General features: G+C 43.0%; 107 protein-coding genes, 1 tRNA gene, 1 pseudogene and 3 riboswitches (2 of these 112 cut by a window edge). Of the genes and pseudogenes, 73 read left to right on the top strand and 36 right to left on the bottom strand.

Going from position 1 to position 115,343, the window contains the following annotated elements:
- The 5 genes from hemL to ACZ42W_RS09325 all read left to right on the top strand — a co-directional run.
- On the top strand, positions 1-467 hold the 3' end of the coding sequence (gene hemL, locus ACZ42W_RS09305) for a glutamate-1-semialdehyde 2,1-aminomutase (protein WP_464170201.1). The gene continues 835 nt to the left of window position 1, outside the view; only the last 467 of its 1,302 coding nucleotides appear in the window; its start codon lies off the left edge, out of view; its stop codon occupies positions 465-467.
- Positions 468-481: 14 nt separating this feature from the next.
- Entirely contained in the window at positions 482-766 is a 285-nt protein-coding gene (locus ACZ42W_RS09310; RefSeq protein ID WP_464170202.1) for a hypothetical protein, read from the top strand.
- 475 nt (positions 767-1,241) lie between these two features.
- Positions 1,242-2,021: an SDH family Clp fold serine proteinase gene (locus ACZ42W_RS09315; RefSeq protein WP_464170203.1), complete on the top strand. Its 780-nt coding sequence runs from the start codon at positions 1,242-1,244 to the stop codon at positions 2,019-2,021.
- A 263-nt stretch (positions 2,022-2,284) separates the two neighbouring features.
- The gene (gene tatA, locus ACZ42W_RS09320; RefSeq protein WP_464170204.1) at positions 2,285-2,485 is read left to right on the top strand and encodes a twin-arginine translocase TatA/TatE family subunit; all 201 of its coding nucleotides are present in this window, start codon (positions 2,285-2,287) and stop codon (positions 2,483-2,485) included.
- A gap of 175 nt (positions 2,486-2,660) precedes the next feature.
- Positions 2,661-3,728 carry a tetraprenyl-beta-curcumene synthase family protein gene (locus ACZ42W_RS09325; RefSeq protein WP_464170205.1) on the top strand — a complete coding sequence of 356 codons (1,068 nt, stop codon included), beginning with the start codon at positions 2,661-2,663 and terminating at the stop codon, positions 3,726-3,728.
- A gap of 63 nt (positions 3,729-3,791) precedes the next feature.
- Here ACZ42W_RS09325 and ACZ42W_RS09330 read toward each other — a convergent pair whose 3' ends face one another.
- The gene (locus ACZ42W_RS09330; protein WP_464170207.1) at positions 3,792-4,817 is read right to left on the bottom strand and encodes a polyprenyl synthetase family protein; all 1,026 of its coding nucleotides are present in this window, start codon (positions 4,815-4,817) and stop codon (positions 3,792-3,794) included.
- A 98-nt stretch (positions 4,818-4,915) separates the two neighbouring features.
- Positions 4,916-6,088 carry a VanW family protein gene (locus ACZ42W_RS09335; protein ID WP_464170208.1) on the bottom strand — a complete coding sequence of 391 codons (1,173 nt, stop codon included), beginning with the start codon at positions 6,086-6,088 and terminating at the stop codon, positions 4,916-4,918.
- Between the two features lie 210 nt (positions 6,089-6,298).
- Here ACZ42W_RS09335 and ACZ42W_RS09340 point away from each other — a divergent pair, with 210 nt between their 5' ends.
- Positions 6,299-7,036: an SDR family NAD(P)-dependent oxidoreductase gene (locus ACZ42W_RS09340; protein WP_464170210.1), complete on the top strand. Its 738-nt coding sequence runs from the start codon at positions 6,299-6,301 to the stop codon at positions 7,034-7,036.
- 122 nt (positions 7,037-7,158) lie between these two features.
- Here the strand turns inward: ACZ42W_RS09340 and ACZ42W_RS09345 are convergent, their stop codons facing one another.
- The gene (locus ACZ42W_RS09345; RefSeq protein WP_464170212.1) at positions 7,159-7,578 is read right to left on the bottom strand and encodes a CBS domain-containing protein; all 420 of its coding nucleotides are present in this window, start codon (positions 7,576-7,578) and stop codon (positions 7,159-7,161) included.
- Positions 7,579-7,762: 184 nt separating this feature from the next.
- On the opposite strand from ACZ42W_RS09345, the gene larB reads away from it, so the two are divergent.
- The 3 genes from larB (at position 7,763) to ACZ42W_RS09360 (ending at position 10,007) form a co-directional block, all read left to right on the top strand.
- The gene (gene larB / locus ACZ42W_RS09350; RefSeq protein WP_464170214.1) at positions 7,763-8,524 is read left to right on the top strand and encodes a nickel pincer cofactor biosynthesis protein LarB; all 762 of its coding nucleotides are present in this window, start codon (positions 7,763-7,765) and stop codon (positions 8,522-8,524) included.
- Entirely contained in the window at positions 8,521-9,735 is a 1,215-nt protein-coding gene (gene larC / locus ACZ42W_RS09355) for a nickel pincer cofactor biosynthesis protein LarC (RefSeq protein ID WP_464170216.1), read from the top strand. Before larB ends, larC begins: the two co-directional genes overlap by 4 nt.
- A gap of 71 nt (positions 9,736-9,806) precedes the next feature.
- On the top strand, positions 9,807-10,007 hold the full coding sequence (locus ACZ42W_RS09360; RefSeq protein ID WP_464170218.1) for a hypothetical protein: 201 nt from the start codon (positions 9,807-9,809) through the stop codon (positions 10,005-10,007).
- Between the two features lie 57 nt (positions 10,008-10,064).
- Here ACZ42W_RS09360 and ACZ42W_RS09365 read toward each other — a convergent pair whose 3' ends face one another.
- Positions 10,065-11,060: a hypothetical protein gene (locus ACZ42W_RS09365; RefSeq protein ID WP_464170219.1), complete on the bottom strand. Its 996-nt coding sequence runs from the start codon at positions 11,058-11,060 to the stop codon at positions 10,065-10,067.
- Between the two features lie 251 nt (positions 11,061-11,311).
- Here ACZ42W_RS09365 and ACZ42W_RS09370 point away from each other — a divergent pair, with 251 nt between their 5' ends.
- The 7 genes and pseudogenes from ACZ42W_RS09370 to ACZ42W_RS09400 all read left to right on the top strand — a co-directional run bounded on the left by ACZ42W_RS09370 (position 11,312) and on the right by ACZ42W_RS09400 (position 19,702).
- Complete coding sequence (locus ACZ42W_RS09370) at positions 11,312-11,992, top strand: LuxR C-terminal-related transcriptional regulator (protein ID WP_464170221.1); 681 nt, start codon at positions 11,312-11,314, stop codon at positions 11,990-11,992.
- Positions 11,993-12,270: 278 nt separating this feature from the next.
- Positions 12,271-13,482: a NapC/NirT family cytochrome c gene (locus ACZ42W_RS09375; protein ID WP_464170223.1), complete on the top strand. Its 1,212-nt coding sequence runs from the start codon at positions 12,271-12,273 to the stop codon at positions 13,480-13,482.
- A gap of 34 nt (positions 13,483-13,516) precedes the next feature.
- On the top strand, positions 13,517-14,683 hold the full coding sequence (locus tag ACZ42W_RS09380) for a NapC/NirT family cytochrome c (protein WP_464170225.1): 1,167 nt from the start codon (positions 13,517-13,519) through the stop codon (positions 14,681-14,683).
- A gap of 28 nt (positions 14,684-14,711) precedes the next feature.
- Entirely contained in the window at positions 14,712-15,407 is a 696-nt protein-coding gene (locus tag ACZ42W_RS09385) for a tetratricopeptide repeat protein (RefSeq protein ID WP_464170227.1), read from the top strand.
- A gap of 12 nt (positions 15,408-15,419) precedes the next feature.
- Positions 15,420-16,403: a 6-bladed beta-propeller gene (locus ACZ42W_RS09390; protein WP_464170229.1), complete on the top strand. Its 984-nt coding sequence runs from the start codon at positions 15,420-15,422 to the stop codon at positions 16,401-16,403.
- A 104-nt stretch (positions 16,404-16,507) separates the two neighbouring features.
- The gene (locus ACZ42W_RS09395) at positions 16,508-18,406 is read left to right on the top strand and encodes a cytochrome c3 family protein (RefSeq protein ID WP_464170231.1); all 1,899 of its coding nucleotides are present in this window, start codon (positions 16,508-16,510) and stop codon (positions 18,404-18,406) included.
- Positions 18,407-18,926: 520 nt separating this feature from the next.
- Positions 18,927-19,702: pseudogene (locus ACZ42W_RS09400) on the top strand (prohibitin family protein).
- Positions 19,703-20,123: 421 nt separating this feature from the next.
- On the opposite strand, the gene ACZ42W_RS09405 reads toward ACZ42W_RS09400, so the two are convergent.
- Complete coding sequence (locus ACZ42W_RS09405) at positions 20,124-23,405, bottom strand: 5'-nucleotidase C-terminal domain-containing protein (protein WP_464170233.1); 3,282 nt, start codon at positions 23,403-23,405, stop codon at positions 20,124-20,126.
- Positions 23,406-23,627: 222 nt separating this feature from the next.
- On the opposite strand from ACZ42W_RS09405, the gene yyaC reads away from it, so the two are divergent.
- Positions 23,628-24,176 (top strand): spore protease YyaC, encoded by a 549-nt coding sequence (yyaC, locus tag ACZ42W_RS09410; RefSeq protein ID WP_464170234.1) that lies wholly within the window; start codon positions 23,628-23,630, stop codon positions 24,174-24,176.
- 243 nt (positions 24,177-24,419) lie between these two features.
- On the opposite strand, the gene ACZ42W_RS09415 is transcribed toward yyaC, so the two are convergent.
- The gene (locus ACZ42W_RS09415; protein ID WP_464170235.1) at positions 24,420-25,919 is read right to left on the bottom strand and encodes a transposase; all 1,500 of its coding nucleotides are present in this window, start codon (positions 25,917-25,919) and stop codon (positions 24,420-24,422) included.
- A 378-nt stretch (positions 25,920-26,297) separates the two neighbouring features.
- Between ACZ42W_RS09415 and ACZ42W_RS09420 the strand changes: the two genes are divergently transcribed.
- The 4 genes from ACZ42W_RS09420 to ACZ42W_RS09435 all read left to right on the top strand — a co-directional run bounded on the left by ACZ42W_RS09420 (position 26,298) and on the right by ACZ42W_RS09435 (position 31,514).
- Entirely contained in the window at positions 26,298-27,194 is an 897-nt protein-coding gene (locus ACZ42W_RS09420) for a lytic transglycosylase domain-containing protein (RefSeq protein ID WP_464170236.1), read from the top strand.
- A gap of 215 nt (positions 27,195-27,409) precedes the next feature.
- A complete protein-coding gene (locus ACZ42W_RS09425) occupies positions 27,410-28,453 on the top strand; it encodes an NHL repeat-containing protein (RefSeq protein WP_464170238.1) in 1,044 nt (347 codons plus the stop codon).
- Between the two features lie 28 nt (positions 28,454-28,481).
- Positions 28,482-29,762, top strand: a complete 1,281-nt coding sequence (locus tag ACZ42W_RS09430; protein WP_464170240.1) for a cytochrome c3 family protein — start codon at positions 28,482-28,484, stop codon at positions 29,760-29,762.
- 36 nt (positions 29,763-29,798) lie between these two features.
- Positions 29,799-31,514 carry an Ig-like domain-containing protein gene (locus ACZ42W_RS09435; protein WP_464170241.1) on the top strand — a complete coding sequence of 572 codons (1,716 nt, stop codon included), beginning with the start codon at positions 29,799-29,801 and terminating at the stop codon, positions 31,512-31,514.
- On the opposite strand, the gene ACZ42W_RS09440 is transcribed toward ACZ42W_RS09435, so the two are convergent.
- The 4 genes from ACZ42W_RS09440 to ACZ42W_RS09455 form a co-directional block, all read right to left on the bottom strand.
- Positions 31,500-32,489 carry a SpoIVB peptidase S55 domain-containing protein gene (locus tag ACZ42W_RS09440; RefSeq protein ID WP_464170243.1) on the bottom strand — a complete coding sequence of 330 codons (990 nt, stop codon included), beginning with the start codon at positions 32,487-32,489 and terminating at the stop codon, positions 31,500-31,502. The genes ACZ42W_RS09435 and ACZ42W_RS09440 overlap by 15 nt on opposite strands.
- Before the next feature lie 33 nt (positions 32,490-32,522).
- On the bottom strand, positions 32,523-33,344 hold the full coding sequence (locus ACZ42W_RS09445) for a formate dehydrogenase subunit gamma (protein WP_464170245.1): 822 nt from the start codon (positions 33,342-33,344) through the stop codon (positions 32,523-32,525).
- A gap of 26 nt (positions 33,345-33,370) precedes the next feature.
- Positions 33,371-34,222, bottom strand: coding sequence for a hypothetical protein (locus ACZ42W_RS09450; RefSeq protein ID WP_464170247.1), 852 nt, complete (start codon positions 34,220-34,222; stop codon positions 33,371-33,373).
- 615 nt (positions 34,223-34,837) lie between these two features.
- Positions 34,838-35,827, bottom strand: a complete 990-nt coding sequence (locus ACZ42W_RS09455; protein ID WP_464170249.1) for a hypothetical protein — start codon at positions 35,825-35,827, stop codon at positions 34,838-34,840.
- A gap of 394 nt (positions 35,828-36,221) precedes the next feature.
- Between ACZ42W_RS09455 and ACZ42W_RS09460 the strand changes: the two genes are divergently transcribed.
- From ACZ42W_RS09460 to ACZ42W_RS09480, 5 genes are all read left to right on the top strand, one after another.
- Positions 36,222-36,887 carry a 4Fe-4S dicluster domain-containing protein gene (locus ACZ42W_RS09460; RefSeq protein WP_464170251.1) on the top strand — a complete coding sequence of 222 codons (666 nt, stop codon included), beginning with the start codon at positions 36,222-36,224 and terminating at the stop codon, positions 36,885-36,887.
- A 19-nt stretch (positions 36,888-36,906) separates the two neighbouring features.
- The gene (gene nrfD, locus ACZ42W_RS09465; protein WP_464170253.1) at positions 36,907-37,881 is read left to right on the top strand and encodes an NrfD/PsrC family molybdoenzyme membrane anchor subunit; all 975 of its coding nucleotides are present in this window, start codon (positions 36,907-36,909) and stop codon (positions 37,879-37,881) included.
- Positions 37,882-37,938: 57 nt separating this feature from the next.
- Positions 37,939-38,024: transfer RNA gene (locus tag ACZ42W_RS09470), tRNA-Leu, on the top strand.
- Between the two features lie 935 nt (positions 38,025-38,959).
- Positions 38,960-39,415 carry a hypothetical protein gene (locus ACZ42W_RS09475; protein WP_464170255.1) on the top strand — a complete coding sequence of 152 codons (456 nt, stop codon included), beginning with the start codon at positions 38,960-38,962 and terminating at the stop codon, positions 39,413-39,415.
- A 280-nt stretch (positions 39,416-39,695) separates the two neighbouring features.
- Entirely contained in the window at positions 39,696-40,766 is a 1,071-nt protein-coding gene (locus ACZ42W_RS09480) for an HD-GYP domain-containing protein (protein ID WP_464170257.1), read from the top strand.
- Between the two features lie 223 nt (positions 40,767-40,989).
- On the opposite strand, the gene ACZ42W_RS09485 is transcribed toward ACZ42W_RS09480, so the two are convergent.
- Positions 40,990-43,077: a thioredoxin domain-containing protein gene (locus ACZ42W_RS09485; RefSeq protein WP_464170259.1), complete on the bottom strand. Its 2,088-nt coding sequence runs from the start codon at positions 43,075-43,077 to the stop codon at positions 40,990-40,992.
- A 213-nt stretch (positions 43,078-43,290) separates the two neighbouring features.
- Complete coding sequence (thiC, locus tag ACZ42W_RS09490) at positions 43,291-44,562, bottom strand: phosphomethylpyrimidine synthase ThiC (protein WP_464170262.1); 1,272 nt, start codon at positions 44,560-44,562, stop codon at positions 43,291-43,293.
- A gap of 327 nt (positions 44,563-44,889) precedes the next feature.
- Positions 44,890-44,993: riboswitch (TPP riboswitch) on the bottom strand.
- A gap of 56 nt (positions 44,994-45,049) precedes the next feature.
- Here thiC and ACZ42W_RS09495 point away from each other — a divergent pair.
- The 21 genes from ACZ42W_RS09495 to hgcB all read left to right on the top strand — a co-directional run bounded on the left by ACZ42W_RS09495 (position 45,050) and on the right by hgcB (position 65,168).
- Complete coding sequence (locus ACZ42W_RS09495) at positions 45,050-45,130, top strand: hypothetical protein (RefSeq protein ID WP_464170934.1); 81 nt, start codon at positions 45,050-45,052, stop codon at positions 45,128-45,130.
- Between the two features lie 208 nt (positions 45,131-45,338).
- Positions 45,339-47,255 (top strand): sigma-54 interaction domain-containing protein, encoded by a 1,917-nt coding sequence (locus ACZ42W_RS09500; protein WP_464170264.1) that lies wholly within the window; start codon positions 45,339-45,341, stop codon positions 47,253-47,255.
- Positions 47,256-47,651: 396 nt separating this feature from the next.
- The gene (locus tag ACZ42W_RS09505; protein WP_464170266.1) at positions 47,652-48,419 is read left to right on the top strand and encodes an electron transfer flavoprotein subunit beta/FixA family protein; all 768 of its coding nucleotides are present in this window, start codon (positions 47,652-47,654) and stop codon (positions 48,417-48,419) included.
- Positions 48,419-49,321 (top strand): electron transfer flavoprotein subunit alpha/FixB family protein, encoded by a 903-nt coding sequence (locus tag ACZ42W_RS09510; protein ID WP_464170268.1) that lies wholly within the window; start codon positions 48,419-48,421, stop codon positions 49,319-49,321. The genes ACZ42W_RS09505 and ACZ42W_RS09510 overlap by 1 nt, the downstream gene beginning before the upstream one ends.
- Before the next feature lie 28 nt (positions 49,322-49,349).
- Positions 49,350-50,639 carry an FAD-dependent oxidoreductase gene (locus ACZ42W_RS09515; protein ID WP_464170270.1) on the top strand — a complete coding sequence of 430 codons (1,290 nt, stop codon included), beginning with the start codon at positions 49,350-49,352 and terminating at the stop codon, positions 50,637-50,639.
- Positions 50,636-50,929 (top strand): ferredoxin family protein, encoded by a 294-nt coding sequence (locus tag ACZ42W_RS09520; RefSeq protein ID WP_464170272.1) that lies wholly within the window; start codon positions 50,636-50,638, stop codon positions 50,927-50,929. The genes ACZ42W_RS09515 and ACZ42W_RS09520 overlap by 4 nt, the downstream gene beginning before the upstream one ends.
- A 134-nt stretch (positions 50,930-51,063) precedes the next feature.
- Complete coding sequence (locus ACZ42W_RS09525; RefSeq protein WP_464170274.1) at positions 51,064-52,221, top strand: acyl-CoA dehydrogenase family protein; 1,158 nt, start codon at positions 51,064-51,066, stop codon at positions 52,219-52,221.
- Between the two features lie 52 nt (positions 52,222-52,273).
- Positions 52,274-53,341, top strand: coding sequence for an alcohol dehydrogenase catalytic domain-containing protein (locus tag ACZ42W_RS09530; protein ID WP_464170276.1), 1,068 nt, complete (start codon positions 52,274-52,276; stop codon positions 53,339-53,341).
- A gap of 42 nt (positions 53,342-53,383) precedes the next feature.
- Positions 53,384-54,190 carry an enoyl-CoA hydratase/isomerase family protein gene (locus ACZ42W_RS09535; protein WP_464170278.1) on the top strand — a complete coding sequence of 269 codons (807 nt, stop codon included), beginning with the start codon at positions 53,384-53,386 and terminating at the stop codon, positions 54,188-54,190.
- A 72-nt stretch (positions 54,191-54,262) separates the two neighbouring features.
- On the top strand, positions 54,263-55,024 hold the full coding sequence (locus tag ACZ42W_RS09540) for an ATP-binding protein (protein ID WP_464170280.1): 762 nt from the start codon (positions 54,263-54,265) through the stop codon (positions 55,022-55,024).
- An 82-nt stretch (positions 55,025-55,106) separates the two neighbouring features.
- A complete protein-coding gene (locus tag ACZ42W_RS09545; RefSeq protein ID WP_464170282.1) occupies positions 55,107-56,273 on the top strand; it encodes a 2-hydroxyacyl-CoA dehydratase subunit D in 1,167 nt (388 codons plus the stop codon).
- 12 nt (positions 56,274-56,285) lie between these two features.
- Positions 56,286-57,992 (top strand): 2-hydroxyacyl-CoA dehydratase family protein, encoded by a 1,707-nt coding sequence (locus tag ACZ42W_RS09550; protein ID WP_464170284.1) that lies wholly within the window; start codon positions 56,286-56,288, stop codon positions 57,990-57,992.
- Between the two features lie 49 nt (positions 57,993-58,041).
- The gene (locus ACZ42W_RS09555; RefSeq protein ID WP_464170287.1) at positions 58,042-58,848 is read left to right on the top strand and encodes an acyl-CoA dehydratase activase; all 807 of its coding nucleotides are present in this window, start codon (positions 58,042-58,044) and stop codon (positions 58,846-58,848) included.
- An 87-nt stretch (positions 58,849-58,935) separates the two neighbouring features.
- On the top strand, positions 58,936-59,088 hold the full coding sequence (locus tag ACZ42W_RS09560) for a hypothetical protein (RefSeq protein WP_464170289.1): 153 nt from the start codon (positions 58,936-58,938) through the stop codon (positions 59,086-59,088).
- 27 nt (positions 59,089-59,115) lie between these two features.
- Positions 59,116-59,307: a hypothetical protein gene (locus ACZ42W_RS09565; protein WP_464170291.1), complete on the top strand. Its 192-nt coding sequence runs from the start codon at positions 59,116-59,118 to the stop codon at positions 59,305-59,307.
- 16 nt (positions 59,308-59,323) lie between these two features.
- The gene (locus tag ACZ42W_RS09570; RefSeq protein ID WP_464170293.1) at positions 59,324-60,040 is read left to right on the top strand and encodes a hypothetical protein; all 717 of its coding nucleotides are present in this window, start codon (positions 59,324-59,326) and stop codon (positions 60,038-60,040) included.
- A 17-nt stretch (positions 60,041-60,057) separates the two neighbouring features.
- On the top strand, positions 60,058-61,122 hold the full coding sequence (locus ACZ42W_RS09575; RefSeq protein ID WP_464170295.1) for an alcohol dehydrogenase catalytic domain-containing protein: 1,065 nt from the start codon (positions 60,058-60,060) through the stop codon (positions 61,120-61,122).
- 495 nt (positions 61,123-61,617) lie between these two features.
- Positions 61,618-63,354, top strand: a complete 1,737-nt coding sequence (locus ACZ42W_RS09580; RefSeq protein ID WP_464170297.1) for a cell wall-binding repeat-containing protein — start codon at positions 61,618-61,620, stop codon at positions 63,352-63,354.
- 139 nt (positions 63,355-63,493) lie between these two features.
- Positions 63,494-63,784 (top strand): ArsR/SmtB family transcription factor, encoded by a 291-nt coding sequence (locus ACZ42W_RS09585; protein WP_464170299.1) that lies wholly within the window; start codon positions 63,494-63,496, stop codon positions 63,782-63,784.
- A gap of 57 nt (positions 63,785-63,841) precedes the next feature.
- Complete coding sequence (gene hgcA, locus ACZ42W_RS09590; RefSeq protein WP_464170301.1) at positions 63,842-64,840, top strand: mercury methylation corrinoid protein HgcA; 999 nt, start codon at positions 63,842-63,844, stop codon at positions 64,838-64,840.
- 31 nt (positions 64,841-64,871) lie between these two features.
- A complete protein-coding gene (gene hgcB, locus ACZ42W_RS09595; protein ID WP_464170303.1) occupies positions 64,872-65,168 on the top strand; it encodes a mercury methylation ferredoxin HgcB in 297 nt (98 codons plus the stop codon).
- A gap of 73 nt (positions 65,169-65,241) precedes the next feature.
- On the opposite strand, the gene ACZ42W_RS09600 is transcribed toward hgcB, so the two are convergent.
- Together ACZ42W_RS09600 and ACZ42W_RS09605 are read right to left on the bottom strand one after the other, a co-directional pair.
- Entirely contained in the window at positions 65,242-65,952 is a 711-nt protein-coding gene (locus ACZ42W_RS09600; protein WP_464170305.1) for a TerC family protein, read from the bottom strand.
- Between the two features lie 290 nt (positions 65,953-66,242).
- Positions 66,243-67,202: a cation diffusion facilitator family transporter gene (locus ACZ42W_RS09605; RefSeq protein WP_464170307.1), complete on the bottom strand. Its 960-nt coding sequence runs from the start codon at positions 67,200-67,202 to the stop codon at positions 66,243-66,245.
- 188 nt (positions 67,203-67,390) lie between these two features.
- On the opposite strand from ACZ42W_RS09605, the gene ACZ42W_RS09610 reads away from it, so the two are divergent.
- The 5 genes from ACZ42W_RS09610 to ACZ42W_RS09630 all read left to right on the top strand — a co-directional run bounded on the left by ACZ42W_RS09610 (position 67,391) and on the right by ACZ42W_RS09630 (position 73,027).
- Positions 67,391-68,533, top strand: a complete 1,143-nt coding sequence (locus ACZ42W_RS09610) for a glycerate kinase family protein (protein WP_464170936.1) — start codon at positions 67,391-67,393, stop codon at positions 68,531-68,533.
- Between the two features lie 318 nt (positions 68,534-68,851).
- Complete coding sequence (locus ACZ42W_RS09615) at positions 68,852-69,253, top strand: c-type cytochrome (RefSeq protein WP_464170309.1); 402 nt, start codon at positions 68,852-68,854, stop codon at positions 69,251-69,253.
- The gene (locus tag ACZ42W_RS09620; RefSeq protein ID WP_464170311.1) at positions 69,250-70,584 is read left to right on the top strand and encodes a cbb3-type cytochrome c oxidase subunit I; all 1,335 of its coding nucleotides are present in this window, start codon (positions 69,250-69,252) and stop codon (positions 70,582-70,584) included. Before ACZ42W_RS09615 ends, ACZ42W_RS09620 begins: the two co-directional genes overlap by 4 nt.
- 719 nt (positions 70,585-71,303) lie before the next feature.
- Positions 71,304-71,984, top strand: a complete 681-nt coding sequence (locus ACZ42W_RS09625) for a PspA/IM30 family protein (protein WP_464170313.1) — start codon at positions 71,304-71,306, stop codon at positions 71,982-71,984.
- Between the two features lie 44 nt (positions 71,985-72,028).
- Positions 72,029-73,027 carry a Tim44 domain-containing protein gene (locus ACZ42W_RS09630; RefSeq protein ID WP_464170315.1) on the top strand — a complete coding sequence of 333 codons (999 nt, stop codon included), beginning with the start codon at positions 72,029-72,031 and terminating at the stop codon, positions 73,025-73,027.
- An 83-nt stretch (positions 73,028-73,110) separates the two neighbouring features.
- Here ACZ42W_RS09630 and ACZ42W_RS09635 read toward each other — a convergent pair whose 3' ends face one another.
- Positions 73,111-73,761 (bottom strand): TVP38/TMEM64 family protein, encoded by a 651-nt coding sequence (locus ACZ42W_RS09635; protein ID WP_464170317.1) that lies wholly within the window; start codon positions 73,759-73,761, stop codon positions 73,111-73,113.
- Positions 73,762-74,126: 365 nt separating this feature from the next.
- On the opposite strand from ACZ42W_RS09635, the gene ACZ42W_RS09640 reads away from it, so the two are divergent.
- From ACZ42W_RS09640 to ACZ42W_RS09650, 3 genes are all read left to right on the top strand, one after another.
- Positions 74,127-75,929: a sensor domain-containing diguanylate cyclase gene (locus ACZ42W_RS09640; RefSeq protein ID WP_464170319.1), complete on the top strand. Its 1,803-nt coding sequence runs from the start codon at positions 74,127-74,129 to the stop codon at positions 75,927-75,929.
- 74 nt (positions 75,930-76,003) lie between these two features.
- Entirely contained in the window at positions 76,004-76,522 is a 519-nt protein-coding gene (gene lepB, locus ACZ42W_RS09645; RefSeq protein ID WP_464170321.1) for a signal peptidase I, read from the top strand.
- 70 nt (positions 76,523-76,592) lie between these two features.
- Positions 76,593-77,753: an aminotransferase-like domain-containing protein gene (locus tag ACZ42W_RS09650; RefSeq protein ID WP_464170323.1), complete on the top strand. Its 1,161-nt coding sequence runs from the start codon at positions 76,593-76,595 to the stop codon at positions 77,751-77,753.
- Positions 77,754-77,937: 184 nt separating this feature from the next.
- On the opposite strand, the gene cobS is transcribed toward ACZ42W_RS09650, so the two are convergent.
- From cobS to cobT, 3 genes are all read right to left on the bottom strand, one after another.
- Positions 77,938-78,690, bottom strand: a complete 753-nt coding sequence (gene cobS / locus ACZ42W_RS09655; RefSeq protein WP_464170325.1) for an adenosylcobinamide-GDP ribazoletransferase — start codon at positions 78,688-78,690, stop codon at positions 77,938-77,940.
- Positions 78,687-79,298, bottom strand: a complete 612-nt coding sequence (cobU, locus tag ACZ42W_RS09660) for a bifunctional adenosylcobinamide kinase/adenosylcobinamide-phosphate guanylyltransferase (RefSeq protein ID WP_464170327.1) — start codon at positions 79,296-79,298, stop codon at positions 78,687-78,689. Before cobU ends, cobS begins: the two co-directional genes overlap by 4 nt.
- 69 nt (positions 79,299-79,367) lie before the next feature.
- Positions 79,368-80,519, bottom strand: coding sequence for a nicotinate-nucleotide--dimethylbenzimidazole phosphoribosyltransferase (gene cobT, locus ACZ42W_RS09665; RefSeq protein WP_464170937.1), 1,152 nt, complete (start codon positions 80,517-80,519; stop codon positions 79,368-79,370).
- A 97-nt stretch (positions 80,520-80,616) separates the two neighbouring features.
- A riboswitch (cobalamin riboswitch) is annotated at positions 80,617-80,791 on the bottom strand.
- A gap of 217 nt (positions 80,792-81,008) precedes the next feature.
- Between cobT and ACZ42W_RS09670 the strand changes: the two genes are divergently transcribed.
- On the top strand, positions 81,009-82,370 hold the full coding sequence (locus tag ACZ42W_RS09670) for an ATP-binding protein (protein ID WP_464170328.1): 1,362 nt from the start codon (positions 81,009-81,011) through the stop codon (positions 82,368-82,370).
- 105 nt (positions 82,371-82,475) lie between these two features.
- Here ACZ42W_RS09670 and ACZ42W_RS09675 read toward each other — a convergent pair whose 3' ends face one another.
- A complete protein-coding gene (locus ACZ42W_RS09675) occupies positions 82,476-83,750 on the bottom strand; it encodes an Nramp family divalent metal transporter (RefSeq protein ID WP_464170330.1) in 1,275 nt (424 codons plus the stop codon).
- 259 nt (positions 83,751-84,009) lie between these two features.
- On the opposite strand from ACZ42W_RS09675, the gene ACZ42W_RS09680 reads away from it, so the two are divergent.
- From ACZ42W_RS09680 to ACZ42W_RS09700, 5 genes are all read left to right on the top strand, one after another.
- Positions 84,010-85,119, top strand: coding sequence for a ParM/StbA family protein (locus ACZ42W_RS09680; RefSeq protein ID WP_464170331.1), 1,110 nt, complete (start codon positions 84,010-84,012; stop codon positions 85,117-85,119).
- Complete coding sequence (locus ACZ42W_RS09685) at positions 85,116-85,910, top strand: hypothetical protein (RefSeq protein WP_464170333.1); 795 nt, start codon at positions 85,116-85,118, stop codon at positions 85,908-85,910. Before ACZ42W_RS09680 ends, ACZ42W_RS09685 begins: the two co-directional genes overlap by 4 nt.
- A 90-nt stretch (positions 85,911-86,000) precedes the next feature.
- Entirely contained in the window at positions 86,001-86,369 is a 369-nt protein-coding gene (locus ACZ42W_RS09690) for a hypothetical protein (RefSeq protein WP_464170334.1), read from the top strand.
- 81 nt (positions 86,370-86,450) lie between these two features.
- A complete protein-coding gene (locus ACZ42W_RS09695; protein WP_464170335.1) occupies positions 86,451-87,767 on the top strand; it encodes a hemolysin family protein in 1,317 nt (438 codons plus the stop codon).
- 77 nt (positions 87,768-87,844) lie between these two features.
- On the top strand, positions 87,845-88,702 hold the full coding sequence (locus ACZ42W_RS09700) for a zinc metalloprotease HtpX (protein ID WP_464170336.1): 858 nt from the start codon (positions 87,845-87,847) through the stop codon (positions 88,700-88,702).
- An 80-nt stretch (positions 88,703-88,782) separates the two neighbouring features.
- Here the strand turns inward: ACZ42W_RS09700 and ACZ42W_RS09705 are convergent, their stop codons facing one another.
- The 3 genes from ACZ42W_RS09705 to ACZ42W_RS09715 all read right to left on the bottom strand — a co-directional run bounded on the left by ACZ42W_RS09705 (position 88,783) and on the right by ACZ42W_RS09715 (position 90,848).
- Positions 88,783-89,940, bottom strand: a complete 1,158-nt coding sequence (locus ACZ42W_RS09705; RefSeq protein WP_464170337.1) for a UxaA family hydrolase — start codon at positions 89,938-89,940, stop codon at positions 88,783-88,785.
- The gene (locus tag ACZ42W_RS09710; protein WP_464170338.1) at positions 89,941-90,249 is read right to left on the bottom strand and encodes a UxaA family hydrolase; all 309 of its coding nucleotides are present in this window, start codon (positions 90,247-90,249) and stop codon (positions 89,941-89,943) included.
- Positions 90,250-90,371: 122 nt separating this feature from the next.
- A complete protein-coding gene (locus ACZ42W_RS09715; RefSeq protein ID WP_464170339.1) occupies positions 90,372-90,848 on the bottom strand; it encodes a hypothetical protein in 477 nt (158 codons plus the stop codon).
- 174 nt (positions 90,849-91,022) lie between these two features.
- Between ACZ42W_RS09715 and ACZ42W_RS09720 the strand changes: the two genes are divergently transcribed.
- Positions 91,023-91,739, top strand: a complete 717-nt coding sequence (locus ACZ42W_RS09720; protein ID WP_464170340.1) for a DUF421 domain-containing protein — start codon at positions 91,023-91,025, stop codon at positions 91,737-91,739.
- Between the two features lie 85 nt (positions 91,740-91,824).
- Positions 91,825-92,208 carry a DUF4363 family protein gene (locus ACZ42W_RS09725; RefSeq protein ID WP_464170341.1) on the top strand — a complete coding sequence of 128 codons (384 nt, stop codon included), beginning with the start codon at positions 91,825-91,827 and terminating at the stop codon, positions 92,206-92,208.
- 22 nt (positions 92,209-92,230) lie between these two features.
- On the opposite strand, the gene ACZ42W_RS09730 is transcribed toward ACZ42W_RS09725, so the two are convergent.
- Complete coding sequence (locus ACZ42W_RS09730) at positions 92,231-93,838, bottom strand: gamma-glutamyltransferase family protein (protein WP_464170342.1); 1,608 nt, start codon at positions 93,836-93,838, stop codon at positions 92,231-92,233.
- A gap of 254 nt (positions 93,839-94,092) precedes the next feature.
- On the opposite strand from ACZ42W_RS09730, the gene ACZ42W_RS09735 reads away from it, so the two are divergent.
- Together ACZ42W_RS09735 and splB are read left to right on the top strand one after the other, a co-directional pair.
- The gene (locus tag ACZ42W_RS09735) at positions 94,093-94,677 is read left to right on the top strand and encodes a hypothetical protein (RefSeq protein ID WP_464170344.1); all 585 of its coding nucleotides are present in this window, start codon (positions 94,093-94,095) and stop codon (positions 94,675-94,677) included.
- 36 nt (positions 94,678-94,713) lie between these two features.
- A complete protein-coding gene (gene splB, locus ACZ42W_RS09740; protein WP_464170346.1) occupies positions 94,714-95,754 on the top strand; it encodes a spore photoproduct lyase in 1,041 nt (346 codons plus the stop codon).
- 90 nt (positions 95,755-95,844) lie between these two features.
- On the opposite strand, the gene ACZ42W_RS09745 is transcribed toward splB, so the two are convergent.
- The 4 genes from ACZ42W_RS09745 to ACZ42W_RS09760 form a co-directional block, all read right to left on the bottom strand.
- Positions 95,845-96,525, bottom strand: a complete 681-nt coding sequence (locus ACZ42W_RS09745; RefSeq protein ID WP_464170347.1) for a LutC/YkgG family protein — start codon at positions 96,523-96,525, stop codon at positions 95,845-95,847.
- The gene (locus ACZ42W_RS09750; protein WP_464170348.1) at positions 96,526-97,971 is read right to left on the bottom strand and encodes a LutB/LldF family L-lactate oxidation iron-sulfur protein; all 1,446 of its coding nucleotides are present in this window, start codon (positions 97,969-97,971) and stop codon (positions 96,526-96,528) included.
- 2 nt (positions 97,972-97,973) lie between these two features.
- Positions 97,974-98,696, bottom strand: a complete 723-nt coding sequence (locus ACZ42W_RS09755; RefSeq protein WP_464170938.1) for a (Fe-S)-binding protein — start codon at positions 98,694-98,696, stop codon at positions 97,974-97,976.
- Positions 98,697-98,825: 129 nt separating this feature from the next.
- A complete protein-coding gene (locus ACZ42W_RS09760; protein ID WP_464171160.1) occupies positions 98,826-98,999 on the bottom strand; it encodes a GIY-YIG nuclease family protein in 174 nt (57 codons plus the stop codon).
- Positions 99,000-99,204: 205 nt separating this feature from the next.
- Here ACZ42W_RS09760 and ACZ42W_RS09765 point away from each other — a divergent pair, with 205 nt between their 5' ends.
- Positions 99,205-99,408, top strand: coding sequence for a hypothetical protein (locus tag ACZ42W_RS09765; RefSeq protein ID WP_464170350.1), 204 nt, complete (start codon positions 99,205-99,207; stop codon positions 99,406-99,408).
- A gap of 178 nt (positions 99,409-99,586) precedes the next feature.
- On the opposite strand, the gene ACZ42W_RS09770 is transcribed toward ACZ42W_RS09765, so the two are convergent.
- Both ACZ42W_RS09770 and ACZ42W_RS09775 read right to left on the bottom strand, forming a co-directional pair.
- Positions 99,587-99,793: a small, acid-soluble spore protein, alpha/beta type gene (locus ACZ42W_RS09770; protein WP_464170352.1), complete on the bottom strand. Its 207-nt coding sequence runs from the start codon at positions 99,791-99,793 to the stop codon at positions 99,587-99,589.
- A 224-nt stretch (positions 99,794-100,017) separates the two neighbouring features.
- Positions 100,018-100,476, bottom strand: coding sequence for a YbjN domain-containing protein (locus tag ACZ42W_RS09775; protein WP_464170354.1), 459 nt, complete (start codon positions 100,474-100,476; stop codon positions 100,018-100,020).
- 215 nt (positions 100,477-100,691) lie between these two features.
- Here ACZ42W_RS09775 and ACZ42W_RS09780 point away from each other — a divergent pair, with 215 nt between their 5' ends.
- Entirely contained in the window at positions 100,692-102,287 is a 1,596-nt protein-coding gene (locus tag ACZ42W_RS09780; RefSeq protein ID WP_464170356.1) for a peptide chain release factor 3, read from the top strand.
- A gap of 82 nt (positions 102,288-102,369) precedes the next feature.
- On the opposite strand, the gene ACZ42W_RS09785 is transcribed toward ACZ42W_RS09780, so the two are convergent.
- Both ACZ42W_RS09785 and trhA read right to left on the bottom strand, forming a co-directional pair.
- Positions 102,370-104,223, bottom strand: a complete 1,854-nt coding sequence (locus ACZ42W_RS09785) for a divergent polysaccharide deacetylase family protein (RefSeq protein ID WP_464170358.1) — start codon at positions 104,221-104,223, stop codon at positions 102,370-102,372.
- Between the two features lie 165 nt (positions 104,224-104,388).
- Positions 104,389-105,039 (bottom strand): PAQR family membrane homeostasis protein TrhA, encoded by a 651-nt coding sequence (gene trhA, locus ACZ42W_RS09790; protein ID WP_464170359.1) that lies wholly within the window; start codon positions 105,037-105,039, stop codon positions 104,389-104,391.
- A gap of 373 nt (positions 105,040-105,412) precedes the next feature.
- Between trhA and ACZ42W_RS09795 the strand changes: the two genes are divergently transcribed.
- The 3 genes from ACZ42W_RS09795 (at position 105,413) to ACZ42W_RS09805 (ending at position 107,808) form a co-directional block, all read left to right on the top strand.
- Positions 105,413-105,877, top strand: coding sequence for a YkvA family protein (locus ACZ42W_RS09795; RefSeq protein WP_464170360.1), 465 nt, complete (start codon positions 105,413-105,415; stop codon positions 105,875-105,877).
- Between the two features lie 140 nt (positions 105,878-106,017).
- Entirely contained in the window at positions 106,018-106,893 is an 876-nt protein-coding gene (locus ACZ42W_RS09800; RefSeq protein ID WP_464170362.1) for an Fpg/Nei family DNA glycosylase, read from the top strand.
- A gap of 45 nt (positions 106,894-106,938) precedes the next feature.
- Entirely contained in the window at positions 106,939-107,808 is an 870-nt protein-coding gene (locus tag ACZ42W_RS09805) for an SDR family oxidoreductase (RefSeq protein WP_464170364.1), read from the top strand.
- 85 nt (positions 107,809-107,893) lie between these two features.
- On the opposite strand, the gene ACZ42W_RS09810 is transcribed toward ACZ42W_RS09805, so the two are convergent.
- The 4 genes from ACZ42W_RS09810 to ACZ42W_RS09825 all read right to left on the bottom strand — a co-directional run bounded on the left by ACZ42W_RS09810 (position 107,894) and on the right by ACZ42W_RS09825 (position 111,548).
- Entirely contained in the window at positions 107,894-108,580 is a 687-nt protein-coding gene (locus tag ACZ42W_RS09810) for a C40 family peptidase (protein ID WP_464170366.1), read from the bottom strand.
- A 147-nt stretch (positions 108,581-108,727) separates the two neighbouring features.
- Entirely contained in the window at positions 108,728-109,507 is a 780-nt protein-coding gene (locus ACZ42W_RS09815) for an ABC transporter ATP-binding protein (protein ID WP_464170368.1), read from the bottom strand.
- A 2-nt stretch (positions 109,508-109,509) separates the two neighbouring features.
- Positions 109,510-110,550, bottom strand: a complete 1,041-nt coding sequence (locus tag ACZ42W_RS09820) for a FecCD family ABC transporter permease (RefSeq protein WP_464170370.1) — start codon at positions 110,548-110,550, stop codon at positions 109,510-109,512.
- Between the two features lie 26 nt (positions 110,551-110,576).
- Positions 110,577-111,548, bottom strand: coding sequence for an ABC transporter substrate-binding protein (locus ACZ42W_RS09825; RefSeq protein ID WP_464170372.1), 972 nt, complete (start codon positions 111,546-111,548; stop codon positions 110,577-110,579).
- A 135-nt stretch (positions 111,549-111,683) separates the two neighbouring features.
- Positions 111,684-111,871, bottom strand: a riboswitch (cobalamin riboswitch).
- 238 nt (positions 111,872-112,109) lie between these two features.
- On the opposite strand from ACZ42W_RS09825, the gene ACZ42W_RS09830 reads away from it, so the two are divergent.
- Both ACZ42W_RS09830 and ACZ42W_RS09835 read left to right on the top strand, forming a co-directional pair.
- Complete coding sequence (locus tag ACZ42W_RS09830) at positions 112,110-112,433, top strand: phasin family protein (RefSeq protein ID WP_464170374.1); 324 nt, start codon at positions 112,110-112,112, stop codon at positions 112,431-112,433.
- A gap of 63 nt (positions 112,434-112,496) precedes the next feature.
- Positions 112,497-114,173, top strand: coding sequence for an ABC1 kinase family protein (locus ACZ42W_RS09835; protein ID WP_464170377.1), 1,677 nt, complete (start codon positions 112,497-112,499; stop codon positions 114,171-114,173).
- Between the two features lie 52 nt (positions 114,174-114,225).
- Here the strand turns inward: ACZ42W_RS09835 and ACZ42W_RS09840 are convergent, their stop codons facing one another.
- On the bottom strand, positions 114,226-114,585 hold the full coding sequence (locus ACZ42W_RS09840; RefSeq protein WP_464170378.1) for a hypothetical protein: 360 nt from the start codon (positions 114,583-114,585) through the stop codon (positions 114,226-114,228).
- Between the two features lie 214 nt (positions 114,586-114,799).
- Here ACZ42W_RS09840 and buk point away from each other — a divergent pair, with 214 nt between their 5' ends.
- Positions 114,800-115,343, top strand: the 5' portion of a protein-coding gene (buk, locus tag ACZ42W_RS09845; protein ID WP_464170379.1) for a butyrate kinase. It continues 521 nt past the right edge of the window; 544 of the gene's 1,065 nt are visible here — the first part of the coding sequence; its start codon is at positions 114,800-114,802; the stop codon falls past the right edge of the window.

Genomic DNA, 115,343 nt, shown 5'->3' on the forward strand with positions numbered 1-115,343 from the left:
CTTACGGCGGGAAGCTCAAGTACATGGAGCAAGTAGCACCAAGTGGACCGATTTATCAGGCTGGGACCTTATCCGGTAATCCCTTGGCGATGTCAGCAGGGCTTGTAACGCTTCGTCTCTTGCAGAAGCAAGGTGTGTATGAGGAGTTAGAACGTAAAACGTTACGTCTGGCTGAGGGCTTAAAAACAATCGCCCAGGATCTGCAATTCCCGGTTTGGACGAATTCTGTAGGGGCAATGTTCTCAGCCTTCTTTACTGATCAACCTGTTAAGGATTTCAAGAGTGCATGTACCTCCAATGTTGAGTTGTTTGCTGAGTACTACCGTGGAATGCTGGAACGGGGCATTTATTTAGCACCGAGTCAATATGAAGCTGTCTTTTTATCCACGGCACATACCGATGAAAATATTGATTATACCTTGGAACAAGCGCGACAAGTCTTGAAATCTCTCCGTAAGGACAGGTAGGGAGGCTTATGGCGATGGAACGAAAAAAAGTCATTCGGAGTCTCATTACTCTTGCTCTTTTCGTAGCCTTGGTCGTGGTAATCTTCGTTTCGCAAGGTCACGATCCGAGCAATCCCCATACCTCAATCCCGAAGGAGACGTGGCTTAATGGTCCCAATGGCCATGGCTTTGCCGTCTTGAATAATCAAAATCCCGCCAAACAATGTTACGGATGTCATGTGAAGAAGAATTTAGGTGGGAAGGCATATTGTCAATCCTGCCATGAGCAAGCGGGGATTAAAGTCGAGCTTCCGGATTAATTCCCCTGATTTTAAATTTCGGTTAAATAAAGGTTAGAGGCTTAAATAGTTTAAGGCATTATCACCTGAGAGAAAAATCTTTCAGGTGTTTTTTTACTAAGATAGATAATACCGATAGCAGAAGTATCTGGGTATGAAAAATATAGGGTCGTGTAGCTTCTCGCACATCGTTCACTTAGCGCTCCAGGGCTAGCAAACTCGCTTCCGTAGGAGCTTCGCCAAACCTCAGGGTAATACCTGAAGTGAACCAGGTGGCTACGCTACCCTACGAAAGCCTTATTTGCTTTATCACCCTTCCGCCGCAAATCGTTCACTCCTGTGCGAGAAGCTACGCTAACAGGTCTTTTTAATAAGTTTGGGTATTAAGATTTTTTAGATTGTCTTATATCAGAAGTGGGTAATTGACTCAAAAGAATCACCTTATAGAGCTATATGGAATAATATGGTATATAATTGGGTGATTTGGGGGTATCCTATGAATGCCGAAGATCGTATAAATAACCTGAATCGATTAGAAGAACTTCGCGGCTCAAAAGTCTTGGTCTATTTTGCATATACCCCTCTTGATGACAGTATTTTGGTTCCCCTCTATAAACAACTCAAGTCAATAGGGCATACGGAGAAGATTGACCTTTTCCTTCATAGCTATGGAGGAGCAGTCGATACCCCCTATAAGGTCGTCATGCTCATTCGCGAATTCTGTGATGAATTTGGTGTTATCGTGCCCTTCGCAGCGAAGTCTGCTGCATCCATGGTGGTTTTGGGGGCGGATGAGGTTGTCATGGGTCCTATTTCCGAGCTTGGTCCTATCGATCCGCTGGTCAAACATCCAGTGTATAAAGATTTATGGGTTCCCGTACAAGCGATTCGACATTGCATAGATTATTTGCAGCGCTCAGTTGCAGATAGTCCTGATCCAGAACTTGTGACGTGTATCATTAATCCCGTGCTCAATAAGCTGGATCCTTGGTTGATTGGGGATTATGAGAAAGCTCTCAAAGCCTCTCATCAATACGCGGAAGCACTCCTATCACGTTATATGTTTAAGGAGACACCAGAACGCGTTCCAATTGTGACACGTGCCCTGACCGAAGGGTATTTTTCACATGGCTATCCCATTGGCCGGCGTGAGGCAAAGGAACTTGGGTTGAAAGTTACAGAAGCAGAGGGCGATCTCTGGGACGTGATTTGGAGTCTTTATCTGGGCTACGAGGATCTTTTTAGTGCTAGAGAAAACGAAAATGCTTCATTCTAACCGTATTCATATAAAACGAAGAGCGGGGTTGTGATAACTCTGTTCTTCGTTTTATTATAATTTTTAAAAAACATTGGATTTACTTAATCGGAAAATATTTTGGTTGGATAAACAGAATAACCAAATTAACCACAAAAATCTTGTTGAAAGTTTCGACAAAATACGATAGGATAGTGATTGTGATGATTGTAATGTAATTCACGAATTTTTCATTTGTGTTGAACTCTTTCTATGTGGTATATTTAATCTATGGAGGTGTCTACATGCTTACAACGTTTGGTTTTGTAACCCCTACGACAATGATCATCGTTTTAGTCATTGCTTTAATTCTTTTTGGACCAGGTAAATTACCTGAACTCGGAAAAGCTCTGGGTAAAGGAATCAATGAATTTAAATCCGCAACCAACGGTGAAGAGAAGAAGGATAAGGACGAAAAGGATAAAGAAACTCCAAAAGCTGAATAGTTAAGAACAAGAAGAGCAGGAAAGAATCTCCTTTGAGATGACTTTCCTGTTTTTTTGCCATAGTGCCACTGTACATATTCTTTCTAGGTAGGGAAGAAGGGGTTAGACACTAAGCCACCGTGGCAAACTAAGCCTAAGAGAGTGTCTCTCATCGTGATCCAAAGGGAGTGACCTTGTGACGACCTATGTAAGACAAGTCCCAAATCTGGTGTTGATCGTTCAATTTGTTAAAAATGTCTTTCCCCTTGTTAAGAAAAATCTTCGGCATTGGGAGACTCTAGCCAACTCATCTCCAGATAGGGTTCTTGCGAAGCAAGCCCTCGACAGTATGACACAAAAGGCTTTTCATTGCTTAGGAGGAAGCATCTATGCTTTGTATCCCGGAGTGAGAACGGAAGAAGTAGTTGAGTTTATCGTTGCCTACCAAACGATCAGCGATTATCTCGATAACCTTGTGGATGCTCTCCAAGTACAGGATGAAAAAGCCTTTGCTCATCTCCATCTCGCCATGACTGAGGCCCTCGAACCGGAGTCTAAGCGTTCAGATTATTACGCCTTTTATCCTCACCATGAAGATGGGGGATATCTAGACACGCTCGTTCAAGCCTGCCAGGAAAAAGTGAAGTCTTTACCTTCCTACTCACTCGTCAAGAAGGAAATGCTTTGGTTAGCAGAGCAGTATTCCTCACTACAGAGCACGAAGCATCTCAAGGAGTCTGAGCGGGAAGGGAAAATGTTAAGTTGGATTCAAAATCATCTTCCGAACTATCCTGGACTCTCGGAATGGGAATTCGCTGCTGCGACGGGGTCGACTTTAGGAATCTTCTGTTTGTATGCTGCATCCTATAATCCTATACTGCAACAGGAAGAGGTTCGAAGAATCAAAGAAGCCTATTTTCCCTGGATTGAAGGACTACATATTCTTCTGGATTACTTTATAGACCTAGAGGAAGATAGGGAAACCTCGCAGCTTAATTTCGTAGAGTATTATGAGTCAGAGAAGAAGCGGAAAGAGAGACTCAGCTTTTTTGTCCAAGTTTCCCTTCAAAAGGGCAGACAATTACCGTATCCTAAATTCCATGAGGCGGTGATAAAGGGACTCTTAGCGATGTATCTCTCTGACGAAAAAGGGAGCTTGGAAGAATTAACGGAGACAGCACGGAGCCTCCTAAAAATAGGGGGAGTAGAGGTTAAGCTTCTCTACTGGATGTGTTCACAGTTACGCAAAAGGGATATCCTTTAAGAAGGATATCCCTTTTGCGTACAGCCTTTATTAGATTGATTATCCCGCAATTATTGCCTTAAATTACGCTTTTCTGTAAAGAACGGTATGGGTCAAATCCGTTAAAAAGGCCTTGGCAGGAGAGTAGGGTATCTGCTCAAGTGAATGGATCGCCCTCTGAGCACAGTATAAAGCCGTTGCGAAAGCATCATCTAGGGCTTCAGAGGAAATCAGGGCTTGGATAATTTTTCGGATATCGCTAGCAGTGAGTTCTTTCTTTTGAAGAATTTCTTGGGCCCAAGGACCATACAAGGGATTCTCAAGGAGATAGATAACAGGGAGTGTAATATACCCATTGATAAGATCCGCTGCTACAGGCTTCCCTGTAATTTGCTCGTCCCCCGTAAAATCGAGGATATCATCAATAATTTGGTAAGCATATCCGAGATTCAATCCATAATCCCTTAGACGCTGAATATCCTCTAAGGAAGCGCCAGCCGTTGCTCCACCGGATTGGCAGCAGCTCGCTAGGAGTACACCCGTTTTTTGCGAAATTCGCTTGAAGTAAGTGTTTTGATCAATGGCAAGATTGAAGCGGTCCTCCGCCTGATGGACTTCTCCATCACACATTGACTTTATAGCCTCCACAAGGTAGGTCATACTGGTCTGAAGCTGCCCAGAGGAGAGAATATGGAAGGCTTCAGCGAAGACATAATCTCCCGTTAGAACCGCAATCTGGTTTCCATGTTCTGAATTGGTTGTTGGCATGCCTCTTCGTAGATCTGAACGATCAATTACATCATCATGAATGAGAGAGGCCATATGAATGAGTTCAGCAGCTACAGCAGCCTGAATCGTTGAAGTGTTGAGTGGACCGAAGCACTGAGCACTTTGTAAAGTGAGCAAAGGCCTTAATCGTTTGCCCCCGGAGGATAAGAGTCTTGAGCATGTTTCTTTGATAATTCCATCGGCTCGCCGAAAAGAGTCCTGCAGTTTATCTTCAACAATCAGAAGTTCTGGAAAATGAAGAAGGGGCTCTGAATTCTGATGGTCCTCTTTTGTTAAAGGGAAGGTACTAGCGGCGAAAGAGCTTGTGTCAAGAAAGGTCATAAGATCCGTCCTTTGCGTTAATCCTTAATGCGTAGATAGTTCTAGTATTCCAGGAAAGGCAAAAAGGATACACAAATTCGGATTTACAGAGTTTCTATTCATCTCGTTGTTTTTGATTTCCCGTATAGTTCAAAGGTTATGCTGTTCCCTTGAACTAGGCTACGAATTAAGAGATAGCCTCCGGAGGTGTTCTTGAATTTGAGATCAAGTACAGGATAACTAACCGTGGCATCTTGACCAGGTGGTACATAGCTGATAGGGAGGGAATGCCGATGACGCTCAGTCACTTCGAGATGCGCAAGGGTTATCGCATTATAAAGCGTGGAAGAGACTTGACAGATGCCTCCCCCGAGTCCTGGGGTGAAGGTATTTCCTTCGATAATCATGGCCTCTTTGTAACCCGCTTCAATGGTTCGTTCGCCGACACTTTGGTTGAAGGAAAAGACTTCATTAGGGGACAAGATTTTCTTATCCAAGGCAAGGGCAGCGAGGTGAATATTTTCTGAACGGTTTAAGAGACTAGAGTCAAAGTAAGACGTATATTTGGCCAAAGAGCCCGTAATTTTCATGGCTTCAAGCTGAGCTGCTGTGACTTTGGGTTGTAGGTACGATTTGAGGGGGACGGTTAGGGTGGGAAGTGAATCTCCCTTCAAGGGTTCTTTACTCAAGGGGAGTTCTTTGATCTCTTGTATTAAAGCGTCGAGATCCAATTCACGCCCCACTTGTTCAGGAAGAATGTGCATTTTATTCTCATCTGTTATCTCGAAAGTCGCATCCTTCGGAGTTACGTAATAGGGCTGAAAGGATATTTCCAGTATACTTTTTAGCCTCTGATCATCCCAAGTCGACTCAAGGGGGATTTCATAACCAGTACGACTCTCGAGCCGACTAAAGGCCTTAGACAATAAATTTCCTTCGCGACCGACCTTCCAAGCTTGATCTAAGGCATCTTTTAAATCATACGTTAGTCCCAAAGCCTTGAGCTGTAGTTTAAGTGTTTGTTCTTCTCCAGGAATTTGGAAGCTTACTTCTCTTGCCAGTTCGAGATTTAGCTGATTTTCAAGCTGCTTTTTCCCTTCTTCAGGGGTTAAGCCAGATAGGGTGATTCCATGAATGCCGATCTGAGGGAAGAAGACTCCATGGTCCTGAGTATAAATCAAGAGAGCGCCTAGGACTAAGAGGATAATAAGTATAAGTCCAAGAAACGTCCCCATAAGAAGGTGTTTTCTCCGAGAAGGAGCGTCTTGTTTTTGTGCAACTTCTGTTTCCAAGGGTGAATTCCTCCCACGCGTTACTTCGTTTATCTATATGGCGAGGGAGTGAAAATATTTCGTATTCTCTACATTTTTGCATGAGAAATATCACTGTATAGCTACAGAAGATCGATGTATAGGTTATCCTATAATACTTCTTGATGGAGCCGAATTTCTAGGCTATACTGAAGTAGTGTTAAATTGCTTGTCAAATAGGGAGGAAACGATATGTTACAAGGAAAAACAGCATTAATTACCGGAGGGGGCACAGGGATTGGGCGCGCTATCGCCTTGCTTCTTGCTCGCAAAGGAGTAAATATCGCGATTAATTATTCCCGCTCCAAAGAAGAGGCTCTCCAAACCCAGAAGGAAGTTGAAGAACTGGAAGTGACCTGTCGTATCTACCAGGCCAATGTAGCCCGGGATGAAGAAGTTAGAGAGATGGTTAAGCAAGTCATTGCTGATTTTGGACAACTCGATATTCTCGTCAATAATGCAGGAACGACACGATTTGTCGATCATTCTGACCTTGAAGGGCTTAAAGATGAGTACTGGGATGAGATTTTCGGAGTGAATGTCAAAGGGCTATTTAATACCTGCCGGGCGGCTGCTGATGAGTTAAGAAAGCAAAAAGGATGTATTGTCAATGTCGCCTCTATAGCCGGAATGACTGGCTTGGGAAGTTCTATTGCATATTCTGCTTCGAAGGCAGCGGCAATCAGCATCAACAAGTCGCTGGCTAGAGTGCTAGCTCCAGAAGTTCGTGTCAACGCAGTCGCTCCAGGAATTGTGCAGACGCGTTGGGTCGAAGGTCAGGATGCCCATATCGAAAGACTTGCAGCGGGAACTCCTTTGAAGAGAGTTGCTGGACCTGAGGATGTTGCAGAGGTCGTTTATTCCTTGATTGCACATGCAGGCTTTGTCACAGGTCAAACCATCGTGGTTGATGGAGGAAACTTCATTTAAACTGTTTAGAGATGAATATACGAATAATAAGCGAGGCATGCAGATAAGCTTGCCTCGCTTGACGTTTTTCGTTGGGTAGTATTTAACTATTGGAGTATTCAATTTGAAGTTAGATCTTTTCTTTATCTAGCTTCGTTGATATTGGCCAGCGCTTTGGAGCAATACTCCAGAATTTCGCGGCGACGCACCATACCGATAAAAATTTCTTGATCATCGACGACAGGGATGAAATTCTGCTCTACGGCTCGTGAAATCAAGTCTTCCATCATTGCATTGATGGAGACAGGGTGATTTTGAATATGCTGCTCAACCTCAGTGAGACGAATGTTTTCGGTATTACGAAAGCTGAGGCCTGGGGTATTTTTTAACTTCCATAATAAATCCCCTTCTGTGATCGTTCCTCGATAGTGTCCCTCATCATCAATGAGTGGAATGGCCGAGTAGCGATGGAATTCCATCCGCTCAAGCGCTTGGCGCATTGTCGAATTATATTTCAAGTACACAATATCTTTCTTAGGAATCAAAAAAAAGGCCACATTCATTTAAGTCACAACTCCTCAATCTTTTGCTACATTATCTGGACTCCTTATCCTATTCTATCAAGGAATAGTGAAGTGTCCAAGCTTGAATTCAATATTCTTGCAGAGAGTGGTATCCTATGTTAAAGTAAGCCCGTAGTCAATATGATTATAATCTTACAATTAATAGATAAAAAGGAAGAGTTCTATGAATGAAGAATCGTTAAGAGCGTTGCTCATGGGGATAAAGGATCAGACCATCGATCTTGAGACGGCAATTACTCAGATTAAGGAGTTACCCTATGAGGACCTAGGCTTTGCAAAGATCGATCATCACCGCCATCTGAGACAAGGCTTCCCAGAAGTCATCTATTGTGCAGGAAAAACAGCGGAACAAGTTGCGATGATAGCAGAAAGGCTTGTACAAAAAGAGGATGGAAATATCCTAGCGACTCGCGCAAACCCAGAAGTTTATGAAGCCGTATTGGAGAAAATCCCAGATGCAGAGTACTTCCCTTCCCCTCGCTTAATCGTGATTCGACGGGGTAAGCAAGAGCAGCGTGGGAATATCCTTGTCCTCAGTGCGGGAACTTCAGACTTACCTGTCGCAGAAGAGGCGGCGATTACCGCCGAAGTCATGGGAAACCGTGTGGAACGTGTCTATGATTCCGGGGTAGCAGGAATTCACCGCTTGCTCGATCAGAAGGATAAACTCTTGCAAGCTCGGGTTCTCATCGTAGTCGCTGGCATGGAAGGAGCACTGGCAAGTGTCGTGGGAGGACTCGTCGATAAACCCGTCATTGCCGTTCCGACCAGTGTCGGCTATGGCGCAAGTTTCGGAGGATTGGCTGCGCTCCTGGCGATGCTGAATAGCTGTGCGAGCGGTGTAAGTGTCGTGAATATCGATAATGGATTTGGTGCGGGGTACCAGGCGAGTTTGATTAATCGGTTAGGGGAGCATGTGGAATGAAGATAGCATACCTCGATTGTTTTTCTGGAATCAGTGGGGATATGACACTAGGAGCCTTAGTTGATGCAGGACTTGATTTTAAGCTTCTTCAGCGAGATTTAGCTGGATTAGCGCTCGATGAATACGAGCTCTATGAAGAAAAGGTGGTTAAGAATGGAATCACCGGAACAAAAGTAAAGGTATTTGCACTGGAAGGGCATGTCCACAGGCATCTTGGAGATATTCAGGAGATTATTGATAGAAGTTCCTTACCGAATGAAGTTAAGGAGAAAAGTATTCAAGTATTTACCCGCTTAGCCGAAGCAGAAGCGAAAGTTCATGGAACTACAGTGGATCAGGTGCACTTTCACGAAGTGGGTGCGGTGGATGCCATAGTAGATATCGTAGGAGCAGCGATCGGCTTCTGGAGGCTTGGGATTGAGAAAGTATATGCCTCCTCTGTACATACGGGAACTGGCTTTGTCAAGGCAGCGCATGGCGTGATGCCTGTTCCTGCCCCAGCAACCTTGGAGTTACTCCGTGGGGTACCCGTCTATGCTCGAGATATCCAGAAGGAGCTCGTCACCCCAACCGGTGCGGCGATACTGACGACCTACTGTCAGGAGTTTGGCCCGATGCCTGAATTCAAAGTTGAGCGGGTAGGTTATGGAGCGGGGGAGAAGAACCTCGAAATTCCGAATCTACTCCGCTTGACACTTGGGGAACTTGTGAATGAGGGAGGTAACCCTAAGCGCGGTCTGGTGGGACAGGACGGGATTCGTGAAGGACAAGCCTTAACCCTCGAGACAAATATCGATGATATGAACCCAGAATTTTATGAGCATCTCTTGGAAAAGCTCTTGAAGGCTGGAGCGATGGATGTATATCTCCAGAATATCCAGATGAAGAAGAATCGTCCAGCCACCATTCTTACTGTACAGATTTCTCCAGAAAGACTCGAAGAGTTTAGAGACTTGATTTTTAAAGAAACGACATCGATTGGCCTCCGTGTCTATCCCATAACGAAATACATGCTCCCTTATGAGCTTCGCACTGTGGAGTCAGAATATGGACCAGCACGGGTAAAGGTGGCTTTCCTGGACGGGAAAGTCTGTACGATAAGTCCAGAGTATGAGGATTGCCGTAAACTTGCACAGGAGTCTGGGCTTTCACTTAAGATGGTCTATGATATGGTCAAGAGGAGTGCTTTTGCTCAGAGCTCGGGTCTGTAGCTTTTCGCGCATCCGTTCACTCATTAGCTTCAGGGCTACCTCACTCGCTTCCGAGGGAGCACCTTCAGCGGATGAGTATCATTTGTGGAATGCCGCCTCGGGCGAAAATGTCCACTGGACACTTTCGTTGCCAAACCCATGTGCTTTCTGCATGTGAACCAGTGGCGCCGCTGCCACTCGAAAGCCTCGTTCGCTTTAACGCCCCTACGCTAGAAGTCGTTCACTGCCGCGCGAAAAGCTACACTATCGGGTCCATACTAGCCTTAGAGTAAATATAGAGATGAAAAAACGAGATTCCATTTCGGAGTCTCGTTTTTTTCGTTTGCACTTTATAGTTGGAGTCCTCTCCAGATCAGTTCTGCCTTCTCAAGGAGGAGTCTCGCATAGGGGAAGTTATGAACTCCTTTCGATCCATCTGAGTATACGTACGTGTAGTAAGTTGCACCGTTCTTGAAGGTCAATACTTTGGGGTCGTTGGCATCCATGGACTTAACCTTGGTGCTCCACTCCTCGTATATAGGTTGTAACTCGTCTAGCTTCTTCCCAATGATTGATTGCATTTCTTTTACGCGATTCACGGTCTCAGCCGTGTTGGGATGACAGACATCGCAGGAAGATTGTTTGAAGATCCCTTTGAATTGTTGGAAATCTATCGATGTTCCTTCGTTGCCGATGCCTTTTGAATCTTGTAGGGCAGTGACCCCAGGGACTCTAAAGTCGTGTTTTGTACCATTTGTGACATGGCAGTTGGTACAGGAGAAGCTCTCTTTCAAGTATTTGTACTTGTAGGAAGGCATAGGTAAGATATCACCAATCGCAACACCTTGAATCATTTGGAATTGAGGATGATGGACCTCTACCCCTGGAATCGGATTTCCAGTGGAGCTCACATGACACGTTCCACAGGTTTCCCAACCGGATCGGCGCAAGGTATATTGATTGTTCTGGATTGTGTGGCAGGCTAGGCAGCTAGTTCCTTCTGTCTGATTCACTAATTTCGCATGTCCACTGTTTTCAACTTGTAATGTGAGTGAACTGGCATCCATGACTGAGGAAGAAGGGACGGTAGTCTGAGCGGGTACTGGGGTGGACGATTCACTTGACGATGATGAGGGTTGAGTCGTTGAAGAAATGGGTTTACCAGAAGGCAGTGAGGAATTTACTTCGCTCATCGCTGGGGGCCCTGGTGGAGTATTCTCGATAAGAGCTAGTGTTTTTTCAGATGAGGAATTCGAGTTTCTATCTCCATTATGAGAGATTCCGTTAAGTGATATAGCCAGAAGAGAAAAAACTGCGGCAACAATGATGACATTCCGAATTTTCAATTGAAACCCTCACTTCCCTTTGAACTTAGAATTCTTCCTTTAAGAAAGATTGCACAATAACCAAAAATAGGAAATGAAAACCCAAAAAATGGTGGGTTTTCGCCAAAGGAAAAAATTGTAAGATATAGAATACTTACACGTACAACTATCATATGAGTCCACTCGAATTATAACTAAAACACAGGAGGGAGGAAATACGTGCTATATAGTACTAAATGGTGTCAACACATACACTGAGGAGAGTATATGAGATGGGACGGTGTTGTGAGGAAATGACGATTCAAGTCTTAATGGTGGACGAGAATCAACTGCAACTTGAAGGGCTAAGAAAGTTATTTGAAGGCGTAGAGGATGTGAAGGTTCAGTATGTCTTAAAAAGTAATAATCATATTCTTGAGCGAATCAGCGAAACTACACCAGATATTGTTTTAATGGAGCTTGGAACTCCAATCTGTAATGGAATCCTAACTATCCGTCAAATCCGTGAATGTGATCCTTCAGTCAAAGTCCTTGTCTTGACCCATCTATGTAATGTCGAAGCGATTCGAATGTCTCTGGAAGCTGGGGCTGCCGGGTACCTTCTAAAACAAAGTTCTTTTTTTGACCTAGTCGGTGCAATTCACGCTGTCTATGAAGGTAATTCGTATTTTCATCCCATGGTAGCTAAGCAAATTCTAAACGGGATTTATCAGACTTCAAATCGAGTAATGGATTGTGAAGAGACTGAACAAGCTTTAACCGAGCGCGAAGTAGAGATATTACAGCTTATTGCGGAGGGGTATACGAATCAGGAGATTGCTAAGAGACTCTATATTAGTACAAAAACAGTGCAGACCCATCGCCGAAATATTATGGATAAACTAGGCTTTCACGACCGAGTAGAACTAGTGAAGTACGCAATCCGTAAAGGGTTAATATCCTTGATTGATTAGTAAATATAATCCAGTTATATTTTTTGGAAAATTTAAAAATATTTTTTAGAGAGGCCGCTTTCTGAGGCGCTCGTCACAAGGAATTAACACATTCTGGGAGTTAATAAGGTAGGACGGGGTACTCTCATGAGAGTAGACAGGATACTCCCTAGAGAGTTACTGCAAAAGTACAAAGTTAAGTAAACTAAAGTCGTTAATATCTTTTCACTTAGGGGCTTATTCGTACAGGAGGTGAATAAAGATATAACATCACTCCAAGAAGGGGGATTGAATATTTCGTGAAAGAAAGGCTAAGCGCAATTTGGAATAAACTTAAATCTAAAAAAAGTAAGCAACCAGGGAAACGAAGCAAGTGGTTACTCCTACTTCTCGGGCTTTTGGTTGTTATCGTCGTCGGTGGAGGAGCTGGACTGAAAGCAAGTTCCACCTCAGCGTTTTGTGCGAGCTGCCATGAGATGTCACCGGAAAGTGCCACGTACAAAGTGACTTCCCATGCCAATCTTTCTTGCACAACCTGTCACGTCAGTCCAGGAGCTGGGAATTATGTTAAAAGTAAGTTGAACCTTGTTGGATATTTTGGCAAACATATCACTGGAAATTATTCTTATCCAATTGTTTCGTCTGAACCGATTAAAAATGATGTCTGTGTAAGCTGCCACTCTACGATGCGGAAGGTCACTCCTTCAGGAGACATCAACATCCCGCATGAAACGCACTTAAAGCACGAGATAGCCTGTACCGCTTGTCATGGCGGTGTCGCCCACGCCTTCGTAGCAGAACGAGGACTTACCACGAAAGAAGATATTGGTACATGGACTCTAGCGAAGGCTGAAGAAGTCAGTAAGTTTGATGACACTAAGACCGCGATGGAAGCGTGTATGGATTGCCATGAGCAAGTGAACGAAGGGAAGAAACCGTGGGAAGAAAATGAAGGACTTGGAAAAACAGAAGCTCAAAGGGTAGCAGAACGCCAGGAATCCGAGAAACAAGCCAAGGAAGGAAACGGGCAACTCCCACAAGCTGTTCAGGCCATTGCCATGTCAGCGAAGAGTGAACTTACAGCTCCCATGCGCTGTGCACCTTGTCATCTTAAGATTCAAACCCCTGTAAACCATGTCGAGAAAACCTGGGGTGTAACCCATGGAGTCACCGCTACAAAGGATCCCCGCTGGTGCGCAGATTGTCACTCCAGACAACGAGATCGGGTACTTGTAACAATTAGTACACCGGTGAAGGATTATGCTCGCAGCAACACCTTGTGTGCACCCTGCCATGAGAAAAGGCCCACAGGGCACTTAACAAATAAACAGCAATGGTTACCGACGCACTCAACGATTGTAAAGGATAAAGGAGCCCAGAATTGTCTGGTCTGCCATGAGATCGATAAGGCAATCAATCCAGAAACGAAAAAGCAGATACCAGGTGTCAATGCTGTAACGTGTAATACGTGTCACTGGTTTAAGAATGGAAAGGTAGAGGTCAAGAAGTAGAGCTTCTACGAACAGCTAAAGGGAGGCCATACGCTTGAATTTCAAAGAGACTCTGAAGAGAAATAAAAAGCTCTGGCTTTTGGTCCTCCTTTTCTTAATCATTGGTTTTTTTGCCTTCTTCTGGGATACGTTTGAGACTGCAACAGATACAGCTTACTGCACCTCCTGTCATCAGATGAAGCCAGAGCTTTATACTTGGGAAGCTTCCTCGCACAGTCAGGTCCTCCAATGTGTCGGTTGTCATGCTCCGCCGGGGACCTTGAAGAAGATGAAGTATAAGATCTTTACAGTGAAGGAGATTGTAGCGTCAATCACCGGTAACTATGGAATCCTGATCCAATCGACAACCCCGATTCCGGACCAAGTATGTAATAAATGTCACGATATGACGAAACGGGAGGTAACCCCCTCCGGGGATCTCATAATACCGCATACGAAGCATGCAGATAAGAATGTAAGTTGTGTTTCCTGTCACAGTGGTATCGCCCACGGAAATATCGCAGAGAAGAAGGTGACCTTTCGAACCGATTACGGAAAGTGGGACGAGACCTTAGGCAAACGGTTCATGTCCGACGAGAAAAGTATCCGACCGGATATGGATACCTGTATGAGCTGCCATAAGGTTAGAAAAGCACCGTTGAACTGTAGCGCTTGTCATAAGACGTCGATGATACCGGATACGCATAAGGACGAGGTGTTTAAGCAAGGGGGGCATGGGAAGATTGCCCCAGAGGAGATAGTTAATTGTGACTCTTGTCATTCTTATATGAGTAAGGAGAAGGTGGAGGTCACTAAGGGGAGTTCGGCGAGTTATTTGAAGTTCTTGACGCAAGGAAATGGGAAGACGTCGAATACAATATCCGTTAGGGATTATGCGAAGTCGAATACTTTTTGTAAGGATTGTCATGGGAAGATGCCGCCGAGTCATAAGGTGCCATTCTTTGAAATGAATCATGGGGCGTATGCCAGTCTGGATCAGGAGAAGTGTTTCACCTGTCATGATAATCATGTATTGCGAGATTCGCCCGTAACGAAGCTTAGCTGTGGATCCTGTCATCCAAGTTCTCACTACAAGAGACCGTGGAAGGAGAAGCATCCTGTGCCGTTACCTGAGAATCCGCAGGTCACAGAAACTTGCTACACATGCCATAACCAAAAATTTTGTGCCAAATGTCATCAAAGTTCTAGAACAACTAATTGATTTACCCAATTAATTAAGGGGGATAAGCATGTCAGAGACTATACAGAACCTAAACTCCATAAATAATCCAGTTAATCCCACGAAGACTAAAAAGGTCAAAAAAGACAGCTTCACAAAACTGCAGGCCTTTATTATGATTCTTCTTACTCTACTTGTCAGTGTCGGCGGGTGGTACTTGGTTGGAAAATATTATGTTTGGACAGATCTTGATTTGAAAAGGGTCAATGAACAATTAGCATATCTCCAGCAAAAGGTACAAGCAGAGCCCAATAATGCACAAACCCGAATAGAATTAGGCTATACCTATTCGTTAAAGGGAAAAAATGAACAAGCGATGAAGGAGTTTAATCAGGCCCTAGTTTTGGAACCCAAGAATTTTAATGCGCTTTATAATGTTGGGCTTCTTGAAATTAAAGAGGAAAGGTATAACGAAGCTTTACAAAACTTCCAAAAGGCTGTAGAGCTTAGTCCCCGAGACTACAAAGTTCATTTGCAAATTGGAATTACCTATAGAAATTTAGGGATGTATGAGGAAGCTCTCAAATCCCTTGAAAAATCCAATAAATTAAGTCCAACGAACGTCGAAGTTATTTACGAATTAGGCAGATTGGCAGAGGAAAAGGGAGACAAGGAGTCAGCGATTGCTATTTATAAAGAGGCATTAACTTTTGATCCCCTTTATAAAGCAGCCATTGAATCACTTGAGCGACTCGAGAAGAAATAGGAGTGAAAGCAAATGAAAAAATCTAGAGTCTACCTTTCAATGCTTGGTACCTTTTTAATAATCTCAATTGTCTTTCTAACTCTTTTTTACTTGCATGATAAAACAATTATTGCCCCAATTCAGAAGGTGGTTAATAAGAAGGCCCAACCAGTGTTTAGTCAACTAATATACGGTGGGTTTGGGGAGGATGCTTTAAATAAACCCATGGATGTTTCCCTCATTAATCAATTTGTTTATGTAACTGACACGAACAATAAGAGAGTCCAGGTCTTTGATCAGGGAGGAACTCCTATTTTCAAATTTGGAAAAGAAGGTGATAAGCCTGGGGAATTTAAATTCCCCTATGGAATTACCGGGGATAAACAAGGTCAAGTCTATGTATCTGACTTATATAATGGCTCCATTTCAGTTTTCGATGACAAAGGCAACTTTATAAAATACTTTGGCGAAAAGGACCAAAAAGAAAAAGTAATTGAAGCTCCTGGTACGGTTCGTATTTTCGAAGATAATCTATATGTTACTGAAATAACAAAAGGAAAAGTCCTCGTCTTCGACATGAATGGAAAGCTTTTAAAGGAAATTGGAGCACATGGCCAAAAACAGGGGCAATTTCAAGCTCCAAATGCTCTGACGGTTGATAAAAACGGGAACCTCTACGTAGTCGATACAGGAAACCAAAGAATACAAATTTTTGACAAGGATGGAAAGTTTGTAAGGTCTTTTAATGGAAGTGTGGATGGTAAAGGCCCTTCAGAATTTGTTAACCCCCGTGGAATCGGAATTGACTCACGAGGTATTTTGTATGTCGTAAATAACCTGTCCCATATGGTTTATGGATTTGATACGAATGATACTTCAGGTAAGAAGCTCTTTTCCTTCGGTTCAAGTGGACAGTCCAATACTCAGTTTTCCCTCCCGAATGGACTGTATGTTGACAATGACGACAATGTCTATATTACTGATTCTAGTAATCAGAGAGTCGCTGTGTATAAGTAAAAGGTGAAAGCCATTGAAAAGGTTCATTTGAGAGGGGGGGTTCTATAGAGAAGTATTGATTTTAAAATATTAATTATGGTCTAAAAACAAAAGGAGGGAAAAAAGTGAAAAAACTATTGGTCACAGCAGTACTTAGTCTTTCGATGGTCTTCGGTTTTTCAGGAGCTGCCTTTGCAGCGATGAATGACCCAATTGTTGGCGGCACATCAGAAACCAGAGTGCTAACCGACGGGGCAAATGACAACGGTAAAATCAATGCAAACAATACTGGTGTTGGTATCGGTGGGCAAGCAATTTTGCCTGAATCAGGATTCCAAAGTGTAAATGGACAAAGAACCCACGGCGAATATCAAAATAACACGAACTCCTGTGCAAGTTGTCACCAAACTCACACCGCGGCAGCATCAGACTTATTATTTAAAGATGGTGTGTTTCAAACCTGTACAGCCTGCCATGATGGAACACTCGGAGTACTTAACGTTTATGCACCGTCCACGGCCGGTACCTTTGGTGGTACCGCTGACGGTAATGCTTCCATTCATATGGTAGCAGGTGGAATGGATATTAAGGGAGCTCCCGGAGGTTATACAGATGTTCCTGCTGATACCGCAGAAGGCGAAACACCTGCATTCTCGAGTCCTTGGAATGCTGAGTTTAACTGTGCAAGCTGCCACTCTCCACACGGCTCTTACAGTGATCGTCTGTTGAAATTCAATCCTAATGATATCGGTTCAACGGATATGTACTTCAAAGCTGTTGATACTGATCCATTATCTACTACAGGTTTTAAATGGGTTGACGCAGATGGTGCTGATTCGGCTACCCCTGTAAAATCTGGTGGCTTAAAAGTTAGTGATACGGTAGTTAACGCTTTGCCAACTCCTGTAGATGCTAGTTCTCCTGAATTTGTTGTTTTCAGAACCACTGCAGGTAGCGCTGATTTGTTGGATAGTTTCACACCAAAAGCTGGTGATCCTGCAATAGATAATACAGTTAAACAAGAAACTGATACAACAACTCCAGTTATTGTTCTAATGAAGAAAGTATCTAAAAAAGATTCTGCTACTGGTATTACCTCATATGGTTATGTTCGGGATATGAATCCTTGGATTGGAAACGTATACAACACAAGAGGTACTAGCGGTTTGGATGAAATCACCAACTTCTATAAAACTTATAAATATGGTGATACTACAAACAACATCAAAAAATCTAACCTTGTTAAATTCTCTGCTACAGGCACTGCAACTGATGACGGGATTGTAGTTAAATTCGGCTATGCCTATGTTAAGAACGGTACTGCTAACGGACTCGCTAATGTTGGTTATGCTGACATCTCCCGTTCTGCTCCTGTTAAACTGAATTTCCTCAAAAATGCAGATGGTACTTTTAAAGAAAAAGCTACCTTTAATGGCGTCAAGATTCTTGAAGTGGATACTAATTCCTACAATAGTGCTTCCAATGGTATGGGTGTCGCAATCTCCCAATACTGTGCTGCTTGTCATACTGACTACTTCGTATCTGCTGGAAGTGACACTAAAGACGCAACTGGAAAAGACATCGGTAAAGGTGTATGGTCTAAAGCGTTCCGCCACAACACCACAAGCGATAACTATACTTGCTTGAAGTGTCACTTTGCTCATGGTACTGACGTTAGTGTAATGTTAGATGCTCAAGACCAGGATCTTGCAGATTTAACAACCACGATGGGTGCAGATGCAGCAAAAGCTTATCTGCTTGATAAGAATAATTCTTCTGCTCTAAAACGCTACACCAACATGTCTGTTTGTTGGAAGTGTCATACCAGCTCGCACTCTGAAGACCTCACCAATAACCAATGGGTTCAAGGGGTTAATCCTGGTGTATCTTCTTCTACTGAATATAACCAAACCGGAACAAACCTACCTAAAGGTTATGTAGCACCTCCTCAAGCCGGACTTCCTTATCAAGGGAACATTAATGTCCCAACCACTCCAAACCCAGTAGGTACTCAAAATCCTTAATCCTTTTCAAGCAAGGAAAGTAGTTTAAAAGCTTAATAGGGATAGGGTAGAGGCCTCCGAAGTATCTTTCGGGGGCCTTTCCTTTTGGTACGCCACGCATGGCGATTAACTAGACGGTGGAAGTCCGTTATGGGGGTATGTAGCGACCAACCATTAGCTTAAGGCAAGGGTGTCCATCGTGAGGTGGAATCTGTTCGTCTCGGAAAGGGGCCTTCGAAGTTCGTCTTCGATGGTCTTCCTTTCCTCGTAAGGGGTCGTACCCCCTCAGGATTCGACACGATTTAAATAGTTCAAATATAATACAAGTTCAAAGGTAGTTCAAGCTAATTTTCGCAGGTATAAGACGTCCCAAATTCCATTGACGAACAAGCAACCTCGATGGTAAAATTAGGTTGTCTGTAGAGAGTGCGATTAGAATTGCATTAGAATGCACCTAATCGACAGAATGGAGGAAATAATGGACGGAACTAAAAAGGTGATTGATATGATCCCCAAGCAACCGAAATTCGGACGTCTTGCGATGACACTGATCATTCTCGTCATTATCGCACTGGTTGTTCTCAATTCCTATACGATAGTTCAGGCAGGTCAACGTGGCATTATGTTACAGTTAGGTGCAGTAAAACCCGTTGTATATAATGAAGGACTACATTTTAGATTGCCGTTTATTCAAGAAATTATCCCGATTGATGTACGGGTAGCGAAAGCTGAGTCAGACCAAACCGCTGCGTCAAAAGATTTGCAAGTAGTTACTACAACGGTCGCAGTGAACTTTCACCTGAACCCTGAGCAGGTGAATAAACTCTATCAAGATGTTGGTCTATCCTATAAGGAACGAATAGTTGATCCAGCTGTCAGTGAGGCACTCAAAGCCGCGACGGCACAATATACAGCAGAAGAGCTGATTTCCAGACGCTCGGAAGTGAGTACTAAAGTAAAGGAAGTCTTGGCCAATAAGCTTTCGACTTATTTCATGCAGCTCGATGAGATCAACATTACGGAGTTCAAATTTAGTACCGAGTTTAATAATGCGATTGAGCAAAAGCAAATCGCGGAACAACAAGCTCTAAAGGCGAATCTTGATTTACAAAGGATAGAAATCGAGGCAAAGCAAAAGATCGAACAAGCAAAGGCGGAGGCTGAATCGTTAAGATTCAAAAGCAAGAGGTCACTCCTGAGCTTGTCGAATTGAGAAAAATTGAGGCGCAGATCGAAGCTATTAAAAAATTGGATGGTAAAATGCCCAACGTCACAGGCGGAGCGGTACCATTTCTCGATGTAAATACTGTGAAGTAATAAGTTTAAACAATATAGATACTGTTATTGCAGACGATAGAACCGTATCAATACTAATACAATGAATCTTTTATGCCCGGAGAGATGGCTCGGAGAAAAAGGTCGTATCAACGAGGGAGTAAAGTTCCTTATTGATGCGACATTTTTATGGCAAGAATTGAAGAAAAGTAAAATTTGACATATAAAATGTTTGAATCTGTGCTCGAGGGGAAGGTCTCCCAATTGGTCAACCTTCCCCCTGGGGTCGTGCTCCGTACCCCCTCAGGATTCGACATTTTATATATGAACTAAAGGTAAAGACCTCGGAGATGAATTCTTCGAGGTCTTTTACCTATTTACCAAGTTTTATAGTAATAAACGTGGATGTACAATTGAAAAAGGCTTGGTGGGCGGCCAATCCTCCTAAGAAGGGGGGTGTCTTTTAGGCCGCTTTCGGAAGCGTTCCTGGATCTGCTCCTTCTATTAGATAATCAATATACGGTACGGAGAGAGTCTTAACTGCTTTTACTTTTTCTACGAGAGCGTCACGGATGGGGATTCCAGTATCGAGAGCATTTCGATTGCCGCTAAAGTTGAAGCCGTCTCCTCCGGTAAACATGAAATCGTTGGTTACCACACTATAGAAGGTCTCATTATCGACAAGTGAGCCATCAAGTAGGCGCATGGAGGTGATTCTATTGCCAGCGGGTGCAGCGGGGTCATAATAGACCTTCACTCCGGACATTTGAACCCAGCCGATGTTGGAATTCAGGATTCCATTTTCAAGCACTCTCTTGAGGTCTGAACCTTTGAGTTCCATTTTGACCAAGGTATTATCAAAGGGCATGACTTCATACATTTTTCCCATAGTGATGTTACCTGCGGGAATGGAGGCGCGAATCCCGCCACCGTTGGTAATCGCGATCTGGGTGCCCGCCTTTTCATTCATTACATCACTGACCCATTCTCCTAAGAGAGACGTTCCTTGTTCTTTACTATGAGTCAGTTCCTTATCGGTTGTACCAAGAACTTCTTCAAGCACGGGTGCAAGTTCTTTATCCCATTTTTCATAAATGGCTTTGACACTTGAATTTTCCATAAGGTCTGTTTTTTTGTATAGATCGCTAGAAACGGAAGGGGCAATCCCAACGAATACATCGTTAATATTAAAGCCAATTGCCAGCTTAGCTAAGGATCTTCCATTATAATAAGCCTGAACGATGGGAATCCCGTTGACGCTACCACTGACTGTCGTATGGGAGTGGCCAGAAACAATGGCGTCAATGCCGATCGCATTTATGGCCAGATCTGCCGCTTCTCCGGTGATTTCTTTCGTTTTTGCGTCTTGGAAGGCTCCAAGATGAGTTAGGGCAATCACATAATCTGCTTGGTCACTTAATTTTAGGTACTTTGCCCAATAATTTGCACTTTGTGCTGGGTCTCTAAATTCAAGATTTTGGACAATTTCAGGCTTCGTCTTATAAAGGGTTTCTGGGGTAGCTAAACCAACGAATCCAATTCGTTTTTCATCGACGGTGACAACTTTATACGGTTTAGCCCAAGAAACAGCTTTCCCGGTGTTCTTGTCGTAAATATTTGCGGCGAGGAAGTCAAAATCTCCATCCTTTGCCCACGTTGCCATCTTATCGGTTCCCCAATCAAACTCATGGTTACCAACGGCAGAGGCAACAAGATCAATGGAGTTTAAGAATTCCGAGACAGGCTTTCCGTAAGTCAGATTGGAAAGGGAACTCCCTTGATAAATATCACCGGCTGAGACGACAAGGGTATCGCGATTGGCGGTTTTCGCCTTTTCAATTTCTCCGGCAAGATTAGCTGCTCCGATATTTTTGCCATCCATTTTCATGGAACCGTGAAAATCATTAAACGAAAGAATGTCAATTGTCTTATCCGGGGCTTGGAGAACATCCATCCAATGAATACTTCTGACATTCGGAGTTCTTCCGTCGGCTGAGGTTGGAAGTTGAAGATCTCCTTCGTTCACCAAACGAACCGCTGTGTTTCTTTCCTGGGTGTCCCAGTTAAAACCAACGAGTTCCCAGTTGTTATCTAAGTCGGGGTAGATTACTCCACCTTTGACCTCTTTAATGTACTTTCCAATGAGCTCTCTGACTCCACCAAATTTACTTTCGATATCCTTTTCAAGAAGTTTGGGTAAATCTTCACCCGCCTTGTAAACAGGTCCAGTGAGTAAGAGTTGTGAATTGGCTCGGTAATTATTAACGGCAAGCTTCATCGTATCCGAATCTAATACGGGTGTACCATCCATATGAGTTAAGTTGACAATGCGTGATCCCGGTTCCTTCGAGATATCCACCTGGTACTTAACCCCTGAGAACATATCATAGTTATAGCCTCGAATGTTTTCGTTAAAGGATAGGGTAAGGTCACCTTCTTTAAAGGTGTTGTAATACGTTGCGGACCATTCCATATACTGTTTAAGTTGTTTTCCAGTGACTTCAAGTAAGTATAAGGTATTATCGTATTTGTAAATCTGGGAAACTCCAGCCTTTGTAATCGGACCTTTTTGAATATTCGCTGTCGTGCTAAAGGCTGCTGCTGCGGAAACATCGGCACCTGAGTAGTGCATTTGGACTTGATTAATTAAGTCAATCATCGGGGTGTCTTCAATCTGCGAGCTGGGAATCCCTTTAACCTCTTCAGGAGGAACAAGATCATGGTCTTTAAGTTCTCCAATTATTGTTCGAGCATCCACTTTCGCCTGATCATCATAGGGTTGAAGTTTTGCTACAAGGTCAACATCTGGGGTAACGTCCTTGTTCACAGGAATTAAGCTTGCTTTTACATCGGTAGAGCGATTGGCTAGAGTAAATTTACCCTCGGAATTCTTGGTTAGCGTTAAGGTAATTTGTGCAACATTATCTCCATAACGGCTAGGTTCAGTTATGACAACATCATTGACTCGGCTTTCAGGAACTTTGGAATGAGCGTGACCAGCGACAATTGCTGCAAGCTCCGGAAAGGCTTGGGCTATGACATCTGCGCCATCATCGTTTCCGTATTCTTGTGTTGGGCCGAGATGAAGGACACCAATCATGACATCGACATTTCCTTGGAGCTCTTGAATAGCTTTCTTAGTTTCTTCAATGGGGCTTGTTACAGTGTACCCCACCAAATTGGCTGCATCCCATTTTGTAATGTTGGGATTGGTCATGCCTATAATCCCGATTTTAACTCCGCCTCTTTCAAGAATAGCATACGGAGCAGCAAAACGAGTGCCATCAGGACGATAAAGATTACCCCCAAGAACTTTTGCTTTGGATTGAGCGACGACTTTTTCTAAGGCAGGAATTCCGTAGTTGAATTCGTGATTTCCTAGGGTGTAGGTATCATACCCGATTTCATTCATGGCAAGAATCATTGGATGAAGCTCATCGTCTAGAAAAAGTTGCGAAGAATTATCCTGTATCGTATCTCCATTATCGACAAGGATCGTATTGGGGTTGTTTTCCCGTGCCTTTTTTATAATTGTTGCGATTTGAGCTAAACTTCCGTTCAAGTTGGAGGTATCTGTGGCATACTCCCAAGGTACAAAGCGTCCGTGCAAGTCACTTGTGGCTAACACTTGAATCGTTACAGTGTTAGCATCCTCTGCTCGCACGGCCATGGGTGAGAAAAGGCTCAAGCACATAACCAGTGTTAGAGCCCACGCCATCCATGGCTTAAGTTTCCGTTTTGTCATAAAGTTTCTCCCCCCTTAAATATAATGTTGAAGGTCCTTCATGACTTAAATATGCATAAGAATATGAGATATGCCCACAAAAGGGCAAATCCTCCCTTTCTGCTGTCCTAAAAATTGGGAATAATAGTTTTCTCCTCCGAATATGTTGGACTAAGTGAAGCTATTGTTCATCAGTAGCTCCTTTTTTCTCGAAAGGGGGAGAGACTTATTCAAAGGTTTTCGGTGAATGTTTTCTCCTATAATTTTAATGCTACAGCATCCTTTATTAATAGATTAAGGGAATTAACCCAAGGGAAAAGACTTGTATTTGCTTGTATTGGAACGGATCGCTCGACGGGTGATAGTCTCGGGCCTTTGGTTGGAACAAGTCTTAAGAAGCTGGGTTATTCAGTGGTAGGTACCCTCGAGGAGCCCCTACATGCTCAGAATCTAATAGCCCAAATCGATTACATCGAAAAGGAACTCAAGCCGGACCTTATCATTGCAATTGACGCATGCTTGGGAAAACTTGATAGTATCGGAAGTATTCTATTAGAGGAGTCCCCCGCGCGTCCTGGAGCTGGGGTCCATAAAGACCTACCGCCGGTCGGGGATATATCGATTATGGGTATTGTTAATGTTGGAGGTTTTTGTGAGCTTCAAGTCATTCAGAGTACTCGCCTTCATACCGTGATGACTCTGGCTAATGAAATTACACATCTGATTTGGCGCGCAATTCCAAGCACTCGGACAAAACCTATAGGGGTCACCTATCAGGAATTGGCAAGATAGACGGAGATCTAGGAAAGAGGCCTTGGAAGACAAATTCCAGGGCCTGCTTTAATTACTGGTGTTCATCGCTCAAATGTATTATTATAGACTCTCGGAGTAAAAAGGGAGGTAATCTCTAAACTGGAATGAATTAACTGGGAATTTCGTTGAACAAGGGTTATCGAGATGTCCTTCAGAGCTCATTTTTAAAAAAGGACATGCCAAAGAAGCCTAACGGTTCTCCTTTTAAAATTTGTTCAGCGATTAGGCACTTTTGGGGAAAATGACTTGTTTTAGCCCCTGCAGCTCTTTCTGCTGATGAGCATACCAAGCATCCATGTGCTGGCACATCATGATGGTGTAAATGCGTATATACCACATTTTAGTGGAACGATGCCGACCCGATTCCAGCTTGTAATCAATCTTCTCTCGTTTATTGGTTCGCTCAGAGGTGGTACGCCGCTTGTAAATGAGCTTCCACTTCTCCGAATTCCTTGGTGTTTGTGGAAAAAGTCGAGGATTGTCTGTGCTACAGGTATGAAATGTTCTTCCGTATTTAGCGGTCGAGCAGGGCTTTTTGCAAGTATTCGATGTCCGCTTCTTCATCATCGGACATCTCCATTTATGACGTTTCTGGGAATGGTCGAACCCGTAATGCCTCATTTTCTTTCCATTGGGACAAATGGGGATGCCCTCCGGTGAGATCTGAATATCCATCTCAGTTTCCGTGTTCTTCGTGCCACGCACATTCAAATCAATAAAAGGTTCAATGTTCTGGTGGAGTAAGAGATCATAAATGGGTCCCGCATCATGGGCGGCATCCAGCAACATTTTCTCCACCATGCCCAAGGTGAAACGTTGCGAAAACTCAACCGAACTCACGACAAAGCTTACTGCGTCGTGCCTGGAAGCCGGATGCAAACGGGGATACAACGGTAAGTCATACGGACTGTTTGCGGCAGTGAGTGTGTACAGGTGGTATCCGTAAAAGTATCGCTCTCGAGCGCTGTCCCATCCTGAGTTGCAGTCGGGTTGGGAATAAATGCGGGGATGGTTGCACTTCGTAAGGCCTTGGGCATGACACTTACACGTTGGTTTACTTCGGGGATAGGCTGCGGTGACAACAGGGGTACCGTCACCCGCGAGATTGAGCGTACCCATATTTCCGATCAATCCGAGTCTCGCGGATACTGCAAGAAATTGAGACTGGAAGAAGTGAAATAGAGGGTCCATAGGCAAATCTTTTTGTATATCCATATGGGTCGTCATCCAATGGACTAAGCGTTTAATTCGTCCGGGTGTTGTTGTTGGAGCCTTTTCACCCTTCTTTCCCTTTTTGGGTTTGCGCTTACGTCTTTGTTTAGGAGATTTTAAATTCTGATCCGACGCTACCCATAATCGTGCAAAAAAAAAATAGAACGTCCCTACGCCAGGAATATCACCCGGTTCAAACCCGCTAAGAATTGCATAAAGAGGAACCCGGTACAGCTGATCGACCCAAGCAGTAACCCCAATTGCCGGGTTAGTAAGCAAAAAAAGCAGATAGGAACGAAGCATGGCAGAAGGATCACGTGGAGCAGGCCCTCTAGCACTGTAAAAATCCTGAAGCATCGCGGCTATACCGGTTAAGTCGGTAATCCAGAGTTTCGTAATGATGGGCCAATCCTTATGGACTAAAGTAAGCACCCCTCCAGAATAATGCTGTTGCAGCTGTTCAATGACAAACTCTTGGTACATTTCATGCGGAGTAATGATAGGTTTCATAACAAACACCCCAGGTTACAGATAGTAAGGAAAATTAGTCCTTCTGCTCTGATTTTTGGGGTGATTTCCAAAAGTCAAGTCTTTTGGACAAATAACTCAACAAAATTTACTATAGGAATTTTCCAGTTGGATGTTCATTAAAATGAAATCCCCCTACCGAAAAGTAGGAGGAATTCAATATTCATGGTTCAAGAAAAGCCTTGCACCATCTAACTCGGCGAATGCCGAGAGCCTATTTATTTATATAAGGAAGATATGATATAATTACCATATATTGGATTGGACGCTGCGAGATTTATTACATAAGCCTAACACGAACAGTTTTATCGTTGGAACCGACAGCACGAGCTTGGGTTAAGGCTGTAATGAGGAGTAGACATGGCACTAGCAAAGAGTTCTGAGAGTAAATTCATACATTACTTAAGGCGTTGTCGTGGCTTATTTATCACTATCGGAATTCTTGCTCTTATAACATATCTTCTATTTTATTGCCCTTCAACGAAACTAACTGAGGAAGGAATAATTGACCTAGTTTGTAAGCGTAGTCCACCCACCTACTTACTCCTCCCTGGACAAGTCATAGATGTGGAACAAACCAAAAATTATAAGCGGCAGAAGTTTGCTCAACTCAAACTAGAAATTTACAAAACGAAGCAAGAATTTCTTGCAGGGTTAGGTACAGGGATCAAGGGTGAGGGCGAGACGAGTTCAGAATACAAACCACTTAGAATTAACTTTAAGGATAACGTTTCTAAATTGGAAAATACGTTTCTAGAATTTTGGGCGGTAACCATCGTTACTTATCCAGGACAAGAAGTGGAACAGACTCTGATTGTCGGTACAGGCTCGAAACCTATTAACCTGAATGACCAAGTCCTTCGCTGGCAAACGGATATCGAAGCCGCCGCGAAACGCTATAACCTTGAACCTGCACTTATCGCAGCTGTCATCGAACAGGAATCCGGGGGTAATCCTGAGGCGATTAGCCTCGCTGGGGCAATCGGACTGATGCAGCTCATGCCATCGACTGCGGAGCTAATGGGTGTGAATCCCTATGACCCGGTTCAAAATATCGATGGCGGAAGCCATTACTTAAAGCTCCAGCTTGATTGCTTTGGAAATCTTCAAGAAGCCTTGGCGGCTTATAATGCTGGACCTGGCTCGGTCCAGAAGGGGGATTGGCTTAAGATCCCTGAAACGAAGAATTACATTGAGAAGATGCCACGTCTGCTTGGGAAATACGAACAAATCTGGAGAGAGAGTCAAGGAAAATAAATAAAATATGTATTCATAGAAGAAAGACTTTGGAGTGATCTTTGAATCTTTCTTCTATTTATTTACGTTAGTCATGGAAAATTTAATGTTTATAGAGTTAGTACAATATGTTATAATTACCATAAACTGGTTTTACCTTAAAGTGTATTGCAGTGGAATATTCAATTTGGAATATAAGCTATTGATTTATCTTCAAAGGAAAGAAGGGTAAAGATTTGTTTTCATGGTCCACAAAATTTGGAGTGAGAACGATTTCTAGAAAACAGTCTATCCACCTTGTTTTATTCGTTTCCGTGATTGCAATCATAACTGTAGGTGGATTTTGGTGGATGAAATATCATAATGTCAAACCTGTTGTTGCTTCTTTAACCGATGAGAAAGTCAGGGGGGGGATTCCACGTTATCTCTTCACCATAGGTGAAGAAACTAATTCATCAAGCCCTTCTAACTCCAAGTATGCTTTAAAGGGGCCCTTGGCTGTGGCAGCATCTGCTGACAAAGTGTATGTAGCTGATACAGGACACTCTCTAGTTAAGGTGTATGACCTCGAAGGTAAATTCCTATCTTCTTGGGGACAAGGAAAATTAAATTACCCCTTTGCGCTAACGTATAAGGATAATCGATTATATGTTGCCGACCCCAACTTGATGAAAGTTTTCATTTTTGATAGTGAAGGAAAAGAGCAAAAAGCGCTCATAGAGAAACAAAAATTAATGCTAACCAACGGTAAAGAAGGAGAGGTAATTCGACCAACTGCGGTTCAGGTTGGGGCAGATAACCATATTTATGTCGCAGACGTTGGGAATCATGTGGTAATTATTCTCGATGCAAATGGTAAAATTCTGAGTTACATAGGTGGTCGCGGGATGGACGACGGAAAGTTTCAGTATCCCAATGCACTTTTTGTCGATAAGAATGATAAGTTATTTGTTTCAGACTCTAATAATGGTCGAATACAAATCTTTGACTCAAAGGGTCAATTCCTCTATAAGATTACGGGAAATCAAGGGAAAACCGGACAACTTACCCTGCCAAGAGGGATAGTCGTAAGTGAATCTGGTGTTATTTTCGTAGTCGATGTCTTTCTTCATGTTGTTCGATCTTTTGATGACGCAGGTTACGAATTATGGGCCTTCGGTGGTCAGGGAAATGCAATAGGTCAATTCAGCTATCCGAATGGACTATGTCTGGATGCAGAGGGGCGTATCTATGTCACGGATCGTGAGAATAATCGGGTACAGGTGTTTGGCTATCAATAAGTGTAATCTACGAAGGAGGAGAATATAGGTGAACTTGCGGAGTGTTGCAAAGCGATGTCTTTTGATCTCATCCTTTGTTGTTTTTGTACTGTACTTTACTCTTTACACGCAAGCTGATTCTGTTAAAGCAGATCCAGTGCCTTGGACTAATCCTATTTCTGTGCATATCACTCCCTCAGATAGCATTAGTCAAATTGAGCTGAGTTGGTCCTCTATGTTACCTGCCAATGGAGGGGCGATGAGTTACCAAATTGAAAAGAGCACGGATGGAGGAGCTAGTTTTGATATTAATCTACCCCCTACGAGCAATTTGACGTGGACAGATAATCCTGTTCCTAATTACACCAATGTAATTTATCGAATTAAGAGTATTGAAACGGTTGATGCTACGACAAAGTTCGAGAGCTCCTATAGTAGGCAGGTTGATGTTTTTCCGCCTAGTGAAAATGTCCATGATAACTACATGAATAATACAAATCTCTGTAGTTCCTGTCACTCAACTCATACAGGTAAAACAGATATACTCTTGAACGAATCGTCCACATCTGCCTTGTGCTTGACCTGTCATGAAGGATTAACGAACTCCAAATATGATGTTATGAACGGGTATACAAAGACAGCGGGCGGATTGGCCCCATCCCTAGGTGGTGCCTTTGCTCATAATGGAGTCGAAGGTGATGTCTGGAAGGGTGCATCAACGACATCTTCCCATCTTTTCGATGAAACGACAGCTGGCTCTGCTCCTGGAGGCTTTAATTCGAAGCAGACAATGGGGTGTACTACTTGTCACAGTGGGCATGCAACAGGGAACTATCGGATGCTTCGTAAGACAATCGTGGTTCCGACTAGTTCTAATACCTTTAAAACTTATGATGTTTCTGTGGTAGCAGGGGCAAAGGCTAATGACCCTCAAGCAGGGGAGACTCCAGTCTATCAATCAGGAATTAATACCTTCTGTATGAGTTGTCATTCGGATTATATGGTTGGAAAAGGTGCTGGAGGGAATGGGGCAATAGTACCTTCGATTTATGAGACTCCAGGAACATATCGGCATCCTGTAGGGGTTTCTCTTGATAACTACCTTGGTGAAGGGTTAGATTTAACAACGTCTCTTCCTTTAGAAGGGGTAAATAGAGACAATAAAGACGTCATAACGTGTCTTACCTGTCATTATTCTCATGGATCAGTTGCTAAAGATATTAACATTTCTACGGTTGTGGCAGGAGATGGAAGCCTTAAAACCCATAGTTCCTCGTCTTTAAAACGTCTTGAAGGGATGGAAGTTTGTATCGATTGTCACAAGAAGTGAGTCTTCAATGCCCGGTTAACGAAAGGGTGAGTGTAGATGAGCGTGAAGAGCGATTTGAAAATAAAACCGGGGAGTAAGGGAAAAAGTACAAAAAGCTACTTTACTCTTCTCTTACTTTTTATCCTTGTGGCAATTCTTATAACGTTACAATCCCCGGTTCGTGCAGCTACGAGTGATCAAGGGAATCCAGTGGTAAGTGTGACTCACCCGTTAGTGGATGAACATCAAGTCGATAATCGAAGCGCGATTTCAGTTACCTTTGATCGTGCGATGAATCCTGCAACTCTTACCAAAGAGACTTGTATAGTGAAGGATTCTAAACAGAATATCGTTAACCTATTAAGTCTAAACTATTCTGATTCAACCCATACCGTAGTATTAATCCCAGCCTCACCTCTAAAATTACAGTCAGATTATACAGTGGAAATTACAACGGGGGTAAAAAGTAGTAACAATATACCCTTATCTGAAAATTATACGTGGTCTTTTAAGACTGCAGCATTTTCACCTACGCCCATTCTTTCGATTAGCCCCTCTCCTGGTGATTTGGCTGTAGGTTTAAGTAACAACGTTTCAGTTACATTCAATCGGGCTATGAACTGGGATACCATAAGTAGTACAACATTTACCCTAAAGGAAGTATCAGGAAGTTTAATATCTTCGAATCTTACCATTGATAATTCCAGCTTTATCACTAAATTAACTCCAACGAGTCTAAAGCCTAATACGAGCTATCAAGTTACATTATCTCGAGAAATAAAGGATAACACTGGAAACCCATTAGCTGAGGACTACTCTTGGACATTTACCACGGGGACATCCCAATACTTTAATCCTCACGGTAACTATACAACGAAATCTGCAGCCTGTAAAACATGTCACCAAACACATACAGCAGTAGGTACAGCACTTCTTAGTAATACTAGCCAAACACAGCTTTGTTATACCTGTCATGACGGTTCTGGAAGTGGTATTAATATAAAGCAAGTTTTAAACCAAACTAGCAATGATTTTACCTTTCATCCAATTAAGGACACCGGAAATCCAAAGATTGAAGCCAGTACAATAAAGTATCAGTGCTCCGAGTGTCATGACTCACACAAGCTCGAGAAAGGAAATTCGACGAAGCTACCTGGTAAGGAGCTTTGTTTTAAATGCCATAACAAAGTGTTCTATGGCGGAACGAATCCAAGCGATGATACCATGCAATCAAAGTTTTCTGATACAGCTACGTTACAGTTTAACTTGCACGATTTGGCTAAAGATGGAACTGCTGTGCATGGTAATTGTAATGACTGCCATGTTTCCGCTCCGCACGCTTCAACTCGAATCGGTTTGATTGCCTTGGTAGGTGACGAATATGGTGTAAATTCAAAGATTGAAGCGGATAGTACATTAGCTTCACCTGGTACTTGGGCGAAAACATCGTGTAATACAGTTTGTCATCCTGCTGCGACTCAGTCACTTCAGCTACCTCAGCAGCCTTTAGATCCTCTTTCGCCAGGAGAAGGAACAGCGAGTACCCCGACAACTCCTGAAACGTCTGCAAGTGAGACAGTTCCAATTGTGACAGTGCCTACTGACACTAATACTACGACTAGTCCACAACCTACTGAAATTACACCCACCACTCCAGTTTCGACTCCAGCACCAACTCTTGAGTCTACACCGACTGAAACACCAAGTATGAGTACTATACTTAGTAGTACTGTCTCAATAACGCCTTCAAATTCTACCTCACCTATTCCCTAGCGACTCAATTAATCCGCTCACTTCCAGCATGTTCTCAAGCGACACTCCATAACCGATGGAAGAGTTCGAGGTGCTCAAATAGGAGACTGCTCCGATGAGTTTTCCGTCTTGTACGATGGGACTACCGCTCATTCCACACACGATACCGCCAGTGTGACGGAGCAGGGTTTCATCTTCAATCACAATTTTAAGGTCCATGTTTCCTGTGATCTGTGGGATTACACCATAGATAGATATCTTAAATTCTTCGATCTGATTGTCTTTGACTACGGTATAGATGGAGGCCTGGCTCCGCTTAATCGACTCCTTTGAACCGATCGGGAGAAGACTATCGAAGAAGGGACTGGAGACCTCCCCTCTGATTTTGCCGAAAATCCCAACCTCGGTATTAAGTTCGAGGATACCAGTAAAGTCATTGAATTTGTTTAGATACCCAAGCTTCTTGCCAGGAGTATCAGGATTTCCCTTTCTAATCGAGGAAACATTCGAGAGGACAATCGTATTTTTGCTAAGGGGCTCTTGGGGTATTCTACAGAGTGGATGCCCGAGGGCCCCAAATTTTTGAGTCAGGGGATCATAGAAGGTGAGGGTTCCAAGTCCATCGTCGAGTGCTTTGATTCTTACCCCAAGCCTGTAATCTTTAGTATGCAGGTTGAGATAGGGCTTTACTTTTTTATTGAGGGTATGCCCGTGACGGGAGATCTGGAGGTCGATTTCCTCTTTTTTGAGAGCTGCCTCATTGATCAGTCGGTGGAGCTCTTGTTCCGAGGAGATCGATTTTCCCTCGACTTCAAGAATATGATCATTTACCTTTAGACCCCATTCTCTAGCTGGATAATAATAGATGCCGTTGGCCTTCATCACTGGAAGTAAATCAAAGATTTTAAATTCTTTCCTTAGGAGCTTCATTCCGATGGAATGTCCACAAGGGAGCAATTTAATGTTAGAGAGAGTTCGAGAACGTTCAGTGTTCATGGTTCCTCACTCCTAACTCTGGGATTCATTCGATCACGCCAAAAGTTTAGGAACGAAAACGGAGAGAAGGAATGCAAAGAGGGCAATATAGATACAGAGTTCAAGGAGGATGAGGGGGAGGCTATTCGCGTATTTAGAGGGATGCTCAGCTTCTTCGATAGCTTCTGAGGCTGAGGCTAATTGTTCGTACTCTAAGGGGTGCTCTTCTTTGAGGTGATGCTTTGAGATTTTCCCGTTATACCAGACTGAACTGGAAGGGAAAACATCGGGATTGAAATGTACCCAGAAAAAGTGTCCGATGGCGACGGCCAATAGACAGACAACGGCTTCATTACTGTGGGCAACCCGGAAAAGTTCAATAACCCAACGGGGCATGATGGCAGCGGAGACGTTTGGGAACCATAGGATAAAGCCACTCATTCCCATAAGGAGGATTCCATAGATGACAGCGAAGTATTCGAACTTTTCTAGATAGGTGTAGCGACCGTAGAGTGGGCGTTCCTTACGAATTCCTAAGAGGTACTGAACATGGTGGAAAGCATCGCGAAAGTCTTTCCAAGTCGGAAGCATGCTCCATTTTGGTCCGTCCTTCCGAAAGAGCTTGATAAGCCAGATAATGTGGTAGACTCCACTTAAAAGCATGACAATGGCGGCAGTTAAATGGACATAAAGCATGTTGTCAAAGCCACCAAAGAGGGAAACAACATATTTCGCCCCACTCATATGAGCGTATTTTATGGGAAATCCCGTCAGACAGAGGAAGAAGATACTAATGAAAAGGATAAGGTGTTGAAGGCGCTGGCTTTTATTAAATCGTTCGATTTTATCCGGTAAATAACGCTTTAATTCAGTCATCTATTGATTCCTCCCTTCGTTTGGGGCTAGATGTCCCAATTGTCATGATGATCCTTTTTCTCATCTCTACGATTTCTTAGCTTGCGAAATAGTTCAAAGATGGCGATGGTACAATCTTTAAGAATATCGAAGAGAATCAATGCGATAAAGAATTTCCAGACCACCCATAACCAATAAGCACCCTCTTTTTCGTTGTCATAAGGTGTAAGGTGTTCCGTTCCTTTCGCAAAATTAGACTGGGGAGTACTATGGCATTTGGCACAGGTGTCAGGCACGTTTTCTTTGGCAGTACTCGAATCTGGGTTCGTGGGAGGAAGTATATCATGAGTTCCATGACAGTCAATGCAGGTCGCGGCTTTGAGTGACCCTAGATCTACCGCAGTCCCATGAAAACTATAGTGATAGGCTTCCGTAACATCTGAATGACATTTGATGCAGGTATTGTGAACATTGAGTTTATTTACACTCGATTCTGGGTTATTAACAGGCTGGATGTTGTGGATTCCATGACAATCGGTACAGAGTGCCCCAATTCCACCACTTAAGGAAGGTGAATGAATGCTCTCATGGCTAACTGAGGCATGACAACCGATACACTGATTGTTCATATCGAGTTTGAGATTCGGAGTTTCTTTGTGTACATAAAGATGGCAATCTGAGCACATCAGAGATTTATGAGCGGATTGCTCCAAGGATCTGGGGTCAACGTCGACCTCACAATCTTTCTTGCCATGGCAGGACATACAGAGGTCATCGCTTTCACTCTGAGTTGTTTCGATTACAGGTGCGGGTTTTTCGACAAGTTGAGGTAAGGAAATGGTGAGTAAGACGAGTATTGCGAGAAAGAGAAGTTTAAACCCTAATCTTTTTTTCTTCATCGAGAAGCCTCCTCTCTTGTGCGTAGTCACCCAATTGAAGATTGCTTCATTGAATGATTCTGAAACCTTCTCTGGTAAGGCTCTGAATCGTATTTCTATTGGAACCGAAAGGGTAACTAATCAGGCAAATTTAGTTATAATTCTGGAGTTTCCTTCATAGATTTAAACGTTGAGGCATTGGCCTCACCCCCCATCCATAAATTAAATGCTAATGCTCGAATGCTTTTGCTTGTCTTAGTTCCTAAGGCATGTTGAAGTTTGGGTATAATTTCCTGTGAAATTTAAGGGATTAAGTTAGCATGGCAAGAGGGAGATGCTGTTTGGCATGAGAAAGTAATCCTATTCACAATCAAGCAAGGAATAATAGTCATTTTCCCAAAGTCGGAAAGATGGCCTGTGGGAGGGTCTTCTGGTCGGACCATTAAAAAACTTGCAGAGAGGTTTTTTCAATTTATTAAAACGAGGGTGATTTTGTATACAATGCTCAATACATGATATGCGCATTGACCTTGTCCATTACACAAATGCAAAAAAAAATGTAGGGGACGACCTGAATATCGTTCCCTACAATTACCTCTGGAATTTTCATTTTTTGCAACCTCACTGGTAATTGACTCACTTTAATTTTGTAATTTCGATTTCGGCCCTCTCAAGTAGTGCTTTGGCTAAGGCGTAGTTATGTGCGCCTTTCGAGGCGTCGGAGGTAACATACATGTAGTAGGTACGAGCGTTATTGAATTGAACGACTTTAGGGTCCTTTGGATCAATGGTTTTAAGCTTTTTCTCCCAGCTATCAAATAGAGGTTTGAGTGCTTCTAGTTTCTTGGAAATTTCATCTTGGCGTTGTTGAATTTTTGTGATTGTATTGGAGGGGTCATAGTGGCAGGTGATGCATTTGTCTTGCTTGAACAGGGTGGTAAATTCTTTATAGTTCATCTGTGTCGTGAGACGTGTTGTTCCCAGGGCATCGTAGGTGGCTGTAACACCAGGGACCATAAAATCGTGTTTTAGGCCATTGGTGACATGACAATCGGTACAAGAGAAAGTATCCTTCATCGAGGCCCATTTATAAGAAGGCTTGGAAGGAACATCACCAACCCCAATTCCTTCAATCATTTGCTTTTGGGAGTGGTGAACTTCTTTCCCAAGAGTAACCGTACCAGCCGTATGACATGTCGCACAGGACTCCCATCCACTATTTCGCACGGTAATCATCTTATCTCCACCCATGTTATGGCATACCAAACAGGTGATACCTTCACGATCTTTGGCGTATTTGCCACCTGAATAGAAATCGGTGAGTTTGGCATTGTTATCTCGAAGGATGGCTGTTTCAGAATGGCAACGGATACAAGCGTCTTCATAATCAAAGGATGAGTCATTTTCCTTTTCAGAAAGCAGAGTAGGGAACATCTTAAAATGTTGGCTTTTTCTCACTTGATCAATGATACTGACTGCTTTAATGGCTTGCGTCGTTGTTTGCTGAGCACTGGGTTCAGATTTTGAAGGTTCAGATGTTGTCGGGGTCGACTTGCCACAGCCGATGAGTATGAGCGTAGCTGCGAGAAGAGTTACGGCTAAGCGGACGACTGTTCGGAGTTTCATGCACTTCCTTCCTTTCTTAATTAAAAATTATCTACAAAGGGTCAAAGAACACCTCCTTAAATTAGTTGCCCCTAATTAAGTCAGTAGTTACGATGGGATAGACTCTAAATGTTCATTTGATACACTATATTATCTTTCTCGAGAGTTCATGTACTGAAGTGTATGTACAAAACACCCTTGTTTAAACAAATATTCACATATAAAAACGAATAATTTGCAGAGTACTCTCCTATCTATTAATAACACAAAAAACACTATATGTAAATAATATCCAAAACAACAAAAATATGTTATAATACCTAAAGGAAAATTGGTACAAATGAAAGATGCCTCACACTATGGACGTCATAATACCTCTGTAAAAATCAAATGGTAAGAGGAAGGAGTACGAAACATGGCCCAAAAGAAAGAGCTTCACTTAAGCCGGAGAACGGTTTTGAAGACTGGTCTTTTCCTGGGAGGCGCACTTGCTCTCGGCATTATTCCCAAGGGGGTCAAGGCCGATTCGCCCTCGACTTCTGAGGGGAGTTCTACGAATGGGAAAAAGCAGCTCGCCTTTCTGTACGATGAGACAAAATGTATAGAATGTGCGGCCTGTGTAGCTGCGTGTCGAAGAACCTATCAGTGGGAAGAAGGGGTGGAGTGGCGTAAACTCTTAGCCACAAATACGAATGCCTTGTCGATGAGTTGCAATCATTGTGAAGATCCGGCTTGTGTAGAAGTTTGTCCGGTAAAGGCGTATGCAAAAAGAGAAAAGGATGGAATCGTCACGCATAATCCGAAGCGCTGTGTTGGGTGTAAATATTGTCTTTATGCCTGCCCATATCACGCTCCTCAATACGGAGAAGGGTCCGGGACGATCACTAAATGCCAATTCTGTTATACGCTTCAGGACGAAGGGGAGAAGCCTGCGTGTGTAAAGGCATGCCCTGTCAAAGCCCTACAATTCGGAGAACTTAATGAATTGATGAAGACTCCGGGTGCGGTCCGCGGGATGATGAAGGGGTTACCCTCTCCAGGAATGACTAAGCCCTCGTTCGTGATTATTCCCAAGAAGTAACACATAGGGAGGAAAGGATATGGAATTACATTGGGGCTGGCTCATTGGGATTTATCTTTTTCTGGGCGGTCTAGGGGCAGGGGCGTATTTACTGGCCTATGCTGCTGAGAAGGGGTATCTGGGAGAGGCATCAAGTTTAAGTAAGTACGGGTATTATATTTCTGCACCGCTCGTAGCGATCGGGGCGGGGCTTCTAATCTTTGATCTCGGGCAAGGATTACATAAGCCTTGGTTAATTATTGGGATGTTCCTCAATTTCCAATCGGTGATGACTTGGGGAATCTATATATTATCTGCTTTTATCGGAGTTGGTCTACTTCGGGCCTATTTTGCCTGGAAGGATAAAAAAGCTCCAGAAATTCTTGGCTTGGCAGGTGCCGTCTTAGCCTTTTCGACATGTGCTTATACTGGACTACTTCTGGCCGTTGTCAAAGCGGTTCCGTTTTGGAACTTTTATTTGATGCCCGTTATTTTCGTCGTGAGTGCTTTATCCACAGGGCTCTCTTTGAATTCGATACTTGCCCATCTTTTTGAGAAAAAGGAGTTGCAAGAGGGCAAAGCCAGTGAAATTCATCTCGCACTCGTCGGTATCGAAATCGTTCTTCTCACGATGTTCTTCGGAATTATATTAACTGGGGTAAAGGGACCGGTTGCACTCGCTTCAGCAAATAAAATTCTCTTCGGCGAACTTTCGCAAGCATTTTGGGTGGTCTTAGTAGGTATGGGCTTGGTTGGTCCCTTCCTCTTCTATGTCTATCATTTGTACCGGATGCGCAGTAGGGTTAAGCTTAAAGAGATAGGATTCGGTATGGACAGCGTACCTGTTCCAGCAGTCTCCACAATGGAGGAAACGTCAATTTCAAAGGGATCGGGTCATACTGGAAGCAAAATAGCGGTTTGCCTCTGTGATGGGGCTGTCATGCTCGGAGGATTGGCACTTCGCTGTCTCATCGTTTTTGCTGCGGTACCGGTTTGGAATGGGATGTTAGGCTAAAAAAATAATTGTTTTATTGACATTTGGATTGTGTTTTCATATAATAATCATTGTCACGCGGTCGTGGCGGAATGGCAGACGCGCTAGGTTCAGGTCCTAGTAGGGGCAACCCTGTGGAGGTTCAAGTCCTCTCGACCGCACCAATATTTAAACTCTAAAACCCTTGATAGTTAAGGGTTTTTTCTTTTTTTATACTGAGCACACTGAATTCAAGCTAAAAAGGGATTTGAAATTGAATTGGGTACGGATTGAGTACGGAATTTTGACTTGGTACGAAATTTAGTTGCTCTCGAGAAATTTTTGGATTATAACTATTAAATTTGTCAGCCAATTCACGGCTGACTTTTTTTGTTACGTGGGTGTAAGTATCAGCTGTCGTTTGGTATTGTTTGTGGCGAAGTCTTTCTTGAATAGCCTTCAGCCACTCTCCCGATTCCTCCCTATGAACATTCACGGACATGCCGAATATACTGTACTAGACTTCTCTCTGTAAATTTGACAGTAATGTAACTGACGGAGGTGGTAAAGAGATGCTGTGGATTTTACCGATTTTAGCATTTCAGCTGTTCGTAATTATCATATTATTGATCCGCATTTTGCATGAGATTGAGGAGCTCGAGCACCGTAAAAAACGACATGAACACTAAGTGATTTGACCGGGCTTTGTGCCTGGTCTTTTCTATTTTACATTGGTCCAGATATCCCTCGATTACTTTGCATCATCCGCTCAGCCAGGACTAAGAAGACCATCAAAGCAAAAACAACCCCCATTTTTAGATACTCTATATCGTCTCTTTTTCTAAATTCAGGTCCTAGTCGGGGCAACTCGGTGGAGGTTCAAGTCCTCTCGACTACACCAATCATGAGCTTAAATAACCAAGGTGCCTTTTTATATGTTTGCATAAGTACTTATTTTTTTGTTTTTTATAAAAATTTATTTGTGAAAAAAGGAATTTGGATAATCTCATCGAACTAATATTCATAATAATATGAAATATGAGAAAAATAGAATTTTGAGGCTTGGGAAAGTGTCTTGAAAGAATTCTAGCAAAAACTAGAAACGGAAAGGGTGGGGGAGTTGAAACATATATACGAGGTAAGCTATGCACAATTGGATGAATTAGTTAAAGTGGTTAATCAATATTGGGATACACTCAGCGAGCGCCCTATGATTAAAGAAGAGCTGAAAAGTCAAAGTTACTGGGAAGAAGTTCACCGTAAGGGGCGTCTAATTGTATATAAGGCAGATAATAATGAGGTAGGTGCGATCATGGCCCTTCTCAAAGCAGATAAGAATGTTACTATAGACGTCTTCTTTATTGCTCCTCCTTTTATGGAACAAGGCATTGAGCCCAAGATGCTTCGAGTTGCTGAGAGAATTGCAGTCAATTGGTCGGCCGAACAATTGAGTTGGATATTTTCTGGGAAAGAGGATATCGAGAAGGAATTTCCGATATTCCAACAGCTAGGCTATGTCTTGCATTGTCCAATGAATCAAAAAGGGTTTGTGCTACTTGAAAAGAAAGTCGTTTAATATTATGAATGTATGGAGATTCATCGGAAGTAGGGGGAACTCTGCATTTTATAAGCTCTCGTTTCAATGAACGAATACTGCTGTATAGAGGTTAAAATAAGGATAAAAAGGGGATATTCGCTTGCCTATAGGCCTAAGGTCCTATAGATGAATAGGACAAAAGGGAAAATATCAAGAAAAGAGAGAATGTTAGAGGTATTATGTTTTTTTTAGCGAATTATGTCCTATTATATTGAAATATGCATACAGTATGCATACAGTACAAGAGCGGGAGAAAGTTATGCGATTAGTGAATATAGCGTATGTTGATGAAGGAGAGGTATTAGCAAGACCCCTTGTTAGTCCGAATGGAAAAATTCTTCTTCAAGCAGGTATAGCACTTACTCAAAACTATATCCAGAAATTAACCTACTTAGGAATCGATACGCTATTCATAGAGGATGATGCGTTTCAAGATGTGGAGATTTACTCTGCAGTATCTGTAAAGACTCGAGAAGTCGCGTATTCTTCTCTTCAAAACTTAAGTAAGCATGTTCAAGAAGAGCAACTGCATTCTTCAAGCTTGCTTCAGATTGAGGCTGCGGTACAGGCTATCATTACCGATTTGCTCTATAGCAAGGATCTTCTTGGAAATGTTCTTGAAATCCAGGGCTATGATGATTATACTTATCATCACTCGGTTAACACCACGATCATCGCTTTAATTATGGCTATTGCTATGGGGTGGCCAAACCATAGACTATTAGAGCTCGGAATGGGCGTTTTAATGCATGATGTGGGAAAAGTCAAAGTTCCTCAGGAGATCCTCAATAAGAAGGGTCCTTTGACCAGTGAAGAGTTTGATGAGATTAAGAGACATGCCGAGTATGGGTTTGAAATTCTTAGGAAAAATCAAGACGTAAGTTTACTTTCTGCCCATGTAGCACTTCAGCACCAAGAACGCTGGAATGGATCCGGGTATCCTCGCGGGTTAAAAGGGACTCAAATTCATGAATACGGGAGAGTTGCTGCCGTAGCGGATGTCTATGAGGCCTTGACAAGCAAGAGGGTTTATCGGAATGCAATGCAACCCTATGAAGCATACGAATATGTAATGTCTAATTCTGAAACTCTTTTTGAGCCTAGTTTAGTGAAGAATACCTTCTGTCGGTATATCACTCCTTATCCCACTGGATCAGGAGTTCACTTAAGTAATGGACAACGTGGAAATGTTGTTCGGCAAAATTGCGACTTTCCAACTCGTCCTTTCGTTCGAATGACGCATGAGAGTGAAGCGCGGTTAATTAGTCCGATTGATTATAATTTGGCTGAGCATCCTTCGCTCATGATTTTAGGGATAGAAAATAAGTAGCTAAGAATTAGTTAACAATTATCTAACAATTAGCTAAGAATTAAAGAAGCAAAATGAACGACATGAGGTTCATTTTGCTTCTTTTTTTCATAGTGCCTTAAGTTTCTGCTACTTAAGCGGAAGTCTCTGTGTTGCATAGCCACTGAATAAGAGTATCTCAACACAGATGAAATAAAAACTCACTTCGCACCTGATATTTAGTTACTCCATCTTTCTAGTGCTTCTAGCCTAAAAGTGAAGAAAACTCAGAAGGTGTATGGACAGGTTTGTGACAAGAGAAGTTCTCACAGACATAGGCGGTTATCTTGTCCGATTCGACGGGATAATCCTTGACCCAGGGAATGAGGCGACTCAACGTTCCCTCCTGATAGAGAAGGGTTGAGTAGGGACGAAAGGCCGAGAAAAAGATCTTTTTCATCTCTGGCAGGTCGGAATGCAACAGATCACCCGTGAGGATGATTTCATTGCTCTGATTCAGTGCGAATTGGAGTGCCTGTAAGAAGGCCGTATATCCGGAGGGGTGATCAGATAGATTGGAGCGGAAAGCAAAGAGTTGTTCTTCAGCTCGTTTCTCCCAGTGATTATCTCCTGTGAGACGAGCAAAGCGAAGAAGATTTAGAGCAGATACGGAGTTTCCAGAAGGGAGTGCGCCGTCATAAATCTCTCTGGGACGGATAAGAAGCTCTTCAGCATCTGAGCCTGTAAGGAAGTAGCCACCCGATTCCGCATCAAGAAAGAGCTTTTCTTGCTCTTCTTGTAAGGTTAGAGCGAATTCTAAATGTTGTAGTTTTCCTGTCGCCATGTAGAGTTCAAGCAATCCCCAGATTAGGAAAGCATAGTCGTCAAGATATCCTAAATGAGCTGCTTCACCGTCCCGATACCGGGCCAATAGACGTTTCTTGGTATATAGAGTGTTGCTGATAAAGCTAACTGCTTTTTCTGCTGCTTCAGCATAGCTTGGATCGGCTAAGATTTGGGCACCTTTTGCAAGTGCTGCAATCATCAATCCATTCCACGAAGTGAGAATCTTATCATCTTTGTGCGGGTGAATCCGTTTATCTCGGGCGAGGAATAGCTTCTGACGAGATTCTTCAAGTTGTTGTTTTAAAGAATCAAGGGATAGCCCCGTACTGCTTGCAAGGGTGTCCCAATTTGCGGGGAGGAGATTGGGAATGTTCTTTCCTTCAAAGTTACCTACTTCGGTAATATCATAGGCCCGGCAGTATAGATCTCCATGCTCCGCTCCGAGTATGTCTTGAATCTCCTTCGGAGACCAGACATAGAATTTACCTTCGATTCCTTCAGAGTCAGCATCTTCTGCTGAGTAGAAACCTCCTTTAGGAGAGGTCATATCCCGAAGAATGTAAGAGAAAATCTCTTGTGCTTTTAATTTATCCTGAGGTTGGTGTTGATATTGGTAACTTTCAAGATAAGCGATGGCAAGTAAGGCGTTATCGTAGAGCATTTTTTCAAAATGAGGTACAAGCCACTTCTCATCGGTACTGTAACGAGCGAAGCCATAGCCTATATGGTCATAGATTCCACCTTTGCCCATCATGTCAAGGGTAGTTCGCACCATCTTAGCAGCTTTTTCATCGGAATGGTCCTGTGCATAGCGGAGGAGAAAAGTGAGATTGTGTGGTGAGGGGAACTTCGGGGCACGACCAAATCCTCCATAATGACGATCAAAGGTCTTCGAAAAGGTCTGATAGGCAGTCTGAAGGATTTCTCTTGCCCAAGCCTCAAAATCATTCTCTGTAGGAGAGGTGAGTGGCTGCAGGCGAACTTCTTCCTTATGAGAGGTTATCGTATTAAAGATCTCATCTGCAGACTTGCGGATTTTCTTTTCGTCTGATTTCCAGAGTTCACCGATCTGGCTTAAGATATCCATTAAACCGGCTCGTCCGTAACGCCTTTGCTTAGGAAAGTAGGTCCCCGTGTAAAAGGGCTTTTTCTCAGGAGTCATAAGAATCGTAAGTGGCCACCCCCCAGAACCGGTTAGTGCTTGACAGAATTCCATATAGATATGGTCGATATCTGGACGCTCTTCCCGGTCCACTTTAATAGAGATAAAGTAACGGTTGAGGAGCACGGCCACTTCAGAATCTTCGAAGGACTCTCTCTCCATGACATGGCACCAGTGACACGTGGAATAGCCGATGCTTAGAAAGATTGGTTTATTTTCCCTTTTAGCTTTAGCGAACGCTTTTTCATCCCAAGGATGCCAGTCTACTGGGTTATAGGCATGTTGTAAAAGGTAAGGGCTTTTTTCGTTTATTAGTCGATTAGGTTGTTTGATAGTATTCACCACAGGACCTCCAAATTTAAATACATTTAGTTTTAGTATGTCAATATGAGGGACATTTATTTGTTGAATCATTGGAGGTTTCTTCATGGCATATGTTCCCATGGATAGGGCACGTTGAGACCATAGTTCGGCTCCATAGAAATCACACTAGTACATATAGTGTCCTCTGTTCTACTAGATGTATGTTAGCTTGGAACCGACGATGGACAAAATCTATTATAGAATGCGGTTCATAAGTCTCATAGAGCACATTTCTCCACACATAGTACAACTATCTTCATGGGTAGGTGAGGATTCTTTACGATAACGCTCTGCCTTTTCACGGTCGAGGGCTAAATTAAACATTGTCGTCCAGTCCAGCGCTTGTCTGGCCTGACTCATAGCTCTATCCCACTCGATAGCTCCGGGGATGCCTTTAGCGATATCGGCGGCATGTGCAGCAATCTTCGAAGCTATTATGCCTTCTCGCATATCGTCTAAGGTTGGTAGGCGAAGATGCTCTGCAGGAGTGACGTAACATAGGAAATCTGCCCCGGCAGCACCAGCAATCGCTCCGCCAATAGCACTTGTAATGTGATCATAGCCAGGTGCTATATCTGTGACCAATGGGCCTAAGACATAGAAGGGGGCGTTATGGCATAATTTCTTTTCCAATAATACATTCGCCTGTATTTCGTTAAGGGGTACATGGCCAGGGCCCTCAATCATGACCTGAACGTTTTTTTCCCAAGCACGTAGGGTGAGTTCGCCCAGCACAATTAATTCCTCTATTTGAGATGGGTCAGTTGCATCTGCAAGGCAGCCTGGGCGACAGGCGTCCCCTAAGCTTAATGTCACATCATGTTTTGCACAGATATCCAGGACATCGTCAAAATACTCGTAAAACGGATTCTCCCTGTTGTTAAGCTCCATCCAAGCAAATAAGAGGGAGCCTCCACGAGAAACTATATGAGTAATACGCTTGTTCCTTTTAAAATGGGTTACAGTTTGACGATTAAGTCCAGCGTGTATTGTCATGAAGTCTACACCATCACGGGCATGTTTTTCAACGACACTTAAAAACTCTTCTGGTGTGATATCTTCAAGTTTTTTATCTAGAAAGCCGATGGCATCGTACATCGGAACCGTGCCAATCATGACAGGGGACATGTCTATCACACGTTGGCGGAATTCTGTGGTTTTGCCATAGTTGCTTAGATCCATAATTGCTTCTGCCTTCATGTCAATCGCTTTTTGAACCTTATCTAGTTCCAGGTCGATATTAGCGCAATCCTTTGATATTCCCAGATTGACATTAATCTTGGTCTTTAGACCTTGACCAATCCCTTCGGGACTTAAGCTTCGGTGGTTACGGTTTGCCGGAATGACGACCGTACCTTGAGCAACACGTGAACGTATAATTTCAGATGATAAATTTTCCTTTTGGGCAACGATTTTCATTGCTTCGGTGATTTCGCCTCGTTTGGCAGCAGCCATTTGTGTAGTCATAGTGTAAATACCTCCATTTATTTTGTCTTGTTTTATAGAGAACATTGGATTCTCCTCTTCGGCGGGGCTAAGTATTCTAGCTATTGAACGCAAGTTTCTTTAAGGAAGTTGTTGATTTTTAAACGTCGTGTATTGTTCCGATGACCCCAAATACTCCGCATTCTTCTTTAGGTTTGTCGAGTTCGAAAGATCCATAGGGAATCCACCCTTAAAGTAAAAATATAACTTGTGTTTAAATGTGAAGGTGTATGGTTGAAATAAAAAAACAACTTACCCTTTAGGTAAGCTGTTCGTTTCAATTAGCTAAGTCTTGTTAGGAAATAGCCCTGTCTATACGATTTGCTTCCCTACGCTGGTATTAACCAGATCAGGTTCAAAGGGATAAGAGTAATAGCTCTTTCTCAGCCACCGTGGCACCCCTAGCACATTCAAATGAAGTTTTGTTTAGTATATAACGTTAAGCTTAGTTTGTAAATATACCTTTGATGTGGCTCATAAACTCGAAGGTCACCGTCGTCAATGTAAAAATATTTACGGACATACTTATAAACTACTGGTTGGGATATAAGGACCGATTCAAGATCAACCAGGTGATACAAATTATGGTATGGTTTTAGATTTTGACGATTTGAAGCAAGTAGTTAATACCAAAAATAATCAATAATTTATTAACTATATTATCTTTTAAGTAGAATTTCCATTTACACAAAATATTTACATTCCCGTATAAAATAGTATAATCAATGTAAGGCGTTCTTAGTAGGGGGGGCTTTTCAATGAACTATGATCTTTGCACTACATCTTACGAAGAATTAGTCCATGTATGGAATATGTTTGCAGATACAGGAACATTTAACAAGGGCTTACCCCGATTAGATGAATATACATCATGGATCAGATGCCGACACGAAAACATATGCGTACCTATTGTACCATTCTCAGAAGAAGATCAACTCCTGAAACGGGTCGTGAATGAACGATTGAAAACCAACTCCAAGCAGGTAATTAATAGCATTATTGACATTCTAAGCAAATCAATAAAATCAAAATATGCAGTTTTTCTTATGAATGCCGAGGGATTAATAATCGAAATCGTTTACAGAGGTAATGAAGCAATTCCCGTGGGGGATCGCTGTAATGAATTATATGCTTGCAGTAATGCCATTGATATTTCTACCCATGAGAAGAAAGTTTTAGAGGTTTATGGCTACGAACACTTATATCCCGAGGCTGGAAATTGGCATACGATTGGGAACCCGATTTTAAATTATGATAATAGTATTGCCGGAGGTTTGGGAATTGTTTGCGAAATAGAAAATGTTTCATCGATTGTACCCATCGTTAAAATTGGTTCCCAGTTAATTAGCTCGAAGTTGGTATTTGAGTATTTTGCGCATGAGAATATAAGCATGTTACTTGAAGAGATTCCTGAGCCCGTGATTGCAATTAATGAATATGGGGTTATTATGAATGCCAATCAAGAGACGTCTAGTTTTTTAGGGTTAAAACGGGAATTACTTATAGGAAGAAAAGTTTGTGATTATTTAGTTGGAGATGTGGATTATAATACGCTTTATTCAGTCACTAAAGGTTTTAATGTGTTTAATAATGTATATGTCCGTGTCAAAGACAGAAGTCACCATGTCGTGATGAAAAAAAGCATTATTTGTGATTATATAGGTAATCCACTGATATTAATAAAATTTAGCAATAAGCAGTTTATATCCAAAAAATCTGCGGTTAATACTAACATTGATCAGTATTATAGATTTGATGATTTAATCGGTGACACTAGTCCTATTCGGATCGTCAAGAATATAGCTGCTAAAGTAGCAAATTATTCAGCCAATATCCTGGTTGAGGGAGAAAGCGGCACCGGTAAAGAATTAGTGGTTAGGGCTATCCATAGTGCCAGTCGTCCCCAGGGTCCCTTTGTTGCCGTAAACTGTGGCGCTTTTAACAAAGAATTATTGCAGAGTGAGCTTTTCGGTTATGAGGACGGTACTTTTACCGGCGCCAGAAAAGGGGGTAAACCCGGTAATTTTGAAATCGCTAATGGAGGTACCCTATTTCTTGATGAAATCGGTGAAATGCCATTAGACATGCAAGTAAGTCTTTTAAGATGCCTGCAGGATAAAACTGTTACCCGGGTAGGCGGAACTGAGCCCAAAAAAGTTGACTTGCGTATCATTGCTGCCACCAACCAAAACCTATATAAACAGGTTAAGGAAGGCAAATTCAGAGAAGATCTTTACTATCGGCTTAATGTGATTGAAATTACCATGCCTTCTTTGCGGGACCGGATCGCTGATTTGCCTGTGTTAAGCGATTATCTTGTCAAACAATTCATGTTAGAACATGGTAGTACAGTTGATATGAAAATTACGCCCGAAGCTATGGAATGTATGAAAAAATACAACTGGCCCGGCAATGTTCGGGAACTGAAAAATGTTCTTGAAAGAGCGATTATTTATGCTGACGGCGAGGAAATTAATGAAGAATGTCTGCCAGAGCATATCCGGGAAGGTAAACCACGTTCAGAAGGTAATGATATTCTTAAGGAATATGAAAAAATGGCAATACAAGAAGTATTGACCAAGAACAAGGGCAATATCACGAAGACTGCTGAGGAACTGTCCATGGCCCGGTCTACTCTTTATCAAAAGCTGGAAAAACTAAACATCCCGCATTAGAACCGATACTCGCGCTGACTTTATTGATACTCTGAGGCTATGCCTGAAAAGGCTATAGCCTTTTTTTTGTGCCAAATCTGTCCCTAAGTATGCACGGAATAGATGCAATAGATATTAAGTGAACGATTATCCAAACTACAGTTTGACTGAAATAAAGACAAAAGTCGTTTATTCTTCCTGCAAAAAATCAAGTCCACAAATTAAATAAATCGTCCATAATGGCTTTTTTATGGGAAATAAGGGAGCGAACCATATTTTGATAAATAGCATCCATAGGTTGGCACACTTTTTGCACTTACATTGCAATGTAGATGCTGTTCATGAAAATAAAGGTTGATTGTCAGCACTAAGGCAGATACAAATCGCAGTAATAATTTTAAAGGGGGCACCAAGTATATGTCCAAAATCATCGCCTGTTACAAATGGGTAGCAGATGAAGCCGACATCATAATCAATCCAGACCTGTCAGTGGATACCAAGAAAGCCAAAGGAAAAATAAGTAATTACGACAAAAATGCCATCGAAGCAGCTGTACAAACTGCCAGCACGATAGGCGGCAAAGCCGTAAGCCTGACTTTCGGAACGGCCAGAGCCAAACAGTCATTAAAAGACGTTCTGTCCCGGGGATCCGAAGAAGCTTACTGGGTAAACAGCGAAGAAGCAGCTACTGTAGACGGAGCCGCAACCGCCAAAGCCCTGGCCGCTGCCATTAAAAAAATTGGGGATTACAGCGTTATCTTCTGTGCTGAAGGTGCCAGCGATACCTATGCCCGTCAAACCGCACCACGCATCGGCGCAGTATTGAATCTGCCCGTAATTACTTCCGTTATAAAAATGGAATTCAACGATAATAGCTTAACCGCAGTCAGAAAACTCGAAGATAGTTTAGAGACCGTAAAAGTAGAACTCCCAGCCGTGGTAGCAATTCTGCCTGAAGCAAACAATCCTGCCATTCCCGGACTAAAAGCAGTGATGGCAGCTGGGAAAAAGCCCGTTACCGAATATTCAACCGCTGATTTAGGGATAGATTTAAAACCCCAGACCCAGGTTACCGCCGTAAAAGGCTATTTCATGAATCGCAAAAACATAATCTTCAATGAAGGTGAGACCGCAGATAAAGTAAAAGCGCTAGCTGCAGCTTTAAGAAAGGAGTGTGTTCTGTAATGCCGGGTATTTATGTATATAGTGACAAATTGGACATCGCCGCAGAAATCATAGGTTTTGCCAAAGAAAGCGGCCAGGAAGCCAACGTAATCTGCTTCAGCCAGACCGACGCCAATGAATTAGCCTCAAAGGGAGCCGATAAGATCTATTTCCTGCAAGGAGAAAGCCCTCTAGTAGAAAATTATGGACAAGCGCTGGCCGATTTTCTTACAAAGCAAGCTGCTCAATTATTTGTAGTGGGAGCTACTGCAAGAGGCAGAGATATCGCCGCAAAAACAGCCGGATACCTTGATTGCCCAATGGTCAGTGACGTATTCAGTGTTCGCTATGAAAACGGAAAATTAAGCGCCGAGAGAATAATGTACGGAGGAGCCGTAGTTCAAAGTGAAGAGATTTTCGGGTTAAGCGTAGTGACTGTAGCCGCAGGAAAATTCGAACCCCAGGCAGGAACAGCAGCCATAGAAACCGTAAGTGTGGCCGCCGACAACCGGGTCAGCCTCGTAGAAACCACGCCTATTGTGAAGGATGGAGTAGACCTTAAGCAAGCCAGTAATGTGGTATGTGTTGGTATGGGCCTGGATAAAGAAGAGGATATTCAGATGGCCAAAGAACTAGCCGCAGCCATGAATGCCGAGTTAGGTTGTACCAGAGGAATTGCTGAAGAAAGACACTGGCTGCCGATAGAACAGTATCTAGGGATTTCAGGAGCGGTGATCAAACCCCAGCTCTATCTGTCCATGGGTGTATCCGGACAGGTTCAGCATATATTCGGGGTAAGAGATGCAAAATTTATCGTTGCTATCAATAATAACGAAAAAGCCCCAATTTTCAGATCTGCCGATTATGGAATAGTTGGGGACATGTACGAGATCGTGCCTCTCCTAACTGAGGCATTGAAATAGAATTTGAAAATTAAGGTGTTGAGAAACGTTGAGCGAGATAGAAAAATTTGACGCTATCATTATCGGTGCGGGACCCGCCGGCTCTGCCTGCGCCTATACCTTGGCCAAAGCAGGTAAAAATGTGCTGGTGATAGAGCGTTCAGATACTCCGGGCGCGAAAAATGTTACCGGGGGTAGATTATACAATTATGCATTGGAAATGGTTGATCAAGGGTTAAGTGAAGATGCCGCTCTGGAACGGAAAGTTACCCATGAACAGATTATGATGATTAGCCGCGACAAGGCAATCAACATCGATTACTTTAATCCGGATTTCAACCAAAAAGATAATGTTCCCCAGTCTTATACGATTCTGCGCGCTAAGTTTGATGAATGGTTTGCCGGCAAAGCAGAAGAAATGGGTGCCATGGTGGCATGCGGCGTTAAAGTAGATGACCTGATTGTACACGACGGCAAAGTTGTCGGGGTAATTGCCGGTGAGGACGAAATGTTTGCCGATGTTATCGTTGCGGCAGACGGGGTAAATTCAATTATCGCCCGAAAAGCCGGTCTCGTCCAAGAATTATCACCCCATGAAGTAGGTATTGGTGTAAAAGAGATTATCGAACTGCCGTCCAAGACCATAGAGGAACGGTTTAATCTCAAAGAAGATGAGGGTACCGCCCGGTTGGTTATGGGTTGTACCGAAGGAATTCCTGGGGGAGGATTCCTTTATACCAATAAAGAGAGTATTTCACTTGGTGCAGTTTTTTTTCCGGGAGAACTGGCTAAGCAAGGCAAGTCTATCCATGAAATCTTCCAAGACTTCAAAATGCACCCGGCCATTTATCCTTTGATTGAAGGCGGAGAAACGGTTGAATACGGGGCGCATTTAGTCAGTGAAGCAGGTTATCAGGGCCTGCCAAAAAGTCTCTACCGTGAAGGTCTCTTAGTAATAGGCGAGGCGGCGGGCTTTGTAATCAATACCGGGGCCACGATCCGGGGTATCGATTTGGCCATCCTAAGCGGTCTTGCTGCCGCAAAGGCGATGATTGGCGAAGAAGACAGCTCAAAAGTGGGTCCGGCATATATTAACGAATTGAATTGCACGATCCTGCCCAGTATGAAAGCAGTTGCCGGCTATAAGGATTTGTTGGAGCTTCCCACGCTACACAAAAACTACCCGAATTTGGCTGCCGATGTATTCGGACAACTCTTTACTGTTGATGGCCAAGTACCGAATAGTATGAAGAAGTCTGTTCCAAAACTTATGAAAGCTAACGGTTTATCACTATGGCAGCTATTCAAAGACGGTATAAGGGGGTTTAAGGCCGTATGACGATTGAAAAAATGACCGCGTCTGAACTTTTAAGCCTAAATAAATTTAACGTAGATGAGCAAGAACCCCATATCGTTCTGGATAAGACCCTATGTGCCCGATGTAAAGAAAAGCCTTGTTTAGTGGTATGCCCGGCCGTTCTTTACAAACTAGATAAAAACGGTGATATAAGTTTTGACTGCGCCGGATGTTTGGAATGCGGAACCTGTCGGGTAATGTGTAATAAAAAGGGAATCGTGAAATGGGAATATCCTCGTGGTACCTTTGGGGTTAGTTTCCGGCATGGTTAGAATAACCAGAAGTTAAAATTCAATCATTGTAACATGGAGTAACCCGTAATGAAGGGAGGGATAGGATGGCTGAATAAACCGAATTGAATACCCAGGCTATAAATAACGGTAAATTTTTATTAGGAGGTTTTAGTATGTGGTATATGAATGAAGAAAGAGAACTGATGCATAACATCGCCAAAGAGTTTGTGGAAAGAGAAGTTAAACCGATGGCAATGGAAGTCGAAAAAACTCATGAATTTCCCACGAAGCTTTTCAAAAGAGCAGGTGAACTTGGATTCCTAGGGATAACGATTCCTGAAGAATTCGGTGGACTTGGAGGAGATTTCACTACATTGTGTTTGGTTTGTGAAGAAATCGCCAAGAGTATGCCCGTTCTGACCGTTGCTATGACTGCACATAGCTGTTTGGCTGGTGGCCTGATCAACATGCTGGGAACCCCTGAGCAGAAAAAGAAATACCTAGCACCTGCTGCAACCGGAGATATAATTCTGGCCTGCGGTTCCACCGAAGGTGTTGGCGGTTCTAATCAGGTTGAATACACTACCCGAGCAATTCAGGATGGCGATGAGTGGGTTATAAATGGCTCCAAAGTTTTGATCAGCAACATTGGTGTAGCAGATGCCTATGTTATTCTCACGGTTACCGGAGAAAAGGTTGATCCTGTGACGAGATCAGGGATGAGCGTTTTTGTCGTTGATGCCGGTACACCTGGGCTGGAAATCGGCAAACATGAACACAAACTGGGTTGGCATGGATCTGCTACCGGCGGCATCTCCTTCAAAAACTGCCGTGTTCCTAAAGATGCTCTGATTGGACCTCTGCATGGTGGGATGATGGCCATGTTTTACAGTTCCACCGACGAGTTCCTGAGCTGTGGACCAGTAGGCCTCGGGATGGCGGAAGCTTGCTATGAAATGGCCCTGAACTATAGCCTTGAAAGAGTTCAGTGCGGACAGAGCATGTTTGACCGCTTCCAGCTTACCCGTCATAAACTGGTTAAGATGTACACAGAGATTGAATCACTCCGAGCTTTGGTGTACAGTTCAGCAGCAAAAAGAGATGCTGGTCACCCCTGCCTGGCAGAAGGACGTATGTTAAAAGGCAAAGGCTACGAAGTATCGGAATATGTAGCCAATGAAGCCATTCAGCTCCTCGGTGGTGTTGGCACAATCACTGAAACTGGTTTGGAACGCTTCTGGCGTGACGCTAAAATGATGGCGATCGGTGGGGCATCCGTTGAGGCCTTAAATGAACAAATTTCGATGATGATTAAGAGCAAGATGGTTTAAACTTTAGAAACTGTAAACAAAGCATAATGGATAACTGAGGGGAGGGGTGATGATGAAACAGAATACAATGAAGGCCCTCGTTTATTTAGAACCTAATAAGTATGAACTTATGGATGTCGCCGTTCCTCAGATCGTAGAGGCTACCGATATCATCGGTAAAGTGACCCTGGCTGCTCTATGTACCAGTGATATTCATTTAATCCGGGGGGAAAATCCCAACGCAACCTACCCAAGGACTGTGGGCCATGAATTTTGTATTGAGGTTGTCGAAATTGGTTCGGCAGTTAAAAGCGTTAAACCTGGAGACAGGTACGTAGTTAAACCCGGTGCATCTTGTGGTGAATGCATTATGTGTAAGATGGGAATTCGCTCAGCCTGTATAAAAGGCGGAATTTTTGGCGCTACCCTTGATGGGGCTTTCACGGAATATGTACGAGTTCCTTTTGCGGATTTGCCCGGACAGTTGATAGCTATTCCCGCTGGACTGAGCGAAGAAGATATGATTTTGCTTCCTGATATGCTGGGAACAGCATGGTTTGGAATCCAGAATGCTCAGCTTACTGCAGAACAAACTTTGGCCGTAATTGGTGCTGGACCAGTAGGTCTATGCACCTGCCTGTTAGCTAAAAAGATGCTAGGGGTCCAACAAGTAATTGTTATCGATATAAATCAGAGCCGGGTAGATGCTGCTCTAAATGCAGGCGTTGCAAATCTGGGTATTAATCCCACCAAGGATGATGTAGGCCAGATTATTAAATCAGCTACTGGCGGTTTAGGGGTAAATGCAACGATAGAAACTGCAGCTACTGCACAAACCATGGCCATGTCAGCGGCTATTACCAGACCAGGAGGCATTATATCCACCATTTCCTATTTCGGTGACCAGCACATTCTTATGCCGATGAACGAAATGATTCTAAAAGGCCAGGAGCTGAAATTTGGAATTCATAAATGTGAAGGTGTACCGGAAATGCTGGAATTGATTAAGACCGGTGTAATTGATACCAAGTTTATAATGACCCATAAGAAACCTCTTAACGATATCATGGAAGGTTTGGATGTCTTTGGTAACAGTAAAGATGGTTGTATCAAGTGGCTTATAACCCCTTATGAAAACTAATTAAAAGAAATCAAATTAAAAAAATTGAAGGAGTGACTTTTAATGTATTCATATGAAAAAAGTTATGACCATGTTGTAAAGTATGAAAAAAATGGTGCGATTGCCACCATCACCCTGGATTGTGAAGAGAATAAAAACAGAATTAATGAACAGTTGGTAGACGAATTAACTCAGGCTTTTGATACCGCAAACTGGGACAATGAGGTGCGGGTAATCATTTTCAAAGGCACCGGAGAATGGTCATTTGGACCTGGCGACATCACAGTTATTCGTGGCAAATTGGCCAAGGACCTTAGAGAAGGTCGCAAAATTATGCATGTTGTCGGCGATATGATTAAGAAGATGTATACCATCAGCAAGCCGATTATCGGCATCGCTGACGCGGGTTGTATTGGTGGAGGGTGTAACTTGCTACTTTCCAGTGATATCGTTATAGCTTCCGAAAACGCATATTTCCTAGAAATATTTACTGATTATGCATTATCCCCTGATACCGGTGGTCTTTGGGCTCTGCAAAGATTGATAGGCCCCATGAAGGCCAAAGTAATGGCTATGACTGCCGAACCTGTAGGCGCAAAGGCAGCGCTGGACATGGGATTGGTGTATAAAGTTGTTCCCGCCGACAAGACCTATGAAGAAGCCGTAGCCCTGGCCGCCAAGATTGCATCCAAATCCCCGGTGGGGATAAATCATACCAAACAGATCTCCAATCGTTTACACGATTATACCATGGACACCTATTTCCAGGTTGAGGCAGATTATTTGTGCATGGGTTCACTCAGTGAAGACTTCAAAGAAACCAATATCGCGATTGCACAACAGCGTAAGCCAGAGTACAAAGGCATCTAGCCAGGTTGATGTTATTTATCAGATTCCCTTATATAACAGTCATCCAAAACATGGTGAAGGAGATTGGTTCATATGGCAGCTGAACGGCCTAAAGTTATTGCAGTATGTGGGAAAGGAGGGGTAGGAAAAACATCAATATCGGCTTTAATAACCAAGGTCCTGATTACCGAAGGCAAGCAGAGAATATTGGCTATTGATGCGGATCCCGCAGTTGGATTTGCCAGTGCTCTGGGCGTTAAGGTGGGAAAAACCGTAACGGATATTAGAAACGAAGTCATTGCCAGGAGCAAAATGGATCAGCAGGATATGAAGTCGATCCTGGCGCAAATGGATTACCAGGTCTTTGAAGCGATGATTGAAAAAGATGGCTATGCCTTCTTGGCTATTGGACGTCCGGAAACGGATGGCTGCTACTGTCGCGTTAATAATTACCTGAAAACGATAATCGAAGCCATGGTAATGAAATTCGATTATGTAATCATTGATGGTGAAGCGGGTATTGAACAGGTCAACAGACGAGTAATGGAGGAAGTAAGCCATCTTTTACTGGTTTCAGATTGCAGCTTCAAAGGGATCAATGTCATAAGAACTATTGATCAGGTAGCAAGCAGCGGCGTAATGAAATATGAGCGGGCAGGGGTAATCCTTAACCGCTTAAAAGAACCCAGTGAAAAGGAATTGGTTGATTTAGGCAATTTAGAATTGCTGGGAGCGATGTTGGACGATGATTTAATTCGCCAATACGATATTCAAGACCGACCGCTGCTGGAGCTTCCATCCGGTCAGTCCAGTCAGAAGATCAAAGAAATCTTGCTAAAGTTTGGTGTTCTCTAAGACATCAAAACGAGTATATCCGTAATTTTATCAATTCTTGGATCTGGGGTAAAACCAATGAAATAATAGGTGGTGTAAAGATATGGAAAGTCTAAAGGAGCTGGCGTTCTTTGAGGATTTATTAGCTACCCCCAAAAATGCGCTGGTAGAGAAAGCCGTCAAGGACGGAAGAATTCCAATTGCATACAACTGTTATACTGCTCCTGAAGCGCTGCTGTCAGTAGGAAAAGCCTTCCCGGTACGATTGAGAGCACCGCAAACAACCAGTACTGAACTGGCAACTTTTTACATGTCATCATTTACGTGCTCTTATTCTCGAAGCCTTTTAGAGGCTGCTTTGGATGACCAGTATGATTTCATGCAGGGCATGGTATTTGCTGCTTGCTGTGTTCAGATTCAGAGAACTGCTCATAACTACAAGCTGCAGAAACTCAAAGGCGATGAAAAGTTTGTTTATTATCTGGTTGACGTTCCCCGTAAAGTATTCGATAGCAATGTACAAGCTTTAGTTGCGGATCTTAAAAAACTTGCCGGGCTTATGGAAACCACATACGGCATTGAGATGAGCGAAGAAAACATTAGAAAAGCGATTCGTGAACACAACGAGTTCAACAAGCTTTTGAAGGAAATATCTGATCTCAGAAAACTTGACAAACCGAAGATTACCGGTTCCGAATGGCATAAGGTTTATACCGCATGCAAAACTGCACCAAAGGATATGCTGATTGAGCCGCTGAAGAAATTAAAGACTGCCTTGCAAGAGCGTGAAGGCGTAGAAGCAAAAGCAAGACTTATGATTATGGGATCTATTTGTGACAATCCGGCTTACATCGAATTGATTGAAAGTCAGAACTGCGTTGTGGTTGCTGACCGCTTCTGCTTCGGTTCACTTCCGGGTATGGAAATGATTCCGGAAGAAGGCGACGTATTTATGAATCTGGCACTGTATTGTCTGGAATCCAATGAATGTCCGAGAATGATGGAAAAAATGGAATTCCGTGCTGACCGTGCTGAGCATTATCTTGAAGAATACAAGGCTGACGGGATTATCTTTGAAACCTTGAAGTTCTGTGACATGTGGGGATATGAAAAACTTAAAACCTTGAAGATTCTTGAAGATAAAGACATTCCTTGTGTAAGAATCGAAAGAGAATATGCTCTGAGCGGCGAAGGCCAAATGAGAACCAGAGTACAGGCCTTTATCGAAAGTATTGCAAATAAGAGACTGACTGAAAAGTTGGTAAAATAGGGGGCGTACAGTATGGATAAAAAGTTAAAAGGCCTGCTTTCACAAGCAATCGTTGACGAAGACGTAAGAAAGGAATTAATCGCTCAAGTCAAAACAACGGTTGGGAAGTTTATAAGCGACGAGGGCAAAGCAGCATTTCAGGCAGCCATGGTGGACTCGGAAGCGAGAGATGCACTTATGAAAAAGATGGCGGCTGATCCCATTGTGGGAGGGTTGGTTCAAAAAGCAGCAAGCACTGAAACCAAGGCTGCCATGGCAGCACAGTTTAAGAAAAAATCAAAAGGCAACATAAAAGACCAGTGGGTGGACTTTAAATACTGGATGAAAGCCTGGAAGGTTTGCATGCATCAACCTTCAGACCCAGTTGATAAAGCCAAAATGAAACTTGCCCAGATGGAATATCCCTGGATGATCGATCTAATGAAAACCGTTTCCATGGGAAAAAGATACACGGAAGGCCGCACCGGCACAGCATTGGTAATGTCCTGGAAAACAATCTTACTCCAGGCTGCCGCCACGATCGAGTCGCTGAATAATGTATTCTGTGATCCGGAAAACACTATCTTGGCACAGATTATGGTTCCTACACAAATCTACAAAGCCATGGATCTTAAGTATTTTTGTGCTGAAACGCCTGCAAACATTCTGATCATGATGGACCAGCACTGCCATGAAAAGTATATCGATGAAGTTGTAAACCACGGCTTGCCGGATGATACCTGCAACTATGCATCCCAGACGCCAGGTGTTGCTCTGGCTGGACATCTGCCGAATCCAGGCACCGCTATGATTTGCTCGAATCTACCCTGTGAAGCCGGATTCTCTTCCTATGCGATTGTTGAAAGCGAGCTGGATATACCTACCTATCGATTGGATGTACCTTACAACTTTAAGACAGCGGAAGACCGTGAAGCCTATGTTAAGGACATGATGGGCATGATTGCCTTCCTGGAAGAAAAAACCGGGCATAAGATGGACTGGGATAAACTGAGAAAAGTATGTGAAGATACTAACAAATTAGGTGAAATCGAACTGGAACGTTGGGAAATGAACCGTTCAGAGCATCCTCCCATCTGTAATGACATGCTGTGGTTCCCGCATCTATGCTTCTTCTCCATGGATGCAGGCCGTGCAGATGCGGTGCCGTTGTTCGAGGAACTGCAGAAATTAGGACGCAGAGCTTACAGGAATAAAGAATGTTCCGTTAAACCGCTGAAATACCGCGTTATTTTGTGGAACCCACCAACCTTCGGATATACCTACTTCTGGAGCTGGATGGAAAGATGCTGGGGTATCGGTGTTGTACAAGATATGGAAACCTATGGGCCAATTAACGTGATTGATACCACTTCCCCTGAAACCATGCTGGAAGGTCTGGCTCTGCAGTGGTGTAATGCGGCCATGTCCAGACATACCCGCGGACCAGCTGAAAACTGGTTGGGTGATATAGCCAAACTGACCGAAATGTATCGTCCCGATTTCATCCTCAATCTGAACCATATGGGATGCAGAAGCAGCTTGGGTCTGACCGGAGCGATGAAAGAATGGGCTAATGATAATAATATACCGTGTTGCATCGTTGATTACAGCATGTATGACAGCCGTGTAGTTTCCAGACAGGGCATCAGAGATCAAATCAATAACTTCATGCAGAATATCATGCATGCAGAACCATTAGATCCCAGTCTGTTAGTATTTGACGATGACAATGCTTGGTAAGTAATTGGCAAAGTAAAGGAAGTAAGGGAAATAAAGGAAGGTATCAATTATGAATACGACATATGTATGCGGTTGTGACGTTGGCTCAACTTATGGTAAGGCTGTTATCATGGATTTGGACGGCAAGATCGCAGGAAGTTCTATTGTACGCAGCAAAATCGACCCGGAAGAAACCAGCAGATTGGCCATTGCCGAAGCAATAAAAGGAATTGATGGCCTCACTGTGAACGACTTTGCTTACTTGGTTGGAACAGGTTATGGACGGAACCGTGTACCCTTTGCCAATGAAAATATCAGCGAAATTAGCTGTCATGCAATGGGCGTTCATATTACCAATCCAGTAATTAAAACCATTGTTGACATCGGCGGACAGGACTTAAAAGGTATTACTATCGATGACAACGGTTCAGTAAAGCACTTTGCCATGAATGATAAATGTGCTGCCGGAACCGGCAGATTCTTTGAAGCGATGGCACGTGCATTTGAAGTTGATTTGCAGGAATTCTCTGATATGTCTTTAAAGGCAAAAGAGATTCTGCCGATCACTTCCCAGTGCAGTGTTTTTGCTGAGACAGAGGTTATCAGTATGGTTGCCCAGAAAAAGAACCCGAATGATATTGCAGCGGGCATCCAAGCATCTGTCGCCAAAAGGTGCTTTACCATGCTGAAAAGTGCCGGAATTAAACGGGAAGTCACCATGACAGGCGGATGTGCCAAAAACAAGGGATTAAAGCTCGCTTTGGAAAAAATACTGAAGTTTCAAATTACCGAACTAAGCACAGATCCTCAGTTGATGGGTGCGCTTGGAGCATGTGAATTTGCTCGTAAAAGCGCTCTGGTAGCCAAGGTAGGATAGCCTGGTTATGCAACAAAAGATGATGATAGTGTGATTCTAGTCAATGAAGAGTCTGTTAATATTTGCCTTAAAAGAGGAGGAGAGACTATGTTTAAAAAGTTATTGCCCTTAGCAGGGATTGTATTTATCGCAACCATTATGGCTGTAAAAACCGATTGGGATGAAAAGGTAGAGGATGATATTCAACCCTTACTCATGACAGCTGCCAAGATAAAAGCAGCAATGAATGGCTTATCGTAGTTATTAATGAAAGGAAGTATACGTAAGATGGGAAACAAAGAAAAATTGGCCAAACTGGGCAAAGGCGTTTTATCTCTGACTGGCGTAGCTGGAATCGCATTATTTACCGTCTATTGGTTTGATTTAGACGATGCGCTGATCAGAAAAGTGGAACCGATACTGAAGGCAAAAGCAGAAGCATATGCAGAGAAAAAGGCTGCTGCCGCTACACAGGAATAGGAGAAGGTGATCCATCATGTTTGATGCTTATTTAGACCAATTAAAGGCTATGTTAAATGCTGAGGATGTCAGAGCCAAAGCCCAGGTTTACGCTTTTGATGAAAGCAGAATTTGGCCGCGCACCGAGCGCCAGATTATTTTAAACAATGAAACTGCCATTGAACTGGGGCATCCCAGTACCGAATCTGTATCATTCTTAATGTGGACTGAGTCTGCAGATAAAATTTACGATAATAATATAACCATAATTGGGCCGGATCTGGATCAAACCAACGCAAAGCGGATACCTTTCGGTAAAATCGTGCTGGTAAAGACCCATGGTTTTAACGAAGATAATTCCTACAAACGTTTTGAAAAGATGGATCATTTGAAATATAGATCGGAGTTAGAGGGTTATATGCTGCGCTCGGTGCCGCAGGATAATAAGGAATGGGGTCGGGTGAGCAAAAATGCCTTAAAATCTGGTTTCTCATTAAAGATAATGGGCAATGAGCTGATCAGGGATCTTAAAGCATTAGAGTTTGTTGATGAAGTAGAAATAATCTTTATCACATCCAGCAATGAAGATGTGCTGCGCTTTAAGACGGTTGCTGAAATAGTCGGGAAGGCGACTAAGGCTATGAACAAGATGTTTGTAGACCTGGAATATGATTGCGATCACTGTGGTTTTAAAGATGTGTGTGATGAAATTGACGGTATGAAGGACATGCATCAAAAAGCCAAAGCACACTGATCGGAGGGAGTTGAAAAATGAAAGCAAAAACAATGAAAGCTCTTGTGTACAGAGGCCCGGGGCAATACCAACTCGAAGATGTAGCGATGCCTGAAATCATTGATCCTACAGATGTAGTTGCCCGGGTAACCCTTTCGGCTATCTGCAGCAGTGATGTCCATGTAACGCATGGCCATATGAATAATGTAACTACCCCTAAGATTCTTGGGCATGAGTTTTGTGCGGAGATCACAGAGGTTGGTTCGGCTGTAAAAACTCTAAAAGTAGGCGACAGAGTACAAGTCATGCCAGGCATCTACTGTGGAAGCTGCAATTTTTGTAAGGCCGGAGTGGCAATACTTTGCGAACATAAAGACGCCGGTTGTTTCGGAGCCAACGGGCCCGATGGATGCCAGGCTGAATATGTAAGAATTCCTTTGGCTGAAAAATTCTGTATAAAAGTACCAGAGGGTATTCAGGATGAAGATATTATATTACTGGGTGATATGATGGGCACCGCCCGCTATGGACTAGAAAACGCTAAATTTACGCCAGGTCAGTCTATAGCTGTGATGGGAGTCGGTCCAGTCGGTTTATGTACATGCCTTCTGGCAAAAAAAGTCTATGGAGCTCGTCAGGTCATTGCCATTGATATTATCCAGTCCCGCTTGGATTTAGCCATTGCCAATGGTGCAGCAGATATAGGAATAAACCCCCAAACAGATGACTTGATAACTACATTTAAGGCAGTTGCTGGTGGAGGTGTCGATGTGGTTGTAGAAACCGTCGGACAAGAGCAAACCCTGCAAATGGACTTTGCGCTGGCCCGGCCAGGAGGAGTTGTATCCAATTTAGCCATTTTCTCTGAGTCGATTAATCTCCCTGTACCAGCCATGACCGTAAAAAACATTAAATTTATTTCAGGTATTCAGTTCTGTGAAGGAGTGGAAAAAATACTGCCGCTCATTCAGAGTGGTCAGATCGACACCCGCTTTATTCAGACTCATCGCGCTCCCTTGAACGATATCCTCAAAGGCTATGATATATTTGGGAATCAGAAGGACGGTTGTGTGAAATGGCTAGTTACGCCTTATGAATTATGAAAAGGTAGGAGAACTAATGAATTTAAAGACGTGACCATGTTCCTTATGATATTGAGAACAACAAGGACATATTAAACCGCTGAGGGCAACGTTGTCCACTACGGGTTCATAGAAACATTTATTTGAGCCCCTGCCCTCGTCCCATGGAGGCATCCGGCGTAGGGAGGGCTTTCTTCAAAATAGGGCTATGGGCTGTTCGCCAATAGCCTTTTCTTGTGTTTGCCCACATCCACGCTTGGTCCTCACGTATACCTGCTTCTTAAATTATGAGCCAAAAATTCTTAAAAGTAATTTTCTGCGAATTTCCAAAATAGATGGTGGAAACTAGCATCAAAAGCAAGTTGTAATTTTCAGATGAGATGAAATTTCGTTATTCGTTTATTTTAGACACTTTGCTTATTTAATAGTACGTAAATACCATGCTCCTTTCGACATACCTCACTTCCTTCACATGAGATAATTATCCAGATATTGAAGTGAGGAGTGTAGTATTGGATGAATAAAAAGATAATTGCAGCACTCATAATCTCAAGTAGCTGCATTTTTGGAGTGACACCAGCTATAGCTACAACTAATAATCTAAGTTCAGTGACTAATTCATCACAAATCATGAATACTCTTAGGCTTTACGGACCTACACGATATGAGACCGCTAAGATTATCTCAGAGTATTATGGTAATGAAAAGCTTGAGAACGTTATACTTGCGACAGGAAACGATTTTGCAGACGCATTATCTGCCAGTGTTCTAGCACACGAAAAGGAAGCCCCTATACTATTAGTGGATGCTTCAGTTGTTAGCTCAACGGAAGCCCTTGATTATGTCATTAAACATCTTGATTCAACTGGAACGGTTTATATCATTGGTGGTGCTGGAATAATAGACACTAAATTCGAGACTAAACTCAATAATCTTGGATTTAAAAACGTTGTAAGAATAGCTGGTGTGGACAGATATGACACATCTTATAAGATAGCTAGTTCTCTTAAGGATAAAGCTGTATCCACAGTAGTGATATCCTCTGGAGAACAATATCCTGATGCCTTAAGTATCTCAAGCATTGCAGCCAATAAAGGCTGGCCGATTCTGTTATCTCCTCACGATGTACTTCCTCAAGAAATGAAGAACTTTTTATTGGAAAAGAAGCCGTCGAAAGTATACATAACTGGAGGAATAGGAGCAATTTCAGACACTCTAAAATCTGAAGTAAGTCGTTTGGTGCCACAAGCTAGAGTCGAACGGCTGACGGGACAATCCCGGTTTGATACGAATGTTGCCATTGCAGAGACCTTTGCTAAAAATCCATCAACAGTATATCTTGCCACAGGATACGGTTTTGCTGATGCTATGGCAGGCAGTGCAGTGGCAGCAAAAAATGGAGAGCCCATTATTTTTGTAGACCCTTCCGTATCGACCTTGCCTAAATCAGTTGCCAGTTATTTTGGAAAACTTTCTGCAAGTAATTTAAGTATAAACCTAGTTTCTTTTGGAGGTAGCGGAGTTGTAACGGATGAGACAATAAAAAGTTCGAGTGACTTGATTTCCGGAAGAGTGAAAGAAACGAGTATTTATTCAATAGCTGATAAAACTGCAACGGTTACTCAAAAGGAAGGCTATTCTTTACCAAAGACTGTTCAGGCTAAGCTTTACAACAGTGATAGTATCGATGTGCCTGTAAAGTGGAATTCCGCGATTGTCGATACCAGCAAAATAGGCTCAAGTGTTTATGAAGGACTTGTAGACGGGTATGGTAAAACGATTAAACTTAATCTTACTGTCAAAGAACCAGCGCCAATCGCTCAATACACTACTTACTTTGACTCAAGCCAGGTAAATCGTACGGAGAACATTCGCCTTGCGGCAAAGGCTCTCGATGGGAAACTGTTGGCACCCGGAGAAAGGTTTTCCTTCAATGAGAGTGTCGGAGAACGAACTGCTGAAGCAGGTTATAAAGAGGCGCTGATCATCGAAGGAGATGTCTTTACCCCAGGACTTGGAGGAGGGGTCTGCCAAGTCTCTTCCACTCTATATAATGCAGTTATTCTTGCTCATTTAGAAGTTCTTGAACGACATCATCATACCCTGCCGATTAGCTATGTTCCACCCGGGCAGGATGCAACCGTAGCTTTTCCCGTACTTGACTTCAGATTTAGAAACAGTTCTGATGATTATCTCTTAATTCGTAGTTTCGTAGAAGGAAATACCTTGACCTTTAGGTTTCTAAAAAGGTAGAGTATTGATGATCTCGCAGCTGCTGCTTATTAAAAGCTGCAGCACTACTATAACTCATCATATAGACATCTCTCTATATGAAGAATATAATATGGATATAAAAAAGTATCGATATTATGGCTTCTGGGAGAGATTTTTCATGAAGTATTCCTATCCGGAATATGTACAAATATTCAAGGCTCTTGCAGATGTGACACGCCTAAAAATCATTGAGCTTCTCTCAGATGGTGAAATGTGCGCATGTCAATTACTAGAGAACTTTAACATTACTCAGCCTACCTTGTCTTACCACATGAAGCTTTTGTGCGATAGTGGGATTGTTGTGGGTAGACGTGAGGGAGCGTGGATGTATTACAGTAATAATGGCACTGTAATCGAGCAGATTTCTGGATTCTTATCTGCGATTCAATCCCATGAAGGAAACCGATAAGCAAGTAAAGTTGAAATGGTTGGGTGAAGTCAAGTCGAAGGAAGAAGGAAGAGTATTATGGAGATTACAAGCAGAAAAATAGTCATTACGCCAACGTCAACTGAATTGACATTTAAGGATATCGTAGGGGCCTGGAAGGTTCGTTGGGGAATTAACAGAATGAATTATAAGGTAGAACCCGGTCTATACAGTGTCGGGAAACCAGATGCCAATTCGCCAGTAATGGTGACTGCGAATTATAAATTAAGCTTTGATATGTTAAGGAAGGAATTGAAAGGGATAGATGCATGGATTCTAACGCTTGATACGAAGGGAGTCAATGTGTGGTGTGCAGCAGGAAAGGGGACCTTCGGGACTCAAGAGCTTCTGAACCGTATAGCAATCGTGCAATTGTCAAAGGTTGTGTCTCATAAAACAATCATCTTACCCCAATTGGGTGCACCAGGGGTAAGTGCCCATGATATTACTAAGTTTACCGGTTTTAAGGTGATTTATGGGCCTGTGAAGGCGAAGGATATTAAAGAGTTCCTTAATTCAGGAATGAAAGCTACTCCAGAAATGCGAACGGTTAGCTTCAGTACATATGATAGAATTGTCTTAACTCCTGTAGACTTAGTCAGTACGTTTAAGCTATCCTTAATTATTTTTGGGATACTTTTTTTGTTAAATCTTCTTGGAGTGGGGCCCTTTGGTTTGGTTGATTTCTATGCCTATATTGGTGCGATTATCGTAGGTTGTGTCTTAACCCCGATCTTACTGCCCTGGATTCCAGGCAGTCCTTTCGCTTGGAAGGGATGGGTCTTGGGATTTATTTGGGCAATCTTCGTAAATGTTCTGAATGGATGGCCGGATGCTCCTCAATATACTCTCTTAAGAGCACTGGGGTATTTACTTATTTTACCTGCTGTATCCGCGTATTACGCCATGAATTTTACAGGCTCTTCAACGTTTACGTCTTTTTCAGGGGTTTTGAAAGAGATGAGAATTGCAATTCCTGCTATTATTATCTCCATATTCTTGGGGGGAGTTTTATTTCTGATTAATAGTTATATTTAGTGGAAGGAATTATAGAGAGGAAGTTAATAGTATGAAGCATCGATATTTAAAAAATGTATCGACTTTAAGACTAGAATCAGAAAAGTGTACCGGCTGTGGCAAGTGTATTGAAGTTTGTCCGCATAATGTATTTTTAATGAGTGATCGTAAATTAGTCATCGTTGATAAAGATAGTTGCATGGAATGCGGGGCTTGCGTTAAGAATTGCCCGTTTCAAGCATTAGAAGTTAAGCCGGGTGTGGGCTGCGCATCTGCAATTATTAAGGGTTGGCTAACAGGCTCCGAACCGAGCTGTGATTGTTCTGGAAGTGGCGATAGTTGTTGTTAGTTTGCCTTTAGTAATTATTTAAACACAAAAACGGTAACCCATCTACGGTTACCGTTTTCTAATAGGACTACACTTATTTACCTGAATTGGGCAAACCAACAGCTTGTTGTTGCTTTAAATCACAGGATTTTTGTCTTCGTCTTCCGAGCATCAAGACTATGGTAATTAAGACGATGCTAATACCCCATTCAATAATTGGACTGTCTCCTAGAAAATTATGAACTAAAGGTTCACCTACAATCATCGTCGCTGCTGTATGAGTAATAACTGCAGCACCTATCTGGATGATTACCGGGAAACGATTAATTGCTTTAATAACAAGGGTACTTCCCCATACCACAATCGGGATACTAATTACTAGTCCAAACATTACCAATATAAAGTTACCGTGTGAAGCCCCTGCTACGGCTAAAACATTGTCTAACCCCATCACAGCATCAGCTATGATAATGGTACGAACAGCAACCCAAATATTGGGACAGGATTCAACACCACAATCTTCTCCTTTATCTTCGGTAAGTAGCTTATAAGCCATCCAGAGAAGAAGGATACCACCGGCTAACATTAGCCCAGGAATTTTTAACAACCAAACCGCGATTAAGGTGGCAAGGGTACGGATGACAATTGCCCCCGCTGTACCGATGAAGATGACCTTCTTTTGTTCCTTATGTGGCAAATTACGCGCAGCCATACCGATGACTATCGCATTATCTCCACCAAGAACTAAGTCCATGAGCACGATGGATAGAAGGGCACTAAAAAATTCGGGACTAAATAACTCCATTTCTTTCTTCCTCTCTTTTCATTTAATGATTTTTTAGAATGATTAGACTAAAGATAGTACAGCATCTAATAGAAGACCTTAGAGGTATAAGGTAGAGTCTATGGAGGAAAGAGAGAACCGAAGACTTTATAATAAAAAGAAAACATAAAAGACCTTCACCCCCTTTTGGGCAAAGGTCTTGCTAACAACTGTGTTGCCAACAAAGCCGGGATTAAAAATCCGTAATGACGACTTTGCTGTCCAGCTACTCCCCTTTGAACTATTACTTTATATAGTATATAAAAAAATAGTTAATGTGTCAACGGGCTCCAATCTTTTTCCCCGTTATCTTCAATGATTCCCAGTGTCACATCAGAAATTTCAGGACTTGCAAGTAAGGAATCCCGAACACGGAATTTTATATCATCTGCTTCGGCGAGAGATAAGCCGGATCTTAACTCAATATAACTCTCCGTATGATAAAATCGTCCTTCTTGAATAATGCGCATTTTGTTAATGTCTCGAACATCGGGGTCTGATAAGATAATTCGAGCTACTTTTTCCTCCACTTCCAGTGGAGCAGCAACCCCAATGAGTCCAACCATATTATCGTAACCTACCTTGAAGGCAGCGCCACCCATCATTAATCCGATAAGGACTGCTGCAAGTCCATCGAGTATTTTATAGGGTGAATAATTACTGATTAGAATAGCCAAGAAGGCAAGTGTTGCTCCTGAGGTCGCTACCAAATCCTCATAGAATACGAGTCTCGTTGGTGGTGCAGCGCGGCCTACGTTGCGAAAGGCATTGGAAATGAGGTTGAGGCCATGGGCCTTAGTTTGAGTTTCACGTGCAATTTCATGGAAGGCTTTGAAGAGCACATAACCATCAACCGAAATGGATATGAAGAGAATGGATAGAGTAAGAAAAAGGTTCGAGGTTTGCACAGGATGCTGAATGAGGTGGATTCCTTCCAAGATGGTTTCATATGCCATAATGGTAACGACTATGACTGCAATCATGCAAAATACATTGATCAATCGTCCGAAACCCCTTGGGAAACGACGCGTCGGTTTTCGCTCGGCGAGTATACTTCCTGCAAAGACGAATCCTTGATTTACGGCATCAGCCAAGGTATGCATCGCTTCTGCAAACATCGCACCGCTCCCACTGATGAGGGCAGCAATCCATTTGATGATTGCTAGTCCTATATTCCCTATCGTTGCAATGCCTGAGGAGACATTTCCTTTTTTAAGGATTTCAAAAGTCATATTTAAACCTCCAACAATCAGGATGATTGGGCCAAAGAATCGCAAACTTAGTATGGACAACTTGTAAGAAAAATAATTGTTTTTCCTTTTAATAGTTGCCTTGTTAGATTGTATTGAATATAAATTTAGTTTAAAATTCCTTTAAAGGGTGGTAGGAGAGTAAATTATGGATGAAAAGAGGGGTTTCGATGCACGTTCTCATCGCTGTCGATTCTTTTAAAGGGAGTTTAAGCAGCCAAGAAGCAGGAGAAGCAATCACAGTTGGAATTCAGCGAGTATACCCTGATGCCACGACCGAGGTTATCACCATGGCTGATGGAGGAGAGGGGACAGTTGAAGCCATCGTTCAAGCTGAAAAGGGAAGAATACACACTATGAGTGCTACATCACCAATTGGTGAATCTGTTGAGGCGATTCTTGGACAGTTACCGGATGGGACAGCCGTCTTGGAGATGGCTTCAGCATCTGGCTTGCCTCTAGTTCCTAAAGAAAAAAGAAACCCTCTAATGACGACAACTCGGGGGACAGGCGAACTGATCCTTAAGGCATTAGATTGGGGAGCCAAACACATCGTTATTGGGATTGGCGGGAGTGCAACCAATGATGGTGGAGCTGGAATGGCTCAAGCGCTCGGGGTAAAACTCCTAGACAGAGATGGTCGAGAGCTAGAACCTGGTGGGGAAGCCCTTGCGCGCTTGGAGAAGATCGATTTAACGGAGTTAGATCCCCGTTTGAAAGATACAGAAGTTATCGTCATGTGTGATGTGGATAATCCTCTCTGCGGACCTCGCGGAGCGTCAGCGGTTTATGGTCCGCAAAAAGGCGCAACTCCGGAAATGGTTCAACAACTCGATCAGAATCTCGCCCATTTCGCTCAGAAGATTCAAGAGCAAATCGGTATGGATTTACTCAAAGTGCCTGGGGCAGGTGCTGCAGGAGGTTTAGGTGCCGGATTACTCGCTTTTACCGGGGCGCAACTTAAGACTGGCATTGAAGCGATTCTTGACACGGTCGGATTCGATGAGCGGCTTCAGCATGCCGATATTGTCATTACAGGCGAAGGACGAATTGACGGGCAGTCTGTTTATGGTAAAGTCCCAATGGGGGTCGCCAAAAGGGCCATGAAATATGGGAAACCTACCTTGGCAATCGTTGGTTCGATCGGACCTGGATCAGAATCCCTTTATGAGCATGGGCTGAGTTCCATTCTTTCGATTGTGAATGGTCCGATGTCTTTAGAAGATTCGATGGCTAAGGCGTATGACCTAACAGTCGAAGCTGCCGAACGTGGATTTCGTATGCTCCGCATGGGAAAAGGAATCGTATTATAAAAATAAGTGAAGCCCTCATGAAAGCAGGGTGTCCTAGAAAAGTTTTTAGGGCCCCTGCTTTGATTAATCCGTAATTAAAAGCTCTTCTAGGAACATCAAGTTTTTCGCTCTCAATTAAGGACTCTTAAGGTAAGGGTTTATAAGGGGCTTTCGGTGTGTGCGGGCATAAATATGTTAGCGAGCCTTCGATAGCGACTATATCTGCAGTACTTCGTCCATACTAATAGTTATACGGAAACGATAGCAAAGCGAAGTTATTTTCTAAGATTTAAAAGGATCGAATTCATATGATATTGCAGAAGAAATGGATGAGGTGCAGTGAAGTTAAAGACATTTATCCTCGTCAGTGTGCTCTCCTTCGGACTATTTGGTTGGGCTAATTATGCTTCGTGGAGCTTACCTCATCCGATCGACGAAAACGGTGCTCAGGGAAAGAAAGTCTGGCAAAAACATAATTGTGTCAGTTGTCACACGTTATTTGGCAATGGGGGATATGTCGGACAAGATTTGACCCATATCATAGCGAAGAGAAATCGAACAGAACTCGTTGATTTTTTCCTTGATCCGCCAGTCTATCCACCCGATAAAAAGAGTAAGCATCCGGGTTTGACACTGGTAGAATCCGAGAAACTGATCAGTTATTTCGAATACCTTAACGATATCCCGACCCTAGGATGGCCTCCTACGCCGAGAAACACGGAGGGTAGGGAGGGTCTATGAAAACGTTTCAGGGGGGAAAAATAGCGCGTTGGTATGTTCTGTATGCAGTCTTTTTGTTTTCAGCACAGGGGGTAGTCGCTTTGCTTGGGGCGAGCGCTCTTATCATTCCTGATTTACCGTCGCCGATTCCATATGAATATGGGCGTTCGATTCATCTTGCCCTTGCGAATTTCTGGCCACTCATTGGCACGATGGGAATGGTCTACTATTTTACGGTACAAGAACTAAAGTCGGAGATTTATTCGTTAAAAATAGCCAAGTGGCAATTTTATGTTGTCTTTCTTTCTACCGGGGGGCTATTTAGTACCCTGGCTTTACGCATAGGGAATGGAAGAGAATATCTGGATGGATTACCCTATTTCTATGCGGGAATTTCTTTCGCTATTGCGCTGGGGACCTATAATCTCCTAAGGACGCTTTGGAAGGGGAAGAAGAATCTAACTCCTGCTTCAGTGGTCATGACTGCTGGGCTCGTCTTTTTATGTATCTTGCTTATTCCCAACGTACTAAGTATTCGAAATCCTGTAGCTGATGAGGCAGTGAAATTCTGGGTCGTACATGCATGGGAGGAGATGGCCTTTGAACTGACCACGAGTGGATTTGTTGCTTCGTTCTTTATTACATCACATTTAGCTGAGAAGAAGGATATGGAAAAATGGCTTTACCTTGAAGCAGGTTTAGCTGTTTCTGGTGGGTTATTTGGAACGGGACATCACTATTATTGGATCGGGTTTCCCTCTGTATGGTTAATTATCGGAACGGTGTTTAGTTTGATTCAGATGATCCCTGTATTCTTGCTTGCGTATTTGACGTATAAAGGACTTAAAAAACGTCGACCAATGGACCGACGAGAAAAATTGACCGCCGGGTTAATACTGAGTAGCATGTTTTATCATATTACCGGAGCTTCTCTCTTGGGATTACTTATCACCGTACCGTGGATTAATCTCTACATGCATGGTACCTACATCACTTCGGGGCACGCTCATTTTGCCTTGTTTGGTGCTCTGGGTTTTTTGGTTTTGGCTGGCGCGTATTACATTTTAAGTGAAGGAAATGAACCCAATAAGAAGGCTTACCTCCTCGGCTTATTCGGCGTACTTCAACTCAACGTTGGATTAGTCATTATGGGGACCTCACTCCTTATAGCTGGTTTTCTTCAAACCTATTTAGGACGTGTCTTAGAGATTGACTTTATACAGATAAAAACCATCGTTAGTCCCTATTTAATCATCAGGGTACTTGGCGGACTCGTTTTTACGCTGGGGGATATGCTCTTGAGCTGGAGGATTTTCAAGACGTGGTGGGAGACCCGTGCGAAGAAATCGTAATGAATTTACTTAAAGTCAGCGATTGATTGAGCTTCGAGGAGATTGAGGGCGAAAGGATGTCATCGGTGAAATTTCTAAAATCATAAATCACCCAAGAAGCGTCTAGAATGACGTATTTGGCTTAAAATCGCCTTTGACATCACAGCGCCTATCGCGTAGAATAATGAATGTAGAGATTCTTTCCAATTCAAAAACTTGGAGAGAATGCACATAAGTAAGGGGAGTAGCGAGCGGCAGAGATGCCGTGGATAGTGTCGCCATACGGTCCGATGTGGACCCGGCCTATCACCGTGAAAGTTGCAAGACCTTACCCAAAGCAAATGGGTAGGGTCTTTTTCTATACCACGATAGGCCTTGGAATGGTATAGCGCAGCGAGCCCTTATATCGGAGAGGAAGTGATAAAAATCTGATACCATGATTCTCTAAGTAAAGAGAATGAAATTCATAGAATCTTCATAAGCTTTTCATGGTAGAGTCCAATTTCTGTGCTAGACTTAAAGTGATTCCCATATCAGGTTATCTGCTTAGACTGGGAGAAATTTGATAAGTTATATTAGGTGAAAAGGATTTTCAGTGAAAGAAGGAGAATACCAAAGAGACGTAAGGTATTTGAGTATTTTCTTAGGAGATTTTCAGATATCTAAGAGATTTCTCACACATCATTTTTTTGGAAATAATATAGAGAATGAGTGTGTTCAAAACGAAAGGAGAACAAAAAATGGGATTATTTACTCGTGTTAAAGACCTTTTACAAGCCAATATTATGGATATGGTGAATAAAGCAGAAGACCCGGAAAAAATGTTAAATCTTTATGTAGAGAGAGCAACTGAGGAGGTTCGGAACTTCCAAATTCAAGTAAACCGAGCCGTTGCAGATAAGATTCAGCTCGAAGAACGCATTGAGACTCTCACTAAGGAAGTAGCACAACGCACTGAGCAGGCAACTTTGGCGGTTCAGCAAGGGAAGGATGATTTAGCCCGCACAGCCTTAACTCTTAAGAAACAAGCTGAAACGAGTATTCTTGATTATCAAGCACAGCTGACCGAGCAAGCCAAAGCGGTAGAAGATCTCCAAGAAAATTTACGTATCCTAACAGAAAAATTAGACAAGGCAAAATTAGAACGCAATAACCTTATTATGCGCCAACGCCGTGCTGAGACGATGAAAAAAGCCAATGAAGCAGTTTCTGGGATGTCGAATCAAGATCCGATGGCAAACTTCGACCGGATGAAGGAAAGAGTTGAACGTTCGGAAGCAGAAGCCAAGGCCTCCCGAACCATGATTCAAACCGGAAATAGTATCGAAGATCAGTTTGCTGAACTTCAGAAAAACAAGGCCGGTTCTGAGATTGAGGATGAATTAGCACAGCTAAAAGCTCAGTTGAAAAAAGAGGAGTAGTCTAACGTCGCATTTCAAAATGATGGATGACAAGGATGATGGGCATGAAGAGGTGGATGAAAAGAATCGGAGTAACCTTCACGACCCTTTTAATCCTCACGAGCCAGGCCAGTGTGGTTCTGGCTCGTGCTGGAGGAGGAAAGGGTGGTAGTCTCGGAGGAAGCTCCGGCGGAAGTTTTAGTGGTGGATCTTTTTCAGGAGGAGGCCTTTCAAGCGGCGGTCTTTCAGGAGGATTCCCAAGTCGTGGATTTGGAGGATTTTTCCCCTTCTTTTGGTTCGGGGGCTCTTCTACGGGCACTGGATCAATGTTTGGTGGAATATTCAACCTAATCGTTCTCATCGGTATTCTCTATCTCATTTATAGATTGTTTAGCTCTTCAAGAAATCGTAGGCGTGCAAAAAACGGAGGAAGAGGATTTGGGAATCCTTTTCAGACAGGGAATAAACCCGACTCGCGAAGCACGGGTTCAGATTATTCGAGTCAAACGCCTTTGGATATCACGGGAAGGCCCATTACAAATGATGATAACCTAATGAGGTTTGGTAAAGCAATCGAATATACGCGCGAAAATATGCGTTATTATGCTGAAACATTTCCGCGCTGGGATCGTGACTATCTCGTAGGTCGAGTGAGACAAGTTTATTTCTGGATTCAAGATGCTTGGACACGTCAAGACTTAACTGGTGGAGAGGATTATTTAGCCCCAGCTCTTATCGAACGATATAAGAGAGATTTGGCGGCTATGAAAGCCCGTGGCGAACGAAATGTAATCAAGGAACCTGTACTTCATACAGGGGATGTCCAATTTATCCATAGTCACTTAGATGAATTGCAACAACACTTTGTCGTAATGATTGCTGCAAGCCAATATGACTATACTGTCGATGCTTCTGGCCGAACGATAGCGGGAGAAGATGATAACCGACTTTATTTCACCGAATTTTGGGAGTTCCGTTGGGATGATAATCAATGGGTACTCAGCGAAATTCATCAGGAAGATGCATTAGAGATTACGAAAATAGCTCGGGGAGACGAGTATTAGAGATATGAAAAAGCCACCGTAAATGAAACGAACCCCAAAAGGTTGATTTCAAAATCGGTGGCTTTTGAATATAAAATTCGAAGTTAAGCTTTTGCTTTTTCTTTTCGGTCAATGTATTGCCAAACGAGCCAGGCACTGCCAAATATAACGGCTCCACTGACTAGAGCTAAGATAAAGCGCTTAGGATGCTGCATAAGATGCCAAAAATCATGTCCAAACCATGATTCCCAAACAATCATAGGAAACTTCCCAAGCAAGCTCGCCCCTAAAAATAGAGGAAACTTCATCGGGGAAACGCCAGCTGCATAGTTTACTGCTGCAGAGGGTAAGACGGGAATAAGGCGTGCTAGAACGACAAGATAAAAATTCTTGGCGTCGGAAAGTTTGTTCCATTTTCCGAGTTTGGCTAAGTGTGGACGAGCCCACTCTTGACCAAGATAACGAGCGATCCAGAAAGCCAGAGAGGAACCCATCAGGCTACCTGCGAGAGAAAGCAGAAATCCTCCGATCCATCCAAAAAGCAAAATGTTGATTCCTGCGATTAAGGTAAAAGGGATAAAGGGAAAGAACATCAACAGGGAAATAATGAGTAAATCTAAAATGATTCCTTTCCATCCTAATTGGAGAATCAGGCTCTGAAAGGCTTCAGGGTTTTGCAACCGAGGATAGAGAAAAATGATGATAAGTGCAGAAAGAAGCAGGGTAAGGTATGAAACTATTTTTTTTCGAGCCAAGACCAACCTTCCCTTCATTTTTTGCTATCTATCGACAAGTATATCTCAGAATTTTTCTCTTAACAATGGGGTAAACCCAAAAGGTTTTTGGTTTCGACATTATTCGAATATTAGTTTTACCCACTAAACTATAGAATAGAACTCATTCATTGCAAAAACCCGAATAGGGGAGCAGTTTAGTGTGCTCCCCTATTCGGGTGAAATAAAACTATGGCTACTTAAATTGAAATGTGAGCGAGTGCTATGTCATCAAAAATTAGCACTTGTCGTTTATGAAAAGGAACTTTTTTAAAAGTTCTAGAAATGAGACTTTTTTAATTGAAATAATATGATAAAATGAAGAGATAGAATAGGGTGTTCTCCAAATGAAGGGTGAGAGGCTTGTGCAATTGCAAGAGTTAGAGGCTATTGAATACGTCCCACAATTAGATACCATCATATCCACTCTTGCCCAGGACAAGTTTGAAGGAGTATTGGCTACACGAGAACATATTATATATGCCACTCCAAGGGCTCTCTCCTTGTTAGGAATTCCCTCGGGTATTAAACCTGAGAGACATCCTTGGTTTAAGGAGATATTCTCAGGAACGAACAGAGTCCATAAGACAATGAGTGGGTGGCGTGGGGAAAGTAATCTCTTTAGCCACGTGATAGGGGTTCCCCTCCTTGATGCTTCAGGGGAAGTGAAGGGGGCCTTCCTTTATCTCACTGCCTATAGTAACCCTTTGAACACTGAGGTTTTGTTGTCGATTATTCAAGAAATGAATCAAGAAGAAAACCTTTTGACGGCTTTAAACCTATTTACTCGACGAAGCCTCGAACTTTTTGGCTTTGCCGCGTCAGGGATTTATCTACAGGAGGAAGGAAAGTATGAACTCTTATCTGTGAGTGCTCGTCAGCAAGAACATACGCAATTTCTCAGAAAGCGAGTGTTCCCTAAGGATTTTAGTGCGGACGGGGTTGTGTTAGATGGTGAATCTCAACCTGTCTTGCAAAACTTAAGTGAGTTAGATGAAGAATGGGTATTGCCTTTTATAGACACGGGCATTACTCAGCTCGTTTTCATGCCGCTGATTCATTTTGGACAAAAGATAGGGGCTATCGTTTTACTCGGAGGTCTAGAGGGATCCCTCGATAAAGATCGATACTTTTACATGAAGCAAGTTATTCCTTTAATTTCCTCTTTTATCTATGAACAACAGTTGCGGTTGGCTTCAATCGAACGGGAACAAGAACTGACTTTGTTACTTCGTGGAACAGAAATTCTCGTACAAGCGGATTCAGAAGAACAGCTTTTGACAGAAGCCGGAGAAATGGCCATGGAGATTTTATTTCTTCCTGGAGGATTCTTCTTACTAGAGAATCAAGAAGGTATAGCCGAAATACGTGCACCCTTTGGAAGATTGAAGCAGATGGACTGGGATTGGCTTACCTGGGTAAGAAAGTATATTCCTCAAGAGAGCTTTTCCTGCAAAAATAAGGATGTGCATTTTCTTGACATAGAAGATAATCCTTTCAACTGGGAAAGAGTACGGATTCAGCCTCTTAAGACACATAGTGGATTAGTCGGAGAACTATGGCTCATGAATGCGAGGGAACAGGCTACTGAACAGAGGCAGGAAATCCTAGCTGCATTTGTCCGTGTCGTGGGAGTTGCCCTAGAGACGATAAGGCAGAGGGATGAACTCGCGCGACTAGCTAATACAGATCGTTTAACGGGGATACTCAATCGTCAAGGCTTTGAGCGGCGAATTCGTGAAGAAATAGCAGGCGCACTACGAAGAAATTCTTCGTTCCTATTGTTAGTCCTCGATCTGGATATGTTTAAACAACTTAATGATTCATTGGGTCACCCTATTGGGGATGAAGCACTGAAATATATTGCGCAGAACTTACGAGCAGCAGTTCGTGAAGAAGATATCGTTGCCCGGACAGGTGGAGATGAATTCACTGTCGTGCTGACCGATGTTCAGATTGGGGAGGAAGCCGTCCAAGTTATTGAACGCATGAAGAAAAGCATGCGGCTGGAGGATTATAACCTTGGAGTTAGTATCGGCGTGGCGGAATTTCCAGCAGAAGGACGAAATTATAATGAATTGTATCGACTAGCTGATAAGAGACTTTACAAGGGTAAGAACTTGGGAAAAGGGAATATTATATCGACTTAGCTCTCCGAGGTGGGGGGTATTTTCTTTAGTATGACTCCATTGAGTATCCATTGTAGGTAAAGGCAGTGAGAAAAATGAAGAATTATGTTCGAACAATCTTGGAATGGGCTGGACTTATCATCGTTGCGTGGTTAATTTCTTTTGCCATACGGACGTTTGTTTTCGATACACGGATCGTTCCGACCGGGTCGATGCTTCCAACGATTCAACTTCAGGATCGAGTCATTTTTGATAAACTGTTCTATCGCTTTGCTCCCTTGGAGCGAGGAGATATTATCATGTTTCAGCCTCCAAAGGTTTCCGGTGAGTCTGATGACCTGGTGAAACGAATCGTGGGTTTACCTGGGGAGACCTTGGAAGTTCGAGAAGGTAAGGTCTGGATTAATGGAAAGGCCCTAGATGAAACGTATTTGAATCAGGCTCCGAAATATACGTATGGGCCGATCGAGATTCCGGAGAATGCCTATGTTATGTTCGGAGATAATCGAAATAATAGCAAGGATAGTCATATCTGGGGCATTTTACCCAAGGAAAATATCGAAGGCCGAGTGATCATCCGATATTGGCCTCTTAATCGATTCGGAAAGATTTAATAAAGGGTCGGGAGGATATCTTGACCAATCAACTATAGTTTCTTGACAGAATGAAAGGCGGAGTAGAAACATGAAGTATGCGAGCTGGATGAATAAGGTTGGGGAGAGTTTTATCGGGGAGATGCTGAGAGCGGCTCAAAACCCAGAGATGATTTCCTTTGCTGGAGGACTACCTGCGCTTGAGTTATTTCCAGATCGAGAACTCAGGGAAGCCTTTCAAAAAGTTTTTGAGGAACAGGGAAGAGCGGCCTTACAATATTCTGAGACTGCGGGTTTCCCTCGGTTAAGGGAATGGATAGCTAGTCAACATAGTCGAAATCAAAGACCAGCAAGAATAAGTGAAGTGATAATTACTACGGGAAGTCAGCAGGGTTTAAGTCTCTTAGCCCAGACCTTCTTGGACCCAGGCGATACTGTCTTTCTCGAAACGCCCACTTATCTAGGGGCGATTCAGGCCTTTGAAGGTTTCCGGGCAAACTTCCAGATGATTCCTTCAGATGAGGAAGGGATTATTCCTAGTGAGTTGGAAAAAGCCCTTAGTGTCACTACCCCGAAATTTCTCTACTTAATTCCGAATTACCAAAATCCGTCTGGAAAAATCATGGGCTTAACTCGCAGGAAGGAACTACTTAAGGTCGCACAAAAATATAACTTGTTGCTTGTTGAGGATAATCCCTATGGTGAACTGCGTTTTGAGGGAGATCCATTGCCAAATCTAGCTGATTTAGGAGAGAATGTGGTTTATCTCGGGACATTTTCCAAGATCCTCGCTCCTGGACTTCGAGTAGGATATGTAGTGGGAGATGAAGATATTATCGCCCATTTGGAGCAAACCAAGGAGGGCGTCGATTTACACAGTAATAACCTGACACAGCGGGCAGTTTATGAATATTTGAGCCAAGGGTATTTGCCAGAACATATCCAGAGATTGCGGGAAGTGTATGGTGTCCGGCGGAATGCTATGGTCGATGCAATACATACCCATCTTGGAGATAAAGTGGAAATAATTGTTCCAAAGGGAGGCTTATTCTTGTGGGCAAAGCTCATCGGCAAGGATAATAGCTTTGATTATGTTCAAGAGATGATCCAACACAATGTACTTTATGTCCCGGGAGCGTTGTTCTACGCTGATGGGCGCGTTTCCAATGAAATGCGTCTGAATTATTCTTGTTCTACTCCAGATATCATTGAAGAAGGGGTTAAACGGTTGGCTCGGGGGTTGAGTAAGTAGATTCAGCGCATGTAGAAGGACGAAAAGGCTCGTTCACTACTTCGCGAAAAGCTACGCTATCACGTCTTTGAAAAGTTTGCTTTGGTGAATAGAGTAATAGAAATTTAATGATGAAAGCCGTTTTTCTTCAACTAAGTAACGTTGAGAAAGAACGGCTTTGCTTATTTGAGCTTCTTATTCGTTTTTAGTGTAGTAATGGAAAAGCTCCAAGTAGAAAAAAGAGCTCTGCAAATTCGATACTTGCACCATAGAGATCACCGGTAAGTCCGCCGAGAAGATGAGAAGACTTCGATGTGAAGATGAGGATGAACAGGGTGGCGGTCAAAAAGCCTATTACTCCTGGCCAGTGTAAGAACCAGAAGGTTAGAAGGAGAAGAAAAATCCCCTGGCTTAAGAAAATGCCTTTGGTTTGTCGGGAGGCTTCATGGAAGCCTTTGCCTAGCCCGTTAGCGCGAGCATAGGGGAAAAAATGGACTCCGATTAGAAATATCCACCGTGATAGGATGGGCATAAATAAAAGGATTAGCGGGGTTGATGGAGAGGGGAGAGAGAGGAGTTCTACGAAAAGCGAGGATTTAAGAAGGAGCAAGGCGATTGTGCTTATAGCTCCAAAGGCGCCGACCCTGCTATCCTTCATAATTTCCAGCATGCGTTCGGGGGTACGAGCGGATAACAGCCCATCCATGCTATCCATAAAGCCATCAAGATGGATTCCTCCTGTGAGGACTAATTGCAGGATTAGGAGGAGAGCTCCTGTGATAAGTGGAGGATACCAGGAGAGTAATAGGGTTGAACTTACACAGAGAATCCCACCAAGAAGGAGTCCGACGACGGGATAATAGTGCTGACTCTGGGTGAATTCCTCTTGAGAAACGTCTTTGGGGTTAGGAAAAGGAATACGAGTCAAGAAGGTCAGAGCAATCTGTAATTTCCTCATTTTTGTATCTTCACTTCCCGCTTTAGGGAATCTATCAGTACTTGTCCAGATTCTTTGATCTCCATTGGATATCCGGCAACGACGGAATAGACTTTAGAGGCTGTACGACCAAGGAGTTGATTTGCTCTCCCGGCTAGATCACGGTAGGCCCGCGATAAAGGGTTATCCGGAACAATTCCTTGCCCCACTTCATTCGTCACCATAATCACCTGAGGAACAATATCCTGGGCGAGATGGGCAACCCTTCGAACTTGATCAAGAATGATTTGTTCTTTCTCATCCTGAGCAAAAGGATCCTCACTTGATTCCTCACTATATTCAGAGAGGAGGAGATTCGTCAGCCAAAGAGTTACACAGTCGAGTAAGAGGACGACCTGTTCATTTCGGTAGTGTTCCAAGACGGAAGAAATAGCAAGAGGTTCTTCCACGAGGCTCCAATCGGAAGGGCGTTGTTCACGGTGCTTTTTTACACGCAGAGCCATCTCCTCGTCATAGACTTGGGCCGTAGCGATATATACAACAGGAAGTCCAGGATGAGCTGCAAGAAGTTCAGCAAAGCTACTCTTCCCGCTCCGTGCTCCTCCCGTGATGAGAATCAGATCAGACATGATATACCTCCAAAGGAAAATTTCAGAAGGGTATATTATATTACTCCGAAAAGTTTGTCAACAAAAGATTTACTTTTCGCTATCCTTTTCGCTAACTCCAGCAGAAGCAAAGGTAGCCATCTCATTAAGGATATGAATAGAAGCATCAAGTAAGTGGAAGGCGACTGCCGCCCCTGTTCCTTCTCCAAGGCGAAAATCGAGGTGCATGATGGGTTTTAGCTCAAGGTGTTTAAGAGCTGCGATGTGGCCTTGTTCGACAGAGGAGTGTGAAGGAATCAAGTAGAGGCGTGACAACGGTGAGAGTTGAGTAGCAATCAAAGCGGCTGCGGTAGAAATGACTCCATCGAGAACTACAGGAACTCTAGAGTAGGCGGCTTCCAAGATCACACCCGCAAGCGCACCAATTTCTAAACCACCGATTTTACTTAAAACATCGATACCATCGTTTGGATTTGGATGATTAACCGTGATTGACCGTGTAATCACTTCTTGTTTATGAAGCAAGGCTGAATCATCAAGCCCAGTTCCTCGGCCCGTAACTTCGGCTGCAGGCAATCCTGTGAATACCGAGACGATTGCTGCACTAGGGGTAGTATTCCCGATTCCTACTTCCCCAGTAGCTAAGACCTTTACTCCGGATTGAATCGCTTGACGTGCGATTTTCGCACCTGTGAGAAGGGAGAGAATGGCTTCCTTTCGGCTCATTGCGGGGCCCTTAGCCATATTCTCAGTTCCGTTTTTTATTCGATTACGCATCAGTTCTGGAGGGTCGAGAGGGAAAGCAATCCCGACATCCGTACAGATAACTTCCGCCTTGGCGTGCCTAGAAAGTACATTGATGCCAGCTCCACCCTGTAAGAAATTATAGAACATTTGTGGGGTAACTTCTTGTGGGAATGCGCTGACTCTTTCGGCTACAACTCCATGATCTCCAGCCATGACAAGGACAGCTTTCTTTTCAACTTCTGGCCAGGGGTTCTTTTGAATCCCACCAAGTTGTTTGGCTATGTGTTCTAAGACTCCCAGACTTCCAAGTGGTTTAGTTAGGGAATCGAGACGTTCCTGAACAGCCAGCATGGACTCCCCGTCTAATCCCTGAATACCTTCGATAAGTTGAGTTAATGCGGACTCACATTCCTCGAGTGTTGCGTTGGATAAGTCTGAAAGACCATGCAGCTCATCAACTGGGAGTACTTCATTTGATAGTTCTGTTTTCCTCATCATAAATCCTCTCCTTCTGATAAAAAAATAAAGTCCCGCCACATTTCTGTGGTCGGGACTTTGCCGTCATCTCCGTCGCTTTCCAATACACCCTGGAAAGTCTTTTTCATCTCTGGCAGGTCTCCTGGCTAAGATTCAAACACCCGAAACCCCTTCCCGGCAAATGCCAGTGGTTTTAGTTTGGGCTCATCTCTTACAGTGGTGGGTCCGCACCGGAATTACACCGGTTTCCCTATTCTCCCCAAAGGGGCACCAAAGATTTTTATAATGAAATTATCTTAAGAATAACAAAAAATTCCGATTTGTCAATAAAAATATTCCTTTTACAAAACTCAAAGAAGGGGTTATCATTACTTAAAGAGAATGTTGTACTAGTACACTTGTTTTTAATTGCTATTTAAGCAATACACATTAGAATAGGGTATGAGGAACAATCATTCAAATTTATCATAGGAATAGACAAAATATATTAATCAGGAAGTGTAAATTGTGAAAGATGTTAAAATGCAAAGGATCTCCCTTCTTTTTGATGGAGTCGTCATTTTCCACGAACTTAATCAGGATGGTGTCATCCATTCGTTGAAAACTCTTTTGAAACTCATCGCCTCGCCAGAAAACAATCTAGCTGAAGTCTATCGTGAATATCACCGTTTCTGTTCTTTAGCGATCGAAGTGAACTGGCCAGCGCATCTTTGGGATCTCCTCTTAGAAGATGAAAATGAATTAACACATCAAGTAGCACGGAGTAACAGAAAAGAGATTGTAAGAAGTTTTGTTGAACTGGCCACCCGTGATATTCTCATCTGGCGTGAAATTTCGGAATTAACACCAACAGAAATCAAGGAAGTCATTCAAAAGAAATTCTCCTTAGTAGAGAAAGATTCACAAGACATATGGTTAAAATCCCCACTTTCCCTGTCAAATTGGCCGAATTGGACTCCTGAGAACTCAACGTTTTCAACGAAAGAGATGAGTCCAGCTGAAATCTATCTGCATACAGCTAAGAATCAAGTCAAAGAAGCTTTGGCGAAGGGAAATCCAATTGAGATGATGGATGAATTGATTTCGTTCTATCAGAGGGTGGGTTCTGGAATTTTTAGTCGTTCATTTGCCTATAAGTGGCAGGGCGACTTTGGTCACCTCAAAGGGGTTCGTCCAGATCCGATGCATAAGAGTCAGTTAATTGGTCAAGAACGGGAGCAAAGTATAGTGCTTCAGAATACTGAGTTTTTCTTATCGGGATACCCTGCGAATAATGTCATTCTTTATGGTAATCGTGGAACTGGGAAGTCTTCCTTAGTCAAGGCGCTTTTGCAAGAATACTATGATCGGGGATTAAGACTGGTCGAACTGTCAAAATCGGATCTAAAAGATTATCCGAAAGTCATCCAGCTTCTTGGAAAACAGCCACAGAAGTTTATCGTATTTATCGATGATCTCTCCTTTGAAGAGTCTGAGGCGGAATATAAAATACTTAAAACCCTTCTTGAAGGTGGGTTAGAGGGGAAACCTCAGAATGTCTTGATTTATGCGACCTCGAACCGACGTCACTTGGTGCGCGAAAGTTTCTCGGAACGGCAAGGAGATGAGGTCAACCGTAGGGATAACATGGAAGAAAAGTTATCCTTAGCGGACCGATTTGGAATCACAGTGACCTTCCCATCCCCCGATCAGGAAGGGTATCTGAAAATCGTTGAAGAGTTAGCGACACAGCAAGGGATTGTCATGGAGAGAGAGTCGTTAAGGCAGCAAGCCTTACGTTGGGTTATGCAGCATAATGCGCGATCAGGACGTACAGCCCGTCAATTTATTGATTACTTAGCCGCTAGTCAAGGCGTAGCAGCTAAGTAACACTAGTAAAGTAAACCCGTCCTTGAGGAAGGGTAAACTTTGCATTTTGAGTTGATGTAAGGGGCTAGAAGACTAAGAAAAAGTGTGGGTGATCCCCACACTTTCTTAGTTTAAGAGAGTTAGATAAATCAGTACCGCATTTAAGGAGATAATCAAGGTGACTATGATGCAGCCGATAATATTTGTGAACTTTCGGTTTGCCATTTCTCCCATCACGTCTTTTCTACTGGTAATGATGAGGAGCGGTATGACCGCAGCAGGGAGTGCAAAGCTTAAGGTCACCTGGCTGACGATAAGGATCTTCATGGGATTCAGTCCTAGCCAGAGTAACACCATAGCAGGAATAATGGTGATAATCCGTCGAATATTAATGGGAATATCGAGTCCTATGAACCCTTTCATCATACATTCTCCAGCCATTGCCCCTACGGTTGATGAGGAAAGACCGGAGGCAAGAAGGGCGAGCCCGAAAGCACCACTGGAGAGGTGTCCAAGGAGTGGAGTAAGGGAGCGATGCGCCTCCTCGATAGTATCGACAGGAATCCCTTTCGAATAGAATACTGAGGCTGCCACGATAAGCATAGCGGCATTGACTAGGAAAGCGATGTTCATAGCAAACACGATATCCAGACGCTCCATCCTGAAGTGTCGTTTGATGTCTTGGATATCCTCACTCGTCCTCCGAGATTTGACTAGCTCAGAATGGAGAAAGATGACATGGGGCATGACCGTAGCGCCAAGCATACCCACTGCAACCAGGATGCTTTCGGGGCCTAAGCTAGGAACAAGGGTATGATAAGCAACTTTACTCCAATCGGGTTTGGCTAGGAAAATCTCGACAAAATAGGAGATTCCTATGACAGCTACAAGTAGGACGATGGTCCGTTCAATGGCTTGTTGCCCAAAGCGTTGTAAGTAAACGAGAAGGAAGGTAACAAAGATCGTGATGGCTCCAGCCAAAAGTAGGGGTATCCCAAAGAGAAGATAAAAACCTAAGGTGGCACCTAAGAATTCAGCCATATAGGTTGCAATCGCGGTAAAAAGTGTGATGACCCAGAGAAGCATGTTCGTCCTTCGACTAAAAATCTGTCCGCAGTGGGTCGCAAGATCAATTCCTGTAACAATTCCAAGTTTAGCCGATAAAGTCTGCAAGAAGATAGCCATCAGGTTGCTCCAAAGGATAACCCATAAAAGTGTGTAATTGAAATTTGACCCACCGCTTATGTTCGTAGCAAAATTCCCAGGATCAATGTATGCGACACTGACGATAAAGGCGGGACCAAGGTAACGAAGGAGGGATTTTGCTTTTTGACGCCAGGTTTCCCGCTTAAGATGAAGTGGCACGGAGACATTTTGAAGTAGGAGCGGGTTATCACTCATTTTTACCATCCTTCCTGATTGAAACAAATCGATGGGTTAACATTATTGCACCGCCTCTTTCTCGATATCATAAGGTGACCCATTTCTAAGGTATGGAGGGGGAGATTCAGTGGTGAGTTGTTTCCTCATGGTAAGATATGGAGAGGCGTTAAAAGTGAATAAGGATGTAAATGTTTTTACAAGTGGTTCGTTGTGGTATACAATTGAAAATAATTGGTTTTTGATGAAATTCGATGAAATAGTGCAGGGAGGAACGAAAGTGTTTGAAAATGATATTCTCGTGGCCGGAGGAGATCCTGGATTTGGTGCAATAAAACTGGATGCAGGAGATACAAAAGTATTATTTCCAGCAGTGATATGTAAAGGAAATGAACGGATTTTTTCGACACTCGGAAATACAAATGTGGCAAGAGGATCAGAGCAAGAAGCTCAGATCGCTTCTTTAGACGTTATCGTTACGAATAATTCTACGGGAGTTGAACGCCATTACTTCATGGGAAGCCTTGCTGAAAGTTTAAATCCGAATGAAGCTCATTATTGCTGGGACGAAGATAAATCAACAGATGAAGAGGCTACCGCACTATTAGTCGTTGCACTTGCTATCGCTCAAAAAACTCCAAAGGCCAATATCTACTTAGGAACTGGAGTTCCAGTCAAGTACTATGCGGCTTTGAAGGACAAGTATGAAGCAGAACTTAAGGGTTCATGGTCTGTACTGTTCCGTTCAGGTCCCTTGAAGGGGCAGACGCGAAATCTTACTATTATTCGTTCTCGAGTTCTTCCACAAAGTTATGGAGTTTTTATAAAAGAGACGTTGAATGAGTATGGAATCCCAACAAGCCCCAAGTTATTTAGTGGCTACGTTGTGGTGATCGATCCAGGCTTCCGAACCACAGATATTGCTACCTTCTACGATGGTATTATGCTAGATCCCCCGAATTCTTTTAGTATCGAAAAGGGATTAAAGTGGGCCTATACTGGAGTTGCTGAGAAACTCAAGGAACTGACAAGTGAGCACGAGAATCCCATTGAGACCGACGATAAGGAACTTGATAAGATCTTCCGAGTTAATGGAGGGATGTACCCCTGGAATAATGGGTCGATTAACCTCAATCCGGTTATGCAAGCCATGCTAAACCAATTGGGAACAGACATCACACGAGAGGTTAAGAAGGCTCTAAAACCCATGCTCGGTAAAATCCATACCGTTATTGTTGCCGGTAAAGTGGGAGAAATGATTTTTGAACACTTACAACTGGAGAATAAAGTACTCATTGAGGATCCACAATTCGGGAATGCTACAGGTTTTAGAATTATGGCTGCAAATCTAGTGAACAGCATAACGAAGAAGGCGAATAGTAACTCATGACGCTCGAAGCGCACTCTATCACCCTTCGTTTGGGGGAAGCAGATGAGGATTTGTGGGAGGTTCTTAATGGCTTGTCTCATGACCAACAGGGCATAATAATAAAGGCAGCCCTCAAGCATTATTTGAGAGACCACCCTGAAAGACTTTGCGATGAGACTGCTCTACCTGAATTTAAGTTTGAGCAGAAGCATAGGTTTGAGAATGTGCCTGAGTCTAATCTAAATGTTGGGCCTGAGCTGAGTGATCCCGAATCCTCTCACTTGAAGAGGGACGATGAGGCTGCTTCAGAGAGCTCGATTGAGACAAGTCTTGATAATGTCCGATTTTCTTCTGAATGGACGTTGGATTCGCTTTTTATCTCGAAAATTGCAAACGCACCGGCAAAAGAAGAGACGGATCTGAAAAATTCATGTAAGGATCCGTTAGTAACGAGATTAAGTAATCCATTGAGGCATATATTTGAAGTCATCGGGGAAGAAGAGGACGAAGAAGTTATTCGGTTCCTTAGTGCTTCGGAGAAGCCGTCTTCACCCATTCAGATGGAGGAAGATTCTCGTAAAGAAAATTACCTCCTTGAGATCGAGCCCAAAAAGAGCCTTGGTCATGCTGTGACATCTCCCATAAGGAAGAGTCAAGTAGAAGCTCAGCTGGAAACCCATCAGGAAGCTAATCTACGAAGAAGTAGCGGACTCAGTTTCATCCTTCAGCAGGTGATTGGGCAAGAAGAGGATGAGGAGGTACTCAAGTTTTTTGAGCACTCTCGGAATAGGGAATCCCATGCTTTCAAGTGACAAGAAGAGTGCTTGTGAAAAGTTGCCTCTTGACTGTGAGTGGCGTTTTATTCTATAGTATTACTAATAGGATTATAAGGAGAGAATGAAGTGGAAGACCCATTACCTGCACCTTATTTTGAAGGAGATAGCTTACTAGCGGTTTTGCATCGTCGAAAAACGAAACAATTCGTAGCAATAATCGTTTGCCTTTTTTTAGGTTTGACACTGCTCGTATATTCACCTCTGGGATTTGAGGAAAGTAAACCTGGCTTATGGATTATTAAATTACATTCAAGTGTTAATCAGGCGCCAAGAGGAGGATTCTTCGGCGCCTTAGCCATTTTACCCCAAAAAACCAATTTGGATAGTGTACTTTTCCCGCAAATGTGGGAAAATAATTATAGTTTAACTGACATAATGATTCAATGTATGAGGAATTGGTTAGTCATGGTATGGTTTGGATCGAGCTATGTCTGAGAATTGACGGGTGCACGCAAATAAAAGGAGGAGAAACCCATCGAAAGTATAATATGGAGCGTAGCGAAAGTAATTGCTGCGTTGTTCCTTGTAGCACTGAATGCTTTTTTTGTTGCTGCAGAATTTTCCTTAGTCAAAGTGAGAAAAACCCGTCTAGCAGAACTTTCAGAATCGGGTTCGAGACAGGCCACGGCGGCCTTAGATGTCACCTCTAAGCTTGATACGTATCTATCCGCAAGTCAGTTAGGGATAACCCTAGCTTCTTTAGGCCTAGGTTGGTTAGGTGAACCAGCGATTGCAACGTTACTCCATCCTCTTTTTAAGAATATTGTGAAGTGGGATCTTGTATTAACCCATACGGTATCTATGATCCTCGCGTTTCTCATAATTACCTTTCTGCATATCGTTTTAGGAGAGCTAGTTCCCAAATCCATAGCGATTCAGGATGCGGAAGGAACAGCTCTTATAACCGCTGGTCCCTTGAAAGCCTTTTATAAGATTTTCTATCCTGTTATCAGAGCCTTGAACGGTCTATCCAATATCGTTCTAAAAATTTGGGGAATTGAGCCAGCCAATGAAGCAGATCTTGCGCATACTGAGGAAGAGCTAAGGATGCTTGTGGATGCGAGTCAACGTCATGGGATTTTAGATAAGATGGAAGGGAAACTATTGGATAATGTATTCGAGTTTTCTGACCGTGTCGTGAGTGAAGTTATGGTCCCGCGCCAGGATATGGTTTGTCTCTATATTCAAGATTCAATGGAAGAAGTTCGAAAGGTCGTAAGAGAATTCGGGCATACACGTTATCCCCTCTGTGATGATGACAAGGATAATGTCATTGGTCTCGTTCATATGCGGGATCTAATGAGCTTAGGAGAAACACCGGAGATTCAAACTGTTTCTCAGGTCAAGCGCGATATCTTAATTGTACCCGAAGGAATGCCCATTTCTCACTTAGTGCAGAAAATGCGCTCGCAAAGGACACATATAGCCGTCGTGGTGGATGAATTTGGTGGGACAGCCGGGATAGTGACCATTGAAGACCTCATGGAAGAACTTGTCGGGGAAATTTATGATGAGTTTGAGAATAGTGAGCAGTCGGAGATAATTAAATTGGCGGAGGGCGAATACCTTATCAATGGGCGGGTACTCCTTGATGATGTATCTGATTTACTGGGAGTTGTTCTTGAAGAAGAGACAGTTTCGACCATTGGTGGGTATGTATTTAATCGACTAGGCCGTAAACCTGCCAAAGGAGATAGCGTAGAGTTCGATGGGTACTCGTTTATCGTCGTCGAAGTTGTGGGTTTTAGAATTACTCGTGTTAAAGCTATAAAAAAGTCTTTACCAGCTCCCTCATCTCAAACCGAGGAGAATATACCAAGTAAGATTTCTTAGGTATAAAATACGTGACTAGGGGTGTGTCTAGTTTCAGCGAATCATCTAGATTTGCTATTTTGAAAGGGGATGTTTTTATGAGAGGATTCGGAAACCAAATGAAAACTGTGTTTCTGATGAGTTTGCTTACAATACTTGTTATTTTAGCTGGAAGCGCTTTAGGTGGGGCCAATGGCATGAAAATGGCGTTTGTCTTTGCTCTTGTCATGAATTTAGGGAGTTACTGGTTTAGTGATAAGGTCGCCTTATCAATGACGCGTTCTCAACCGGTTTCTAGGGAGGAGAATCCTGGGCTTTATGCTATCGTGGAAAAGCTTGCATATAATGCGGATCTTCCTATGCCGAGAATTTACATGACTCCGTCTAACCAACCGAATGCGTTTGCCACGGGGCGTAACCCCAATCACTCTGCTATCGCTGTGACTCAAGGGATAATGCAGATCTTGAATCGTGAAGAGCTTGAAGGGGTATTGGCCCATGAATTAGCACATATTAAAAATCGAGATATTCTTATCAGTACCTTAGCTGCTGTCTTAGCAGGAGTAATCACTACACTCGCCAATTGGGCACAATGGGCACTTATGTTTGGTGGAATTGGCGGAGATGATGAGGATGGTGCCTCTGGTCTAGCTGCTCTTCCGCTTATCATCCTTGGACCGATAGCTGCACTTCTTGTGCAAATGGGGATTTCGCGTTCGCGTGAGTATCTCGCTGATGCCACGGGTGCTGAAATTGCCGGCAATTCTTATGGGCTTGCTCAAGCCCTGCAAAAACTAGAACGTGGGTCAGCCATGATTCCGATGAATGTCAACCCCGCGGCAAGTCATATGTTTATCGTTAATCCATTAAACGCAAAGAGAGTTGCGTCATTGTTCAGTACCCACCCTCCTATCGAGGAGCGAGTTAAGCGCCTCTACAGCATGAGTAATCGCTAATTAGATGATGAAATAGTTCAGCCGACACAGAAAATGTGTCGGCTGAATTTATGTGTAGAGTATTGATAATAGTATTGAGTTTAGAACGTAGACCCAATACGGTAGATCCCAAATTCTCGGTGACCCAAACTTTCGGATTTAGTGAGTCTCCCTTTGGCGACCTCAATCATCTCCGCGAAAATCCGTTCACCGGCTTGTTCGATTGTTTCTTCGCCGGAAATAATCGTTGAGAGATCCATATCGATATTATCTTCCATATTGCGATAGGTTTGCTCATTCGCCGTTATTTTAATGACGGGGGCGATCGGAGAACCGGTGGGGGTACCGCGACCGGTCGTGAAAACGAGGACCGTTGCACCACCAGCGAGCATCCCTGCCATGGATTCGACGTCCTGTCCGGGGGTATCCATGATATAAAGTCCTTTTCCTTGTGGAGCTTCACCATAGGGGAGTACATCTTGGATAGGGGAATGACCTGCTTTGTAGATACACCCCAGGGATTTTTCTTCGATTGAGCTGATTCCGCCTGCGATATTTCCAGGGGTGGGTTGTCCCTCTCGGAGATCAACATTAAGTTGTTTGGCTCGAAGCTCTGTCTGTTCGACTATCTGGATTAGCTTCTGAGCAATTTCAGGTGATTTAGCGCGTTTGGCAAGAACATGCTCTGCACCGATAAATTCGGTTGTTTCTGATAGCATGGATGTTCCTCCAGCACGTACTAGGAGATCTGATACGGTGCCGACGGCAGGATTCGAGGCTAGACCTGAGGTGAAGTCAGAACCTCCGCATTCAATTCCTAGACAAAGCTCACTAAGAGGTGCTTCTTCTGGCTTCAGAAGGGAGATGCTTCGAGCCATTTCGCTAGCGATCTGAATTCCCAAAGCGGTTGTCTTTAGCGTGCCGCTGTTTTCTTGGATGATAATGGCTTGAACAGGTTTCCCTGTTTTCGAAATCTCATCGGCCGTTTCCTGGATGGGAATTCCTTCACACCCTAAGCCTACAACGAGAACTGCTGCGACATTGGGGTTTTTGCCAAGACCTATCAAAGTACGGAGTGTTTGTTCATAATCTGCACCGAGTTGGCAGCAGCCATGTTGGTTAGGGAGCGCGATAGCTCCTGGGACTTGGGCTGAAATGTTAAAGGCGACGGTGGTTGCACAGACGGAGGTTGGCAAAATGAGGAGATGATTACGTATTCCGAGCTGCCCATTCGGACGGCGATAGCCTTGAATTTTCATCTATTTTACCTCCTCGACAGGATTAAGATCTCCGCGACCGCGTTTCGACTCCATATTATGCACGTGTACGTGCTGACCTGGTTTAATATCTACTGTAGCGATTCCAATACTTTCTGCGTATTTTACGACCTCTTCACCCCGCGAGATTTGACATATGGCTACTTTATGCCCAAGAGGAATATCCTGAAGGAGTTGAAGATTCTCTATTTCTCCTCCTCGAAAAAATGAGATTGTACTTCCTTCGGGAAAGTCATCGACACATGTCGCGACATTGTCGTTTCCATGAATAACAACTGCCTGTTTTTTCACAAAGATCCTCCATTCAAAAAAAATTTACTCTATTATAGCACAGTGTCACTGTCGTTGTTTATAGTTATAGAAAAATAAAATTGTGTCAAGATTATCTTTTTGTTCTTGACACAATTTTATTTTTAATATTTATACTCTTCTAATCGATCATCTGGGAAGGTCCCGGGATCTGCAAATTTAACTGCTGTGCAAGCGGTAACCAATCCATAGATAAGGTGCTCGAGGAGAGCCCAAAGGGCGCTGCTTGATTTCTTCGGTTTTAAGGAGACGATGTGAAGGTTGTGTCCTGCTCCATAGAATGCTACCCAAAGGAAAAGGCTAAATCCGGCTCCTTTAAGCATATGGTTATCTTTTCCTGTTTTTTTAAGAATATATACGATAGGGATTCCAAACAATGACCCCATAATAAGGTCAGCAAGGCTCCCGACTAAAAATGGCTTTCTTCTCTTGGTACGGCGTGGTGCAAAGAACATGGAGCTGGCAAGGTGGGGATAGAGAACTTCATTCCTTTCAGTCTCCCAAGTGAACAGATTGAATAATCCTTTCGCAAGGTTGCCCATCAGACCGCTGAATAACCCAAGGCTTACAGAGTCACGCAATCTCCTCATTCCCTTCAATACTGGATAGTTAATTTTTCCCCAGAACGGAGCTTTTTATGAAGGAAATTATTGGTTTCACTCTGAAAAAGCAATTGGGATAATCAAAGGAGAAAAGCGGAATAATAAGACGCATCCTTCTCTTTGTGTGATGATTGTTGAAAGGAGCAGCTTAGTATGTTTATTGTCGCGATAAGAACGCTTATTCTTTACATCTTAGTCATTGTAGCTTTGCGTCTCATGGGTAAGCGGGAAATCGGGCAACTGCAACCCTTCGATCTCGTGGTATTGCTCATGATTTCTGACTTGGCTGCAATTCCAAGCGAAAATGTAGGAATTCCTCTTATAGCGGGGATAATCCCCATCCTTGTTTTGGTATTAACGAGTATCCTATTATCTTATGTTGAACTGAAAAGTGAGCGTGCACGAGGAATTCTGAATGGAACGCCTTCAATTCTTATTGAACGTGGAAAAATTATAGAGCAGGAGTTGATTCGCAACCGTTTACCTTTAACTGATTTGGTGGAAGAGCTTCGGATGAAGAGCATTCCCAATATAGCAGACGTAGAGTTCGCTGTACTAGAAACGAATGGACAAATTAGTATCTTACCTAAATCCTTGAAGCGTCCAGTTACCCCAGAAGATTTGAAACTTAAGCCAGGTTATGAGGGGTTGCCCATCGTTTTAATCATGGATGGAAAGTTAAATCCATCAAATCTGGCACATGCGAGTAAAGACCAAACGTGGTTAGAAGGGGAAATTAAGAAAAGTAAGCTTAAAGGGATTGAAGAGGTTCTGTTTGCTAGTCTAGATTCCTCAGGAAATCTCTTTCTTCAAGAGAAGCAAAAATACAGTAAAAAGAAACAAAACCGACAAAAAATAGCATTAAAATGATAAGTGAATATGACAGAACTAAAAAACATAAGTTAACTCGAGAAAGAGTAGAAAGTGAGTGGAATGGTAAGAAGGAGTGGCGCTGATGTATAGAACATATATTGCGGTCGGTGTAATAATTCTTCTTCTTGGTGCGGGGGGCTTTTGGCATAGCAATTACATCCAAAAATCAGCGGACTCGTTGGTACAGAGGATAGATCGTGTTGAAGAACTAATACTACTTGATAAATGGGATGACGGGCGACAGGAGATGCTTCAAATTGAGGAAGAATGGAAAAATACAAAAAAGTGGTGGAGTGTTCTCCTTCATCATCAGGAAATCGAGAGTATTGACATTACTTTAAAACGTGCAGAAAAGTTTGTTGTTGGGAAGAATTCTCTACATGGAATAGGTGAACTCTCAGCGCTACGTCTTTTGTTTGAACACATTTCAGATACCGAGATTCTATCCTTACAGAATATTTTATAGATTAAATTCTCAATAATTTATGTCACCAAGAAGCGACGACACCATCAGCTCGAGGCTCGGTTCCACCCGTAAGCACTCCATCTTCATTCCGCCAGATCATTTGACCGCGTCCAAAGAGTCCAGTGTCAGCACTCCATTCGATGTGGTGCCCCATCCGGCTTAATCCGTCTCCGAGATTATGAGGAAATGAGCGTTCTACCTGGACATGTTGGTCCTTTACCCAAAGGAAACGGGGTGCATCAAGTGCCGCTTGAGGATTGAGTTTGAAATCAATCGTATTCATAAGGACCTGAACATGCCCCTGAGGTTGCATGAATCCCCCCATGACGCCAAAGGGGCCAATGGCCCGTGAGCCCTGGGTGAGGAACCCCGGAATGATCGTATGATAAGGACGCTTCCCAGGCTCAAGGAAATTTGCGTGGTTGGGATCGAGTGAAAAGTTATTTCCACGGTTATGTAGGGCTATTCCTGTACCGGGAACGACAAGGCCTGATCCGAAGCCCATATAGTTACTTTGAATCATGGAAACCATATTTCCTTCTGCATCTGCAGTAGCAAGGTAGACAGTCCCTCCTTGGGGTGGTGTACCTGGTTCTGGGAGGAGGGCAGTATTCCCTATAAGCATGCGACGTTTGATGGCATACTCCTCGGATAGAAGCTCATCCACTTTGACGTGCATACTGCGAGGATCAGCAATATACTTACGTCCGTCCACATAGGCCAGCTTTATGGCTTCGATTTGCCTATGGAAGGTCTCCAAGGATTCTTTAGCAGAGAATTCGAAGCCTTTGAGTATGTTGAGAGCCATGAGTGCAACCAAACCATGACCATTCGGTGGGATTTCCCAGATATCATATCCTCTATAATTGATACTGATTGGCTTGACCCATTCGGTTCGGTATTGTTCTAAGTCGGATTTACGGATATAGCCTCCATATTTTTGGGAATAGGCATCAATCTGATCGGCGAGGTCTCCCTTGTAAAAGGATTGGGATTTGCTTTCAGCGATCTCCAATAAGGTTTGGGCGTGATCTTTAGAACGCCAGATTTCTCCGATGAAAGGGGCTCGGCCTTGAGGGGCAAAGGTGTCAAACCAGGACTTAAATTCCTCTCCCGTAAGATTCTGACGATATTTTGTATATGCATTTTGCCAATTTTGGCCTAAAGTCGGAGAGACTGGATATCCCTTATCGGCATATTCAATTGCTGGCTTCAAGACCTCGGTTAAGGGAAGACGACCAAAACGAGCGGAGAGTTCAGCCCATGCAGCAGGTGCACCTGGGACGGTAACAGGAATCCAGCCGTACTTAGGCATTTCTCGATGTCCTGCTTTAATCAAAGCTTGTCCAGAGAGGGAAGCTGGAGCCGTTCCGCTTGCATTGAGCCCGAAGAGTTCTCCCTTCGTCCAAACTAAAGCAAAGGCATCTCCGCCGATTCCATTCGAGGTCGGTTCAACAACTGTTAAACAAGCAGCAGTTGCGATTGCAGCATCAATAGCATTTCCGCCTTTTTTTAGAATATCTAAACCTGCCTGTGCAGCTAAGGATTGGGAGGTCGCAACCATACCACGGGCTGCGTAGGCTAGCACTCGCCTAGAAGAATAGGGGTAGGATAAAGCGTCGTAAATCATATTTGCCTCCTATTGTATCAATTTCATTTCTAATGAAGAACCTTGAGTTTCCTTATGCTGGGATAGATTCTTTATCTAGATATAGATTTCCTGCTTTTTAGAATACTAATATAGCTTCTTTGAAATATTGAGTTTCATTCTATACAGATAGTGTCAAAGAGCTTCCATTAAAAAGTCAAGGAGTTGACTATGTATGCTCTGAAGGCAGGAGTTAAATACTAGCTGTGTTTGTCAGTGAGGTGGGGTGAATTAAAATGTCTTTTAATGACGAAAAACTGATTAAATGGAGCAGCATTATTGCAACTTTGGGGACTATGATCCTAGCAATTACTGCCTTGATTACTGTGACAGTAACCCTTAATGCTTGGAAAGTTCAAAGGGAGGCTACGCGCCCTTATCTTTCCCTTAAAGAATCACCAAAGGTGGAGGCACAATCAGGTTTAAATCTGGAATTTAAATTTAATAATGTGGGAATTCATCCTGCCATGAATCTATCCAGCCAAACTATAGTTACTGATCAGGGCCTGAAGAACTTACCAGTTCATAATGATCAGGTAAATCTCGCGAATGAAATCCCTAAAGATATGTCCTCAAGTTTGGTTATCGCGCTCGACTTATCTGAGGTTGATATAAGTCAGCCCAAAATAGAGCCTTATTATGTTGTGGTCCATCTCGAATATGCGGATCCGGTCATCAATCATCAGTATCGACAAACGTTATATTTTAAATGGAATGGCATCGTCGGAGGTAGCATTCAGCCAGTGGTGCATGTACAGGTACGTGAAAAGGAAAATATACTCGAATACTTGAAGGCGAGGCAAATTAATTTAACAGTTTAAGGTATGAAGGGTAGCTAGAAAGGGGGGAGATTAGAATTGAATTCATTTATTCCTGCACGGGTGTTTTATGAGCCAGGTGTTCTAGAGTATCCTATAGGTCAAGCACTCATAGAAAAGTTTCAGAAATTAGGAATTCCAGTATTAACAACTGGATCACATAATCGAGTGAGTGGAATTCCAGGAAGAACCCCTCCACAAGCGTATAGAGAAGGAAAGCGTACGCTTGTAATTGGAGTCCGAAAAGTGCAAACTTTTCAAAGCTGCAAACCCTCTGCACATTATCAACTACCTCTAGTGACGAGTTGTCCTGGAATGTGTGAATATTGTTATCTAAATACGACCTTGGGGAAAAAACCATACATTCGAGTTTATGTGAATCTTGAGGAAATCCTGGATACTGCAAAGAACCTCATTTCAAGTCGTCAACCTGAGGTTACAATTTTCGAGGGGGCAGCGACCTCTGATCCTTTGCCAGTAGAAGAGTATACAGGGACTCTGAAACGGGTTATTGAATTCTTCGGAGAGCAGGAATACGCTCGCTTTCGCTTCGTAACAAAGTTTACAAATGTAGAGAGTTTACTTACCGCCAAGCATCAAGGGCATACTCGGTTTCGCTTTAGCCTAAATTGTGCAAAAGTAGTGAAAGAGTACGAACATGCCACCCCCCCTCCAGAGGAGAGAGTTACGGCAGCAGGCAAGGTTTTAAAGGCTGGTTACCCATTGGGGTTCATCATCGCACCGATCATTCGCGTAGAAAATTGGCAGAAGGAGTATGAAGAGCTTTTGATATCTTTGGCAAGGGAGCTTGAGCGTAATTCTCCAATCGGTTGGAACCCCGCTGAAATGACCTTCGAATGGATTACCCATCGATTTACCAAAAGAGCTCGGAGCAACATTCTAGACGTTTTTCCCTCCACTACTCTTCCGATGAATGAAGAGGAGCGTATATATAAATATGGTCAGTTTGGCTATGGTAAGTATGTTTATCGTCCAGAAGAGATGGAGGAAATGAAGGAGTTTTTTAATACTTTAATGGAAAAATACTTTCCAGGTGCCCAATCAGAGTATTTCGTCTAAATATCTCGAGGCATAATAAAATGAAAATAAGGTAGAAATAGAAATGCTAGAGGCCGCTTCGACTTCTAGCATTTCTATTTTACTTACCCATTATTGATTTAGAATAACGATAGCATACACTTCAACCGGGCCATGAACTCCTATGGAGAGATCCATCTCAATGTCTGAAGTGCGGCTAGGACCCGAGATAATTTCAATCGCTGCTGGAATATCTCCGCCATTCATTAATTCTTCCATTACCTGGTCGAGGCTATCCCGTATCAGTGATTCGGGAATAAAGGTAAGGTGACGGATGGGAACTAGGCTAACCGCGCGCCCACGTTTGGAACTGCTTTTTAGAACCAAGGAACCAGACTGTACGATTGCATAATCCGCACCAGTAATCCCGAGTTCTGCCTTACCGATAGCAGCTGAGCGCTCTGCTCTATTCTCAGCAAGCTCAGAGTAGGTGAGTGCTGTCCAACCCAATTCTTCAAGGCAGGCTCTAGCCATAACGGGTAGTTCGTTCCAAGTAACAATTGCATGGGGAGATAGCCACTCGGGTTGTTCACCGAACCAATCTTTAAGGGCTTGGGTGGCTTCTTCATGTGTAGTTGCTTTGACTCCTTTACCCCCCATAAGTTCCCATGTGCTAAGGAACTTATCCGTGCGTTCCTCTTGAGATTTCAGGCGAAATAAAGGAAACTTCACCTCCACTGGCTGGACGGAAGTCGGGGTAGGACGCCCGAGTTTCTGAGCGATATTTGCGATAAATTCCTGATGGTTACTCATTTACTTATCACCTCGCTGCTCAGTTTGGCTCAAATGTTTTTTAAGAACAGGCCACAAATCTTGGAAGCTAGGCATTGCAATAGGTGGTAACGTTTTGCTTCGGGTCCAGTTGGAGATAGGGGGTGGCCCTGTGACAATTCGTCCACGACGAATGAAGACAAATTGCATCCGTGCTCCCCAACGTATGAAGTGACGGAGAACTTTAGGTCGAGTAAAGTAATAACTATAAGCTCGAAAAACACGTTTTTCGATATCAGGTGTATGACCCGTCGTAACTTTACGGTCACGGTGCTTCACGATTAAATCATGAAGTGGGATGCGTACTGGGCAAGCCTCCGAGCAGGCAGCGCAAAGTGAGGAGAAATAGGGGAGGTGTCCCCAGTGTTCATAGTCTTGTTCAAGAAGCGGTGTGATGACAACCCCAATCGGACCAGCGTAAACAGAACCGTAGGCGTGCCCACCGACTTGTCGGTAGACTGGACAGACATTAAAGCAGGCTCCACAGCGAATACAGCGAAGGGATGCACGAAATTTCTCATCTCCAAGAATTTCTGAACGGTTATGATCAAGGATGACAAGATGCCATTCTTTTGGTCCATCTGCATCTTCTTCACGCTTTGGAGGGGTAATCATTGTGGTATATACGGAGAGGCGTTGCCCAGTAGCGCTTCGAGCAAGCAGATTGAGAACGACACTTAATTCCTTGAAAGAAGGAACGATGCGTTCCATGCCCATCATGGTAATCTGAACCTCGGGCAAGGTGCTGACCATCCGGCCATTTCCTTCATTCGTGACCATGGTAATCGTACCTGTATCCGCAACAGCAAAGTTACAACCTGAGATTCCAATGTTAGTGGTTAAAAATTTCTCCCGCATTTTTCCGCGTGCAAATTTAGTAAGGGTTGGAGTATCAGAACTCATAGGATGTCCAGCAATAGGTTCGAAGAGCTTGGCTATTTGATCACGGTTCTTATGCATTGCGGGAACGATGATATGGGAGGGGGGTTCCTGTGCAATCTGGATGATATACTCTGCTAAATCAGTCTCAACGATTTCTATTCCATCTTTTTCGAGAACTGGATTAAGGTGAATCTCTTCAGTTATCATGGATTTAGACTTAATTACAGATTTGAAGCCGTGTTTTTTAAAGATTTCTTGGACGATTTTTACTCCATCTTGTGGAGTTTTTGCAAGATGGACATGCCCGCCATTTTTCTCAACATTTTCAATCAGTTGATTAAGGTAGTAATCTAAGTTTAGAACAACATGATTGCGGATTTTCTCTCCGGCTTGACGCCATTCTTCCCAGTTCCCTAGTTCATCTGTGATATTTTTTTTATTGGTTCTTAGCTTGTCAGTAGCGCGGCGGGTCGCCATCCGAAGAAAATCATCATGGAGGGCCTTATCGAGGGCTGTATCCATATCATAAGGTTTGTTCTCTGACATTTTTACATCCCCTTCCCTAGCAATTGAATGACGTGCATAGCAGGTACAGAATGTCCCTGCTTCTCCATGTAACCCGAGATGTTCATGAGGCATCCCATGTCAACCCCTGTAAGGACATCTGCACCCGATTCAAGAACGTGCTGAGCTTTTTCGGCAACCATTGCCTCAGATATAACAGGCATTTTAACGGCAAAGGTACCTCCAAAACCACAGCAAAGCTGGGCTTCGGGGAGAGGTACGATTTCTAGTCCTTGAATATGCTCAAGTAAGGTTAGAGGCTCATCTTTAATGCCCATTAAGCGTGTCGCATGGCAGGAGGGATGATAGGTGACCTTGGCCTTATAGCGAGCTCCTAGGTCGGGCTTTTTGAGAACATTCACTATAAATTGGGTGAATTCATAGCTCTTGTCTTTAAGTTCTTTAGACTTCTTCAAATACACGGGGTCATTTTCAAACAATGTAGGGTAGCTATGGTGAATCATGCTGACGCAGGATCCACTTGGAGCTACCACGACTTCGCTTCGTTCGAAGGAGTCAATGAGCTTACGTGCAACCAATCTGGCATCATCCATATAGCCGGAGTTGAAGGCAATCTGTCCACAGCAAGCTTGTTCATCTGGATAGTCTACGGTGTGTCCAAGGCGATTAAAGATCTTGGCCATGGTAACACCTAGATCGGGATACATTACGTTCCCTAAGCAAGTGATAAAGATTGAGATTTTCATCAACCTACAGTCCCTTCATGTGAAATCTAGTTACCTATGGATATTCAAGCTTTCTTTATTATGGCTTGCATGTTTTGGAATTATGTGACAAAGATAGTTAAACTAGATTCACATGTCAGGAGAGGAAAATTATCCAAGGAGCGGAACCTTGGGTTCTTCATACCAGAGACTGATAAGATGGGCTTGTCCAGAACTTTGAGTGATATTCACGATTTTTACCCAGTTGTTCTCTTCTAACCATTGATTGACTTCCTTTTCTAGAAGCCGAGAATCTGGAGAGCTGAAGGTTCTAACTTTCATCATATAAATAAATCCCCTTTAGTATTAATTTAATCGCTTATCTTTCTATTATAACAAAGATATTCAATACAAAAACGAGTCACTTTTTAAGTATAAATTCGATGCTTCTTTGAAATCGAACGGTTCACAATTTCCCAAAACATCCCTTGAGAATTCAAGTATTGAAGAAGTTTCAAACGGGGATAAATAAGTCTGGGGTGATTTATTAATGCCGAGAAATGACGGAAACAAAAGTCAGAAAGAAGATCTAAAGAAAATGGAGCTTACACTCAAAAACATTCAAAAGAACGAGAAATTCCTCGCTGAGAATGCTGGAGAATTAACACCACACCAGATTAAAGATGTGAAGAAACACTTAAGCTCAAAGAAAAAGTTTCTTGAAGAAACGGATGGGACGATTCAATACGATTAACTTTCGAGAGCGGGCGACCGCTCTTTTTATATCCTTACTCTAGGTTAAAGTAAAAGCTTGCAGGGTATATCGTCTATAAATGCCTCATGGAGAGTCTATAATAATATTAGAAAGGAATTATAAAAAATGAATAAGAGGCATCCTTTCGGATACCTCTTATTCGGGTTAAGTAAAGAAATTAGATTCGACCACCGTTTTTGAGATTTTCTTCAGCATACTGAATCATCCGTTTGGTCATCAGACCGCCAACAGAACCGTTTTCACGGCTTGTACGGTCACCACCGAGTTGAACGCCCAATTCATTAGCTATTTCGTACTTGAATTGATCGAGAGATGGTCCTGCGCCTTGAGATGCTGGTGTGTTTGTGTTTCTTTCTCCTGCCATGATTGGTTCCCTCCTTAAAATGTTTGGATTTATTGAGACATTGGGACGTTCTTATTATCTGCCGATGCGACTTAATTACTCAGGTAATTCTTGGTCCTGAAAATGTAAGAAACCAATAATGGATAATCAAGGAAAGAAAAAAACTCGCTATGAATGTTATCATAACAAGTTTTCATGTACTTCATTCGAATTCGAGCTGTATTTTTATTCTCCGACTTTTACTATCAATCTTCTTCTTGGGTGCAGATTGCGACGGCTTCTTCTGCTAAGTAATTTTCGTGAAGAATCTTGTGGAAGCCAGGATAATACGTATCAAAGGTTTGAGCACCATTCCAGATCAGGTTCACAAGTTGCTCTCTAGAGGGTTCAGAATTTGCCAAATCTAAGTAGGTGCGGAAACGGATCTCACCATCATCCATGTCCATTTCGAAGTTGCCGATAGCTAATTCATAGTTTACACGATTCATAAAGTTACAGACCTCTAAGCGTTTGGCAAAAGGGATCTTCTGTGCAATGTGTGTGTTACAAAGTAGGGACTCTTGTTCCTCGTCGACGATAATAAAACAGATAAATTCTGAGTTGATTCCTCGAATCTCCATACGGAACAGCTCATTCTTATCATCGTAGTTAAACTCCCAGCCGTCCTGTTTGAGAGTGTCATAGAGGACTTGAAACAACATCATATCTAGTACCCCTCCTTCAAAATATTATTTCAACACTGTTCTGGGTGATTCCTGCACAGATAGAAGAAATAATATTCAAGGAACTCTCGCAACACATTTAATCATGTTAATCACGATTTTCTTTTTATGGAAAACTATTTATGGTATAATATAGTTCTGTGAAATTTGTACTCAACTGAATTACCATTATAAAACAATGTAAGGAGCCTACAAGCGTGAGTCTATCGTTTGAAGAACAAATTCGTTCTCGAAAAACATTCGCTATCATTTCTCACCCTGACGCAGGGAAAACCACACTAACGGAAAAACTCCTGCTCTTCGGAGGAGCGATTCATTTGGCGGGAAATGTAAAGGCTAGGAAAACGCAACGTTATGCGACATCAGACTGGATGGAGCTAGAACGTCAAAGAGGTATTTCTATTACCTCTAGTGCAATGCAGTTTAATTATAAAGGATACGTTATTAATATTCTCGATACTCCGGGTCACCAGGACTTTAGTGAGGATACCTATCGGACCCTTACTGCAGCTGATAGTGCAGTCATGCTTATCGATGCGGCCAAGGGTATCGAGGCTCAGACCATTAAGCTTTTTGAAGTTTGTAAACGGCGGGGGATCCCGATCTTTACTTTTATTAATAAGTTAGATCGGGAAGGTAAACATCCGATTGACTTGATGGATGAAGTAGAGAAGGTTCTTGGTATCGAAGCTTATGCCATGAATTGGCCGATTGGGATCGGTGCGGATTTTAAAGGTATTTATGATCGGCAAAGTGGTTATGTCGAGCGGTTTAGTTCAGAGGCACGTCAGGATAATGCGGCTGCTCCACAATCTGGACCACTGGAGGATCCATTGGTTCAAGCGGGAATAGGTGAAGATTTGGGCACTCGTCTTCGGGAAGAAATCGAACTTCTGGATATGGCTGGGAATACCTTCGATCGGGAAAGAGTAGATCGTGGGGAAGTAACCCCAGTGTTCTTTGGGAGTGCTCTTAATAATTTTGGGGTACCCAATTTTCTCGATAGCTTCCTTATCCTCGCTCCTGGCCCTGCCCCACGTACTTCGAATCAAGGCGTTCTCGAACCCATGAATCCGGAATTTTCAGGATTTGTATTCAAGATTCAAGCGAATATGAATGCTGCACATAGGGATCGAATTGCTTTCATACGTGTCTGCTCTGGTAAGTATGAACGAGGTATGAATGTGATTCATAATCGGACCCACCGAAAAATGAGATTGGCACAACCAACCCAACTTTTTGCACAAGAACGGACAATCATAGATGAAGCGTTTGCAGGAGATATTATTGGCGTACATGATAACGGGATCTTGAGGATTGGCGATGTCCTTGCCGAGAAGGATGGTTTAGAGTTTGAAGCTATGCCGTTCTTTAGTCCTGAGAATTTTGCACGGATCAGTATCGCCAATGCACTAAAAAGAAAACAATTTATCAAAGGAATCCAAGAACTTCAAGAAGAAGGCGCTATTCATATCTTTCGGGATCTTAATGTCGGTGTAGAAGCTCCTGTCGTAGGAGTCGTCGGACAATTGCAATTTGAAGTATTGGAGTACCGTTTACGTGATGAATATGGCGTGGAAGTACAAGTCAATAACCTGCCTTATGAGTTGGTTCGTTGGATTCCCAAGGATGAAGAGAAGATTCGCATTCTTAAAGAGTCAAGTATGAGTTTAGTGGTCTTAGACCAAGATGAGAATTATGCGGTGCTCTTACTTGATAAGTGGAAAGCAAACTGGCTAAGCGACCGTTATGATATTACCTTTCATACTCAACCCGTTAGAGAAGGAAACTAAAGAGAGAAGCTTAGGCGCGTAATAATTTCGCCCTAAGCTTCTTCTTTTAGTTTTACAAGGATTTGTTTTTAGGGCTGAGGGATTAGTTTTGCTGAAGGAGCTCACTTAATGGAACGACTTGAATTCCGCGTTTCTCAAATTCAGGCATCATTTCTTTGAGTGCACGAACGGTATTAGGCCCCTGGGGACCGACGTGACCAATTCCTATAGCAGTTCCATTTTTCTCGGCAAGATCCATCAACAGTCGAAGCTGCTTTTTAATAGCTCCTTGGTCATTCGAATTGTCTAGAAATACATCACGGATGGCAGATGGGATGCCGGCTTTTTTGGCTTCAGTGTAGAGTTTAGTTCCTTCACTTGTTTTACTGTCTAATACGAATAGTTTTCGCTCTTTAGTCACTTCGATGATAGAGATGACCACGCGGTCGCTTTCTGTCGCTTTTGAACCCATATGGTTACTTACTCCAACGGCGTAACGTACAGAATTAAGACCAGTGATAACACGTTGTCTGATTTCTTCAGGACTCAGACTTGTAAATAGAGAACCTGGGCCTAACCATTCAGGATGATTGTCTTTCGGTTCCATTGGCATATGCAAAATGATTTCATAGCCTTTTTGATGCAGCATTTCTGCTTCTTGTGAGGAAAACATGAGATTTGGCATTACTGCAGCAGTTAAGGGAATGCCCAGTTCAATCATTTCTTTTGTACCTGGATTATTAATACCGAAATCATCGATCACAATGGCAACCTTTCCCTTAGGTGGATGGACGCTGAATGTTTGATTCAGTGCAATATGACCACCAATAGAATTATTGGAGTCTCCATTGACAAGAATCTGTACCCCCTGAATATTTCCGAGCTGAGCGGTGGTCCAAACAATAGATTTAATAGCTGATTCTTCCTCGGCTGCTCCTCCTGAAAAACCCTCTTTAAGACCTTGATCAAAATTCAGAATCGCTACTCCATTCTGAAGGCGGACTTCAGAGAGCTGAGCAGAGTGAATCGGAAAAAAGCTTGCTTGGCTTTTGGGACCCTGAAGGAGTTCGGATACAAGGTAGTGGACTTTTTGTGGAGGAGTTAGTTTTGCAAAGCTTGCATCTGCTTGCCGTTCTTCAGCGACAAGATCTTGAGATTGAGAGGAAGGATAATAGAGCGTATATGAGTTTGAACGGCTTGCAATTGGTCCAGGCTGTTGGGTCAGGGCTTGAGCGCTTTCTTGGACACCGAGTGGGTAATCCTGAAAATAAGTTTCGATTCCTTCCGTGATTGAATTTGCGATTCTCGCTTTGTAGCTAGCATCTTGAAGTAATCGTCGTTCTCGAGGATTAGATAGAAAGCCCACTTCAATTAAGACCGTGGGCATTTTACTTTGATTCAATAAGTAATAGTCCCCCGATTTAGACTTTCGTTTATTATCCGGTTGAACCTCTTGGAGTTTGGTTTGGATCCGTTCGGCAAGTGCTTTTCCAGGCGCAGATTGGTTATGATAGTAGGTTTCCATTCCATAAGAATTCCCTCCTGGGAAACTGTTGGCATGGATGCTTACAAAAAGGTCAGCATCGTTCATCGTAGCCATTCTTACTCGTTCGCTTAACTCGGCTCGTTTTGCCATACGTCCTAAGACAAAATTGGGGAGAAAGAAATCGATGTCTTCCTCGCGAGTCATGATAACCTTACAGCCTTTCGAAGATAGGGCTTCTTTGAGGCGAAAAGCAATATCAAGGTTGATATCTTTTTCTTTGATTCCACCGAATTGGGCTCCTGGATCTTGCCCTCCATGTCCAGCATCAATGACAACAACTTTATCTTGAAGATCGCTGGAAAGCGTTTCTATGGTGGAAAATACCAGCACTGTAAGGAGGATAAGTACCCCAATCAGAATGCTATAAAAATGTGACCTAGGAAACAGTAGAATAATTGGACGGTGGGCCATTTAGTTTCCTCCCTCAATTCGATACCATTAAAAGATATGAGAAAAGGAAATAGTTCAGACTAAATGATAACGGAGTTCTCTCAAACTCTATAAAACAGCAAAACTCCACACCATTATGATGCGGAGTAGTTTTTGATTGCCAATTTTGGATTAAAAACATTCTTATCAGGAGGTAAGTGGTACGAAATAAATGAGAATCATAATAAAATGGATGATTGTTCCTGCTGCCACGAAGAGATGAAATACCTCATGGAACCCAAGGTTAATCCTCGGAATCCTGAAGATTTTGGCTGCATAAATAATTGCCCCGAAGGTGTACATTGCTCCAGCTGAGACCATCATTAGCAACGCTCCCAAGGGAAGATTACGTACTAATTGAACGATGGGAACAAGTGCAATCCACCCTAAGGATACGTAAAAAGCAGTAGAAACATAGCGAGGTGCATTCATAAACCAAATTTTCAATATGACGCCAATGATAGCGAGTACCCATACAGAAATGAGCATGGCCCAACGCCACCCCCCACTCAAACCATAATAAAAGACGGGGGTATAGGAACCAGCGATGAGGATGTAAATCGACATGTGATCAATTTTACGTAAAGTGAGTTCTCTTCGAGGGGTAGTTCGTACAGCGTGATAGAGTGAGCTAGCCCCATAGAGAGCAATCACACTCAACCCGAAAATGCTCATCGTAATTAGCTTGGATAGACTATTTCGGGAGAGAAGAATCAGGAAAACTAATCCTACCCATCCAGCTAAAAAAGGAATAAAGTGGGTCAAGGTGTTCATGGGCTCTTTCAGACTTAGTTTCATCGAATTCCTCCCATTTTTAAGTAATTTCTCATATATCTTATTCTCTTCAATATTTCTTGGGTTGTTAGTTAAATATTAAACCTCTTTTTGTGTAAAATCAAATAAGATATAGGTTAAGTTTATACATAAACAGTAGGCTCCTTTCCAAAGGCTTATTACCATGATAAACTATCAACTAATGAAATCTTAGTCACCCATAACCACTTTCAGTTCTATTCCGTACCGACGATTCATGTGATGAATAAGACCGATGAGCCTATGACTATTATGAGCGAATATCCTTACACTCAGGTAAAATTTAAGATATTGACTTATGAAACTCAAAAAATAATAGGTAACACACAGAAAATGATCAGGAAGGTGACGTTGAAGAATGTACAAGCTAGGCGCAAAGGGCCTTCGACTTTTTAACTCAAGGGCAGCAGCTTATATCAAGGATAAGAGTAAAGTCTCGGATTTACTCAATTTGGCTATCCGAAAAGGGGTGAGTTCGGATGCCCTAAAGGACGTTTGGGAGCGGTTACAGCTTCTGATAAACGTACTCAGAGATTGGGTCACTGGGGAGTATAAGGAGATTCCCAAACGCTCACTGATTATTTTGATAGCAGCCCTTCTTTATTTTGTTACCCCAGCAGATTTAGTACCTGATTTTATTCCTATCAGTGGGTATCTAGATGACGTAACAGTGCTTAGTTTCGCCTACTCACAGATTACGAAAGACCTGGATCGATACAAGGCCTGGAAGGCTGCAAGAGAAGAGTTGAAGGTTGAATCTCAAGAGGAAGAAGTGGATACATCAAAATCGGTAGAGACTGGGCATGATTTGGATGACAGATAGAATATTCAGAGGAAATAATGAGCATGGCCTTACATCACTGAGGAGAGAGTGTGTTGTAAGGTCTTTTTTTTATTACAACAGATAGAATCTCCTTATAATCAGAGATACTTAAGGGAATTTTAATACTAGGAGGGGAAGCTATGCCAGAAATTCCTGAGATGGAGCTTTATAAAAATAACCTCAATTCAACAGTAAAAGGGAAAACGATTGATCAGGTTTGGATATATCGTCCAAAGTGCGTTAACCTCGAAACTGATATCTTTAGTCATCGAATTATCGGCACAAAGATATCGGTTGTAGAACGCAAGGGGAAGTATTTAGTATTTAGCCTGAGTAATGGACTTAAGCTCCTTGCCCATATGATGTTGGATGGTAGGTTATATTACTTATCAGGGAAGGATTCGCCTCTCGAAAATTCAGACTTTGGGGAAGTCAATCGAATATACGAAAAGGTACAGGGCCTTTCCGGAAAGCCTAGTGTTTTATTTCTGCTGGAGGATGAATCACTCCTTTTCTTTTGTCAGCTTACACTAGGTTATCTCCGACTTTATGAGGAAGATGAACTTAGGTCGATCCTTGATGAATTGGGCCCAGATCCGTTAGATGCAGCTTTTGGTTCGGAAGATTTTAGTCTGCTCTTAGCGAAGGCAAGCAAGCGGGGGATGATTAAGCCCTGGCTGATGCAGCAGAAGAATATTTCAGGGGTCGGGAACGCCTACTCCAATGAGTCATTATTTGGAGCGGGTATGTTACCGACAAGGAAGATAGGATCAATTTCTTCTTCCGAGCGTATAACACTCTTTAGTGCGCTAAGAAATATACTGGAAGAATCTATCAAACAAGGAGGTGATATGGAGGAACCGTTTACTCTAAACGATGATTTTACTGGGGGGTTCATCCCTTATTTCCGTGTCTATGATAGACAGGGTGATCCCTGTTTCGAATGTGGTCAGTCTATCGTTAAGGAAGAAGTAGGGGGAAGAAATGCCTTTTTCTGCCCCCGATGCCAAAAGTAGTGGAGTGTAAACGCCTAAATATTCAATGAAAGGGGGTCAATTAATTTGAGTCAGACAAAGCTTCCAAAGCCTGCTTTTCCGCCGCAACATCAGGATAAACAACCCGGAGTAGAGTCTATGATGAATCCACTTCCTCTTGCCGAAGATTTCAATTATCATGGAAGTGGAAAACTCGAAGGAAAAGTAGCGCTAATTACAGGAGGAGATAGTGGAATCGGACGAGCTGTAGCGATTGCTTTTGCAAAAGAGGGAGCAGACATCGCGATCGTTTACAGGGATGAGCATTCTGATGCTGAAGCGACTCAGTCAAGAATTCAAGCGTTGGGCAAGAAGTGTTTTCTGCTCTCAGGGGATATTGGTGAAGAGGCGTTTTGCGGAAAAGTGGTATCAGATGTACTTAAAGCCTTTGGTCATTTAGAGATTCTTGTCAATAATGCTGGAGAACAGCATGTGCAGAATAGTTTACTGGATATTTCTGCAGTTCAGTTAGAACGGACCTTTAAGACAAATATATTTTCTTGCTTCTTCCTTACTCGGGCGGCACTACCCCATCTCAAATCGGGTGCAGTTATTATTAACACAACTTCGATTACAGCTTATGAAGGTCATGATCAACTCATTGACTACTCAGCCAGTAAGGGAGCAGTCGTAGCGTTCACTCGTTCCCTCTCTGAGTCTTTGTCTAAGCAAGGAATCCGTGTAAATGGGGTAGCACCGGGTCCAGTGTGGACTCCTTTGATTCCGGCTTCATTCCCTGCTGATCAGGTAGCTACTTTTGGGAGTACGACACCCATGCAGAGGGCAGGACAACCAAAGGAGATTGCTCCCGCCTATGTATTTCTTGCTTCAAGTGACTCGTCGTTTATGTCAGGTCAGATTCTTCACATTAACGGCGGAACAATTATTAACGGTTAGGTTGGGGGTTGTAAAAAACTACTCCGCATCAAAAACGATGCGGAGTAGTTTTTTGTGAACAGTATATTTGAGTTGTTCGCGCTGACTAGAGAACGCGCTTAGCCCCAATATAATGGGATTTCCAATAGGATCCCATCGAATAGATGGTTACTCCTTTAGAGCTTGATGCATTGATAAATTGTCCATTTCCAATGAAAATTCCAACGTGGTCGATGACCTTATCTCCATCGAGTGAAAAGAAGACGAGGTCACCTGCTTTCAGGTTTTCATAGGAGACTGCGGTTCCTTGCGCATACTGATCACGAGAAACACGGGGTAAGGAAATTCCCTGTTGAGCAAATACATACTGGGTGTATCCTGAACAATCAAAGCCACTTGGAGTTGTTCCACCCCAGACATATTTTACCCCGATATATTGTTTAGCAGTACTGATAATCGCACTGGCTTTTGAACTATTACTAGAGGAACTCACGGATTTCGTCGGAGTGCTAGTACTTTGCCCTCTTGATACTTGTGAGGTTGAACTACGCGGGCGAGGCGCGACGTTATTAGAGGAGGGCTTTTCTGAGGTGCTTTCGAGCGACGAAGTAACGGTTTGAGTATCGGAAGTTTGTTTGGGACTTTCCGCTGCGATTTGAATCTCATCAGGACGACTTGCTTCGTAGGAAAGATTGACTGTGTCTGTAAGTGCTTGTGGTTTTGCGGTGACTGCTGTGGTAAGAAGCCCGATTGTTAAAATAGTGGTCATGATTATATTTACACTTTTTTTCACGATGCATTTCTCCTTTCGAGTAAGCGATAGATGTCCAAAAGAAAGACAACCCGCCGCCCTTTGGAAGGTTGTCTCTAGTATATGATAAATTATTCACTTTGTCCTTATAAAAACTTTGGTAATAATTCTAGCATTTGTAAGAATTGTTTATCTACCACTTAACAAAAATTGTGGCACACCTAAAGTGGGATGTTCGATTCGTATTAAATCAGCTTTATAAATCTTAGCAAGGATGTCTTCGTTTAGGACTTCTGCAGCATTTCCCCAATTAATGATCTTTCCTTGATCAAGTAAGAGTAGCCGATCACAATACTGACCTGCAATATTCAGGTCATGTAAAACCATAATCAGGGTGAGTCCTTGTTCTTGATGCCACTTGCGTACATGCTCCATGACAAGAATCTGATGCCCAATATCAAGATAAGTCGTTGGCTCGTCTAAAATTAGAATCCGGGGTTCTTGGGCCATCGCACGGGCCAAGGAAACGAGTTGTCGTTGTCCTCCACTCAAGGCACTTACTTTCTTCGATCGAATATTCCATAAATTTAAATTTCTTAAGACGCTCTCCACAATTTCACGATCATGTGCTCCAAGCTCTGAAAAGGGTTTTAACCATGGGTATCGTCCCATGGAGACAATTTGTTCCACGGTATAGGGTAGAGGAGGAGTACCTTCTTGTTCAAGTACTGCAATTTGGCGAGCGAGTTCTTTATGAGAGTACGAGCTAAGAGGTTTATCGCGAAGGAGGATTTTTCCTGAGGAAAGAGAGTGTAGGCCACTCATTGAGCGAATAAGCGTCGATTTTCCACTTCCATTGGGCCCAATAATCCCGAATATTTCTCCTTCTGCAATTGTAAAGGATATGTCACATAAGACAGGAAAAGTTCCATAACGGTAGTTAACGTGTTCAAGCTCAAATAAACTCATCCCTAATCCCTCCTTAGCCTGTTTTTTAGTAAATACCCAAAAAACGGTGCACCAACAAATGCCGTAATGACTCCAATCGGAATCTCCCGTGATTCTAAAAGCGTACGAGCCAAAGTATCAGACCATAATAGAAAAATTGCTCCAGCCAAGGTTGAGACAGGAAGAAGAATTCTATGATCAGGCCCTACTGAGAGGCGCATAAGATGGGGGACGATTAACCCAACAAAGCCAATAATTCCAACGACTGAGACTGCTGCCGCAGTTAAGAGAGAGCCGACAACTAAGATAATGATTTTTTTTTGTTCAACATTCATCCCAAGGTGGGTTGCAGCTCTCTCACCGAGTGCGAGTACGTTGAGGTCTCGTTGCTGAAAGAGAAGGTAGGTTAATCCTATGAGGAAATAAGGGAGAAGAATAAACACATCTGTCCAAGTGCGATTCGCAAGACTCCCCATCATCCAGAAAACGATTTCTTGCATCTGTTGTCCTGAGATTGCGATTAAAAAGGAGAGAAATGCTCCCAGCAAGGATTGCACAACGACTCCAGAAAGAATCAGTGTTTCCCTTTCGTGTTGGCCTTGTTGCTTAGAGAGTGCTAGGACAAAGCCCAGGGAAATAAGTCCTCCTGCGAAGGAAAAGAGGGGGAGGGAAAGATGACCAAAGAACGATGAGCTTCTAAAAAATACGATAGAGGTAGCCGCACCGAAAGCGGCTCCTGAAGATACTCCGAGAATATAAGGATCAGCTAAGGGATTCCGGAGTATACCTTGAAAGGCAACCCCTGATGCAGCTAACATCGCACCCACGACCAAAGCAAGAAATACGCGTGGTAAACGCAAATTCCATACAATCGTTTCCTGAGCCATCGTCCAAGTCGCATCTAAACTCAAGAAGGGCAAATGATTCAGGAGGATTTGCCAAGTAAGATGGAAAGGGAGACGAACGGCGCCAGTCATGACGCTAAAAACCATGGAGAATAGGAGAAGAATGAACAGGCCACTGATCCACGATATACTTTTCGGGGCTAGAGTTTTGATGCTCATGCCTTTCCTTCCTCCTGATTACGTTCTTATTTAAACAGTTCTGGGTAAATAGCTTTTGCTATTGATTCTAATCCATCAACAATACGGGGACCCGGTCGAGTAACCATATCACTATCTAAATCGTAAACTTTTTTATTCTTAACTGCTTCGATAGTTTGCCAGGCTGGACGCACTAAGATTGTATCCTTCACATTGGGTAGGTAGTAAGAATAGGTGTCAAGAATGACTTGAGGGTTTTTAGCTATAACTTTTTCGGCACTGTATTGAGCCCAATCCTTAACATCACTGGCAATATTAATTCCGCCTGCTTTTGTGAGGAGCTCATTCAGAAAAGTGCCTTCTCCTGCAGTGAAAAGGTCGGGATCGACTTCAATCCACACCTTAGCTCGATCTGTAGATTTAATAGTAGCGACTTTGTCTGAAATCGTTTTTTCCTTCAGTTTCATCCCGTCAACAATTTTCTTTGCTTGTTCTTGGGCATCGGTGATTTGTCCGAATTTCTCAATGGTTTTGTATGTAGCCTCAAGACTCTGAGGATTTACCTGAACAACGGGAATCTTAAGATTTCGGATGGAGCTCACAGTTTTTTCATCCTGCATACCTAAGACGATCAAATCTGGGTTAAGCTTTAGGATTTGTTCGACATTTGGATGAAGGCTATCTTCAAAGATATATTCTACTTTTTGCTGAATCCCTTGGGGATAATCATCATATTTGGTGACGGCAATGACTTTGCCTTCTAGGCCAAGCGCAAATAAAGTCTCTGTGGAGGCGGGGACAAAGGACACGATCCGTTGAGGTTTACTCTTAAGGGTTGTTTCTACTCCCGCATCATCTTTAAAGACGAGAGGATAAATCGTTTGAAGTGAAGTTTTCTGTTCGGGAGATTTCGAGTGCTGTTGTGGAGTTTGGGTTGTGCTGCAACCACTAACGAAAATCAAGGAGAAGATAAGGGAAAATACAATCGCTGTTTTTCGGAATAATTTGACATCTCTCATCGCTTTGTTACCCCTTTCTGTGCACGTGAGGAAGAAAGAAATTGAAAAACCTTTTACCACGAGGATAAAAGGTTTTTGATTTGCTGCGTTAGAAATATTCCATTTTGCAGCGACTATTCCTTGTCCTCGAAGGATGTACGCTCGAATGAATAGGCAGGTTTTCTGGCTTATGGCAATGTATTCACGCCTTTCAGTCATAGGACAGCGGCATAGAAGAATACACTTCCATTTTACAGTGGCGGGACCGCGTCGGAATTACACCGACTTACCCTTTTACTCCTCTCAACTCATATAGGAGGAGAACCTAATCATCATGCTATATTCTTTTATTTCAATTATATAGCATGCATAAGTTAAAGTCCAAGATATTCTTTGCACCAAGTGGTTATCATTATCTTGATGGTGATTCGAATCTTTTTAGAAGAGTAAGCAAATAATAGTAAGAGAAGGATTTTACTGTATCCAATGGAATAGATTTTTCTTAGGGTAGGTTTTATGATGCCAGGGTATCGATGGAATGTGCGAACTACCAGTACTTAAGCTTAAAGGAGAGTGTTTTCTGTGAAAGATTTAATCAAAAAAGGTTTGGCATTGGGTCTAGGGTTTGCAGTTGTGAGTAAGGAGCAAATCGAAAAGGTCGTCGATGAACTTGTAAAAAAAGGAGAACTTTCCGCAAGTGAGTCCAAGGATCTGATCAACGAACTCATCCAGAAAGGCAACGAGCAGCATAAAGAGATTAATACAAAACTTCGAGATCAAGTTCAGAAGATATTAGAGGAATTGAATATCCCGAGTAAAGTGGATATCGATAGACTCGAGAAACGGATCGTGGAGTTGGAAAATGCTCAGGGAAATATTCAAGACCATACTCCTGGTAATGATTGAATTGATGACAACAAACGTTGAGAATCTTTGAGATATTAATACTGTTTTGCTAGGGGAATCGAAATGATCGGAAGAAGAATCCGTCATATCAATCGTTATCGCGAAGTCGCATCAGTTCTCGCCCGGCACGGGTTCGGCCTCATCCTAGAAGAGATGGGGCTCATTAATTTATTGTCTCTTCCAAAGCGGATTTTTCGAACCGAAGAAGAGGTGGATCCGCAAACGTTAGGAGAACGTTTGCGGATAGCGCTTGAAGAGTTAGGGCCAACCTATGTCAAAATGGGGCAAATTGCGAGCACAAGACCGGATATCTTACCAGCGTATGTGATTACTGAGCTCGAAAAACTTCAAGATCAGGTGCCTCCTTTTTCGTTTATTGAAGCGAGTAAGATCATTGAAGCCGAACTTGGGGCCGCCCCAAGCGACATCTTTATGGAATTCGATGAAACTCCTATTGCTGCAGCTTCGATTGGCCAAGTACATTATGCGGTACTCAAGTCAGGAGAGGAAGTCGCAGTCAAAGTTCAGCGACCTTTGATAGCTCATACTATCGAAACGGATCTTGAGATTCTTTTGGATCTTGCAGGGCTTGCCGAGAGGAGAATTGAGTGGGCGGCGCTTTATCATGTGAGGGACATGGTTGACGAATTTGCTCGCTCACTTCGTAGTGAGCTCGACTACAGTATCGAGGGGCGCAACGCTGAGAAGATTGCGAAGCAATTCGCTGAGGACACGACGATTCAAATCCCTAAGGTGTATTGGGAGTATTCTAAAAAAAGAGTATTAACTCTTGAGTTCATGCGTGGGGTAAAGCTTAGTCAGATTGAGAATCTCGAAAATCTTGGATATAACCGTGAGGTTCTCGCTGAAAATCTTATTAAGGCGATGTTTAAGCAAATTCTAATCAAAGGATTTTTTCATGGTGATCCCCATCCAGGAAATATCTTTGTCCTGCCAGGACAAATTATATCTTTCATTGATTTTGGGATGGTTGGTCGGCTTTCACCCGATATGAAGTACAACTTCGCCTCGCTCGTCATCGGGATGATGAGGCAAAAAACAGAGGACATGATTGATGCAGTATTTGAAATGGGAATTGTGCCCGATGATATCGATCGCAAGGTTTTGTTTCGAGATGTAGATCTCTTGAGAGAAAAGTATCTTGATGTTCCCTTGAGCCAAGTTCATCTCGGGGAAGCAGTGAATGATTTGTTTCAGATCGCTTTTCGACACCGAATTCTTATCCCCTCTGACCTCGTCCTGTTAGGGAAATCCTTGCTCAGTCTTGAAGGGATTGTTGAGCGTCTTGATCCGAATATTAGTATTGTCAATATTGCTGAACCTTTTGGGCGACAACTTCTAAAAGAACGCTTCAATCCAACGATCCTAGCGGAGAAGGCTTGGCATAATCTGAAGGAATATACTGAACTGATTATCGAACTCCCCAAGCAGACGAAGGCGCTTTTGCATACGATTCAGAGGGGAAGGACTCGGATCGAGATCATCATTCCAGAATTGGAGACCTTCTTACGAAAGCTTGATCGAATCAGTAATCAGATTTCCTTTAGTATTATCCTGTTATCCTTCAGCATCATAATGTGTGGTCTCGTTATAGCTTCTGCACTCGGGAAAGAACCTCTTGTCTTCTGGCATATTCCGGCCATCGAAGCAGGGTTTGTCGTCGCCGCAGTCATGTTTCTACTCCTGATCTTTTCGATTTTTCGATCGGGCCGGTTCTAAATATGTATACCTAATCAATCGTTCGACTCTAAACTGGAGAGCTCCATTGGTGTTAGATTAAACCTCCATTTGAACGAATATCGCTGCGGATTTGATCAAACTGTGAGTCATCTACGATAGCAGCTAGTAAAACGTCTCGACCTGTGACAGAACTCTGCCCGCTCATGCCACTAGCGGCTGGATCACTTGCAGTTAGAGGTCCTACATCCCCGCTTATATCTCCGAGGGTTAAATCGGATAGGCTTCCAATCTGCCCTGTCGCTGGATTCATGACATAATCGGCAGTCCCTTCAGGATATTTGTGGATTCTGTCAATTTGTACGTCAGATATCCCCAAGCTTTTTAGCTGGTTGGCTATCGCCTCGGCCTGATCCACCGAATTAAAGTAGGCGAGAATATTTCTTTCTGTCATCTGTTGTACACTCCTTTTATATTTGTTTCTTGGACGAGGTTTGATATAATTTAAAGAACCTTACTGCAAGTCACTCTAATTAAAGAATTCGAAAATATTTACTTTTAGGCTATCTTTACAGAAATTTTCGTTTGAGACCTTATTAGATTTGGTTGTTTCTATAAATTCTATTCTTAAAAGCTCGGATGAAAAATTCATATTATTGAGGTGACGAATGAGAAAAATTCTAGCGATTAATCCTGGATCCACTTCGACGAAAATTGCCTTATTCGAAGATTCGACGTGTCTATGGAAAGAAGTCATTGAGCACCCGGCTGAAGAATTAAGGGGATTCAGCAGGATTAATGAACAGTATCCTTATCGCAAGATGAAAATTCGCGAGACCTTCGAACAGCATGGATTAAGTATCGATTCTCTTGATGCTGTCGTTGGACGTGGCGGAATTTTAAGTCCACTGCCAGGGGGGACTTTCCTTGTAGATGAATATATGGTGAACTCACTTCATAACGCTATTTCGGAACATGCTTCCAATTTGGGAGGTATACTCGCTTATTCCTTGGCTGAGAAAACAAAGATTCCAGCCTATATTGTTAATCCTGTTACGGTTGATGAGATGGAACCGATTGCACGCTTGTCAGGGCATCCTGAATTACCGCGTTTTAGCTTGTCCCATGCCCTGAATATGAAAGCGGTTGCGCACAAGGTTGCAGATCGATTGGGATTGTCGTACCGAGAGCTCAATTTGATCGTTGTTCATT

This window comes from Desulfitobacterium elongatum (assembly GCF_055378975.1).

Bases quoted from the DNA above. Each gene is read 5' to 3' on its own strand.
- ACZ42W_RS09310 (WP_464170202.1), top strand. From the start codon at position 482: ATGGAACGAAAAAAAGTCATTCGGAGTCTCATTACTCTTGCTCTTTTC.
- ACZ42W_RS09315 (WP_464170203.1), top strand. From the start codon at position 1,242: ATGAATGCCGAAGATCGTATAAATAACCTGAATCGATTAGAAGAACTT.
- tatA (WP_464170204.1), top strand. From the start codon at position 2,285: ATGCTTACAACGTTTGGTTTTGTAACCCCTACGACAATGATCATCGTT.
- ACZ42W_RS09330 (WP_464170207.1), bottom strand. From the start codon at position 4,817: ATGACCTTTCTTGACACAAGCTCTTTCGCCGCTAGTACCTTCCCTTTA.
- ACZ42W_RS09340 (WP_464170210.1), top strand. From the start codon at position 6,299: ATGTTACAAGGAAAAACAGCATTAATTACCGGAGGGGGCACAGGGATT.
- ACZ42W_RS09345 (WP_464170212.1), bottom strand. From the start codon at position 7,578: ATGAATGTGGCCTTTTTTTTGATTCCTAAGAAAGATATTGTGTACTTG.
- larB (WP_464170214.1), top strand. From the start codon at position 7,763: ATGAATGAAGAATCGTTAAGAGCGTTGCTCATGGGGATAAAGGATCAG.
- larC (WP_464170216.1), top strand. From the start codon at position 8,521: ATGAAGATAGCATACCTCGATTGTTTTTCTGGAATCAGTGGGGATATG.
- ACZ42W_RS09360 (WP_464170218.1), top strand. From the start codon at position 9,807: ATGAGTATCATTTGTGGAATGCCGCCTCGGGCGAAAATGTCCACTGGA.
- ACZ42W_RS09370 (WP_464170221.1), top strand. From the start codon at position 11,312: ATGGGACGGTGTTGTGAGGAAATGACGATTCAAGTCTTAATGGTGGAC.
- ACZ42W_RS09385 (WP_464170227.1), top strand. From the start codon at position 14,712: ATGTCAGAGACTATACAGAACCTAAACTCCATAAATAATCCAGTTAAT.
- ACZ42W_RS09390 (WP_464170229.1), top strand. From the start codon at position 15,420: ATGAAAAAATCTAGAGTCTACCTTTCAATGCTTGGTACCTTTTTAATA.
- ACZ42W_RS09405 (WP_464170233.1), bottom strand. From the start codon at position 23,405: ATGACAAAACGGAAACTTAAGCCATGGATGGCGTGGGCTCTAACACTG.
- ACZ42W_RS09415 (WP_464170235.1), bottom strand. From the start codon at position 25,919: ATGAAACCTATCATTACTCCGCATGAAATGTACCAAGAGTTTGTCATT.
- ACZ42W_RS09420 (WP_464170236.1), top strand. From the start codon at position 26,298: ATGGCACTAGCAAAGAGTTCTGAGAGTAAATTCATACATTACTTAAGG.
- ACZ42W_RS09435 (WP_464170241.1), top strand. From the start codon at position 29,799: ATGAGCGTGAAGAGCGATTTGAAAATAAAACCGGGGAGTAAGGGAAAA.
- ACZ42W_RS09440 (WP_464170243.1), bottom strand. From the start codon at position 32,489: ATGAACACTGAACGTTCTCGAACTCTCTCTAACATTAAATTGCTCCCT.
- ACZ42W_RS09445 (WP_464170245.1), bottom strand. From the start codon at position 33,344: ATGACTGAATTAAAGCGTTATTTACCGGATAAAATCGAACGATTTAAT.
- ACZ42W_RS09450 (WP_464170247.1), bottom strand. From the start codon at position 34,222: ATGAAGAAAAAAAGATTAGGGTTTAAACTTCTCTTTCTCGCAATACTC.
- ACZ42W_RS09455 (WP_464170249.1), bottom strand. From the start codon at position 35,827: ATGAAACTCCGAACAGTCGTCCGCTTAGCCGTAACTCTTCTCGCAGCT.
- ACZ42W_RS09460 (WP_464170251.1), top strand. From the start codon at position 36,222: ATGGCCCAAAAGAAAGAGCTTCACTTAAGCCGGAGAACGGTTTTGAAG.
- nrfD (WP_464170253.1), top strand. From the start codon at position 36,907: ATGGAATTACATTGGGGCTGGCTCATTGGGATTTATCTTTTTCTGGGC.
- ACZ42W_RS09480 (WP_464170257.1), top strand. From the start codon at position 39,696: ATGCGATTAGTGAATATAGCGTATGTTGATGAAGGAGAGGTATTAGCA.
- thiC (WP_464170262.1), bottom strand. From the start codon at position 44,562: ATGACTACACAAATGGCTGCTGCCAAACGAGGCGAAATCACCGAAGCA.
- ACZ42W_RS09500 (WP_464170264.1), top strand. From the start codon at position 45,339: ATGAACTATGATCTTTGCACTACATCTTACGAAGAATTAGTCCATGTA.
- ACZ42W_RS09505 (WP_464170266.1), top strand. From the start codon at position 47,652: ATGTCCAAAATCATCGCCTGTTACAAATGGGTAGCAGATGAAGCCGAC.
- ACZ42W_RS09510 (WP_464170268.1), top strand. From the start codon at position 48,419: ATGCCGGGTATTTATGTATATAGTGACAAATTGGACATCGCCGCAGAA.
- ACZ42W_RS09520 (WP_464170272.1), top strand. From the start codon at position 50,636: ATGACGATTGAAAAAATGACCGCGTCTGAACTTTTAAGCCTAAATAAA.
- ACZ42W_RS09525 (WP_464170274.1), top strand. From the start codon at position 51,064: ATGTGGTATATGAATGAAGAAAGAGAACTGATGCATAACATCGCCAAA.
- ACZ42W_RS09530 (WP_464170276.1), top strand. From the start codon at position 52,274: ATGAAACAGAATACAATGAAGGCCCTCGTTTATTTAGAACCTAATAAG.
- ACZ42W_RS09535 (WP_464170278.1), top strand. From the start codon at position 53,384: ATGTATTCATATGAAAAAAGTTATGACCATGTTGTAAAGTATGAAAAA.
- ACZ42W_RS09540 (WP_464170280.1), top strand. From the start codon at position 54,263: ATGGCAGCTGAACGGCCTAAAGTTATTGCAGTATGTGGGAAAGGAGGG.
- ACZ42W_RS09545 (WP_464170282.1), top strand. From the start codon at position 55,107: ATGGAAAGTCTAAAGGAGCTGGCGTTCTTTGAGGATTTATTAGCTACC.
- ACZ42W_RS09550 (WP_464170284.1), top strand. From the start codon at position 56,286: ATGGATAAAAAGTTAAAAGGCCTGCTTTCACAAGCAATCGTTGACGAA.
- ACZ42W_RS09555 (WP_464170287.1), top strand. From the start codon at position 58,042: ATGAATACGACATATGTATGCGGTTGTGACGTTGGCTCAACTTATGGT.
- ACZ42W_RS09560 (WP_464170289.1), top strand. From the start codon at position 58,936: ATGTTTAAAAAGTTATTGCCCTTAGCAGGGATTGTATTTATCGCAACC.
- ACZ42W_RS09565 (WP_464170291.1), top strand. From the start codon at position 59,116: ATGGGAAACAAAGAAAAATTGGCCAAACTGGGCAAAGGCGTTTTATCT.
- ACZ42W_RS09570 (WP_464170293.1), top strand. From the start codon at position 59,324: ATGTTTGATGCTTATTTAGACCAATTAAAGGCTATGTTAAATGCTGAG.
- ACZ42W_RS09575 (WP_464170295.1), top strand. From the start codon at position 60,058: ATGAAAGCAAAAACAATGAAAGCTCTTGTGTACAGAGGCCCGGGGCAA.
- ACZ42W_RS09580 (WP_464170297.1), top strand. From the start codon at position 61,618: ATGAATAAAAAGATAATTGCAGCACTCATAATCTCAAGTAGCTGCATT.
- ACZ42W_RS09585 (WP_464170299.1), top strand. From the start codon at position 63,494: ATGAAGTATTCCTATCCGGAATATGTACAAATATTCAAGGCTCTTGCA.
- hgcA (WP_464170301.1), top strand. From the start codon at position 63,842: ATGGAGATTACAAGCAGAAAAATAGTCATTACGCCAACGTCAACTGAA.
- hgcB (WP_464170303.1), top strand. From the start codon at position 64,872: ATGAAGCATCGATATTTAAAAAATGTATCGACTTTAAGACTAGAATCA.
- ACZ42W_RS09600 (WP_464170305.1), bottom strand. From the start codon at position 65,952: ATGGAGTTATTTAGTCCCGAATTTTTTAGTGCCCTTCTATCCATCGTG.
- ACZ42W_RS09605 (WP_464170307.1), bottom strand. From the start codon at position 67,202: ATGACTTTTGAAATCCTTAAAAAAGGAAATGTCTCCTCAGGCATTGCA.
- ACZ42W_RS09610 (WP_464170936.1), top strand. From the start codon at position 67,391: ATGCACGTTCTCATCGCTGTCGATTCTTTTAAAGGGAGTTTAAGCAGC.
- ACZ42W_RS09620 (WP_464170311.1), top strand. From the start codon at position 69,250: ATGAAAACGTTTCAGGGGGGAAAAATAGCGCGTTGGTATGTTCTGTAT.
- ACZ42W_RS09625 (WP_464170313.1), top strand. From the start codon at position 71,304: ATGGGATTATTTACTCGTGTTAAAGACCTTTTACAAGCCAATATTATG.
- ACZ42W_RS09630 (WP_464170315.1), top strand. From the start codon at position 72,029: ATGAAGAGGTGGATGAAAAGAATCGGAGTAACCTTCACGACCCTTTTA.
- ACZ42W_RS09640 (WP_464170319.1), top strand. From the start codon at position 74,127: ATGAAGGGTGAGAGGCTTGTGCAATTGCAAGAGTTAGAGGCTATTGAA.
- lepB (WP_464170321.1), top strand. From the start codon at position 76,004: ATGAAGAATTATGTTCGAACAATCTTGGAATGGGCTGGACTTATCATC.
- ACZ42W_RS09650 (WP_464170323.1), top strand. From the start codon at position 76,593: ATGAAGTATGCGAGCTGGATGAATAAGGTTGGGGAGAGTTTTATCGGG.
- cobS (WP_464170325.1), bottom strand. From the start codon at position 78,690: ATGAGGAAATTACAGATTGCTCTGACCTTCTTGACTCGTATTCCTTTT.
- cobU (WP_464170327.1), bottom strand. From the start codon at position 79,298: ATGTCTGATCTGATTCTCATCACGGGAGGAGCACGGAGCGGGAAGAGT.
- cobT (WP_464170937.1), bottom strand. From the start codon at position 80,519: ATGAGGAAAACAGAACTATCAAATGAAGTACTCCCAGTTGATGAGCTG.
- ACZ42W_RS09675 (WP_464170330.1), bottom strand. From the start codon at position 83,750: ATGAGTGATAACCCGCTCCTACTTCAAAATGTCTCCGTGCCACTTCAT.
- ACZ42W_RS09685 (WP_464170333.1), top strand. From the start codon at position 85,116: ATGACGCTCGAAGCGCACTCTATCACCCTTCGTTTGGGGGAAGCAGAT.
- ACZ42W_RS09700 (WP_464170336.1), top strand. From the start codon at position 87,845: ATGAGAGGATTCGGAAACCAAATGAAAACTGTGTTTCTGATGAGTTTG.
- ACZ42W_RS09705 (WP_464170337.1), bottom strand. From the start codon at position 89,940: ATGAAAATTCAAGGCTATCGCCGTCCGAATGGGCAGCTCGGAATACGT.
- ACZ42W_RS09720 (WP_464170340.1), top strand. From the start codon at position 91,023: ATGTTTATTGTCGCGATAAGAACGCTTATTCTTTACATCTTAGTCATT.
- ACZ42W_RS09725 (WP_464170341.1), top strand. From the start codon at position 91,825: ATGTATAGAACATATATTGCGGTCGGTGTAATAATTCTTCTTCTTGGT.
- ACZ42W_RS09730 (WP_464170342.1), bottom strand. From the start codon at position 93,838: ATGATTTACGACGCTTTATCCTACCCCTATTCTTCTAGGCGAGTGCTA.
- ACZ42W_RS09735 (WP_464170344.1), top strand. From the start codon at position 94,093: ATGTCTTTTAATGACGAAAAACTGATTAAATGGAGCAGCATTATTGCA.
- ACZ42W_RS09745 (WP_464170347.1), bottom strand. From the start codon at position 96,525: ATGAGTAACCATCAGGAATTTATCGCAAATATCGCTCAGAAACTCGGG.
- ACZ42W_RS09750 (WP_464170348.1), bottom strand. From the start codon at position 97,971: ATGTCAGAGAACAAACCTTATGATATGGATACAGCCCTCGATAAGGCC.
- ACZ42W_RS09755 (WP_464170938.1), bottom strand. From the start codon at position 98,696: ATGAAAATCTCAATCTTTATCACTTGCTTAGGGAACGTAATGTATCCC.
- ACZ42W_RS09760 (WP_464171160.1), bottom strand. From the start codon at position 98,999: ATGATGAAAGTTAGAACCTTCAGCTCTCCAGATTCTCGGCTTCTAGAA.
- ACZ42W_RS09765 (WP_464170350.1), top strand. From the start codon at position 99,205: ATGCCGAGAAATGACGGAAACAAAAGTCAGAAAGAAGATCTAAAGAAA.
- ACZ42W_RS09770 (WP_464170352.1), bottom strand. From the start codon at position 99,793: ATGGCAGGAGAAAGAAACACAAACACACCAGCATCTCAAGGCGCAGGA.
- ACZ42W_RS09775 (WP_464170354.1), bottom strand. From the start codon at position 100,476: ATGATGTTGTTTCAAGTCCTCTATGACACTCTCAAACAGGACGGCTGG.
- ACZ42W_RS09785 (WP_464170358.1), bottom strand. From the start codon at position 104,223: ATGGCCCACCGTCCAATTATTCTACTGTTTCCTAGGTCACATTTTTAT.
- trhA (WP_464170359.1), bottom strand. From the start codon at position 105,039: ATGAAACTAAGTCTGAAAGAGCCCATGAACACCTTGACCCACTTTATT.
- ACZ42W_RS09795 (WP_464170360.1), top strand. From the start codon at position 105,413: ATGTACAAGCTAGGCGCAAAGGGCCTTCGACTTTTTAACTCAAGGGCA.
- ACZ42W_RS09800 (WP_464170362.1), top strand. From the start codon at position 106,018: ATGCCAGAAATTCCTGAGATGGAGCTTTATAAAAATAACCTCAATTCA.
- ACZ42W_RS09815 (WP_464170368.1), bottom strand. From the start codon at position 109,507: ATGAGTTTATTTGAGCTTGAACACGTTAACTACCGTTATGGAACTTTT.
- ACZ42W_RS09820 (WP_464170370.1), bottom strand. From the start codon at position 110,550: ATGAGCATCAAAACTCTAGCCCCGAAAAGTATATCGTGGATCAGTGGC.
- ACZ42W_RS09825 (WP_464170372.1), bottom strand. From the start codon at position 111,548: ATGAGAGATGTCAAATTATTCCGAAAAACAGCGATTGTATTTTCCCTT.
- ACZ42W_RS09835 (WP_464170377.1), top strand. From the start codon at position 112,497: ATGATCGGAAGAAGAATCCGTCATATCAATCGTTATCGCGAAGTCGCA.
- ACZ42W_RS09840 (WP_464170378.1), bottom strand. From the start codon at position 114,585: ATGACAGAAAGAAATATTCTCGCCTACTTTAATTCGGTGGATCAGGCC.